General features: G+C 48.3%; 106 protein-coding genes, 3 pseudogenes and 1 riboswitch (1 of these 110 only partly in view). Of the genes and pseudogenes, 43 read left to right on the top strand and 66 right to left on the bottom strand.

From position 1 onward, the window contains the following. A protein-coding gene (locus tag ACJJIF_RS04340; RefSeq protein WP_444931018.1) for a Tc toxin subunit A-related protein crosses the window boundary here: on the top strand, positions 1–7,299 show its 3' portion. It extends 1,782 nt beyond the left edge of the window; 7,299 of the gene's 9,081 nt are visible here — the last part of the coding sequence; the start codon falls outside the window, past its left edge; it ends in the stop codon at positions 7,297–7,299. A 166-nt stretch (positions 7,300–7,465) separates the two neighbouring features. Here ACJJIF_RS04340 and ACJJIF_RS04335 read toward each other — a convergent pair whose 3' ends face one another. Next, positions 7,466–8,359, bottom strand: coding sequence for a LysR substrate-binding domain-containing protein (locus tag ACJJIF_RS04335; protein WP_444931017.1), 894 nt, complete (start codon positions 8,357–8,359; stop codon positions 7,466–7,468). 260 nt (positions 8,360–8,619) lie between these two features. Here ACJJIF_RS04335 and ACJJIF_RS04330 point away from each other — a divergent pair, with 260 nt between their 5' ends. Continuing rightward, positions 8,620–9,498 (top strand): alpha/beta fold hydrolase, encoded by an 879-nt coding sequence (locus tag ACJJIF_RS04330; RefSeq protein WP_444931016.1) that lies wholly within the window; start codon positions 8,620–8,622, stop codon positions 9,496–9,498. A 211-nt stretch (positions 9,499–9,709) separates the two neighbouring features. Here ACJJIF_RS04330 and ACJJIF_RS04325 read toward each other — a convergent pair whose 3' ends face one another. The 4 genes from ACJJIF_RS04325 to ACJJIF_RS04310 all read right to left on the bottom strand — a co-directional run bounded on the left by ACJJIF_RS04325 (position 9,710) and on the right by ACJJIF_RS04310 (position 12,121). After that, on the bottom strand, positions 9,710–9,982 hold the full coding sequence (locus tag ACJJIF_RS04325; protein ID WP_444931015.1) for a hypothetical protein: 273 nt from the start codon (positions 9,980–9,982) through the stop codon (positions 9,710–9,712). Positions 9,983–10,313: 331 nt separating this feature from the next. After that, positions 10,314–10,886 carry an ATPase gene (locus ACJJIF_RS04320; protein ID WP_444931014.1) on the bottom strand — a complete coding sequence of 191 codons (573 nt, stop codon included), beginning with the start codon at positions 10,884–10,886 and terminating at the stop codon, positions 10,314–10,316. A gap of 10 nt (positions 10,887–10,896) precedes the next feature. Next, positions 10,897–11,070, bottom strand: coding sequence for a hypothetical protein (locus ACJJIF_RS04315; RefSeq protein ID WP_444931013.1), 174 nt, complete (start codon positions 11,068–11,070; stop codon positions 10,897–10,899). Positions 11,071–11,689: 619 nt separating this feature from the next. Then, on the bottom strand, positions 11,690–12,121 hold the full coding sequence (locus ACJJIF_RS04310; RefSeq protein WP_444931012.1) for a hypothetical protein: 432 nt from the start codon (positions 12,119–12,121) through the stop codon (positions 11,690–11,692). Positions 12,122–12,517: 396 nt separating this feature from the next. On the opposite strand from ACJJIF_RS04310, the gene ACJJIF_RS04305 reads away from it, so the two are divergent. Then, positions 12,518–12,946 carry a hypothetical protein gene (locus ACJJIF_RS04305; protein WP_444931011.1) on the top strand — a complete coding sequence of 143 codons (429 nt, stop codon included), beginning with the start codon at positions 12,518–12,520 and terminating at the stop codon, positions 12,944–12,946. A 503-nt stretch (positions 12,947–13,449) separates the two neighbouring features. Here the strand turns inward: ACJJIF_RS04305 and ACJJIF_RS04300 are convergent. Genes ACJJIF_RS04300 through ACJJIF_RS04290 form a run of 3 tightly spaced genes read right to left on the bottom strand, consistent with a single transcriptional unit; the run spans position 13,450 to position 14,739 of the window. Continuing rightward, complete coding sequence (locus ACJJIF_RS04300) at positions 13,450–13,650, bottom strand: FAD/NAD(P)-binding protein (protein ID WP_444931010.1); 201 nt, start codon at positions 13,648–13,650, stop codon at positions 13,450–13,452. Continuing rightward, positions 13,647–14,273, bottom strand: coding sequence for a LysE family translocator (locus ACJJIF_RS04295; RefSeq protein WP_444931009.1), 627 nt, complete (start codon positions 14,271–14,273; stop codon positions 13,647–13,649). Before ACJJIF_RS04295 ends, ACJJIF_RS04300 begins: the two co-directional genes overlap by 4 nt. Before the next feature lies 1 nt (position 14,274). After that, the gene (locus ACJJIF_RS04290; protein WP_444931008.1) at positions 14,275–14,739 is read right to left on the bottom strand and encodes an Lrp/AsnC family transcriptional regulator; all 465 of its coding nucleotides are present in this window, start codon (positions 14,737–14,739) and stop codon (positions 14,275–14,277) included. A 160-nt stretch (positions 14,740–14,899) separates the two neighbouring features. On the opposite strand from ACJJIF_RS04290, the gene ACJJIF_RS04285 reads away from it, so the two are divergent. Together ACJJIF_RS04285 and ACJJIF_RS04280 are read left to right on the top strand one after the other, a co-directional pair. Beyond that, positions 14,900–15,361: a hypothetical protein gene (locus ACJJIF_RS04285; RefSeq protein WP_444931007.1), complete on the top strand. Its 462-nt coding sequence runs from the start codon at positions 14,900–14,902 to the stop codon at positions 15,359–15,361. Then, positions 15,340–15,969 (top strand): helicase C-terminal domain-containing protein, encoded by a 630-nt coding sequence (locus ACJJIF_RS04280; RefSeq protein WP_444931006.1) that lies wholly within the window; start codon positions 15,340–15,342, stop codon positions 15,967–15,969. The genes ACJJIF_RS04285 and ACJJIF_RS04280 overlap by 22 nt, the downstream gene beginning before the upstream one ends. 21 nt (positions 15,970–15,990) lie before the next feature. Here the strand turns inward: ACJJIF_RS04280 and ACJJIF_RS04275 are convergent, their stop codons facing one another. Then, positions 15,991–16,365, bottom strand: a complete 375-nt coding sequence (locus ACJJIF_RS04275) for a VanZ family protein (protein ID WP_444931005.1) — start codon at positions 16,363–16,365, stop codon at positions 15,991–15,993. A 19-nt stretch (positions 16,366–16,384) separates the two neighbouring features. Then, the gene (locus ACJJIF_RS04270; protein ID WP_444931004.1) at positions 16,385–16,993 is read right to left on the bottom strand and encodes an HD domain-containing protein; all 609 of its coding nucleotides are present in this window, start codon (positions 16,991–16,993) and stop codon (positions 16,385–16,387) included. 692 nt (positions 16,994–17,685) lie between these two features. Here ACJJIF_RS04270 and ACJJIF_RS04265 point away from each other — a divergent pair. The 3 genes from ACJJIF_RS04265 to ACJJIF_RS04255 all read left to right on the top strand — a co-directional run bounded on the left by ACJJIF_RS04265 (position 17,686) and on the right by ACJJIF_RS04255 (position 22,146). Continuing rightward, entirely contained in the window at positions 17,686–20,295 is a 2,610-nt protein-coding gene (locus ACJJIF_RS04265; RefSeq protein WP_444931003.1) for a S8 family serine peptidase, read from the top strand. Between the two features lie 13 nt (positions 20,296–20,308). After that, positions 20,309–20,848, top strand: coding sequence for a serine protease external chaperone (locus tag ACJJIF_RS04260; protein ID WP_444931002.1), 540 nt, complete (start codon positions 20,309–20,311; stop codon positions 20,846–20,848). A 359-nt stretch (positions 20,849–21,207) separates the two neighbouring features. Then, positions 21,208–22,146, top strand: coding sequence for a hypothetical protein (locus ACJJIF_RS04255; RefSeq protein WP_444931001.1), 939 nt, complete (start codon positions 21,208–21,210; stop codon positions 22,144–22,146). Positions 22,147–22,249: 103 nt separating this feature from the next. Here ACJJIF_RS04255 and ACJJIF_RS04250 read toward each other — a convergent pair whose 3' ends face one another. Next, entirely contained in the window at positions 22,250–22,942 is a 693-nt protein-coding gene (locus ACJJIF_RS04250) for an FMN-dependent NADH-azoreductase (RefSeq protein ID WP_444931000.1), read from the bottom strand. 122 nt (positions 22,943–23,064) lie between these two features. Here ACJJIF_RS04250 and ACJJIF_RS04245 point away from each other — a divergent pair, with 122 nt between their 5' ends. The 14 genes from ACJJIF_RS04245 to ACJJIF_RS04180 all read left to right on the top strand — a co-directional run bounded on the left by ACJJIF_RS04245 (position 23,065) and on the right by ACJJIF_RS04180 (position 35,420). After that, a complete protein-coding gene (locus ACJJIF_RS04245) occupies positions 23,065–23,958 on the top strand; it encodes a LysR substrate-binding domain-containing protein (protein ID WP_444930999.1) in 894 nt (297 codons plus the stop codon). 503 nt (positions 23,959–24,461) lie between these two features. Continuing rightward, positions 24,462–25,058, top strand: a complete 597-nt coding sequence (locus ACJJIF_RS04240; protein WP_444930998.1) for a ComF family protein — start codon at positions 24,462–24,464, stop codon at positions 25,056–25,058. Between the two features lies 1 nt (position 25,059). Then, positions 25,060–25,617, top strand: a complete 558-nt coding sequence (locus ACJJIF_RS04235) for a hypothetical protein (protein ID WP_444930997.1) — start codon at positions 25,060–25,062, stop codon at positions 25,615–25,617. Between the two features lie 108 nt (positions 25,618–25,725). Continuing rightward, positions 25,726–26,526: a CLCA_X family protein gene (locus ACJJIF_RS04230; RefSeq protein WP_444930996.1), complete on the top strand. Its 801-nt coding sequence runs from the start codon at positions 25,726–25,728 to the stop codon at positions 26,524–26,526. Beyond that, the gene (locus tag ACJJIF_RS04225; RefSeq protein ID WP_444930995.1) at positions 26,510–26,926 is read left to right on the top strand and encodes a hypothetical protein; all 417 of its coding nucleotides are present in this window, start codon (positions 26,510–26,512) and stop codon (positions 26,924–26,926) included. Before ACJJIF_RS04230 ends, ACJJIF_RS04225 begins: the two co-directional genes overlap by 17 nt. A 167-nt stretch (positions 26,927–27,093) precedes the next feature. Beyond that, a complete protein-coding gene (locus tag ACJJIF_RS04220; protein ID WP_444930994.1) occupies positions 27,094–27,792 on the top strand; it encodes a response regulator transcription factor in 699 nt (232 codons plus the stop codon). Next, a complete protein-coding gene (locus ACJJIF_RS04215) occupies positions 27,789–29,162 on the top strand; it encodes a sensor histidine kinase (RefSeq protein WP_444930993.1) in 1,374 nt (457 codons plus the stop codon). Before ACJJIF_RS04220 ends, ACJJIF_RS04215 begins: the two co-directional genes overlap by 4 nt. Positions 29,163–29,263: 101 nt before the next feature. Next, positions 29,264–31,279, top strand: a complete 2,016-nt coding sequence (locus tag ACJJIF_RS04210; RefSeq protein ID WP_444930992.1) for a TonB-dependent receptor plug domain-containing protein — start codon at positions 29,264–29,266, stop codon at positions 31,277–31,279. 63 nt (positions 31,280–31,342) lie between these two features. Then, entirely contained in the window at positions 31,343–31,900 is a 558-nt protein-coding gene (locus tag ACJJIF_RS04205) for a PepSY-associated transmembrane domain-containing protein (protein WP_444930991.1), read from the top strand. A gap of 540 nt (positions 31,901–32,440) precedes the next feature. Then, on the top strand, positions 32,441–32,800 hold the full coding sequence (locus tag ACJJIF_RS04200) for a carboxymuconolactone decarboxylase family protein (protein WP_444930990.1): 360 nt from the start codon (positions 32,441–32,443) through the stop codon (positions 32,798–32,800). Beyond that, positions 32,800–33,315 (top strand): VOC family protein, encoded by a 516-nt coding sequence (locus ACJJIF_RS04195; protein ID WP_444930989.1) that lies wholly within the window; start codon positions 32,800–32,802, stop codon positions 33,313–33,315. The genes ACJJIF_RS04200 and ACJJIF_RS04195 overlap by 1 nt, the downstream gene beginning before the upstream one ends. After that, on the top strand, positions 33,312–33,755 hold the full coding sequence (locus ACJJIF_RS04190) for a DMT family transporter (protein ID WP_444930988.1): 444 nt from the start codon (positions 33,312–33,314) through the stop codon (positions 33,753–33,755). Before ACJJIF_RS04195 ends, ACJJIF_RS04190 begins: the two co-directional genes overlap by 4 nt. Next, positions 33,752–34,237, top strand: coding sequence for a DMT family transporter (locus tag ACJJIF_RS04185; protein WP_444930987.1), 486 nt, complete (start codon positions 33,752–33,754; stop codon positions 34,235–34,237). Before ACJJIF_RS04190 ends, ACJJIF_RS04185 begins: the two co-directional genes overlap by 4 nt. A 259-nt stretch (positions 34,238–34,496) precedes the next feature. Then, complete coding sequence (locus tag ACJJIF_RS04180) at positions 34,497–35,420, top strand: LysR family transcriptional regulator (RefSeq protein WP_444930986.1); 924 nt, start codon at positions 34,497–34,499, stop codon at positions 35,418–35,420. Between the two features lie 141 nt (positions 35,421–35,561). Here ACJJIF_RS04180 and ACJJIF_RS04175 read toward each other — a convergent pair whose 3' ends face one another. From ACJJIF_RS04175 to ACJJIF_RS04165, 3 genes are all read right to left on the bottom strand, one after another. Then, positions 35,562–36,581 carry a serine hydrolase domain-containing protein gene (locus ACJJIF_RS04175; protein ID WP_444930985.1) on the bottom strand — a complete coding sequence of 340 codons (1,020 nt, stop codon included), beginning with the start codon at positions 36,579–36,581 and terminating at the stop codon, positions 35,562–35,564. 349 nt (positions 36,582–36,930) lie between these two features. Continuing rightward, positions 36,931–37,140 carry a cold-shock protein gene (locus ACJJIF_RS04170; protein ID WP_444930984.1) on the bottom strand — a complete coding sequence of 70 codons (210 nt, stop codon included), beginning with the start codon at positions 37,138–37,140 and terminating at the stop codon, positions 36,931–36,933. A gap of 429 nt (positions 37,141–37,569) precedes the next feature. Beyond that, positions 37,570–38,121 (bottom strand): MarR family winged helix-turn-helix transcriptional regulator, encoded by a 552-nt coding sequence (locus tag ACJJIF_RS04165; RefSeq protein WP_444930983.1) that lies wholly within the window; start codon positions 38,119–38,121, stop codon positions 37,570–37,572. Between the two features lie 387 nt (positions 38,122–38,508). On the opposite strand from ACJJIF_RS04165, the gene ectA reads away from it, so the two are divergent. The 11 genes from ectA to ACJJIF_RS04110 all read left to right on the top strand — a co-directional run bounded on the left by ectA (position 38,509) and on the right by ACJJIF_RS04110 (position 52,068). Continuing rightward, complete coding sequence (gene ectA / locus ACJJIF_RS04160) at positions 38,509–39,018, top strand: diaminobutyrate acetyltransferase (RefSeq protein ID WP_444930982.1); 510 nt, start codon at positions 38,509–38,511, stop codon at positions 39,016–39,018. Positions 39,019–39,027: 9 nt separating this feature from the next. Then, positions 39,028–40,323 (top strand): diaminobutyrate--2-oxoglutarate transaminase, encoded by a 1,296-nt coding sequence (gene ectB, locus ACJJIF_RS04155; RefSeq protein ID WP_444930981.1) that lies wholly within the window; start codon positions 39,028–39,030, stop codon positions 40,321–40,323. Positions 40,324–40,418: 95 nt separating this feature from the next. Continuing rightward, positions 40,419–40,823 (top strand): ectoine synthase, encoded by a 405-nt coding sequence (locus ACJJIF_RS04150; protein WP_444930980.1) that lies wholly within the window; start codon positions 40,419–40,421, stop codon positions 40,821–40,823. A 361-nt stretch (positions 40,824–41,184) separates the two neighbouring features. Next, positions 41,185–42,615 (top strand): aspartate kinase, encoded by a 1,431-nt coding sequence (locus ACJJIF_RS04145; RefSeq protein ID WP_444930979.1) that lies wholly within the window; start codon positions 41,185–41,187, stop codon positions 42,613–42,615. Next, positions 42,600–43,517, top strand: coding sequence for a TPR end-of-group domain-containing protein (locus ACJJIF_RS04140; RefSeq protein WP_444930978.1), 918 nt, complete (start codon positions 42,600–42,602; stop codon positions 43,515–43,517). The genes ACJJIF_RS04145 and ACJJIF_RS04140 overlap by 16 nt, the downstream gene beginning before the upstream one ends. 33 nt (positions 43,518–43,550) lie before the next feature. After that, entirely contained in the window at positions 43,551–44,978 is a 1,428-nt protein-coding gene (locus tag ACJJIF_RS04135) for a sodium/proline symporter (RefSeq protein ID WP_444930977.1), read from the top strand. An 800-nt stretch (positions 44,979–45,778) separates the two neighbouring features. Then, positions 45,779–46,000 carry a DUF551 domain-containing protein gene (locus ACJJIF_RS04130; RefSeq protein ID WP_444930976.1) on the top strand — a complete coding sequence of 74 codons (222 nt, stop codon included), beginning with the start codon at positions 45,779–45,781 and terminating at the stop codon, positions 45,998–46,000. 797 nt (positions 46,001–46,797) lie between these two features. Next, the gene (betB, locus tag ACJJIF_RS04125; protein ID WP_444930975.1) at positions 46,798–48,261 is read left to right on the top strand and encodes a betaine-aldehyde dehydrogenase; all 1,464 of its coding nucleotides are present in this window, start codon (positions 46,798–46,800) and stop codon (positions 48,259–48,261) included. A 12-nt stretch (positions 48,262–48,273) separates the two neighbouring features. Further along, positions 48,274–49,947 carry a choline dehydrogenase gene (gene betA / locus ACJJIF_RS04120; RefSeq protein WP_444930974.1) on the top strand — a complete coding sequence of 558 codons (1,674 nt, stop codon included), beginning with the start codon at positions 48,274–48,276 and terminating at the stop codon, positions 49,945–49,947. A gap of 123 nt (positions 49,948–50,070) precedes the next feature. Then, positions 50,071–51,288 carry a BCCT family transporter gene (locus ACJJIF_RS04115; RefSeq protein ID WP_444930973.1) on the top strand — a complete coding sequence of 406 codons (1,218 nt, stop codon included), beginning with the start codon at positions 50,071–50,073 and terminating at the stop codon, positions 51,286–51,288. Positions 51,289–51,354: 66 nt separating this feature from the next. Then, a complete protein-coding gene (locus tag ACJJIF_RS04110; protein ID WP_444930972.1) occupies positions 51,355–52,068 on the top strand; it encodes a TorF family putative porin in 714 nt (237 codons plus the stop codon). A gap of 256 nt (positions 52,069–52,324) precedes the next feature. On the opposite strand, the gene ACJJIF_RS04105 is transcribed toward ACJJIF_RS04110, so the two are convergent. From ACJJIF_RS04105 to ACJJIF_RS04055, 11 genes and pseudogenes are all read right to left on the bottom strand, one after another. Next, the gene (locus ACJJIF_RS04105) at positions 52,325–53,128 is read right to left on the bottom strand and encodes an acyltransferase (protein ID WP_444930971.1); all 804 of its coding nucleotides are present in this window, start codon (positions 53,126–53,128) and stop codon (positions 52,325–52,327) included. A gap of 795 nt (positions 53,129–53,923) precedes the next feature. Beyond that, a pseudogene (locus ACJJIF_RS04100) lies at positions 53,924–54,930 on the bottom strand (IS3 family transposase). A gap of 273 nt (positions 54,931–55,203) precedes the next feature. Further along, a protein-coding gene (locus ACJJIF_RS04095) for an IS3 family transposase (RefSeq protein WP_444930134.1) occupies positions 55,204–56,342 on the bottom strand; the annotation gives its coding sequence in 2 pieces (ribosomal slippage) (positions 55,204–56,093 and positions 56,093–56,342; 1,140 coding nt in all). A gap of 183 nt (positions 56,343–56,525) precedes the next feature. Next, positions 56,526–56,969, bottom strand: coding sequence for a DoxX family protein (locus tag ACJJIF_RS04090; RefSeq protein ID WP_444930970.1), 444 nt, complete (start codon positions 56,967–56,969; stop codon positions 56,526–56,528). A gap of 124 nt (positions 56,970–57,093) precedes the next feature. Then, on the bottom strand, positions 57,094–57,576 hold the full coding sequence (locus ACJJIF_RS04085; RefSeq protein WP_444930969.1) for a GNAT family N-acetyltransferase: 483 nt from the start codon (positions 57,574–57,576) through the stop codon (positions 57,094–57,096). Positions 57,577–57,765: 189 nt separating this feature from the next. Beyond that, the gene (gene tnpC, locus ACJJIF_RS04080; protein ID WP_444930968.1) at positions 57,766–59,211 is read right to left on the bottom strand and encodes an IS66 family transposase; all 1,446 of its coding nucleotides are present in this window, start codon (positions 59,209–59,211) and stop codon (positions 57,766–57,768) included. Between the two features lie 204 nt (positions 59,212–59,415). Beyond that, positions 59,416–60,216, bottom strand: a complete 801-nt coding sequence (locus tag ACJJIF_RS04075; RefSeq protein WP_444930967.1) for a phospholipase D-like domain-containing protein — start codon at positions 60,214–60,216, stop codon at positions 59,416–59,418. A 450-nt stretch (positions 60,217–60,666) separates the two neighbouring features. Continuing rightward, complete coding sequence (locus tag ACJJIF_RS04070) at positions 60,667–61,311, bottom strand: class I SAM-dependent methyltransferase (RefSeq protein WP_444930966.1); 645 nt, start codon at positions 61,309–61,311, stop codon at positions 60,667–60,669. A gap of 122 nt (positions 61,312–61,433) precedes the next feature. After that, entirely contained in the window at positions 61,434–61,880 is a 447-nt protein-coding gene (locus tag ACJJIF_RS04065) for a hypothetical protein (RefSeq protein ID WP_444930811.1), read from the bottom strand. 98 nt (positions 61,881–61,978) lie between these two features. Next, positions 61,979–62,380, bottom strand: coding sequence for a hypothetical protein (locus tag ACJJIF_RS04060; RefSeq protein WP_444930965.1), 402 nt, complete (start codon positions 62,378–62,380; stop codon positions 61,979–61,981). Positions 62,381–62,479: 99 nt separating this feature from the next. After that, complete coding sequence (locus ACJJIF_RS04055; RefSeq protein ID WP_444930964.1) at positions 62,480–62,788, bottom strand: hypothetical protein; 309 nt, start codon at positions 62,786–62,788, stop codon at positions 62,480–62,482. Between the two features lie 967 nt (positions 62,789–63,755). Here ACJJIF_RS04055 and ltrA point away from each other — a divergent pair. Then, complete coding sequence (gene ltrA / locus ACJJIF_RS04050) at positions 63,756–65,027, top strand: group II intron reverse transcriptase/maturase (RefSeq protein WP_444930963.1); 1,272 nt, start codon at positions 63,756–63,758, stop codon at positions 65,025–65,027. A 72-nt stretch (positions 65,028–65,099) separates the two neighbouring features. Here ltrA and ACJJIF_RS04045 read toward each other — a convergent pair whose 3' ends face one another. The 6 genes from ACJJIF_RS04045 to ACJJIF_RS04020 form a co-directional block, all read right to left on the bottom strand. Beyond that, complete coding sequence (locus ACJJIF_RS04045) at positions 65,100–66,512, bottom strand: hypothetical protein (RefSeq protein WP_444930962.1); 1,413 nt, start codon at positions 66,510–66,512, stop codon at positions 65,100–65,102. 164 nt (positions 66,513–66,676) lie between these two features. Beyond that, a complete protein-coding gene (locus tag ACJJIF_RS04040; RefSeq protein WP_444930961.1) occupies positions 66,677–67,129 on the bottom strand; it encodes a hypothetical protein in 453 nt (150 codons plus the stop codon). 140 nt (positions 67,130–67,269) lie between these two features. Then, complete coding sequence (locus ACJJIF_RS04035; protein WP_444930960.1) at positions 67,270–67,614, bottom strand: ribonuclease E inhibitor RraB; 345 nt, start codon at positions 67,612–67,614, stop codon at positions 67,270–67,272. Positions 67,615–68,438: 824 nt separating this feature from the next. Then, the gene (locus ACJJIF_RS04030) at positions 68,439–68,753 is read right to left on the bottom strand and encodes a hypothetical protein (RefSeq protein ID WP_444930959.1); all 315 of its coding nucleotides are present in this window, start codon (positions 68,751–68,753) and stop codon (positions 68,439–68,441) included. 16 nt (positions 68,754–68,769) lie between these two features. Beyond that, positions 68,770–69,276 (bottom strand): hypothetical protein, encoded by a 507-nt coding sequence (locus ACJJIF_RS04025; RefSeq protein WP_444930958.1) that lies wholly within the window; start codon positions 69,274–69,276, stop codon positions 68,770–68,772. 120 nt (positions 69,277–69,396) lie between these two features. Then, positions 69,397–69,747, bottom strand: coding sequence for a hypothetical protein (locus ACJJIF_RS04020; protein WP_299589350.1), 351 nt, complete (start codon positions 69,745–69,747; stop codon positions 69,397–69,399). 945 nt (positions 69,748–70,692) lie between these two features. Between ACJJIF_RS04020 and tnpC (ACJJIF_RS04015) the strand changes: the two genes are divergently transcribed. Next, a complete protein-coding gene (gene tnpC / locus ACJJIF_RS04015; protein WP_444930957.1) occupies positions 70,693–72,129 on the top strand; it encodes an IS66 family transposase in 1,437 nt (478 codons plus the stop codon). A gap of 30 nt (positions 72,130–72,159) precedes the next feature. Here tnpC (ACJJIF_RS04015) and ACJJIF_RS04010 read toward each other — a convergent pair whose 3' ends face one another. Genes ACJJIF_RS04010 through ACJJIF_RS03965 form a run of 10 tightly spaced genes read right to left on the bottom strand, consistent with a single transcriptional unit; the run spans position 72,160 to position 81,911 of the window. Next, on the bottom strand, positions 72,160–73,053 hold the full coding sequence (locus ACJJIF_RS04010) for a cobalamin-binding protein (RefSeq protein WP_444930956.1): 894 nt from the start codon (positions 73,051–73,053) through the stop codon (positions 72,160–72,162). A gap of 19 nt (positions 73,054–73,072) precedes the next feature. Further along, a complete protein-coding gene (cobS, locus tag ACJJIF_RS04005; protein ID WP_444930955.1) occupies positions 73,073–73,894 on the bottom strand; it encodes an adenosylcobinamide-GDP ribazoletransferase in 822 nt (273 codons plus the stop codon). Then, a complete protein-coding gene (locus ACJJIF_RS04000) occupies positions 73,878–74,483 on the bottom strand; it encodes a histidine phosphatase family protein (protein WP_444930954.1) in 606 nt (201 codons plus the stop codon). Before ACJJIF_RS04000 ends, cobS begins: the two co-directional genes overlap by 17 nt. Continuing rightward, a complete protein-coding gene (gene cobT / locus ACJJIF_RS03995; RefSeq protein ID WP_444930953.1) occupies positions 74,473–75,522 on the bottom strand; it encodes a nicotinate-nucleotide--dimethylbenzimidazole phosphoribosyltransferase in 1,050 nt (349 codons plus the stop codon). The genes ACJJIF_RS04000 and cobT overlap by 11 nt, the downstream gene beginning before the upstream one ends. Positions 75,523–75,539: 17 nt before the next feature. Beyond that, positions 75,540–76,088 (bottom strand): bifunctional adenosylcobinamide kinase/adenosylcobinamide-phosphate guanylyltransferase, encoded by a 549-nt coding sequence (gene cobU, locus ACJJIF_RS03990; protein WP_444930952.1) that lies wholly within the window; start codon positions 76,086–76,088, stop codon positions 75,540–75,542. Beyond that, positions 76,081–76,863 (bottom strand): heme ABC transporter ATP-binding protein, encoded by a 783-nt coding sequence (locus tag ACJJIF_RS03985; protein WP_444930951.1) that lies wholly within the window; start codon positions 76,861–76,863, stop codon positions 76,081–76,083. The genes cobU and ACJJIF_RS03985 overlap by 8 nt, the downstream gene beginning before the upstream one ends. Continuing rightward, positions 76,863–77,885, bottom strand: coding sequence for a FecCD family ABC transporter permease (locus ACJJIF_RS03980; RefSeq protein ID WP_444930950.1), 1,023 nt, complete (start codon positions 77,883–77,885; stop codon positions 76,863–76,865). The genes ACJJIF_RS03985 and ACJJIF_RS03980 overlap by 1 nt, the downstream gene beginning before the upstream one ends. After that, positions 77,882–79,390: a cobyric acid synthase gene (locus tag ACJJIF_RS03975; RefSeq protein WP_444930949.1), complete on the bottom strand. Its 1,509-nt coding sequence runs from the start codon at positions 79,388–79,390 to the stop codon at positions 77,882–77,884. The genes ACJJIF_RS03980 and ACJJIF_RS03975 overlap by 4 nt, the downstream gene beginning before the upstream one ends. A 12-nt stretch (positions 79,391–79,402) precedes the next feature. Next, positions 79,403–80,017 carry a cob(I)yrinic acid a,c-diamide adenosyltransferase gene (gene cobO / locus ACJJIF_RS03970; protein ID WP_444930948.1) on the bottom strand — a complete coding sequence of 205 codons (615 nt, stop codon included), beginning with the start codon at positions 80,015–80,017 and terminating at the stop codon, positions 79,403–79,405. A gap of 37 nt (positions 80,018–80,054) precedes the next feature. Then, complete coding sequence (locus ACJJIF_RS03965; protein ID WP_444930947.1) at positions 80,055–81,911, bottom strand: TonB-dependent receptor plug domain-containing protein; 1,857 nt, start codon at positions 81,909–81,911, stop codon at positions 80,055–80,057. A 103-nt stretch (positions 81,912–82,014) separates the two neighbouring features. Next, a riboswitch (cobalamin riboswitch) is annotated at positions 82,015–82,162 on the bottom strand. A gap of 398 nt (positions 82,163–82,560) precedes the next feature. On the opposite strand from ACJJIF_RS03965, the gene ACJJIF_RS03960 reads away from it, so the two are divergent. Continuing rightward, on the top strand, positions 82,561–82,932 hold the full coding sequence (locus ACJJIF_RS03960; RefSeq protein ID WP_444930946.1) for a BlaI/MecI/CopY family transcriptional regulator: 372 nt from the start codon (positions 82,561–82,563) through the stop codon (positions 82,930–82,932). Then, positions 82,925–84,136, top strand: coding sequence for a M56 family metallopeptidase (locus ACJJIF_RS03955; RefSeq protein ID WP_444930945.1), 1,212 nt, complete (start codon positions 82,925–82,927; stop codon positions 84,134–84,136). Before ACJJIF_RS03960 ends, ACJJIF_RS03955 begins: the two co-directional genes overlap by 8 nt. A gap of 275 nt (positions 84,137–84,411) precedes the next feature. Here ACJJIF_RS03955 and ACJJIF_RS03950 read toward each other — a convergent pair whose 3' ends face one another. The 13 genes from ACJJIF_RS03950 to ACJJIF_RS03890 all read right to left on the bottom strand — a co-directional run bounded on the left by ACJJIF_RS03950 (position 84,412) and on the right by ACJJIF_RS03890 (position 100,009). After that, positions 84,412–85,020, bottom strand: a complete 609-nt coding sequence (locus tag ACJJIF_RS03950; RefSeq protein WP_444930944.1) for an SMI1/KNR4 family protein — start codon at positions 85,018–85,020, stop codon at positions 84,412–84,414. Between the two features lie 88 nt (positions 85,021–85,108). After that, positions 85,109–85,735: a LysE family translocator gene (locus ACJJIF_RS03945; RefSeq protein WP_444930943.1), complete on the bottom strand. Its 627-nt coding sequence runs from the start codon at positions 85,733–85,735 to the stop codon at positions 85,109–85,111. Between the two features lie 51 nt (positions 85,736–85,786). Beyond that, positions 85,787–86,473 carry an RDD family protein gene (locus ACJJIF_RS03940; RefSeq protein WP_444930942.1) on the bottom strand — a complete coding sequence of 229 codons (687 nt, stop codon included), beginning with the start codon at positions 86,471–86,473 and terminating at the stop codon, positions 85,787–85,789. Positions 86,474–86,835: 362 nt separating this feature from the next. Continuing rightward, a complete protein-coding gene (locus ACJJIF_RS03935) occupies positions 86,836–87,084 on the bottom strand; it encodes a DUF1428 domain-containing protein (protein ID WP_444930941.1) in 249 nt (82 codons plus the stop codon). A 207-nt stretch (positions 87,085–87,291) separates the two neighbouring features. Continuing rightward, on the bottom strand, positions 87,292–87,780 hold the full coding sequence (locus tag ACJJIF_RS03930; RefSeq protein ID WP_444930940.1) for a protein-tyrosine phosphatase family protein: 489 nt from the start codon (positions 87,778–87,780) through the stop codon (positions 87,292–87,294). Positions 87,781–88,118: 338 nt separating this feature from the next. After that, positions 88,119–89,060: an SPFH domain-containing protein gene (locus ACJJIF_RS03925; RefSeq protein ID WP_444930939.1), complete on the bottom strand. Its 942-nt coding sequence runs from the start codon at positions 89,058–89,060 to the stop codon at positions 88,119–88,121. 755 nt (positions 89,061–89,815) lie between these two features. Then, positions 89,816–90,754 (bottom strand): SPFH domain-containing protein, encoded by a 939-nt coding sequence (locus ACJJIF_RS03920; RefSeq protein ID WP_444930938.1) that lies wholly within the window; start codon positions 90,752–90,754, stop codon positions 89,816–89,818. A gap of 1,226 nt (positions 90,755–91,980) precedes the next feature. Further along, entirely contained in the window at positions 91,981–92,700 is a 720-nt protein-coding gene (locus tag ACJJIF_RS03915) for a hypothetical protein (protein ID WP_444930937.1), read from the bottom strand. 394 nt (positions 92,701–93,094) lie between these two features. Next, the gene (locus tag ACJJIF_RS03910) at positions 93,095–93,736 is read right to left on the bottom strand and encodes a Fic family protein (RefSeq protein ID WP_444930936.1); all 642 of its coding nucleotides are present in this window, start codon (positions 93,734–93,736) and stop codon (positions 93,095–93,097) included. 85 nt (positions 93,737–93,821) lie between these two features. Beyond that, complete coding sequence (locus ACJJIF_RS03905) at positions 93,822–96,950, bottom strand: efflux RND transporter permease subunit (RefSeq protein ID WP_444930935.1); 3,129 nt, start codon at positions 96,948–96,950, stop codon at positions 93,822–93,824. Positions 96,951–96,963: 13 nt separating this feature from the next. Beyond that, positions 96,964–98,205 (bottom strand): efflux RND transporter periplasmic adaptor subunit, encoded by a 1,242-nt coding sequence (locus ACJJIF_RS03900; RefSeq protein WP_444930934.1) that lies wholly within the window; start codon positions 98,203–98,205, stop codon positions 96,964–96,966. Positions 98,206–98,220: 15 nt separating this feature from the next. Continuing rightward, on the bottom strand, positions 98,221–99,534 hold the full coding sequence (locus ACJJIF_RS03895) for a TolC family protein (protein ID WP_444930933.1): 1,314 nt from the start codon (positions 99,532–99,534) through the stop codon (positions 98,221–98,223). An 82-nt stretch (positions 99,535–99,616) separates the two neighbouring features. Beyond that, positions 99,617–100,009 carry a hypothetical protein gene (locus tag ACJJIF_RS03890; RefSeq protein WP_444930932.1) on the bottom strand — a complete coding sequence of 131 codons (393 nt, stop codon included), beginning with the start codon at positions 100,007–100,009 and terminating at the stop codon, positions 99,617–99,619. A gap of 246 nt (positions 100,010–100,255) precedes the next feature. On the opposite strand from ACJJIF_RS03890, the gene ACJJIF_RS03885 reads away from it, so the two are divergent. Both ACJJIF_RS03885 and ACJJIF_RS03880 read left to right on the top strand, forming a co-directional pair. Beyond that, entirely contained in the window at positions 100,256–101,074 is an 819-nt protein-coding gene (locus ACJJIF_RS03885) for a DUF2092 domain-containing protein (RefSeq protein ID WP_444930931.1), read from the top strand. Then, positions 101,071–101,550, top strand: coding sequence for a hypothetical protein (locus ACJJIF_RS03880; protein WP_444930930.1), 480 nt, complete (start codon positions 101,071–101,073; stop codon positions 101,548–101,550). The genes ACJJIF_RS03885 and ACJJIF_RS03880 overlap by 4 nt, the downstream gene beginning before the upstream one ends. 43 nt (positions 101,551–101,593) lie before the next feature. On the opposite strand, the gene ACJJIF_RS03875 is transcribed toward ACJJIF_RS03880, so the two are convergent. Together ACJJIF_RS03875 and ACJJIF_RS03870 are read right to left on the bottom strand one after the other, a co-directional pair. Next, the gene (locus ACJJIF_RS03875; protein ID WP_444930929.1) at positions 101,594–101,791 is read right to left on the bottom strand and encodes a zf-HC2 domain-containing protein; all 198 of its coding nucleotides are present in this window, start codon (positions 101,789–101,791) and stop codon (positions 101,594–101,596) included. Between the two features lie 2 nt (positions 101,792–101,793). Continuing rightward, positions 101,794–102,414, bottom strand: a complete 621-nt coding sequence (locus ACJJIF_RS03870) for an RNA polymerase factor sigma-70 (RefSeq protein ID WP_444930928.1) — start codon at positions 102,412–102,414, stop codon at positions 101,794–101,796. 401 nt (positions 102,415–102,815) lie between these two features. On the opposite strand from ACJJIF_RS03870, the gene ACJJIF_RS03865 reads away from it, so the two are divergent. Next, positions 102,816–103,862 (top strand): methyltransferase domain-containing protein, encoded by a 1,047-nt coding sequence (locus ACJJIF_RS03865; protein ID WP_444930927.1) that lies wholly within the window; start codon positions 102,816–102,818, stop codon positions 103,860–103,862. 44 nt (positions 103,863–103,906) lie between these two features. On the opposite strand, the gene ACJJIF_RS03860 is transcribed toward ACJJIF_RS03865, so the two are convergent. Further along, entirely contained in the window at positions 103,907–104,935 is a 1,029-nt protein-coding gene (locus ACJJIF_RS03860) for a hydrolase (RefSeq protein WP_444930926.1), read from the bottom strand. 878 nt (positions 104,936–105,813) lie between these two features. Between ACJJIF_RS03860 and ACJJIF_RS03855 the strand changes: the two genes are divergently transcribed. Continuing rightward, on the top strand, positions 105,814–106,116 hold the full coding sequence (locus tag ACJJIF_RS03855; protein WP_444930925.1) for a hypothetical protein: 303 nt from the start codon (positions 105,814–105,816) through the stop codon (positions 106,114–106,116). A gap of 465 nt (positions 106,117–106,581) precedes the next feature. Here the strand turns inward: ACJJIF_RS03855 and ACJJIF_RS03850 are convergent, their stop codons facing one another. Both ACJJIF_RS03850 and ACJJIF_RS03845 read right to left on the bottom strand, forming a co-directional pair. Then, a complete protein-coding gene (locus ACJJIF_RS03850; protein WP_444930924.1) occupies positions 106,582–107,382 on the bottom strand; it encodes an MBL fold metallo-hydrolase in 801 nt (266 codons plus the stop codon). 483 nt (positions 107,383–107,865) lie between these two features. Further along, positions 107,866–108,210 (bottom strand): IS30 family transposase, encoded by a 345-nt coding sequence (locus ACJJIF_RS03845; protein ID WP_444932314.1) that lies wholly within the window; start codon positions 108,208–108,210, stop codon positions 107,866–107,868. A 2-nt stretch (positions 108,211–108,212) separates the two neighbouring features. Here ACJJIF_RS03845 and ACJJIF_RS03840 point away from each other — a divergent pair. Then, positions 108,213–108,652: pseudogene (locus ACJJIF_RS03840) on the top strand (IS3 family transposase); the annotation flags it as partial. Between the two features lie 298 nt (positions 108,653–108,950). On the opposite strand, the gene ACJJIF_RS03835 reads toward ACJJIF_RS03840, so the two are convergent. From ACJJIF_RS03835 to ACJJIF_RS03820, 4 genes are all read right to left on the bottom strand, one after another. Next, positions 108,951–109,358, bottom strand: a complete 408-nt coding sequence (locus tag ACJJIF_RS03835) for a hypothetical protein (protein WP_444930923.1) — start codon at positions 109,356–109,358, stop codon at positions 108,951–108,953. A 932-nt stretch (positions 109,359–110,290) separates the two neighbouring features. Beyond that, the gene (locus ACJJIF_RS03830) at positions 110,291–110,746 is read right to left on the bottom strand and encodes a hypothetical protein (RefSeq protein WP_444930922.1); all 456 of its coding nucleotides are present in this window, start codon (positions 110,744–110,746) and stop codon (positions 110,291–110,293) included. Between the two features lie 98 nt (positions 110,747–110,844). After that, positions 110,845–111,390, bottom strand: coding sequence for a hypothetical protein (locus tag ACJJIF_RS03825; protein WP_444930921.1), 546 nt, complete (start codon positions 111,388–111,390; stop codon positions 110,845–110,847). Between the two features lie 464 nt (positions 111,391–111,854). Continuing rightward, positions 111,855–112,187, bottom strand: coding sequence for a hypothetical protein (locus ACJJIF_RS03820; protein ID WP_444930920.1), 333 nt, complete (start codon positions 112,185–112,187; stop codon positions 111,855–111,857). A gap of 755 nt (positions 112,188–112,942) precedes the next feature. On the opposite strand from ACJJIF_RS03820, the pseudogene ACJJIF_RS03815 reads away from it, so the two are divergent. Further along, positions 112,943–113,299, top strand: a pseudogene (locus ACJJIF_RS03815) (integrase core domain-containing protein); the annotation flags it as partial. Here ACJJIF_RS03815 and ACJJIF_RS22385 read toward each other — a convergent pair. The 3 genes from ACJJIF_RS22385 to ACJJIF_RS03805 form a co-directional block, all read right to left on the bottom strand. Continuing rightward, positions 113,296–113,451 carry a PIN domain-containing protein gene (locus ACJJIF_RS22385; RefSeq protein WP_507021844.1) on the bottom strand — a complete coding sequence of 52 codons (156 nt, stop codon included), beginning with the start codon at positions 113,449–113,451 and terminating at the stop codon, positions 113,296–113,298. The pseudogene ACJJIF_RS03815 and the gene ACJJIF_RS22385 sit on opposite strands and share 4 nt — an antisense overlap. 1 nt (position 113,452) lies before the next feature. Further along, the gene (locus ACJJIF_RS03810; RefSeq protein ID WP_444930919.1) at positions 113,453–113,689 is read right to left on the bottom strand and encodes a UPF0175 family protein; all 237 of its coding nucleotides are present in this window, start codon (positions 113,687–113,689) and stop codon (positions 113,453–113,455) included. Between the two features lie 885 nt (positions 113,690–114,574). Next, positions 114,575–115,132 carry a hypothetical protein gene (locus tag ACJJIF_RS03805; RefSeq protein ID WP_444930918.1) on the bottom strand — a complete coding sequence of 186 codons (558 nt, stop codon included), beginning with the start codon at positions 115,130–115,132 and terminating at the stop codon, positions 114,575–114,577. Positions 115,133–115,343 lie beyond the last annotated feature (211 nt).

The raw sequence follows: 115,343 nt of genomic DNA, 5'->3' as shown, positions 1-115,343 counted from the left end.
GATAACCGCAATGTTACAGACCTGACCGTTGCCCCGCCGGTAACAACGAATCACGCACGAGACCTGCTGTTTGAGCGCCGCCCAGATCTGGGGGAAATTGATCTCAATTGTGCTAACGCCGTTACCCCTGTTCCCTATATCGATTTAGTCTGTGAACAATTGGAGACATTGATCGCTCCAGATACCGGCATACCCTATAGCGGCGACCTCGCCAGTGGTAGTGACCCTCTGGTTGGGAGTATCTCGCACAATTTGCATACGGCTCTGCTCAACAATGGTATTCCCATCAGTGAAAATGCCCAGGTTTTCCCCTCGGAAACCCTCGGGGTATCGACAACCCTGCCCCACTATATCCGCGATACCAAAGCGGTAGTTAAGGCGGTCAATCAGGGCGGTAATAACTATACCCTGTTTCGGCTGCGGCAAACCCTTTCCCCAGCAGAAGAGCTGGCGGCTGCTCCCGAATATGTCAACCAGGCGGCCTACTCTGAACTGGCTTCAAGTAATTTCGCCTTCACACTGCCATTTGATCTTCACCATACCGAGGCAATAGCCTATTTCGATCGCTTTGATGTCGACCGCGCAGAGCTTATGCGCAGGTTCCAAGTAGGCAGCAACCCGCAAGAATATGTGATCGCAGCAGAGCGCCTGGGGCTTAACGACAGCGAACGGCAGCTGATCACCCAGGATGATATTGCCGGACAAAACGATTATTGGAATACCCCCCTGCCGGATTTGGCTGTTGTCAGCACTTTTCTAGATAAAACTGCACTGACTTACCTTGAGCTCAATCGCCTCTTGGCATTGAATTACATTGATCCCGACAGCAATTTATTTATCCGCCACCTGGATTTAACCTGCAACCTGGATCAAAAGGAGATTGCCAACCTCGACAATAGTGCCCTGGATAGAATCCATCGCTTCTTGCGACTACAGAAGGTAACCGGCTGGAAGCTGGAAACTCTGGACGCCATTATCAGTCAGCCCGCCCTAGGTGGAGGCCAGCTGGACAATGATACGATAAGCCTTCTCGGCGATTTGTCGGAACTGAGCCGCCTCAGTGAAATTGATATTGATGATCTCATTGCCTGCTATGGCGAAATTCCCCTGCAAAACTATCCACGAGTCTTCCAAAACAAGGCCAAAAACGGCGTTATCGATGAGGCTTTGGCTCGGGAAAATATTGACGGAACGGGTTTTCTTGCCGATGTTGCCGGCAGCCTGGCAACCTGCCTGCAAATTGACAGTGAGTCTTTTAACCGTTTGCTGACGTTGCTGGCAGACAATATTCTCAATATTGAAAATCTCAGCTCTCTGCTCCTGCTAACCCACTTGATGCATCGTCAAAAATTAAGTGCTGAAGATATCGATATCCTGATTGATCTCTGTGCGGTAGACCCTCTGCTGTCCCCTTTGGATACGCTCGAATTCGTCCACTATGCCCAAGTGACCCGTTCACTGCCCATCGGCTTGTCCACATTACGATTTTGGCTGTACCACCAAGCAGAGGATCTTGAAGTACTGGAGCTTAAGACGGCATCCATCGAAGAGATTCTGGGCCAACTCCAAGGCGCTTACCAGCAGGCATGGATCGATAATGCCTCGCCTTTTGATGCAAACCTGGAGTCTGCTGAACAACAAGAGGCCCTGCTAAAACTCTTGGGCCAATTCACCCAGGTTAGTGAAGATGATGGCAAAGCCATCCTGGGATTCCTGGAGCGGGACTGGGATTCTGCTGCTGCTGCAAAAGGGTTGATCGATAATCTGTTTGCAGCCACTTTCGATACTCTATCTATCAATGCCGCAATTGATACCCTCGATTTACTCGCACCAGATGCAGATATTAGCCAGGCCAGTAAAGATTTACTGCAAGTACTAATGAGCGCCCTGTCATCCCATCAGTTTTTTATTGCGAAACAGCAGATACTAACCACCAGTATCGCATCTGCATTTAAAGCCGACTCAGATATTATCGACACAATACTCAAGGCAGCAGAATTAAAACAGCCACTGCCGGGGCACGGTGTTTTGGCTGAACTACTACTGGCCGATGACCTGATTGACACTCTGAATCAACCCCCTGTGCCGCCGGTAATCTCAGCAGGCAATTTCCCGCTGCACTTTGCCGCTTTGCGGCTCCTGCACAAGCTGGTGCCGTTAGCTCTGTCCCTACAGGTGGATGCCGCGTTGCTCAACTGGTTGCTACAACACAGCGAAGCACTGGACTGGCTAGAGATTGACAAAATTCCCAATGAGAGTGGGCAGCAGGAACAGCGCCTGGATGATTACCTAAATATTATCCTAGCCCTGCAACTGGCTGAGGAACTGCCAGCGGTGGCTGACCCTGCCGACGCCGGCAACGCGATCAGTTTTTGGTCCGTATTGGCCATGACACTCCCGGGAAGCGCGGCGAGCCGGGAGGATTTTCTGGATAGGTTGGCACTTCTCAGCGCACACGATCTCGCCTTACTCGACGCCCTCGATACGCACTTCTTCCCTGCATTTGATCTCAGCGAATATCGCAAGCCAGCCACTTGGAGCCGTATTTTGGAAAGCGCTGAGCTTGCGCGACAGCTATCCAGTTCTGTCGAGCAAATCCAGCAATTCATCAAACCCGCACTTAACAGTGACGACACACAGCAACTGCGCCAGGCATTGAAATCCCGCTACGATGAGTCCACCTGGCTCGGGACCCTCAAGGAAGTGATGGACGCTATTCGCCCGCAAAAGCGGGATGCCCTGATTGCCTATCTGCTCGCAACGAGGCCAGAATTTAACCACACCAATGATCTCTACGATCACCTGCTGATCGATGTAGAGATGGAAGCCTGTATGCCCAGTTCAAGGATTGTGCAGGCACACAATGCTATCCAGCTATTCGTGCAAAGATGCCTATTGGGTTTAGAACCCAAAGCGGCTGCGGATAAAGACAATGACAGTGGCTGGGAGCACTGGAAATGGCTCAAGCTCTATCGCCTGCGCGAGGTCAACTACAAGATTTTCCTCTACCCAGAGAACTGGATCGAAGCCGAACTGCGCGACGACAAGTCCTCCCTTTTTGTCGAACTCGAGGACGAGCTACAGCAAAACGAGCTGACTGAATTTACTGCCGAGCAAGCCTTTATCGGCTATATGCAGCGACTGGATGATTTGGCTTTCCTGGAGGTGGTGGCCACTTGGTATCAAACCTCAACGCGTATAATGCATGTGTTTGCCCGCACCAAATCCGGTGATCCCGCCACTTACTACTACCGCAGGTTTGAGCAGGAACGCTACTGGACCCCGTGGGAGCTGGTGGACCTGGATATTACCAGTGACCAGCTGCTGGCCCTGGAGCGCAATAATCGGCTCACCCTGGCCTGGCCAATCTTTAGTGAGGAGCCCGACCCCAACCCCGAATCCACAGTGCCGGATTCCACCCCGGGCACTGTCGCCGCGACAGACAAACCCAAACGCAAACTAAAAATTCAGCTGGCCGTCAGCGAGTTTGCCGATGGCCGCTGGCAGCCCAAACGGGTATCGAAAGATGCGGTGTTGACCCCCTCCAGCTATACAACGGCAAACCTGCAACAGGAGCTCTACAACCTGATCTATTTGCAGGCTGTTGACCAGGTATTGTTACTAAAAGCCCTGGGCCAGGACGCCACTGAACTGCGAGGCTCCTTTTTACTCACTGGCTGCAAAGGCTATCCAGAGCTGGCGACCCAGGGGAACGCCCCCTTCCCAGATTTCTTCCCGGACTTCAAAGATACACTGCTTACCGTGCAGCGCTATAAAGAGTGGAATTGGGACCCGGCCGACCAAATGGCTGCGCGTACCGCTTTAACGCCCTTTGGCTTTTACGATATTTTGAATCGTACCCCGGGTAATTTCCGTATCACTTATCCCCATCAGATGACCATTATTGATTGGGCAATGATACTGATCCAATACCTATTTATCCTGGCTTACAGTAATAGCAATAGTACCGCCGCCAAGTATGACAAGGTGCTGAAATTCCCGCTTGGCACACTGCTGCCTTACTTTATGGAGGATAGTGAGCAGGGCTATGTGATCATCCCCGGCTTTTACGCCCGGGCTTCCGGAGATCCCAGCGGCGAACTGACCAGCGCAAGCTCTTCCACTACCGAAGTTCGCCGAACGGCATCTGACGTCATCCAGTTTATAGAGGATGCTCTGAACCTCTACCTGAAGGTGGTTGCCCGGGTACAGGCCGGGGAGAGTTTTGCGGATGTTGTGCAAGACTTACCCAATGATGATGACTATCAGAAATTGCTGTCAGAATTCCAGACCTACACAGAGCTTCAGTACGGTGAGCGCTTCGCCAATATGTACCACCCGCTGATGTGCGCCTTCCGCAAAATCCTCTATCAAGAAGGTATTCCCGCCCTGATGCGGCGCAGCACCCAAATGCAGCAAACCGCTTTCAGCTTTGCCAACTACTATGATCCCGCCCCCGTGGTGCCGGAAGAATACCCGATTGAGGATGTTGATTTTTCTTCGGATGGTAGCTACAGCGGTTACAACTGGGAAATCTTCTTCCACCTGCCCATGCTGATTGCCACCCAATTAACACGCAATCAGCGCTTTGAAGAGGCAATGGAGTGGCTGCACTTTATCTTTAACCCGACCGGGGCCCTGCCCGGTGAGGCCCCCAACAAATACTGGGTTACCAAGCCGTTCTTCCTCCGCAGTGAAGACGAGTATATCGAACAGCGTATTGATCAATTGTTATACCGGATTGCCGATCCCAATACGCCGGAAATTAAAGAGCTGGAATTTGCCATTCGGCAGTGGCGGGATAAGCCATTTAGCCCCCATGTGGTTGCACGCTTCCGTAGCGTCGCCTACCAAAAGGCGATCCTGATGAAGTACATCGATAACTTGGTTGAGTGGGGGGATTACCTGTTCCGCCAGGACACGATGGAGTCTATCGCCCAGGCCACCCAAATGTATATCCTCGCGGATAAACTGCTGGGGCCCAAGCCCCGCGTCGTCCCCCCTGTCGTAGAACCACCACCGCAAACTTACAACCAATTGCAGGGCAAGCTCGGGGCCCTCGGCAATGCGCTGGTAGAGCTGGAAAATATCCTACCGGACCTAGCCGCCCTTCCCGAGGGCGGAGCTGAATTGCCTCCGGCACCAATCACCTTATCCATGTTGTACTTTTGTATTCCGCAAAATGAGCAGATGGTGGCCTATTGGGATCGGATCGCCGACCGGCTGTTTAAAATTCGCCACTGCCAGAATATTGATGGCGTTGAAAGAAGTCTGGCCCTGTTTGCCCCCCCAATCGATCCGGCCATGCTGGTGAAAGCGGCGGCCTCGGGCCTGGATATATCCTCCGTGATTGCCGGACTCAACGCCCCTTTGCCCTACTATCGCTTCAGCTCTCTGTCCCAAAAGGCCAGTGAGTTCGCCGGTGAAGTCCGCAGCCTGGGAAGCTCATTGCTACAGGCACTGGAAAAGAGAGATGCTGAAGAGCTGGCCTTGTTGCGCAGCGAACTGGAAATCAAGCTGCTGGAAGCCAGCACCCAACAAAAAGAGTTGGCGATTGAGGAGACGACAGAGCAAATCGAAGTACTCCGCCGCACCCGAAAAGTTACCGAAGAGCGGCACCAGTTCTACGCAAATATCGAGAAAATCAGCGCCAAAGAACAGCTCAACCTGGATAAGCTGGCCAAAAGCCAGGATATGCAGCTGGGCTCACAGATCAGCCGCACCCTTGCGGGGGTTATGGCTATGGCGCCATCCCTTCTGGGCGGGGCCTCCGGTTTTGGTGGCAGCCCTCATATCACCTTGGAATGGGGCGGCAAAAATCTCGCCGCCGCAGCCAATTCCGCCGCAGATGTACTGGATATTCTCGCGGGCATTGCCGCCTATGAAGCCAATAGAGCATCGATTACCGGCGGTTACAATCGCCGTTTCGAGGACTGGAAACACCAGGAAAGCCAGGCACTGCTGGAGCTGGATTCAATCGACCAGCAGATTACCGCAGCGGAAATTCGCAAGGCGATGGCCGAAGAAGACCTGAAAAATCACCAGCGGCAAATTGATAATGCCCATCAGACCGAAGAGTACATGCACTCCAAGTTTACCAATCAGGAGCTGTATCAGTGGATGCTGAGCAAAATCAGCTCGGTCTATTTTAGTGCTTATAAACTCGCCCACGACCTGGCGAAAAAAGCTGAGCGCAACTATCAATTTGAACTGGGTCGCCAGGATAGCTTTATCGCCTATGGCTATTGGGACAGCTTAAAGAAAGGGCTACAGTGCGCGGATAAACTTATTTACGACATCAATCGAATGAGTGCGGCCTACCTGGACAACAACAAGCGCGAATACGAAGTTACCAAGCATATCTCCCTGGCCCAGCTCGACCCTCTCGCCCTGGCAAGGCTGAGAGCTACCGGCAGCTGTGATTTTGAAGTAGCGGAAGCCATCTTGGACTTGGATCACCCCGGCCACTATTTCCGCCGTATTCGGGCTGTGAGCCTAAGTATGCCCTGTGTTGCTGGCCCGCAGACGTCAGTGGGCGCCAAGCTCTCATTAGTTACCAATAAATACCGCCGGGACCTACACCCGGACAATCTCGCCGGAACCGGTTACGCCGAAGATCCCGGCAATGATGAGCGTTTTGCCTACAATATCGGCGCAATTCAATCTATTGCCACATCGGCGGCCCAGCAGGACAGCGGTATGTTTGAGCTGAATTTCCGTGACGATCGCTACCTGCCCTTCGAGGGAACGGGGGCTATTAGTAGCTGGCGCCTCGAACTCCCCAGCAAGACGCTGGCCCAGTTCAACTATGACACCATTGCCGACGTGGTACTCCATTTAAGCTATACCGCCCGCGATGGGGGCTCCGGGCTTCGCACCTTGGCAGAGTCCAGCATGACTGAGCGGCTGCAACTGATCAATCAGGAATTGAGCCAGTCTGGGTTGCATAGCGCTATTGACCTGAAGCATGAACTTCCCAACGAGTGGCACTTACTGAAAGGACAGGGTTCTACACAAATTACCCTAGAGCGAACCCGGCTGCCCTATCTGGCCCAATCGCTGGAGGCGAGTATTTCTCATATCGTCTTGCTCGCTCAAGTAGCGGATAACCCCGCCACATTCGCCTTGGATATTGATGATGCACCAGTCAACCTTGCGAGAATCGATGAGTGGGGACTGTGTCAAGGTGAGGTAAATACCATCGCCCTGGATACGCCATTCGAGCTCAGCGTGGCCGAGGTTGATCAGGACAAGCTGGAGAAGTTACTGCTGATCGTGAAATACACCTTTAATGGTTAGTTTGGCGTAATTTTCAGATTGCTGCTGTTACTTTGGAGGGGGGTTGCACTGGTTGGGGGCCCATCTGGCCCCTCCTCTATCGCATGTGTGCCGCTTGTTGCGGGAAGTTAGGGAGCTTCGCAATTTCTCTGGGCGCCTTAGATGGTGATAATGGCGGTGCTTAAAATTAGGCGCTATTGAGAAATGGATTGCCTCGAAGCTCCTGAATCGCAATATCAGCAAACGCCCGCACTTTACCCGGTACCCTGCCACTACCCCCAAAAACTATATGAATCGGCAAGGGTTCAGGAGCGAACTCAGGCAGTACCGCCTGTAGATTGCCCTGTTCCAAGTCTGGTGCTATCTGATAGGACAAAACACGTGTTAATCCTACCCCCATTTTTGCGGCATCAATGGCTGCTTGAACCGATGAAAATTCAAGCCTGGGTTTGATTCTTAGATTGTCATTGGCAAAGTGCCATGCTGTACGCAAGCCATCTGGCTTGAGTGCGATCAAAGTGTGATTATTGAGATCCTTCGGGGTTATCGGGACACCATACTTTGCAAGATAGGAAGGTGTACCACACACAATCTGCTGTACAGAGCCGATTTTTGTTGCAACCAGACTAGAATCGGGTAGGTGACCAATACGGATAGCGAGATCAATCCCCTCTTCAAACAGATTAACCACACGATCGAGATAGGCCGCATCTACAGTCGTATTCTCATAAAGGTTCAAGTACCGAGCAATGATAGGGGTAATGTAGATTTTCCCAAATAACGTGGGGGCTGTAATCCGTAATTGCCCGGTTGGTACCCGATGTGCACCTCGAACAGCATCGTTAGCGGCCTTATATTCATGGAGAATACGGCGGGTATCTTCTAAATAAATTTTACCTACGGCCGTCAGGGAAACTAGCCGAGTAGTGCGATTGAATAGTGTAACGCCTAATTCGGCCTCTAGGTCCCCAATAATTCTCGTCACCGAGGGTGCGCTGATTGACAGTGCCCTAGCCGCAGCCGCAAAACTGCCCGCATCAGCCACCGCAATAAAGACTTCCAGTGCGCGAAATCGATCCATAGTTAGCAGTATTTCCTACACTTTCATTGTTTTATATTTCAAAACAAAGAGTTTCCATATATGGATATTCTTTCATTTTGGGTAATTTGAAACAATAGCTTTAGGCCAGATACTGCTGAGTCAGTATCGAAAATAACCATTTCGGAGAGCAGCGATCAACAAATGCTGTGGTGATGTTAGTGAGCCGCCAGGAGCGCATTTAACAAACTACAGCAGCTGAGTGATCCACCTGGATTCATTCTAATTAACTGGAGAAGACAATGAGTAATATCATCAATAAAGCCGTAGCCCATCACACTATTCAGGTCGGTGATGTTAAGGTTTTCTATCGAGAAGCGGGAGATATCACGGCGCCTACCCTGTTATTACTGCATGGCTTCCCTAGCTCCAGTCATATGTATAGGAATATCATCCCCAAACTGGCAGAAAAGTATCACATTGTTGCGCCGGACCTTCCAGGTTTTGGCTGGACTGAGGCACCGAAGCGCGGCGTATTCGAATATACCTTCCATAACTTGTACAAAACCATTGAAGGGTTTGTTGGCGCGATATCCCTGGAACGTTTTGCCATCATGATTTTTGACTATGGAGCACCGGTAGGATTTCGTCTAGCGGCAAACAACCCTGATATGGTGTCTGCGATTATCACTCAGAACGGCAATATGTATGAAGAGGGGCTACTGGATGCCTGGGAGCCTACGAGGAAATATTGGGAAAACCCCAGCCAGGAGAACCGAGATAACTTACGTGTATTGCTCAAGCCCGAGTCTACTCAATATCAGTATCACCATGGCGTACCAGAGTCTCACCTGTTACTTATCAGCCCCGATTCTATTGCACACGACCAATCTATCCTCGATCGTGATTGCGATATACAGTTAGATCTATTTGGTGACTACAAATCCAACGTCGCACTTTACCCTGAATGGCAGCGCTATCTAAGAACCTACAAGCCCCCGGTGCTGGCTACTTGGGGCAAAAATGATCCTTTTTTTGGCCCCGCAGGAGCTGAAGCCTTCAAAAAGGATGTGCCCGATGCTGAAGTACACTTATTCGATACAGGACACTTTGCCCTTGAGACACATGGCGGAGAAATCTCAGATTTAATTATTAAATTTCTTGCCAGGAATATTGAGTAATTCAAGTCGAGCGCAAGGGCCTTATCATCTGTGATTGATAAGGCTCCTGCCTCCCAATATCGACTAGCGCCACCCCCAAAGATTGCCCTACAGCCTTCAGGCAATGAGCGCAGTAAATCTGACCCAACGCGACTCCACTATCATTTGGAGGGGCTTCGCGGTGGCTGTGAACGGCAAAGCCCCGGCTTTGTAACAGCGCTTTAACTACAGTTTAGTGACCATCAATCTCCTCAAACTTTAAGCTCTCCAGGATGATGTACCGGGCTTCCCTGTGATGAATATCGGTGAATTCATCTATCTCCAGCTTAAGCCCTTCAAGTGAGGTACCGAGTATCTCCCTGTCAAAATGCTCCCGTAAGTGCCTGGCTGAGATCTGTGCCAGGGCGCCCAAACGCAGGCGAACACCGATCAGCCTGCCCGGTTCATCGGAAGCGAGTTCGTGGATTTTATCAATCAGGTTTTTGATAAGGCTCTGTTCGCGCATGGCGATCTCCGCTGCTTAGTGACTAGTGCGTGATATGTCTACACCCCGCTCAACGCGCGGCTCTGACCTCTCTTGGCAGATAATCCCCACCCTTCTAGCGGGCTTCCTAGGCGAATCCCAAAAACAGTAGCGCAACAGAACCCAGGTGAGCGCTTCGATCAAGGCAAGTCTGTGATTCGATTTAGTCCACAGAGGTAGATTTTGCAAATATGTGCAGTGTGCCCGGAGCCCTCTACAGCCATCTTCCCTACGGAAGACCTCAAAGACTCCAAGAGCTCGAAAATTTCGATATGACGTGCTCCGCCTCCTTCAGACAGCGAATTACCCGCTCTTAAGGTAGATACGATTGAATCCAACTCGGAATTGATGGGGAGACTTCGTGAACCACTCCATCACGATAATCGCAAGCCCACTGGTAACCTTGGCTGTTATCGTAAATATGGGTGCTTGCAAATACCTGGATATGTGCTTTCAGATTCGCAACTAAGCGTGAATATCGCCGCGCAATGTCATTGGCTGGTATGGCGTGGCCACCCAAATCAATACGCTTTGCAATCCTCTCTGTACTTAAATTGGGGCTGTTTAAGCCAACATAAATGAATGTGGTACGAAAACCGTTTTGCCGAGCCTTATTGGCATACCGGATATACGTAGACCCAGAAATAGTTGACTCAGCGATAAAGGACTGACCCTTATCAATACAACTTTTTACTAGACCCAACGCCTTTCTGCCTGCGGAAACCTGTTTCAGATCGATCGTTGCGAATGAACCTGTCATGTCCTTAGCAATAGCATCAGGATCGATCACCTGAACGCTAGGAAACCTCCTTTTTATGGCTGCCGACATGGTGGACTTACCAGCCCCATTTGGGCCAGCGATAAGAAAGAATTGTGGCCTGGACAAACTGTATTCCTTAGTCCTTGGATGGTTTGGGATGGATTGACTTGCGCTTTTCCGCCGAAATGGCCTCCTTATAAGCCTCCTCTCCCAAGCGCTTTCTCCCTTCTTCTGTTTCAAGCTCTCTGGCCAGTTGCTCTAACTGAGTCTCTCCTGCAGATTTCAGCTTGTCCCCATACTTCTGTTTCATCTCAATATCTCATCGTAGATAGCTCATATGCCATGATCGATCGTATACCTGCATGTCAGGGGTATCAATTACAACTACAGCTTTGAGTAATGTGCCATCTATGTAGATATAAGCATCGATCACTCTGGTCGTATCCCGGGCGACAAATTAGTACAAACCACCCAGTTCTTGCCTCTGCTTTACCTCGCTATAAATCCCTTCTACGGACAGGAGGGGCAGTATAGATCGCATCTATAGATAGGTTTTGAGTTAATATTTCACTTCAGGAAAGATCTGCAACTTATTGAAATAAAAGAATTTTTTGAAAGTTAAAGCATTTTCTATAGTGATTCAGTGCCGGAGCTTTCCCTGGGGCTATAGCGCCCCCCAGTTGCCGTTGAGCGCGCAGTGCTTGGTACCGTTATTGGTGTACGTAGTGGGAGGGGCATAGGGGGATGACCCCGTTTTGCCTAGGCGATACCTGGAGCCATATCTCCAGGTCACTCTTGAGTGTTTTCAGGCTTAGTCGGAAGGCAGACTTTTGAGTTTTGCCATCATGAGGGCGAGCTGGGCTGAGACCAAAGCGCCAATAAAGGGTGGCCCTTTTCAAGGGACTTATTCAGGGGGCTTGGGTTAATTTCTAGCCAAAGTATTTCATGACTGTCTGATATTTATACACCACATACCAGCTCAGCAAAATAATTGATGCACTGGCTGCCATAGCGAGTCCTACGGCCCACCCAAACTGATAGAGGTTACTGGCGAGCAAAGAAAACTCAAAGATATCAATAAGCACGAGCACAGGGATAAAGAAGATCCAAAGTTGCTCGAACCCTATTCTTTTGGCAAATGCCAAGCCAAACAGGACCAGATAGAAGAGCGAAGACACTATCAAGCTGATTACCAGCCACCAGAAAGGGGGGCCAGAGGTGTTGTCGGTAAAAGCCGTGTACTGGGAATACAGCTCTAAGGGAAATAGGACAAAAAATACAATTTTCCAGCTTACATGGGGGCTGTAGGTAGGAGGAGTATTGTCGAGTTCACTCTCAGGTGCTTGATAGGGATTTTGCACGTTCTGCCCTTTTTAAGTCGCCCTGCATCCGCTGCTACTGGCGCTGACCTCAATCCTGTGAGTTAGTGTAACTCTGAACAATTCCTTTCGGCTACTGCCAGACGGCTTGAGGACCTGCACTCTGACACCTATATTTCGACTGACCAACACGGCACAGCAGCAGGCGATATTGTCACATTTAAGCAATGAGCCAACGCACACTATCGATAAACAGCTGTACCAACTATTGACTTTAGAACCGTAGACAATATCCTCGCTGTTCAAATTTTGATGGTCACAAACCTAGCTGGTAGCCAATAATCATCTCAATTTAGCTCAGGGAATGGTGAGAAGTAACTTTCGGATCGGTTATTGGTGCTTGTCCGACGCAGTGGTAAATAATAAGGAAGTTTTACGATGCAGAACATGTATCAGACACCAAACAACCCTCTTGCAGGCACCATTCCACATTACAAACCCAGAGCTGGTTGGAAAATACTCTTTTTTATACTGGCCCCGCTGGAAATTTACTCTCAATACCTTGGATTCTCTGCCGATGAGTGGGATCTCCCTATCTGGTGGATGATTTTTAGCCTATCGGTATATTTTGTATTTTTCATCGCATTGTTTGGGTTAGCCTTTGCCAAAAGAGTCGCCTTTCCAAAGGTATGGCGTTTCTATTTGCCTATCTTGATTTCTACGGACATATTTGAGTTCTTCTCAGTCATAGAGGGGCTTAATATGTCGATTTTGAGAAATCAAGTCATCACTATGATTTGGCTTTCGGTACTATTTTTTACTTGGTATACCGTTTATAAATATCAAAAGGTCATGCGATATTTTTAAAACAGCCACAATCTTAGTCCCTTGGCGCTGAGTTATTTATCCACCGCCCTAGCGACCAAAGGTGGTTTCTGCCAATAACGCCTCAGCCACTACCTTTCCAGAGTGCCGTGCTAGCCTCACGCTTAAGTCCAGGTGAAAACATGGGTCGGGGTTAGATGTTAATAGCCAGCGCCTTTATGTGCGTCTACTGTTTCGAAATTGAGTGGTGGCCCCTTGAGCCTGCCCAAGTCCCTGAGCCGTCCAGCCCTGGACAGGTTGTTGCAGGAAGCACCGGCCAACTCAAGTGATTGGCTGGATAAGCTTCTCTCTCAACATACCGTTGTTGCTCTACAGGGAGCCCAATGTTTTCAAACTTTCAAGTTGTGCTTCTTTGGTAACCTCAACCAGGATCTTACCGACTATGTATTGCGGGATCTGGGACTTTATCGGTATGAATCCTATACTCTGGACCGAGAGAAGCTCCCCTTTCAGAGCCACACACAAATTGATCAGCACCTACTTTATTACCGGTGCCTGGAGCAGAGGATACCGATGCTTGTGTTGTTTTCCCTGCACTCATCAGTGCGATAGGGGTAGCCTGGGACAAAGTCTCCGGTGCTTTCGAATATTGTGATCTCCTCGACCGGGTATTGGTCGACCAATGGGTAGAAGGCGCTGGTGCCGGTAAAGCCGTACCCCACGATGGCGATATGCTTCGGGGTCATGAGAGCGCCCCCAAGGCGATCCATCCGCCCCAGACCAAAAGAACCAGACCGGACCCAAGGTCCAGCCAACGCATGGCGCTTGGCGTGATACGCGCGCTTGCTTTAGACGCTGCCGTAACGAGCAATAGCCACCAAAGTGCCGAGCCTATAAAGACCCCCAAAACCAGCACATACGCAGCCCCGGGGGAAGACGAAGCAGATGTTCCGATACCTGCGACGAGCGCGACAAACGCGAGTATGGTCATCGGGTTGGAGATCGTCAGCGCGAATGTCGTCGCAAATGCGGGGATAACCCCCTTTCCGCTCTTGGCACCTGCTGGCTTTGTGTCGACCCTTGCGCCCATCAGGAACGCACGGATCGAAAGCGCGCCCAGGATCGCGATCAACAAACCTCCAAATAGCTCCAATGGCTCTGCGTAGCTTACCAGCATGCCCGTTGCCGCGAGACCGGCGGCAACCATGAACCCGTAGACCGCATCCGCACTGGCAGCGCCCAGCCCCGAGGCCATACCAGAGGCTCTCCCATCCACGAGTGTGCGCTTGATACACAAAAGACCGATAGGGCCAACCGGTGCTGCAACGGCCACACCGACGCCTACACCTTTTAACAAAACTTCTATCATCTCACGCTTCGTCGGCTCCAGGCGCAATGCGCACGGCAGCCGTCTCCTTCAGTGTTTTTAGAGCAAAGATCGTTTCCGTGTGGTGTATCGCAGTCAGCGGCTTCACTACCTCGGCAAGAAAGTCTTGTACTGCGCCCATATCCCGCACGCGCAGTTTCAGAAGGTAGGAATGCCCACCGGAGATATGGTGCAACTCCATCACTTCCGGCCGTACGCATAAGGCCTCTACCGCCTCCGCCTCGCCTTCATAGCCCATGTCGATCAAGATAAAGCCCGCAAGCCCCGCGCCGACACGATGCGGATCAAGTGCCGCGCGCCAGCCCTTGATTGTCCCGTTGGCTGCAAGCCTGCGTAGACGGTCATTGGCCGTCGAGGTTGGAACCCCCGCCGCTTCAGCAATCGCTGCGCACGACACGCGTCCATCAGATTGCACGATTTCGCAAATTTTCCGGTCAATAGCATCCATAGTCGGAATTCATCTGGATTGGAAAGAGGAAACCGTATTTCATACGCTACTGCATGTCAATGTCGGAAAGGTGGTGTGCTTCTCTCTGAATAATCGTACACAGTCCGACCATCCAGACGCTTGCCGTTCACTTCGCCCGTCCAAAACTGTCGGAAGATAAATGCCGGATATTCGAAAACTACCATTCGTCCCAATCGCAGCATTTTGCAGTTTGGGTGGTGAGATATGGGTTACTACAGCGGGAGCGGATGGGCTTGAGGCAGTTTCCCGAGCGGTACAAAAAATACTCTCAGTGGTAAGCGCTCTGTCACCTCCAGAGGAAATTGCCGATTGGCTAAGGTCGGTCTATCGCTATGCCTACATTGAGCAGGAACTCTCCGAGCAACACAAAATTATCACTCGTGTTAATGACCGAGATACCCCCTGGCAGGAACAGGAAATTAAGCTGCTTTGTCTCAATGCTGCCCAGTATTTGCAGCAATCCTATCGGCAAAGCCAAGCGACCCTGCTGTTTTCTGCGACGTTGCGCCCGGCTCGTTATATCTTTAGCCAGTTGGGTATAGAGGCTGGGTCTCCCTTTTTCGGCCTCAGCAGCAGGGAGTGTTCCTGTGTCCTTATATAGATACTCGCTACCAGGCCCGCGAGCATTCGATTGAGAGCCTTATCGAGATTATTGCCCACACCTTTCACTGTCGCGAAGGAAATTACCTGGTATTTTTTCCCTCCTACCGCTATCTGGAGCAGGTTGCAGAGGGGTTTAAAGCAAGGTTTCCCGAAATTCCGGTGTTGCAACAGCAGCCTGACCAGGGAGAGCGCACCGAATTTTTAGCCGAATTCAGTACCGGCAAAAGGAGCTTGGGGTTTGCCATTATGGGGGGCATTTTTGGCGAAGGGATCGACTATATCGGGGAAAAATTGGTTGGCACTATTATAGTGGGCACCGGGCTTCCGCAAATCAGCCTTGAGCGGGAGCTACAGCACAGCGCCGCTGAGGCTAGCGGCGTCCATGGGTTCGATAGCGCCTACCGCTATCCGGGAATGACCCGGGTACTGCAAACCGCCGGCAGAGTCATACGTTCAGAATCTGATAAAGGGGTGATCATTCTAATAGATAGCCGCTTTACCGCCCCTTTCTACCGACATCTATTTCCCGAGCACTGGCAACCGCTGGTATGCCACAACACCCCTCAGCTATGCGGTAGTTTGGAGCGATTTTGGGGCTCAAGCTGATCCAAAGTATTCATAAGCCCCCTAGGGCTTACCTCTTAATCCCAACCGTTCCACTCCCCAAGCGATCAGAGTGCCGCACAATATTCCCGCCGTATTAGCGGCAAAGTCCAACCACTCACAGGTGCGATTAACATAGGGTTGAAGCAGCTCAATACCACCACTCCACAGTACAAAAAATAACCCCAGCATCCACCAGTAGTTGGGCTTACGCAAAGCGGCGGGGAAAATCAGCGCGCCATAGGCAATTAAGTGGTGGGTTTTATCACTGCCGGGCACACTGGGCATTTCGGCGAGCGGGAACAGGGATAAGCTCGTAATAATACCCAGGAATATAACTGTTAGTAAAACCCAGTGGTTGTAGATCAGCTTTAGGGGAAGTTGAAATAGTATTGACATCGGTGTGTAAAAAGTCCTTCTAGAGAGCTTGCAAGCTTCTTCTCATATTAATCCTGGCTTGGGCATCAAATCGATCGTGAAAGTAATCGGTGTGATAGAGCCTTTCTTGAGACAAGAAATCCTTTAAGAGTTCCCTGCGTTTTTTCTTGTAGATCATTTGCGGTACCCGCCGGTACTCTTGGCGGACTTGCCCCTCATAAGCATCAAAGGTTGCTGCATTGGCCCCAAGTATAGTCAGATCAATATCTATAATGAGCTTTTCGTCGATATTTGTTGGAGTGTAATTGTGGCAAGTCGCCATAATCAATTGGTACACCCGATCCGCTCCTGCCTGACTATATCCGGAACTGGCCAGGAATTCTTTTGCCCAAAGTGCACTGTTTTCTTCATTTTTTGCAGAAAATGGCCTGTAAATCCCATCATGAAACCAGATAGCGAGTTCAACTTCGTGGGGGTGTTCACAAAGGTCTGCCACTTTATCAAAGTGAGCTAGCATGGCATCGATATGATGCCCCGTATGATACTGTCTATGCTTCTCTGCATAAGCAGAAATCAGTTTCTCGAAGCACTGAGGGGAATCTGGAAGATCCATTGCCCTCATTAGATTAAGCCATCTACCTTGATTCATTGATCCCCCTTGGCGTATCGCCTTTACAAGAGTGGTAGCTTGTAAAAATTTTCCCATCGATTAGCCAGCTACACAAACTGGATACCTCCCTTTTCTTTTTAGACGCAAGATTTGAAGTGGACACAACAATGATATCCGCCTGGGAAATTTCATCAATTCAAGCTCGGAAAAATACAATAAAAAGCTGGCCTCTCCCTTCAGGGAAGATCTACCTTTGAGCAACTGAGCAAGTAACTTTAAATGGCCTCTACGGCAACAAAACCCCATAAAATGTTATTGCAAGTGTGCTCTGTGACCGAAACTAATTTTCAAGTTTTGCCAAGCCGGCCTGTTAGCTTTTAACCCTTCAGTGCCTCGCATTGAATCAAATGATATTTACAGAAAAATATCAGATTAATAGCGCCCTGCTTGGCAATACTCAAAATAAAAATATAATCAGCTTTCACGACCCCAGTCATTTTTCAAAGCCTTTCAACCTCTCCCACTTCCCCTTCTGGCACCTAAAAGCTCAACTACTTCAGCGCCACTTAAGTTAATTTATTCGATCTATCTGTCATGGAAAGTCATGATATAAACCATAGAGAGGTTTAATTCACCCTAAATAAACAAATAAAGTTGACTAAGGATTGTTGAGGCTGCTTATAATATTTACGCCCAACAACAAATTAGAATAAGGATAAGTGGGGACCTTAATGAACAATAAAAATATATTTCGACTTTCGGCGATTCCAGCAGCTGTTCTATTAACCCTAACGGGCTGCGGTAGTGACAAGAACTCATCCTCTTCAACTTTTACTCCTGACTCTGTCGTGAGTTCTGATACACCACCAACGGCCGGCGATGTCACTCTAGGCGGCATAAAACAATGGATATCAGTATCTGGGCAACTACTGGGTAGTGATCAAGATGGCGACTCTTTAACCTATAGCTTCTCAGAAAATGGCCAGACCATTAACCCTGTTGACGGCATTTATACATTTAGTCACGGCCACCTGACATTGAGTGGTGATCAGTTTGAGTACACGTCAAGTACCGGACAAGATGCCTCTATCACCTATAGCGTAACCGCAAATGGTGCTTCAGCCTCTGCGATCATAGAGATTATTGCCGACCTTCCTCCCGTTGCCAGCGATGTCACTATCGATGGGGCGAAACAGTGGATACCAGCAGCCGGTGAGCTATTGGCTAGCGATCAGGATGGTGATGAATTAACGTATGGTTTCACTGAAAATAATGAAGCTATTAATTCAGTGGATGGTATCTATACGTTTAGTCACGGTCAGCTAACGTTAAATGGTGATCAATTTGAATACACTTCAATCTCCGGGCAGGACGCATCCATTACTTATACGGTAATGGCAAATGACGTATCGACATCTGCAACAATTACATTCACAAACGTCATCAATGATCCTTTGGCCTATCAACAGTGGCACCTGCTTAATTCAGGTCAAAAATCTTACGCACTGAGCGATGAAATGAAGCTGGGACTTGTCGATATCGGGGTTTACAGTACGGAAGAAATTGATCTTATATTCGCAGAGAATGAAGCTGAGGAACTTGTTGCTGGCGAAGATATGAATGTTGCCGCCGCTTATGCCCAAGGTGTCACTGGTGCTGGCGTGACGGCTATTGTTGTAGATACAGGGCTGGAAATCCGCCACGAAGACTTGATAGATAACGTCCTGCCCAATCGCTCTCTCAACTTAGAGGAGTCAGCAACCGACAAGACAGACCCAACGAGCCTTTCTGACAGTGGTGATCATGGCACTAGCGTAGCTGGTTTAATTGCCGCTAAAGGCTGGAACAATATAGGTAGTCGCGGAGTAGCCCCTGATACCGGGCTGATTGGCATGAACTATCTAGGCGATGAAACAATAGAACAGACAGAGCTATTAGTTCATGGCTTTCCTGGGAGCGGTATTTCTACAGATGAGGAAATTTCAGCATTTAACCGTAGCTACGGCATTACCTACCCGGGCTTTATTGCCTACTCCGCACTGGACGAAGCTATTGAATCTTACCCCAATCTTATGCTTCGAGGCGGTAAAGGCGCTTTGAACATGAAGTCAAGCGGTAACTCTTTTGAAGCTGGTTCCGGTGAAGGTTCTTTATGTGCAGATAATGGCGCTAATGATTTAGGCCTAACCTGCTACAACTCAGCATTCCAACCCAGTCACGGACACCCCTATTATTTGAATGTGGCAGCGGTCAATGCTAACGGCAAACATACCAGTTACTCAACAGCAGGAGCAAGTATCATGGTGTCAGCTCCTGCCGGAGAATATGGCCGCTATGCTCCCGCTATGGTAACAACCGACCAGATGACCTGTATTAATGGTTATTCTGGCTTTAATGGCGGTACGATAAGCGCCTGGAGTCAGGCCTATGGCGAAGCATTTGCAGCCAGTCAATTTCCGTTCAACTACCCTGGTCACCCCGAGAACGCGAGCTGTAACTACACCTCGACCTTCAACGGAACATCTTCTGCCGCACCCAATGCATCAGGTGTTGTATCTCTAATCTTATCTGCAAATCCGGAGTTGACTTGGCGTGATGTTCGGCACATTTTGGCTACGACCAGCTCTTTGATTGATGCTGAAAATCAAAAGGTCGAGCTCACTATTGGTGAAGGCTCTTTTATTGCCCATGATGGCTGGATTGAAAATGCAGCGGGTTATTCTTTCAATAACCTGTATGGATTTGGGCGAGTTGATGCCGGTACAGCGGTTGCTATGGCTTTAAACTACACAGAAAATCTTGGCGAGCCAATTATTACTGAATGGCAAGGTCTAGGATCAACCGCCGGTGAAGAAGCTATGGAGGCTATTATCCCAGATAATAGTGCTACTGGTGTCAGCCTACAAATCGAAGTGGCAGCAGACATTATTATTGAAGCCATGCAGTTTGAGTTCGATATCCGCAATGATCATATGGGCTACACCTTAAACGATAGTCTATTGAGCTCAGCTGGTAATGACTTAGCGCTTGAAGTGATTTCTCCTTCTGGTACTAGAAGTGTTTTACTTTCTTCTAAGCAGGCGCTATTGGATGCTTCCTATAGTTTTACCGATGGAACCAGCGCGGGGTATATTCTGGATGGTGCCGTATTCCTGTCTAATGCATTCTATGGAGAAAATGCCAAAGGCACCTGGACCATTAGAGCCCTGGATACCGGAGAGACCAATATTACTTTCTCAGATCCAGATAACTACTGGGATGCAACAGGCCTGATGAACAATTCGGTAGAGAGTGTCCTTGAAGGTGTATCACTAAGAACATTCGGCCGCTCTGCTCAATAAGAAGGATAATACGATGAAAGTTTACAAGTTAATCACCTTAACTACTGCAATATGTTTCTCTGGCGCGGTACAGGCAATCGCCACTGACAATATAGAAAAGAAAGAGATTGAGGTTAATAAATCTTCAACAAGAGCAAACTCGGCTGAATTCGGCATCTTTAAGATTGAGCACTCACTAATAGGTGTTCCGACATCGATTGCAGCACCGGAATATACGGTTACAACAAAAGGTGAAACGGCAATAGTGGATATTGGAGCTGATTCTGCAACAGATATTATTGGCAAAGGTACAATCGTCAGAAACACAATAACCCGTGAGCTGACAACTTTAACCGGCAACATAATAGCTTTATTAGACAAGAGTGCTGATGCTTATGAGCTGACATCAATTGCTGGCGTAGAGGTATTGTCAGTATTCCCCGGCACAGACATTGCCGTTTTAAAAGTTAAAGAGGGAAATGACTTATTAGAGGCGTTTAATTCAATCAGGCAGTCTGGACTGGTGATTGAAAGTCGAGTTGAAGTTACTGAGACCATAAATACAGCACAATAGAAAAATCCAACTGTGTAAATCCGTTTTACCTCAGCAAGTGTAGAACCAGCTCTGCCTCCCCCAAAAAAGGGGAGGCAGAGTGTGCCATATAGACCTATTTAAATATAAAATCTAACACTAACTACCACCGATATTAAGCCGGCAAAGCTAAGAGTGATTTAGCCCAAAAATGGAACCATAGAACCATTTACCATTTGTTGTAGTCACATAATTGGACCGATTTGAGTCATATACTGACAACTCGCAAAGTCAGTTTAGTTTGAATGAAAATTTAAGCTTAAGGAAGTTGACAGTGGAAACTTCAAAAGTAAGATTGAGAAAAACAGCACTCAGCATCCAATACAAAATAATAATCTCCTATGCCTATATTTGCTTATCAATCAATTAACTCAAACGCCAGTGCCAATTGTGGTATAGGGGCCTCTAACTGTCAGAATTTCACCCGAGCGACACATAATCACCAAGCCTCCAATCAAGATCGCTGGCACTTGGTCATGCCCACAGCAAATAGCGAAAAACCTCATATTCCAATCCATGGGCCCGCCCAATTAGTGGCGCAGGCCCCTCTCGGTTTTATGGGAAAAAACCGGCACACGAATGCTCAATTTCTGAGTATGGTTGAGGGAAAAGCCCGTCAAACCCATCAACACCTCTACCGCGCACTCGGTCAAACCTGTGACTTGCTGGTGTATGGCGAAATGAATGGTAACAATAGCGAGTGGAGCTCCATGCAACAACATGCAGGGAATCTGCTGGGGGCAAGCTCGACAGGAAAAGCCTGTAATAGCTTTAGTGTTCATGCCGCCAACACGGCCCAACACAAAATGTTGGGTTCAGGCATGGGCTGGATTGCCATAAAAACAGGGAATGTTAATGCCGTTTTCGTTCACGTTCCCAATAGCATCGCCAAAAAACAAGGTGAGGCAACCAATTTTTACCGCTCGATCAACAATCACTTGATACAGGGCGGTCATGGTCCTATAGACCTTGTGATGGGGGATACTAACCAGGGAACTAACAGTTTTACAGCGAGTATACTCAGCAAAGCTACAGACACGACCTTTTCAGATGCCCATAGTGGAACTAGCATTCAGCCCTCTGATTCCTATGGGCGCAGCTTTTCGGGTACCAACAGCACCGCGACTAAAAAATATGATGTGGCAGTTTACAATACTAAAACAGTCAAGGTCGCCAAGGTCGATTACCTTTCGCAAAGCACTCCGGTTTCTATTAATGGTGCCAACATGTCTGCTGCCATTACCGATCATATGGGTATATTTATTAATGTCACCAAGTAAACCGGGGCTAGGGTTACAGCCCCTACTCCTTTGATAAGTAGCTCGTGATTTGAGTGGGATCATATATTCACCGGGCTCCCAAAATGGGAGCCCGGTGAATTAACTAAAAGCGGCTGATCAATGCTGTTATCAGCTTTTTACCTTTCGCTAAGGCTCGGCTAACCGAGTCCCGATGCCTTTCATCGGCAAACTCCTGATACTCCGCATTGATTTCATAGAACTCCTCAACCCCCAAATAGTGGCTTAGGGTTTGGATATGCGGCCCTAGATGATTCATTTTCTCGCGGATTCCACCTTGAGAAAAGCCAAACTCCCCGGCAGACGTGATCAGAACCAGTGTTTTAGCCGACATAATTGGCTCTAAAGGATAGTCTCCACGAGCCAAATCAAAGGTAAAGGTTTTATCGATGCGGATAACTTGATCGAACCAGGCCTTGAGTGCAGCGGGCATACCGTAGTTATACATTGAGGTAGACATAATAATGATATCCGCCTGGGAAACCTCATCAATCAAGGTATCTGAAAGCGCCAGCAAAGACCGCTGCTCTTCAGAGCGATCGGCTTCAGGAGTGAAAACCGACGCAATCCACTCTTGATTGATAAAGCCCGGCGGATTTAACCCCACATCCCTATGGATAACTTTATCTTGGGGTCTCTTCTGTAGCCAAGCACTCACAAAGCCTGCCGCAATTGCCTTGGAGATCGAGGTGTGCCTGGGGATACTTGCACTGTCCTGAGTTATCGCTAAACCGCTCCACTTCTGGGCGCTAGCGTCAATATGCAATAGTGTTTTCATAGTTGGGAACCTTAACTCAACCGTCTGAAAGTTCCTCAATAGTGATGCCAGGGGGGATTGTTGACAAACGAGTTATTTCTCTCTATAGATGAGAAAAATTCATCCATAAGAGGCCCTACACTGTGTACCCCAGCCTACCCTCTCTCAACGCTCTTAAGGTATTCGATGCGGCCGCTAGGCTGGGCAGCTTTAAGAGGGCCGCAGAAGAGCTTTTTATAACACCAACAGCCGTATCACATCAGATAAAAAGCCTGGAGGAATCGCTGGGCCAGCTATTATTTGAGCGGAAAACCCGCGCTGTACTACTGACCAGTGAAGGGCGGCTACTGGCTCAAGCCACCTCCCAAATTTTTCAGCAGCTCGCGGAAACCGTGAATGAAATCACAAACTCAAAAAACACACTCACTATTAGTGCGACATCAAGCTTTGCGGCGATGTGGCTGGTACCCCATCTAGAAAGCTTTTATCGGAAGTTCCCGAATATCGATGTCTCTGTAATGACCGGAGAAGAAGTAAATGATATTGAACGGGACCGACGTATCGATCTCGCTATTCGATATGGGCAGTATGACAAAAACTTAAAAAACGCCCATCACTTGGTAACCGAAACAATAGGTATGTATGCAGCGCCCAGCTATTTAGCACAGATTGAAGATACCTCCGAGGTACAGCTTCTAGAGACCAGGTGGATCAACCCATCTCTTCCACCGCTCAATTGGCAAACCCTACTCAAGGGGAGGCTCGAAGACATGCCTGTACGGCAGTTTGATCAGGAACACCATGTGATCCAAGCCGCCTTAGCAGGCCAGGGGATTGCGCTGGTCAGTTCGCTTCTTGTACAAAGTGCCTTGCGCAATCAATGGCTGGTTCCCTATAGAGGTATCTGTGAAGATTTATCAGAGACTGGAGGCTTTAGCTATTCCGCATTAATACCCAATCGCCACTCAAGAAATGAAAATATCCTGGCTTTTGTCTCCTGGCTCAGGGAAGCGCTAAAGGTGCCCGCCCACGGCTAAATACCGCCCTCCGGGGCTTTCAGGGGCTCCGGGGCATATGCCTCTGCCTCCACATGGGTACACACTTCCCTATATATAGTGGCGTGAGTGTCTTTCGAAGGGGTGAAATTACGTGAAAAAATACAAATTGCTAGCGGCACAGCCCCTGCCTACACACCGAGTTTCGTACTCTGCCCCCCCTGCAAGCCCCCCTTATCCAGCTTCAAGCCTTATGACGGGATAGCAAATTGAGGCAGATTTGGCACCGAAAAGTTAAAGGTACCGGGATGTAATAGCAAGAAAGCTATTGATCAAACACAGAGATTTTTATCCTGCTAAGATAGGGCCCACCTAGGGAGCCACTACCTAAATACCCACTGAAAGACCGGGGCAAAGCCATTTGCCCGTTAAGTTTTTATTATGATTGCGGAGCTTACATAGCTATAGGTGGGTATACCAAGCCCCCAGATATTAGGCGAGGGATTTAGCCTTAAAATTCAGAACTCAGCACAGGGAGTGTTACCATGAGTACGAATGTAAAAGAGATTGTTGGTATTTGGGACAAGGGCTACTCCCTTGATAAGCATACTCAAAAAAGCACATTTACCGGCAATAATCAGTTTGGTCGGCCGACTTTCAACACCACGAGAACCCATGTTGGGGAGCTGCTGTATCAATTGAAATACAAGCAGGACTTTGCCAAAGTACACCCCATTGCACAGTTAATGCACGACCAAATTGTTACAAAATTCCCTGATATTGACTTTATTATCGGCATGCCTCCCTCTAAGGTGAGACTCAAACAGCCGGTTCATGAAATCGCGTATAGAGTTAGCAGGCTTGCAGACAAACCCTTGAGTACAAACCTTTTACTGAAGCCTCTCGCGACCTCTCAAGTAAAGAATATTGCGGTTAGAAGTGAGAGACTTAAAACATTGATGCATGCATTTACATTACATAATGACGTAATACAAAAATATCTCACCGATCCCAGCTACAACGTTTTACTGGTGGATGATTTATATGATACTGGGACCTCACTGGAAGCGGCAACGACAACGCTAAAGATGTGTAGTAAAATCAATAAGGTATATGTTGCTACAGTGACAAGAAAAAACTAGCATGACGAAAGTTTTCATATCAGGCTCTATAACAATTAAGGAAATTGATCCTGCCGCACAGGAAAGGATCAATCGGATTGTGGCCTCAACCTTTACTATTATTCTTGGTGATGCCAATGGTGCAGATAGCGCGGTTCAAAATTATGTGCAGCACCTTAACTACAAAAATGTAGTTGTTTATTGTAGTGGCAAAAAAGCGAGAAATAACCTGGGCCTCTGGAACACAGAGCATGTCAGCACACACCATCGTGTCGGCAGCAGAGAATTCTACCAGGCTAAAGACAAGGAAATGGCGAGCGACTGCGATTATGGGTTTATGATCTGGGATGGATCGAGCACAGGAACCTTATCTAATGTTATTGAGATTACAAGGCTGGGCAAATACTCCCTCGTCTTTATCAGCAAGACCAGAGAATTCATAAAGATTAAATGTGCCGACGATATCGACAAGCTTAAGTCCCTAATGACGGGGCCCGATATAGAAAAAGCCAACAAAAAGATAAAATTTGAAGACAGTTTAGCCCACCTTAAGAATTCTCAGTCCTCCCTGTTTGAATGAGTAGTCACAGGTTCAAATTCCGCCCCCTCAGCCTGGATTTCAGTAAGCCATTGCCAACTCCCAAACTGGCAGATTAATATCCCCCTCCCCTTACTTACTGATACCAATATGGTTTTAGCTCGCGAGTTCTACCGCAGTGGCCGCGCCAACACCCAGCGCCCACCCGTTTCATTTATGGATGTAAGACGGCGATTTGGGTTTCGCTCCATCGCTATTGGCCGGTGGGTCACTACTGAGGAGAGGGACCGTGCAGCGGGCCTTTTCTACGATGCTCTTGATGATTTAATGACCATTCTTCAGGGGCCCGAGACCCTGGTATCCCTTCGCGGGACCCTATCCTTCCAATATGGAATCGGAGGGCACCCCGGCATGGCTGCTTTTTATGACCCCTCCGCACAGAGTTTCTCTCTGGCCAAAAATGCCGGACCCGGCTCTATCGCCCACGAGTGGTTTCATGCACTTGATCACTATCTGGCCGCAAAAGCATTCAGTGATGTATCCGGTACTATGTATGCCTCAGAAGCTTGGTTGCGCGATGCGACTCCGGTCCCCCACCCTCTCAACGACTTGCTTTTCGCCTGCTTCCAGGCGGTGATGCTGGATGAAAGCGGTAATCATCCCAGCGATCTGGTAGCCGCTTCTGTCAATGCCGATAAAGACAACGGCTCTATCTACTACAGCGAGCCTGTGGAGCTGTGTGCCCGGGCTTTTGAAGCATTTATTCAGGATGCCAGTATCAGCAATAATTTTTTGGTTGCGGGCTCAAAGGCCAGTCGAGAGGCAAAGCTGGGGCTGTACCCCCAGGGGCGGCAGCGCAATAGAATTAATCAGGCTTTCACAGCCTACTTTTCTCTCTTAGGGCGCAGTCTCTGGGCTTCGATAAGGGCAAACCATGAAGTTAGCGGTTAGAAACACCTTTGCCCTGGGCATAGCTCTGCTCGCGGGCAGTATCGCTTGGGTATGGGTTGGGCTAAGCAAAAGCTATGCGTTAATTGCAGCGGCCAATAACCCCCTGCTGTCAGCCGAACGGGGCTTTATCGATGCGATGGATGACTTTTCCCGCAATCGGGCTACTTTTATAGAGATTTATACTCCAGGGCTCGGTGATGTGGCACCAGGCATTTCAGCCGAAGATTTACAAGGCCGGCTGGCGGAATATCGCCAGGGGGACTATTTCATCTGTGGAACAGGGCTCCATATCCAAGGCTATGTCCTGGATATCAAGAAGCACGAACACAATAAATTTTATGCCCAGGCATACAATGCCAAGTTACTGGAGCTTATCACCGTTTCAACCCCGGAACAGTAACCCCGCGTTGCGACTTCTTGAAAGGTCTAGATATTCCTGCGAAGCCGCGCCTTGATTGTGAACCGCTCTGTAAGCCAGAGGCATCACGAGGTTGTTCAGAGGCTCCTTAGACATGGCTCATTGTGTTAATTTTGCCTGCAACCAGATTGCATACAGCCGATGCCCCTATGAGCCAAAAACCACCCCCACAGTGCAATATCTTGATCGTTGAAGACGATCGCAGCCTTAACAGCCAGCTCTGTGAGATGATCGAAGGGGCTGGATACCAAGTAAATGCCTGCTATGAGGGTAATACTGCCCTGCTAGAAGCTACAAAACCGCACTATCAGTTGATTCTGCTCGATTTGATGCTGCCAGAAATGGACGGTATTTCCCTGCTCAGGATTTTGCGTAAAACCAGCCAGGTGCCGGTCATTATCCTCACAGCCAAGGGGGCTGAAGAGGAAAGGATTTCCGGCCTTCGCCACGGAGCAGACGACTATGTATCTAAACCCTTCAGCAAAACCGAACTATTACTGAGAATCGAGGCGCTATTGCGCCGCAGTCAGCCAGTCCAGGCCGAACCTGTCCACCATACAGAAATTGATCGTCTCCAACTCGACTTAAACACCCAGCAGGCTTTTGTCAGCGATCTTGCCATTGAATTCACAGCCACCCAGTTCAAGTTGCTGTGGGAGTTGGCGGTACATCGGGGTGAAGTTCTGAGTAAGGCATACCTCTCCCAACAGGTGCTCAACCGCACCCTCGGCGCCTATGATCGCAGCCTGGACATGCATCTAAGCCGGATCAGGCGCAAATTGACCGATGCAGGCTGGCGTGGTGATCGGTTACAGACAGTACATGGCCGGGGGTACTGTCTAAAATGAGCCGAAAACTTCTCTGGAAACTCTGCCTGCTCATTGCTGCCGGTATTGTCGCCCTGTTCTATTTGATCAACACCCTAACCCTCCGCACCGAGGAGCAGATGAGCCTACTGGAAGTCTCTCACCGAGAGGAGCTAAAGCGTTGGGGCGAGGAGGCAGAGAGGCTCTTTCTCTCTGGCGATAAAGTCCAATTGGAGCAGTGGTTGCAAGCGTTGCAGGAGCAGGAAAACACCTGGGCCACCGTTACCCAGTACGAGGTAACTCATATCGCCGGGGAGAGGGGCAACGAGGACCGCTACATAGGCTACAATCTCGGTCGCGATGTGGATTGGAAAGTCCACTTGTATTTTGAGGACAACCCAGTGATGGAAATCCCATTTACAACCGAGAAGACGAGTCTGCTGGTTTTACTGCCCGACAGGATGCGCCCCGGTAGTTACTGGCAGACAACTCGATTAGCACTGCAAATACTTCTGCCGATGGGTATTTTGGCGTTGTTTTCCCTGATGCTCTACCGCCACATTATGCATCCCCTGCGCAAGCTAGAGCAGGCAACACGGGAGTTCAGCCGAGGGAATTTCAGTGTTCGGGTTCACCGCCAGTTGGGTGGCCGCAATGATGAGATTTCCGAACTGGCAAAAACCTTCGACCAGATGGCTGCTCGTATCGGTGAGCAAATTGTCAACCAGCGGCAGTTGATCGCCGACCTTTCCCACGAACTAAGAACCCCACTCACCCGTTTGGATATTGCGATAGAGGGCGCCGGTACCCGCTATTCAGATGACAAAAATATTCAGAGAATTCAGCGGGAGTCCACTCATATTCGGCGCTTGGTTGAGGATACCCTGACCCTTGCCTGGCTGGATAATGAGCGGCCTTCTATAGGTACTGAAGACCTGGATTTAGTGGATCTTATTGATGTGATTGTTGAGGATGCCCGCTTTGAGTTCCCCAATCGCACTATCTGCACTCGCCTGCCGGATACCGCAGAGATAAGGCACTCCAATCACCAGGCTGTGGGACAGGCCCTGGAGAATATCTTGCGCAATGCGATGCGCTATACCCCGGTGGGGCAGGCTGTTCACGTGCTCCTGGAGGAAAGTGGGCAAGAGCGTGTTGTTATTGATATTGAGGACTCAGGGCCCGGGGTACCGGAAGCGCTGCTGGATAATATCTTTAAACCCTTTTTTAGAGCCGATCGATCGCGAGCTTCGGAGTCAAAGAACTTTGGGCTCGGCTTGGCCCTGGCACGGCGGCAATTAAATAGTGTGGGCGCAACTGTGGAAGCCTCCAACCGCTCCGCCGGAGGCTTGTGTATGAGAATTACGCTTCCAACTCGATTTTATAAGAGCACTGTGAGTGCTATAGGCTAAAGCCGCTATTAAATGTAACAAATGCAACACTGCTGTACTTTAAGATTCTTAATAGGAACAATTCGCATTTGCGAATAGATGATACTGAGAAGGACAGCTAAATGGCTCGCAACATTTCTCGCAGCAGATACGCGCTACTCCCCTTGATGGCATCCAGCGCTCTAGCCGCCGGCATCAGTCAGGCACAGGAGGCTCAAGAGCAAGCGAATCCCGCCGAAACCTCAATGGAGACCGTAGTCGTTGTCGGTGTGGCAACAGATACCGAGATCACACCTGAAGAACTCGATAAGCAGCAGGCAAACAATCTTAGCGATATTTTTCGCCAAGTACCCTCTGTATCTGTTGGCGGATCGCTGGGTATCGCCCAGAAAGTCTATATCCGGGGCATGGAAGACACACTCCTCAATGTTACCGTCGATGGCGCCCCGCAGACTGGCACCCTATTCCATCATATTGGTCGAGTATCCATAGAACCGGAGTTACTACAGAAAGTTGAAGTTCAGGCTGGAGCGGGCGAAGCGACCAGTGGAGCCGGTGCAATTGGGGGGGCTATCCGCTTTAAGACCAAAGATGCCGATGACCTACTTGATGAGGGCGAGCAGCTTGGCGCTATAGTAAAAGGAGCTTACTTTAGCAATGACGGCCAAAAAGCCAGTGCCTCAGTGTACGGGAAGCTCACTGATAACTGGGGGCTGCTGGGATCGTTTGTGACTATCGATCGCGACGATATGGAGGATGGCGACGGCAACACCATCTATGGCACAGCTGCCGATCAGGATCTCGCGTTTATAAAGTTGAGTGGCGACCTCGCTAAAAATCAAAAACTGAGTATCAGCTTTGAGCAGCGGGATGAATCTGGGGAGTTTGGTCGACGCCCCAACTGGCCCGCTCTTGAGGGGGATACGCTCTATCCAATGGATGCTGAACGCCAGACCTTTGTCATCAATCACCAGTATTCCCCCAGCGCACTGATCAACCTGGAGACAACGGTTTACCACACAAAATCGGAGATGGAGCAGGATGTATTTGATCTGTGGGGCAAGTACGGCGCATCCGTGGAATCCCTTGGTTTTGATTTGCGCAATACCAGCAGTATCGGTGTGCATACTATCACCTACGGCCTAGAGGCTCGTGAGGATGAAGTAGAAAGCGGTTCACTCTCAGGGCCCTATGTCGGCACCTCCTATCGCGAGGAAGGCCAGATTGTTGGGGCTTATATTCAAGATCACTGGCAGGCGACGGAGGCACTGCTGCTGAGTTTTGGACTGCGCTACGACGAATACCAGTTGGAGCAGATAACTCATAACGATGAGGCCGATAGCCAGGGCTTTAGCCCTAATATCGGTATGAGCTATGCACTTACGGATGCGCTCACCTTCACCGCAGGTTATGCAACAGCGATGCGAGGCAAGGAAGTTGGAGACGGATTCACATTGGAATCGGCATCACTTGCTCCCAACCTGGACGCTGAGACAGTCGACAATAGCGAACTGGGCCTGGAATATATCCAAGGTGACCTTGAACTAAAAGCGGCTATCTACCGCAGCACTATCGATGACGTTATTCTCGATCAGCTCGGAAGTGGCACCTACTACGAGAATGTGGGTGAGCTGGAAACTGAAGGGTTTGAGCTCAGCGCCTCTTACACTTGGAATAAGTTATCCCTCAGTGCGGCTTTCAGTCACAATGATTCAGAACTCAACGGGAATACCGTAGAGGGGTATGAACACAATGGCTTGGCAAATGCCCGTGGCGATACCTGGAACCTGACCGCCAACTACGCATTTACCCCTAAGTTAGAGCTGGGTTGGAACTACACCCTGGTACAGGACCTGAACAATATTGAGGTTTTACAGCGTGCTGTAGAGATTGGCTGGATCGATAGCACCCAAACCATCGACAAGCCCGGCTACCAGATACACGATCTCTACTTACACTGGGAGCCCTTGGCAAGTGATCGCCTAAATGTGAATTTGGCGATACAAAACCTGCTTAATGAGCACTACCGGGATCATTCCAGCGTTGCGGATTATAGTGTCATTGATGGTTGGGGTATTGTTGCCGGGCTGTACGAGGCAGGTCGAGATATCCGGCTATCGGTAGACTACCGCTTTTAATTTCCTCCTTTTAAGTTGTTTATGTCAGAGCGCGATGCATTTGCACCGCGCTCTTTGGTGCCTATGAAATCCAGAAACCGTTTACTGTGGATCAAACTCCACACCTACTTTTCCTGCTTTTTTTTGCCGATTGCTATTTTGTATATCGCCACTGGCGTGGTCTACCTTTTTGATATAGAGGGAGGGGTAGATGAACAAGTTGAGTACTCCATTTCTCTTCCCAAAGGCTTGCCCAGCAGTGAGCAAGAGACCCTGAAGGTTATATCTCCGATTGTTCAGCCCGAAGAGATAACCCTGCCAGCAGATTTCTACCTGGAAGATGAGTACATTGGTTGGTATGGCTACAAACGCCAAGTTTATTTGGAGCCAAGTGAAGATAAACAATCCGCAATACTCCATGTGAAAGAACACGACCTCTGGCACCAATTCTTATTGATACATAAAGGACATGCCGGGCCACTATTCTGGCTTTCAGCAATTATGCTTGGTACCAGCCTGCTATTTAGCCTGATTAGTGGATTAGTAGTGGCCTTTGCGGTCCCAAAATTCAGAAAGGCCTCTGTACAATTTACCTCCCTCGGGCTCATCGCCCTGGTAGCGGCCTTTTTTATGGGGGGCTAGCCGTGGGCTTGTCTATCCCAGCATTCACTATCTACAGGCGATATAGACATATAAATAGCGAACTTTCGCTTCCATACCAACAAACCAGAAACCTCACCGGAATCCGCACTCGCTAACTGATACTGAAAAAATGATACCCGGATAAACCTTCAGCGGGCAGAACAATTCAGCCCAATCTATCGCACTGCGACTTGACAGCCACAATAAACCCCTCTCTCGCGAGCTTACTCATTGCAGCCTTTACCGTGCTGAGTGCATCCACCACAAGGCACGGCAACGGCAGCTCTAAGCTCGCCGACACACAAGCTCGACCTCTCCATACAGACATTAATCGACTAGCAGTTCAACCATTGAGCACTGGATTAATCAACTCAACAGGAAGCCAGGCCTGATCATACACGGGCAGGTTCACAGCGGTCATTTGTGCATAATTTGCAAAAGTGATGTTCCCGCTTATAAGTTTTAAGGAGGATGCAACTGCCTATAATAACTTCCAGCTGCTACAGCGAAATATCAACTAGACAACCAGGAATATTAACTATGACTACCAAGTACGAAAATGCTGTTTTGGATGATCAGACATTGATCGAAGGGCTTAAGTCTATTAACCCGGTATGGGGAGATCTAGCTGTACGAGTCGCAGGCGAAGTATGGGGAAAACCGCTACTGGATCAGAAAACCAAGGCGCTAATCACTATTGCTATTGACCAAATGTCCCTCAATGTAAACAGTGAAGGTAACCCGTTCGGCGCTCATGTTGATATGGCACTCAAACAAGGGGCGACGTATGAAGAGATTGAGGAGTTGATCGTTTTTGCCTCAATGTATACAGGCTTCAATAAAGGGGCCACCACCATGGGGGCACTCAATAAGCTTCGCCATGACCGAGGTGATATCTAATGGCCATCCCCGGACTTAAGAAAGCAGATCATATTGGATTTACCGTCCCCGATGTTGATTTGGCCGTTGATTTTTTTAATAAACATTTTGGCTTCGAGCTGGCTTATACATTTGGGCCATTTGCCTCGGATGACACCTGGATGACGGATCATCTCAATGTGAATCCTCGCGCAGAGATTAAGAAAATTGCCGTTATGAGTGCCAATAGTATCAACCTGGAAATATTCGAGTATGCCGACAACATCGATCGAAATAAGGTGGCACCAAACAATGCTGATATTGGCGGGCACCATTTAGCTTTCTATGTTGAAGATATGGATACGGCGGTTGAATATCTCAAGGCGCAGAATATTAAAGTACTTGGCGCCCCTACCGTGATGACTGAAGGTCCCACCGAAGGAGAAACCTGGGTGTACTTTATGACTCCCTGGGGCATGCAACTTGAGCTTGTTTCATACCCCAATGGAAAGGCCTATGAGCATTTGACTAGCGTACGCCTATTTGACCCTCGATGAACATTATTGCCACAATTTTAGTTGTTGTTGCCGGCATGGGGCTCTCCGTCGAGGCGGGATTACTGGGCCCCCTAGGCATGCAGGTTGGTCACTTGTGGGCCGCCCTGAGTATATTTGGCGTTGGGACAGCCCTACTCTGGCTAATCAGTCTATTTGTCCCCAGCGCAAAATTTATAGGGTGGCGAGAGGTTCCAAAGTGGCAGCTTACCGGTGGCCTTTTAGGACCGGTTTACGTTGTGGTTCTCACTTTGGCCACTCCTATACTTGGAGTAGCTATGACCATGATCGGGATTCTTGTGGGGCAAACTGCCAAAAGCTTTCTAATTGATTCCCTCGGATGGTTTGGGGTGCGCAAACAGCCGATCAATCTCCTGAGAATATGTGGGGCAACCTTTTTATGCCTTGCATTATATTTTACCTACTTGGGAGCAAAATTATGATCGGACTGATGTTACTTGCCATACTATCCGGCGCAGCTTTGAGCACCCAGGCAGCAATTAACGGGAAGTTTGGGCAGAGCGTAGGGGTTGTGCAAAGTGCCCTCTTTACTTTTGGGATAGGCGCTGTGATTATGGGCTTGCTCGTGTTCTTCTTTGGCAAACACAGCGGCCCATCAATTCTGTCCGCCCCCAAGTGGCAGCTGATAGGGGCATTTTTTGGCATCTTCTACATACTTGTCGTCGTTGCTGTCATTCCCAGAATCGGAGTGGTATCAACAACAATTGCTACAATTTTTGGGCAGATGAGCATGAGCTTGGTCATTGACACCCAGGGGTGGTTTGAGAATCCATCGATCCCCTTAAACTCCTGGCGCATTGCAGCGATGGTCTGTGTGATTCTAGCTCTGATCTGTAATTACCTCGGCAACCGAAAAACGCTTGTTCGCAACACTGAGGGGTTGCAGCCCGCAAGCCACAGTTAGCTGTAGATACTGAAGTAAAGCCCTATTCAGATGTCCAACAGCAATCAAAAGTTGCTTACTATATTACTTGGGAAGTCCTGAAACTCTCGAGGAGCGGGCCTTGAAGGCTACAGCTATTGCAAAGGGCTACCGCAACTCGCGGCGATTTGCGCCCAACACCTGTAGTTTTCAAGGCCCGCAGAAGTATTACGGAATTATTCAAAGGTTCTCTAGGGATTTATTGCCTGCATACTCCCCGGATACTTACTACCGATAGCTAATGAATTACGATATATCAATACTAGAATTAAAACTGTTCTTAATGACAGCTCAATTGGGCAACTATTCTGAAGTCTCGAGAAAACAGGGAATGACGCCCTCCTCTGTGTCGAGAAAAATGGCCCAGCTAGAGGGAAAAGTGGGAACAAAACTTCTACACCGTCACACCAGGGCAATATCATTAACGGATGAAGGCACCGCCTTTGCGAAGTACTGTAGTGATATAGTCCGTCAGTACGAGCTAGTTTGCGGGCAAATCGAACAGAGAGCCAATACCCCGCGAGGAGTTGTAAAGATCAGCGCTCCCGTTGCGTTTGGGCGGCTTCATGTTGCTCCTTATATTCCAGATTTATTGAAACTCTATCCGCTGCTTAGGATAGAGATGCAGCAGACAGATAGCTTTATCGACCCCGCCAAAGAAGGCATTGATTTACTTATCAGAATCGGAGCACTCCAAGATTCAGGCCTGAAAATGAACAGCTTTGGCAATCAACATTTTATACTGGCAGCCAGCCCGGAATACCTAAGGGTAAATGGCACCCCGGAAACCCCGGAACAGTTAATTGCTCACAACTGCTTGGTGTTTAAGGGGCCCAACGGGCTACAGCGGTGGTTTATAGGCAGAGATAATTTGACACCATATGAAGTTAAGGGATCTCTGTATAGCAATAATGCAGAAACGCTGGTTTCCAGCGCTATAGGCGGAGCCGGAATTGTTATGTTCCCAAGCTGGCTAATAAATGAAGAGATTCGCCAGGGCAAGCTAGTCTCTATTTTGACCGATTATCGTGCATCTTCATCCGCAGAAGACCAAACTATCAACGCACTTTACTTACCCACTGACAACCTGGCCCCTAAAGTACGAGTGATTATTGATTTCCTTAAGGAGAAGTATGGCAACCCCTGCTATTGGGATGCGAAATAAAGAGTTTTTCACTCTGAGCGGATGATTATTGGGCGATGTAACATAGGCCCGCAGGTGTTGGCTATTCCGTAATATCTCTGCGGGCTTGCAGAGATATTCGACCTCCTGACAGCTCTAGCCCGCACCTTGATGCTGAATCACCTAAAACTCATTTTCGGCAATGATCGCCGCCAACTGTTTAAGCTTTGGCTGCTGCCCCTCGATATTAGTGAGCCCAATAATCAGATGATTTTCTTCGGGAAAGATCACAATCAGAGCACTAAAACCGTAGATACCTCCAGATTGGGTATATACCTTCTTACCAGCAATCGTGGAGCTGAGCCACCCAAAACCATAGCCCTCCTCGATAAAGATATCCTCTTTATCCGCAGCGGAAACCAAAGACTCTGCGGCAAAAGATTCAGACCAGACTTCTAGGTCAGCCAAGTTACTGGATAGGGCTCCCGCCGAATAGGGTATCGACATATCAATATAGCTTGCCCGTTCGGCCTGATCCTCTGTCGTATACCCCTGCGCATGGCCGGTATGGGATATTTTGCTCTCTCCGTAAACTGTATGATTAATGTCGAGCTCTCCCAGGATATGCTGAGACAAATACTGGGTATAGGTTTGTCCAGAGAGCAACTCGATAAGATACCCCAGTAAAATATAATTTGAGTTTGAATAGCTATATTCTTGGCCCGGCTCGAACTCAAGCGGCTTGTACTTAGTCAAGTTGACCAGTTCTATGGGACTGAAAGACCGGCTGTGGTCAATCCTGTGAAAAAACTCCGGGATACCTGAGCGATGAGTAAGTAGGTGCCTTAGGGTGATCTCATCTCCCCTAGGGTAGTCCACAACAAAGTGAGAGATAGGGGTATCGTAAGCGGGAATTTTTCCGGCTGCCTTAAGCTGCACAATCGCTAGTGCGGTTAAGGTTTTGGAGAGAGACCCTATTCGATACTGGGTATCGATCCGATTGGGTGTTTTTTGTGCAACGCTGGCGAAGCCAAAGCCTTTCCGCAGGATATCAACGCCCTGCTTTTTAACCAGGAATGACCCTATAAAGCCCTCAGATTCAAGCAGGTCCTCAGCGCTAGTGTAAAGTGGGTGACTGTAGGCGCTAGGAGAAAGTGGCACCAAAGTGGCGATCAGCAATATCGCCAGGTAAATCGTTTTCATTCTTATATCCGTGAAACTTGACATAAACTGGGAGCAGCCCCCAGCCAATTTATAAGGGCCGATCTAGTGCGGATACGATAAAAAGTTAACCTCAGGGCACTGCGGGGAGATGGCCATCAACAAGTATGGCTAGCTCAGGAGAGAGTAAGGTATCGAGGACTTGGGAATCCTGCCAGATCGCCTTTCGTGAACACAAAATCGACAATGTGCGAAGAGGCTGCTGGAATGCCAGGAGAAGTAGAGGGGGGGGGTAATTTGGGTTTCACATTTACCGTAAAAGGCACCCTCCCCACTCTGATCGTGCAGGGAGGGCACAGCGGTCACGCCCCTTTGGGGCGAGGCCTAAATATTACAGGCAGACAATATTTTCTGCTTGCGGGCCTTTTGCACCCTGGGTCACGGTAAATTCCACCTTTTGACCTTCGGTCAGTGTTTTGAAGCCACCACCAGAAATAGCACTGAAGTGGGCAAAAACGTCAGGACCGGATTCCTGGGCGATAAAGCCAAAACCTTTCCCCTCATCGAACCACTTAACGGTACCAGTAACAGTGTTAGACATAATAGATATCCTTTTATTAAACAAATACGCTCCAATTAGATGGAGGTGTGCGGGCAAAAAGTATTATTTTAAACGAGACCGAACGAAGGATTATGACTAAAACTACGAGGTAAACTGCAATAAAAAATGGCTTTTAAACCAGCGCGCGAAGAATAACACTTACCTGTCGCCTATGTCCACTCCTGCCTCAAGTCTCCCTTTTCGACAAAAGAGCAGCCCAAGCGCGATGGGTATCCCACCGGGGCCGACAATCACAGGGGCGATTATACCGAGAGGCTGCCAATCCTCCTATTGTACGCAAGAACCAATTGAGGGTCGGCACCCCCAACTGGAGAGTACTAACGGGTCACATCCTTTGAATGCCGGTCATCACTGGATATAACCCAAGCGCAAGCCCCCTCGGAAGCCTTTTGGTCATTTCCGGTCGAATTAACCGTTTTTATCCTTCTCAGTAGAGTCGGCAATATCGCTGTAACCCAGAGCCGCTGCGGACTTATCCATCGCGGCGCCCTGGCGATCCAGAATACCGATGTCCAGCACCGGCGAAGCGTCAATATGCTGGGCATCCATCATCTGGGCTACGCGCTGTAGTGACGCAATAATCATACTTTGCTCCCAGTCTTTCAGGTCGCCAAACTGACGAGCAAATTGATCCTGGAGGGGAATCGGGGCATCGCGCAAGGTTTCAGAGGCCTCCTCGGTTAGGTAGGCATGCACCTTGCGCTTGTCAGCTTGGGATCGCTGACGGTAAACCAGACCCCGCTTCTCCAGGCGATCCAGAATATTGGTGACAGTCGCCTGGCTCAGGCTAACTTCATTGGCCAGCTCGCCAATCGTCACCTCCCCCTTGTTGCGAATGGCCTGTAGCAACAGTACCTGAGGGGCGGTTAGGCCAGTAGTTTTTGCCAGGTGCCTGGAGTGCAAATCTGTGGCCCTTATTACTCGCCGCAGGGCTACTAGCACTTGTTCGATACTGTTCAAAGCTACCTCTTAATCTCGAAACTGGGGTGATTGAGAGGATTATATAGCTGCAAACCAGATTGCTAAACGCTTATAGACCCCAGAAAAGCCTTCACCATCGAATTGCTACCCCTCACCCCAGCTGCCCCAGTGCTTTCAAGGTGTATTTAGGTGCCTATCTGTAAGCCCCCTCCCCCAAAAGCCCGACCAACTCCAGGACAAATCGCACGATTAGATCTTCTGCGCCTAGACTTCACAATTAATTAGTGTACGATATTTAGTACTCTAAATATTTTTTGCCGCAAATCTCTTTTTTAGCGTCAAAAGCAACTAAAAAATGATTTTTAGCGGCGTTATAACCAAAAAAATACTTAGATATGAAAGTATATTTTTGTTAGTGGAATTATTTTGCCTAGATTAGAAAGTTTTATTTTGAGACCGCCTTCCCTGGAAGATGGCATGAAAGTCCATGGACTGATTGAAAATTGCCCGCCCCTGGACACCAACTCGAGTTACTGCAACCTCCTTCAGTGCAGCCATTTTGCCGGCACCTCAGTAATCGCAGAGGCTGATGGAGAGGCACTGGGTTTTATCTCTGGATACTTAATTCCAGACCGCAGGGACACTTTGTTCGTTTGGCAGGTTGCGGTGGCAGAGAAGACCAGAGGGCTAGGGCTGGCCTCCCGCATGCTTAAGGACATCATTGCTCGCCCCCAGTGCAAGCCTGTGAGATTTATCGAGACCACAATCACTGAGCACAACCTCTCCTCCTGGGCGCTCTTTCTAAGTGCGGCAGAGAAGCTCTCCACAGACCTTCAATCCTCCCCCTGGATGGACTCCGAGGCACACTTTAGCGGCCTGCATGACTCGGAGAGCCGCGTGCGCATCGGGCCCATCACCAAACCAATAGCAGCTTAAGAGAGAACCATGAAGATCTTTGATGAGATTGAATCCGAAGTACAAAGTTACGCCCGCTCCTTTCCGCGAGTATTCAACCGCGCAAAAGGCGAACTCATGTGGGATGAAGAGGGAAATCAATATCTGGATTTTCTAGCAGGTGCCGGCACCCTCAACTATGGCCACAACAACTCACTATTCAAGCAGGCTTTGCAAGATTACATCCAGAGTGACGGTATCACTCACGGCCTGGATATGCACACCAAAGCCAAGGGCGAGTTTCTGCAAGCGCTAAATGAAAAGGTTCTCAAGCCCCGCAACATGGAGTATATCGTTCAGTTTACCGGTCCGACGGGGACGAACGCGGTAGAGGCCGCCATGAAAATTGCCCGCAATGTCACCGGCCAGCAAAATATCGTGACATTTACCAATGGCTTTCACGGAGTCAGCCTGGGGTCTCTGGCCGCCACCGGCAACTCTCACCACAGGGATGCCGCCGGGGTTAGCTTAAACGGCACTCATCGAATGCCCTTTGATAGCTACCTGGGCAAGAATATCGATACTACAGAGTATCTCGATAAGGTACTTTCAGACTCCAGTAGCGGCATCAACTCTCCCGCAGCTGTTATCGTCGAAACTGTTCAGGGCGAAGGCGGAATCAATGCGGCCAGTGCCGAATGGCTAAGAAACCTTCAGGCAGTTTGCAAAAAGCATGGTCTGCTCTTTATTGTTGATGATATTCAGGCCGGCTGCGGCCGCACCGGAGACTTTTTCAGTTTCGAAGAGGCCGGTATAGAGCCTGACATTGTTACCCTTTCCAAGTCCCTCAGCGGCTACGGACTACCCTTCGCACTAGTCTTGATGAAGCCCGAGCTAGACCAGTGGAAGCCCGGCGAACACAACGGCACGTTCCGCGGCAATAACTTAGCTTTTGTCACGGCAAAAGCAGCAATTGACCACTACTGGTCTGACAATAAATTTTCACAGGAAGTTAAACGGAAAGGGGAATATATCTCTAAGCGACTGGAAAGCATTGTCAACCGATACGGTGAGGGCAACTTCACCACCAAAGGCCGCGGCATGTTCCGGGGCATTGACTGCGTGAGTGGCGAACTCGCAGAAAAAATTACCAAGCTCGCTTTCAAGAAGGGATTAATCATCGAAACAAGTGGCGCAGACGATCAGATTGTTAAACTGCTCTGCCCCCTGGTTATCACCGACCAGCATCTCAAGAAAGGTATCGATATTATTGAGTCAGCCATTCGGGAAGTCTGCGCCGGAGAGCGGGATATACCCGAAGAAAGAGTCTACTTCGAGGCCTGCTAGACCAACCCCAATAAAACTCAACGATATCACCAGAAAGCCAAGCCTGCCGACAGGCAAGGCCGGACTAGCTGCACGGGCAATATAAAAGGACACCCATGATTGTTAGAAACCTGCAAAAAGCCAACACATCCTCCCGCCGAATTGTTTCACCGGATGGCAACTGGGAGAGCACCCGCCTACTGCTAAAAGATGATGGTATGGGCTTCTCCTTCCATATTACCACCATATATCGCGGTGCTGACTTCCAAATGCATTATCAAAACCACTTGGAAGCCGTGTACTGCATCGCCGGCAAAGGAGAGGTCGAGGTATCGGACAGCGGAAAAAAATACTCCATTGAACCAGGAACTATCTACGTCCTCGATAAACATGACCGACACACCCTAAGAGCCTTTGAAGAGATGACCATGGCTTGCGTCTTTAACCCCCCTCTAAACGGGAAGGAGGTGCACAATGCGGAGGGGGCCTATGAGCTGGAAGCTGAATCCATTAGTGAATAGCCAGATAGCAGCTGACCACTAAAGCCCATCCGCCAAACAAGAGGGGGGGAGCACCCCCAGAGCAAGGAGTTATGGGTAAGTTAACGCTATGCAAAGCCCAATGGCTTAAGCAGGCCAAATTACCATCCGTAAAAACAGGGCCCTATAGCCCTCACGGTTCAATTTATCCAGAACCCCAGAGAAGGCAGCAGTGCCAGCAAAAGCGCAATGAGCAACAAACTGGAGGCCGTTTTACGCCCCCACCGCAGCCAGAATATGTCTGCACAAGGAAATCAATTTCTGTTATCTGATATGAAACACAACCCAGTGCCCCCACTGGAGAACGCCGCTATCAAGAGAAAGAAAGGACCAGTAAGAGACAATGCATACGATAGAAAAGATTGGTGGCACCTCCATGTCGGACTATGAGTCAGTCCGGGATAACATTATTAAAGGTGGCCCCAAAGGGCTCTACAATCGTGTTTTTGTAGTTTCAGCTTATGGTGGCATTACCGATCTGCTGCTAGAGTACAAAAAGAGTGGTCAACCGGGCATTTATGGTCTTTTTTCCAGCAGCATTGAGGATGACAGCTGGCTGGTGAAGTTTGGCGAACTCCGCACCCAATTGCGCCAGATCAATAGCCGCCTATTCGGTGATACCGACCTACTCAGGGAAGCTAACCTCTTCCTGGATGAACGCCTTGAGGGTGCCAAAAAGTGTCTTCGAGACCTGCAAAGCCTCTGCCAGCATGGCCACTTCTCCCTCGACGCCCACCTCGGCACAGTTAGAGAGATGCTCGCCAGCCTTGGCGAGGCACACAGTGCCTGGAACACCTCGAAGCTGCTACAGCGAGACGGTGTCAACGCCTGCTTTGTTGATCTAACAGGCTGGCGCACCAATAAACATATATCTCTGGATGAGCGCATTCGGGATGCATTTGCTAACATCGATCTAAACCAGCAGTTACCGATTGTCACTGGTTACGCTCACAGTGATAAGGGCCTGCTTATCTCCTTCGATCGAGGTTATAGCGAAATGACCTTTAGCCGCCTCGCGGTTCTCACTGGGGCCAAAGAGGCGGTGATCCATAAAGAGTTCCACTTAAGCAGTGCAGACCCCCGTCTTGTAGGACCAGATAACGCCGTACCTATCGGCCGCACAAACTATGACGTGGCTGATCAACTGGCCAACCTGGGCATGGAGGCAATTCACCCGAAGGCGGCCAAGGGCTTGCGCCAGAAGAATATCCCCCTCCGAGTAAAGAATACCTTTGAGCCAGAGCACACCGGCACATTAATTACTGGCGACTACGTAAGCGACTCACCCTGCGTGGAGATTATTGCAGGCTGTAAAGGTGTCTATGCATTGGAACTTTTTGACCAGGATATGGCCGGTGCGATCCACGATTATGACCGAGAGGTGCTCACGGTCATAAAAAGGTACAAGGCTCATATTGTCTCTAAAAATACTAATGCCAATACCCTAACCCACTTTTTATCCACCAACCTAAAAACTATCAAGCGGATACAGGCATCTCTAGAGGAGTGCTTCCCGGAAGCAGAACTAAACCAGAGGAAAGTCGCGATCGTCTCCGCCATTGGGAGCGATATGAAAATTCCCGACGCACTGGCAAAAGCCATTCAATCGCTGTCTAGCAACAAGGTTAGTATCCTCGCCATGCACCACTCGATGCGGCACGTCGACATGCAGTTTGTGGTCAACGAATCAGACTACGACCCTGCGGTCAGATCACTTCATAAGGCGCTGGTTGAGATCCACGATCACGGGACCGCAATATGCCTCGCATCCTAAATGTCTACACTCTAATTTTTCTGCTTCTCTCCCCCGGGGCCATTTCCCGGGAGGCGGAAGCGGAGGAGCGAGCTAAGGCACAGCAAGAGGTGGAATCCTTGCAGAAACCGCTTTACACACCTTTTGTGGAGCGATATATGCTGGACGAAATCAAACAATTGCGCATTGATCAGGCCAATGCCAAACAGGAGCTAATCCAACAGATAGTCGATCGCGAGCACAATTCTGTTGATCGCGCAGTAGCCTATGCAACTGATACCGTTACCTACTTCTTTTACCTGATAGCCGCCGCCACTTCGATACTGGTCCTGGTGGGGTGGCGATCCCTACAGGATATTAAAGAGCGAGTACACAACTTAGCCGATGAAGAAATCTCAAAACTGGTTCAGGAGTATGAAAAACGCCTGGGAATTATAGAGAAGCAATTGCAGCAGAAGACTCTACATATTGAAGAGAATCGCGAGGAAATCGAACTTACCCAGGAAGTTCAGTCTCTTTGGCTGCGGGCCCAGCAAGAATCCTCTATCGCCAACAAAATTGCGATCTATGATGAAATTCTGCGTCTCCGCCACGAAGATGTCGAGGCACTGACCTATAAAGCAGATGCAGTTCTAGAACTGAATGAACCCCAGTGGGCAGCCAATCTTTGCCACCAGGCCCTAAGTATTGACCCGGGTAATAGCCATGCTTTTTATCAGCTGGCCTGCGCTCACACCGCAATGGGTCAATTTGATGAAGCGTTGCGCTACCTCGCCGAGGCCATTAAACGAAGAGAAAGCTATCGCGATGAAATCTTGAGCGACAACGCCCTTCAACCCCTGGCGAAGAGCAAAGTCTTTAAGGATCTCGATAAGGTTATCGCTAAAACGCCGCCACTACAAAGCTCCGAGAAAGGCGCATAAGAAATAATAACATCTGATAATAAAGAGGCCCTGGTGGTTTATTCATTTATTGGTTTTCTACTCCTATTTACCCTGGTAGGGATATCCTCCGCACTATTTAGCCGCGCTACCAAGGCAGACTATTACCTTGCCAGTAGTGGCGTTTCCCCCTGGCTAGTTGGTCTATCGGCCGTGGCAACCAACAACAGCGGCTATATGTTTATTGGCGTAATTGGTTATACCTACCTAACCGGACTGGCCTCAGTCTGGTTGATGGTAGGGTGGATTGCCGGTGACTTCCTTGCGTCTCTTTATGTGCATAAGCGGTTGAGGTGTGCCACAAGTGCAAGTGGCGAGGTTAGCTATGCCGGCGCGCTCAGTAATTGGTATGGGCAAAAGCATTCCACTCTACAGCGCCTTATTGGCACCATCTCTCTACTATTTCTACTAATCTACGCATCGGCTCAGCTAGTTGCTGGTAGCAAGGCGCTACACGTCCTGCTCGACTGGCCTCTCTGGTCCGGAGCTGTAGTTGGCGCATTATTGGTTTGCCTCTACTGCTTGGCTGGGGGCATCCGCGCCTCCATATGGACTGATGCGGCACAGTCGATCGTTATGATCAGTGCCATGGGCACGCTTTTAGCCATTGCACTTGCCAACCTGGGGGGAATACCCAGTGCGATAGCACAGATGCAGGCCATTGAAGGATTTACTGACTGGCTTCCCAAGGGGTTGGCCTTTTCTGGCTGGAGTGGTGTTGCTGTATTTGTTATCAGCTGGGGGTTCGCCGGGCTATCTGTTATCGGCCAGCCCCACGTGATGATACGGTTTATGACCCTGAGCGACTCCAGCAAGATGCATCGCGCTCGAGGCTGGTATTATCTGTGGTTTATTCTGTTCTATTGCATGGCTACTGGAGTTGGCTTGCTGTCTAAGGTATTTATTGCGGACAGTGGAAATTTTGATGCTGAACTCGCACTGCCAACGATGGCTATAGAGCTACTACCCCCCACCCTGGTAGGCTTGATCCTAGCCGGTATTTTTGCTGCAACCATGTCGACTGCCGACTCACTACTTCTCAGCTGTTCTGCGGCCATTACCCACGACATCCTCCCCCGTAAAATTGAAAAGACCTGGCTCCTTAAGCTCGTTACGGTTGCCATTACTGGAGCGGCGCTATTGCTGGCACTCGCCAACAACCAAAGCGTCTTCAGCCTGGTGATTTTTGCCTGGTCCAGCCTGGCCAGCGCCTTCGCTCCCCTATTATTGGTATTGTGCTTTGGTGGCAGGCCTACACAAGCCACTGCTATTACAGCAGTAATCGTAGGCTTTACGACTGCAATTACCTGGCGAGCACTAGAACTCCACGGGATGATCTATGAAGGCTTACCCGGTATCGCTCTAGGGTTAATCGTATTCTATCTAGCCAGTTTTGCTCGCCGACCACTTACCCCACCAGGAATGAACAATCAAACCAACTAGCTTATTCCACCCCCGCCAATTGATTGGTGGGGGGTTTTAGCGCCCCACCCTCCCCACCCAAGGGCGCTGACCATCCAAAATCCAGGCTCAAAGGGGTGATTAGGCGCTACTTTTACCAGGCGTACTCTTATTACCCGCCAGCAGCCCCCAGCGGCAAGGCGCCTCCTACAACCCCTGATATCAACTTGATTAACGGCTGTTTTTCACTCAAAAATAATTTAGCTATTAAATTCACCTAAATATTTTTGATCTCAAAGTAATAAATAAGCCAAAATAAAGAATAAACGTCCTTTAAAATTTCATTTTTTAGGCCAAGGTATGCGGAGCATGTAGGCTGAAACCTGAATCAATCCCGTGTAGAGTGCTTAGCCCTCAAAGAAAACCTATAAGATAAATCGATACAAGAGCGCCAAAATTGATCCAAAAACACACTACACGATCTTAATTTGAACAGGCAGGTGTTTAGAGTTGAAATAATTAACTGTCGGTTGTAGAGGTTTTTACCTAATTTGGATGGCATTTCGCTGTAAGCCCACACCTAAAAGATGGCGCAGCTATTTGCCAGCCGACAGGATTCCCTTAGGCTGGCAAGTTACCTCAGCTAAACGGACCCGAAACCAGGGCTCACCCTTTTGGTCGCACCCAGAATCCACTCCTCACTGAAAAAATCTTATGGTAACGTTGAGTGCTGACAGTACTTGTACTTTTTCAACTCCTCACAAAATAGCAAGGGCCTCAAAGGTACGCCGGACCCAATGAGCCTCCATATTAAAAACCCCAAAAACAGTCGGTGGTAAAATTTGTGGATTAACTGTAAGGAAAGAATGCCCGAGGATATGGATGTTGTTATTGCCCTATATTTAGGGTTTTGGCCCGGGCGCGGCAATAGCGGCATTATAGATGCCTACGCTATCAATGGTGAATGGTTCAACCTTCCCGAAGGTGTTGTTATTGCCGGGTGGATGCCAATGCCGGATACGGAACACCTGCCAATTGCAGATTGCGCAGAACCGAAAACCTAACCCGCACCGAGAAATCTCCTTGGGCGCGCTGAAACAGGCATACCTTCAATATCCCTGTACGTTTTTGAGGGGACACAAAACGACCCGGGCGATTTTGCGCAAGGGATTGCAACCTAAATGGAGGCTCAAGGGCGAAACCATTCAGCCCCCGCTAATTCGGCCAGCCCACAAAACCAAGGCCGCACTAAGACCAGGCGAGCCCCAACGGGTAGCCCCCATCCTCCTTGATCGAAAAACAACCCTTTAAGAGACCTGACTCGCTAGCGCCCGGAGCCCTCTCCCGCAGTAATAGCGGCAGGCATAGAAAGCGACGCCAAGTACCCCTTCGAAATAGCATCCAACCTCCAATCGAGCCAACCCCACCCCAGCCGACCTCCCGCCCCACCAAAAGGCATTTATGACCAGAAAGTCCGATCATCAGAGCAGCCCCCATCGCAAAATTTTTATAGAGTTCAAACAAGATTTTTGCCCCAGTCCGGGGGCAATTTCGCCCTTAAAAAAGAGGGATAACGCTGTATACGCGGAAAAACAAATACCTCAAAGATCAATCGGTTTTTCTCCGCCAGGTGCCAACAGTTAGAGTTCAAATTAAAAATATGTTACATTCTGTGCCATATCGCCCGGTGATTAACCATCGGGCTCGGGCTGAAACCTGGCGATTTGAGACAAAAATCTTCGCTGGGCCGGCCTTTTTTTGTGATGAGAAAACCTCCACGAGCGGCCCATCGCGCCCTCCTGAACCCATCACCAACAAACAACCAACTGACCCTCTGTTAAAAAGCAGTATGGAGAGACAGATGTCACTGGACACACAACGGAATTTTGTAGACGGCCGCTACCTGGCGAATGAAAGCGGCGAGTGCTTTGATGTTTTTAACCCGGCGACTAACGAAGTCAGCTACCAGGTTGAGATTGCCGATGAGAAGGTGCTTGCGGAAACCATCGAGAGCGCCAAGCGCGGCTTTGCGCAGTGGTCTGCTATGGCTCCGATTGAGCGCAGCCGCATCCTGCTGAAAGCGGTAGCCCTGTTGCGCGAGCGCAACGATGAGCTGGCTGCGATTGAAGTGGCTGACACCGGCAAGCCCTGGCAGGAAGCCAGTGTTGTCGACGTGGTAACCGGAGCCGACTCCATCGAATTCTTTGCCGGCCTGGCCGCAGGTATTGAGGGCAATCAGCAACAAGTCGGCGAGGACTTCTATTACACCCGCCGCGAGCCTCTGGGTATCTGTGCCGGTATCGGCGCCTGGAACTACCCTCTGCAAATCGCCTGCTGGAAAGCCGCCCCGGCCCTGGCCTGCGGTAACGCCATGATTTTCAAACCTTCCGAAGAGACCCCCAAAGGCGCTCTGAAGTTGGCTGAAATCTTTATTGAAGCGGGCATGCCCCCGGGTGTCTTCAACGTAATCCAGGGCGATGGCGCCGTGGGTGCCTGGCTAACCAACCACCCGGATATCGCCAAAGTTTCCTTTACCGGCGAAGTGGGTACCGGTAAGAAAGTCATGGCCGCAGCGGCTGCCAACTTGAAAGAAGTCACTATGGAGCTGGGCGGCAAGTCGCCGCTGGTTATCTTTGATGATGCCGACCTGGAGCAGGCAGTCTCCGCTGCCATGCTGGGTAACTTTTACACCCAGGGCGAAATCTGCACCAACGGCACCCGCGTATTTGTCCATCGCAGCATCCACGATCAGTTCCTCGCACGCCTGAAAGAGCGTGTCGAGCAAAATATTATCGCTGGCGATCCGATGAATCCGGATACCAACTTCGGTGCGCTGATTTCTGCCAAGCACCAGCAGCTGGTGATGGACTACATCAACAAGGGTAAAGAGGAAGGCGCAACCCTGTTTTGCGGCGGCCACACCCTCTCCCCGGAGAATTCCCCCAACGGTTACTTCGTTGCTCCCACCGTATTTACCGACTGTCATGACGATATGACTATCTGCCGCGAAGAAATCTTCGGCCCGGTAATGTCGGTACTGGTCTTTGATGATGAAGACGAAGTGATTCGCCGCGCCAACGATACCCGCCTGGGCCTCGCCGCCGGCGTCTTTACCCGCGATATCACCCGCGCTCACCGCGTGATTCACCAGATGCAAGCGGGCATCTGCTGGATTAACGCCTATGGCGCCTCCCCAGCAGAAATGCCGGTGGGCGGATACAAATTATCCGGAATCGGACGCGAAAATGGACTTGCGACCCTAAACCACTACACCCAGCTGAAAGCGGTGTATGTGGGCCTGGCACCACTGGAAAGTCCATTTTAAGCGGTATCCTGCATGAGTGAGTTTGATTACATCATCGTCGGCGCCGGCTCTGCCGGTTGCGTTCTGGCCAACCGTCTGTCTGCCCAGGAAGATAAAAAAGTCCTCCTGGTAGAGACTGGCGGCAGCGATCGCAGCATCTTTATCCAGATGCCCACCGCGCTGTCCATCCCCATGAATACTGAGAAGTACGCCTGGCAGTTTACGACTGAACCGGAGCCCCACTTGGATAACCGCAGTATGCATTGCCCCAGGGGCAAAGTACTCGGCGGCTCCTCCTCGATTAACGGCATGGTTTACGTACGCGGGCACGCCAAAGACTTTGATGAGTGGGCGCAACACGGCGCCGAAGGCTGGGATTATGCCCACTGCCTGCCCTACTTTAAGCGCTCTGAAACCTGGGCTTTCGGCGGTGACGATTACCGTGGCGACGAGGGTCCACTGGGGGTCAACAACGGCAATGAAATGGCCAACCCCCTCTATGGAGCCTTTATCGAAGCAGGCAAAGAAGCCGGCTACGATTACACCGCAGACTATAACGGTGAGCAGCAAGAGGGCTTTGGCCCCATGCATATGACGGTCAAAGACGGGAAGCGCTGGTCTACCGCCAACGCCTACCTGAAACCGGCCATGCAGCGCCCCAACCTGACGGTATTGACCCACGCCACCGTACATAAGGTGATTCTGGAGGGTAAACGGGCAGTCGGAATCAAACTTGAACGCAAGGGCAAGACCCAGGAGTTCAAGGCGCGACAGGAGGTGATCCTCAGCGCAGGCCCCATCGGCTCCCCCCACCTTCTTCAGCTCTCCGGTATCGGAGACTCCGATACACTGGCAGAAGCCGGTATCGAACTCCAACACAAACTCCCCGGCGTCGGCCAAAACTTGCAGGACCACCTGGAGTTTTATTTCCAGTTCCGCTGCAACCAGCCGATTTCCCTAAACGGCAAGCTCGATCCCTGGAACAAGTTCCTGATCGGCGCGCGCTGGATATTGAAGAAGGACGGCCTCGGCGCCACCAACCACTTCGAGTCCTGCGGGTTTATCCGCTCCAAGAAGGATGTCGAGTGGCCGGATCTGCAATACCACTTCCTGCCGGCAGCGATGCGCTACGACGGCCGCGAGGCCTTCGATGGCCACGGTTTCCAAGTGCATATCGGGCACAACAAGCCCAAGAGTCGCGGCAGGGTCAAAGTGGTTAGCAGTGATCCCAAGCAATCCCCTTCAATCCTGTTCAACTATTTACAGGAGAAAGAGGATATCGAGGGCTTCCGCGCTTGCGTGCGCCTGACTCGCGAGATTATCAATCAGCCGGCTTTCGATGAGTTCCGTGGGGATGAGATTCAGCCCGGCACCGATATCCAAACTGATGAACAAATTGACGCTTTCGTGCGGGAATCCGTCGAGAGTGCTTACCACCCATCCTGCTCTTGCAAGATGGGTACCGATCCAATGGCAGTGGTAGACCCGGAAACCCGTGTACACGGTTTGCAGGGCTTGAGGGTTGTGGACTCCTCCATCTTCCCGACCATTCCCAACGGCAACCTGAACGCGCCCACCATTATGGTGGCGGAGCGGGCTGCCGACCTGATTTTAGGGCGCCCAGTATTGGCACCCTCCGAGGCATCGGTAGCAACCAAGGCTACCAGCACTCAGCGACCTGGCCGCCCCGCGCGTTCAGTGAGCTGATTTTACGCCGGCGCTCTGGCAGAGATTTGACTGCCCCCTTCACTTGTGACGGGGATAGTCAAATCTCGCACAGCAACGCCCTTTGGGGGCGCCGGCATATCAATAACTAGCTGGAGACTCAGCATGACAGCTTGGCTTTCTGCGGGATTATTATTTACCTTCACGGCAATAATTTTCTCGCTGATAAAATGGGGAAATGTGAAGATGGTCGGGGTAACCCCGGTAAAAACCTTCACTTTTATAGCGATCCTTTTCACCTCCGGCCTCGATGTAGGCCTCATCATGTTCCCCCTCACCGAGTTCGCTGGCTACGCAGATCTAGCCAACAACCCAGAATATGGCTTCACCAACGCACTCGCGATTGAATTTGGTTTTTGGGCCTTCCTGATCTGGGGCTTCTACTTCCTCACCTGCTTTTACTTCTGCATTATTGAACCCAAAGTTAAATTCTTTGAATTGGCCCCGGTCAAACTGATCAATAACGTAGTGATTATCGGCACCTGTGCCTTTACTGCCTATTTGCTGCTCAGCAACCTGCCCTGGTACCTGCCCCAGGTTGGCGATGGTGAAACCATTGTTGGCACCTTCTACCTGATCGTGTTTGCCGTTATCGCCGCTGCGGTCTACTCATCCACCAGCCTGCGCTACGTACGCTTCCTCAGCCTGGCAACCACCTGGATGTTTATTGGCCTAATTGCGGTAATGTGGCTGGGCGCCTTTACCGGTGAAAACGGCAGCATTGGCGACTTCGCCTCTACCTTCGCCCTGCTCGGCGGCTACTTCGGCAATATCCACCAGTTCGTGCTGCCGCTGAATGACTACCACGAGTTCTACCTGTTCTGGTGGTTTGCCTGGAGCATTATGATTGGCCAGTTTACCTCCCGCTTTGTGGGTGGCCTGCGCACCTACCAAGTGCTGGCGGCGATGCTGATCTTCCCATCCATCCCCATCGCGCTCTGGTTCACCGTGCTTTATTACTACTCCAGCCAGGGCCTGGATACCACCGGTTTCTACAACCTGGCCATGATCACTGTGGGCATTACCTTCGTGATCAACTCGCTGGACTCCCTGATTCGCCTGTACACCGACAACCTGGGTATGACCGTTGCGCGCCTGGGCAAGTGGAAATACTTCGTGCTGAACCTGGCCGCAATGAGCCTGCTCACCCTGCTGTTCAAACTGGACTTCCTGCAAATCCAGTGGATTGGCGCCCTGGTGATTGGCATTTTCTTCTGCTGCCTGGGTTACATCCTGGTGAAACGCTTCAGAGCGGTAGCAGCTATCGACTCCTCGCCTAAAGAAAACAAAATCGACTTTACCAAGATCGAACTGGCGAGCTAACTATTGAGATTCCCCCGCCACTCAGGCGGGGGCCACAAAAAAATATAAATACGCGGTAATTGAACAATGAAATCGACTTTAAAAGTTTCTGCACTGGCCTGCGCTTCCCTGCTGGTACTTGCCCAGCAATCCCAAGCGGAGCTGTCTTCCACGGTTAACCTGACTACTGACTACACCTTTAACGGTGTCAGCCAAACCCAAAACGACCCCGCACTACAGGCCAGCCTGGATTACGGCTTCGATAACGGATGGTATATCGGCACCTGGGCCTCCAACGTGGACTTCGGTGGCGATGACGATACGAACCTGGAGTGGGACTTCTACGCCGGTAAATTTATGCAGCTCACCGACAAAGTGAGCCTGGACACCGGTATTGCTTATTACACCTACCACGGCGATAGCGACTGGTCAAAAGAATATGCTTACCCGGAAGCTTACGCCAAGCTGGGCTATAGCTCTCCCCTTGGTGAATCAGAAGTCAATGGCTGGTACAGCTGGGACTACTTTGGCATGGGTGGCGGTCACTATATTATGATGCTGGCCCACACCTTTGAGTTTGCCGAGGGGCATAATATCCGCTTCAGCGCTGACCGCTCTACCAGTGTTAACAAAGACAACTGGACCTGGGAAGGCAAAAGCTCATACAACCACTTCCGCGTGGAATATATGACCTCTTTGGACGGCTTCGATTTCAATGTCGCCGCCGAGAACACAACGCTTGATTCAGAGAATGCTGACGAACGTATCGTCTTTTCTGTTGCCCGCACCTTTAGCCTTTAAGCTAGGGGGCAAACCGGAGCCCAAGTGGCTCCGGTATTTCATACTGGCCAACTCCTAGAACAACCCTCTCCTCCACCCTGTCTTTTTTACCACCACTTAATCTTGACCTGGGTTCCTCTGCAATTTCTTCAAGAAGATGAGCTTGGTTTTGTTGCGTAATCGCTGGATAGTCATTCATTACGGATAGGTAAGCGCCCATTGCGGACCTGCACAATGGGTGCTGTGGCCGGTAGTTAGACGCTACCAGCTATCCAATTTAGGTTTTTTTGTATTTATTAAAAAAGTACTTTGCTCGGTTTTTAGCCTGCTCAGTTTGATTTCTTGCCCAGTAGATATTCGGCTTGACCTTTGAAACAGCAGGCACACCTGAAGCGATAGAAAAGCGGGGGACATCTTTTGTAACTATGGCACCTAAAGATATGATTGAACACGCCCCTATATTGACTGACTTGAGAATACTAACTTGCTCACCAATCCAAACATGAGGTTCAATATGGACTATACCTTTAGGCTCATTAACTTGCTGATCACTAGATATATCAAATATTGGATGTGCGTCCGAGCTTCTAATAACTATATCATAGGAAAACATACAATCATCGCCAATAATTATTGCAGGATTTGCATTCCCAGCGCCATTGCCTGAAATCCAAGTATTAGTTGAAGTTGTGGACACCCGATTTCCAACAGCAATAAAATCATTATCTTGAAATGATCGAATCTGAACATTCCTTAAATCACACCCATTACCAATATATAGAAAAGAATTATCACCCTTAAAGAATACACTAAAAATACCCTTTACATTTCTTCCAATAAATACCCTGCACCCATTAGTATCCCCAAAATTAATATTGACTTTTGCAGAAACACCTCCCTCTCTGACAAATACTTGACCATTCCCATGAACATTCAAATTGTCAGGATGACCAGAGTAATCACTCTCATCAATTGAAAAGTCTTGTATTGATTTTTTAGCAAGTTCCAAATGACCAAAGTAGCCACCCTCATCACTTGAAAAATCTTGCATTGACTGTTTAGCAAGTTCTAAATGTGACATGTATATTTCTGACTCCCAACGCCCACAGAGGACGCACCATCTTTTGACATCGCTCTTACTGAGATTGCTATATTATCTACTATTTAAACTTCAATACTTCTATAAAATGCATACCCACCCAGAAAACACCAACGTTTTTGTAATTTCCCGGAGTCAAACTTCCATTAAAAATAAATACTTTTCATAAATTATCACGCCAGCAACCGCCTCCCAAAATACATCGCCTTGCCATCAGGTGAGGACAAAGGGGCACCTACCCTAGGCAAAAAAATTAGCTCACACTACCGATTATGGGTACCAACAAAAATTCTTGCTTTTCATCCCCCTGCTATTCCTAACCCCCCCCCTGAGACCAAGAATAAACACCCACCAACCTCCCAACACTCTATAGAAATAATACCTGATGCACTTCAGAGTTGAATGCAGGCTAATAAAAAAGACAAAGCCAAGAATTATTGCCTAGTGAGTTTTCTTGGATAAAGCCACAATATACAAGAATTCGTTTGACCAGTTTGACATAAGCTCTCCGTAACCATAGACATTTAACGCCAAGCTCACCCGTAGCGGCGCGATAGTACCAAGATCAGAGGCAGCCCTTGGTATGCCCTGTATAGGTATGGACTAATGGGTGAAAGTCCCCTGCAGGAAGACCACCGATTAATGATCTCCATTAAATGCTAACTACTAGTAAATGGCAACTGCAAGAATGCAAGATCTTATGGGGAGGAAGCCGCTAGCAACGCTGCGAGCTGACGAACAGAAACACTATATAAGGCTTAGACTGGAGTGTAATGGTCAAATATTTTTGGCCACCCTCTTTTGAGCATCTCGAAATTTTTCTTCTGCCATATTTGGCGGCAAGCCGTCGTTGTGTTGATGTAGCCGCACTTGGCTGTAGTAGCCAATAATGTAATCGTTGATTGACTGTTTTGCCGCAGGCAAACTTGAATAGCCTACTTCCGGCGCACCTCGAGACTCATAGGCCATTGTTAACGCCTTCTTTACCAGGCTCGTATCTGGAGACAGCGATAATGCCCAGCCTACGGGTTTTCGTGCAAACAAATCCAGCACTACCGCTAGATAGGCCCAGCAAGTTCCCACCCAAATATATGTGATATCACCAGCCCAAGCTGCATCTGGCTTCTCGACGTCAAACTTCCGATTCAGCCGATTTGGGATATCAAGATGCGCTTGCTCCGCCTTCCTGTACCTATGCGAAGGGGGCTGGGAGCTTTCCAAACCCAGCAATTTCATTCGCCGGCCAGCCCTGTAGCGACTTAGTGGAACTCCAGTTTGTGTCACTATTTTTGCGATAGAACGAGCGCCGGCAGAGCCGTTACTAGCCTTATGTGCAGCCTTAACCAGTGCCTGGAGCTTCAGTTCCTCTGGGGCCGGCTCTGTAGGCCTGTTACGCCAAGCCCGATAGCTACTGCGATGAATATCAAATACCAAGCAAAGGCGTTGAACAGGGTGGCTCTCCTGCAACCGCTGGACTATCGAGAATTTTTCAGCGAGTCCGACATCAAGAGAGCTGTAGCCTTTTTTAGGATTTCCTTCTCCTCCTCAACTAACCGCAGTTTCCGCTCCAGCTCCTGTATGCGCCGCTGCTCCGGCGTTAAGGCGTTGCCAGTTGGCGTCTTGCCTACCCTCTCCGCGCGAAGCTTCCGCACCCAAGATTCCATAGTCGACTTGCTGACCCCCATGGCCTCACATGCAGCCTTCAGTGTGTATCCTTGATCAACAACGAGTTGCGCTGCTTCCAGCTTGAACTCTGGGTTGAATTTTCTTTTTGAGCTAGCCATCTATCCACCTGATCTTCGTTGAAAGTGATAATATCACTCAAACTCAGGTGGCCAAATTTACTATGCCACTACACTTTATTATCGGAGCGATACCAGCACTTCAGGATCACCATAACCCCTATGGCCAATAGAATTCTCTGTGTACGCTTCACATAGTTTGTTCACAGTGAGAAAAAAATGAGTATATTTTTTTCCTTCTGCTCCGCCCTACGCGCAACACTCGATACGGGTGGCTGGTTAGGCTGTTGTGGTCAAGTCCAACCGGACACCTCTTTAAGCACATTTCTCAAATTCGATAGGGGTTACATCCCCCAATGTTGTGTGTATTCTGCATGAGTTGTAATAAGCAATATAGGCTCTCACATCTGCTGTCGCGTCCACCCTTGTTTCATAGAGATTTCCCGTTAGCCACTCTCGCTTCAGGCTGCTAAAAAACCGTTCTGTTGGTGCGTTGTCCCAGCAATTTCCTTTACGGCTCATTGAACATACCATTCCATGCTCCTTCAGCAACGCCTGATAGGTATGGCTGGCATACTGACTGCCTCGATCAGAGTGGTGTAGAAGGCCTTGCGGTGGTGTGCGTAAATTGACGGCCATCATCAGCGCACGACTCGCCAAAGCCGTTTCCATCTGGCGATCTAGGTGCCAACCAACTATCCGGCGTGAATAGAGATCAATTACTACCGCCAAGTACAACCATCCCTGTAGCGTCCAGATGTATGTAATATCCGTAGCCCAAACTTGATTTTTAGCACTCGGCGAAAAATCCCTATTCAGAAGATTCTCTGCAATGGGCAGTTGGTGTTTGCTATCTGTCGTCAACGCAAAACGCTTCTTGCGTTTTACTGCCAAACCTAGCTTTTTCATTAGCTTTCGGGCTCGATAGCGCCCAATTTTAAAGCCTTCTCTGCGTAATAGCTTCATTAGTCGGCGGCTTCCCAAGCTCTGCCGAGATTCTGCAAATAAGGCCTTCAAGCGATGGCATAGTTGCCATGTTTGGCTATCTATTGAGCTATCACTGCGATGGCACCAATCGTAATAGCTGCTCTTTTTTACCTGCATTACTCGGCAAAGCATCCTAACTGGAAAGCTACTTTTCTGCTCTTTGATGAAGCTGTACTTTACTTCATTTCTTTCGCAAAGAAGGCGCTGGCCTTTTTTAGGATTTCCTTCTCCATCCGCAAGCGCTTGTTTTCACGTCGCAACCGATCCAATTCAGCGCGCTCGCCTGCATCCAACCTTACTCCGCTCTCTTCCTGCTTCAGCTCCTTTACCCAGCGTCGCAAGTTATTAGCAGTGGTCCCTACAGCCTCTGCGGCCTTAGAAATCGAATAGCCTTGTTCAGAGACAAGAGCTACAGCGTCTTTCTTGAACTCCGGCTTGAATTGCCGGCGTGTACCTTTTGTTGTCATACGTCACCTCACTTGGTAGTTTTACCATCTTAGCGAAGTGTCCGGAAGTATTAGACCACTACAGGCCTTACCCGACAGGGACTTCCACCCTGCAAGAAGCATCAAGCTTAGCTTGACGCACCAACGCTTGCAGCTGCGGCGAGTGCTGAGGGCGCACATTTTTGCACAGCAAAAATCGCGGCATTAGTACGAATCCGACAGACTGCGCTTGTTATAACCATGTACGCAAAGGAAATAAGCCCATGCTATTAATATTAATTGAAGTGGCCCACGAATTAACAAGTACACAGGCCCCCACTGGTGGCCACCAAGGCCTATGTTATTTAATGCTGCATAAATATTAGCTGGAAAAAATACAACAAATATGATTATGGCAATCTTTGCAGCGGGCGATTGATACTTCGGCACAAAAAGTGCAACGCCAATTACTACCTCTAATAAGCCTGTGAGATAGACCAAAGCTAAGCGAAATGGGACCCAAGAGGGTAACATTTCAACCATTCCCTGCGTTTTTACAATATGGCCGATGGAAAAAAATATGAATGCAGCTCCCAACCCCCAGAAGGAATATTTAGCGATATCCAATTTTTGACCACTGAATTTGGAGCGGAGAAATGCGATAGTCAAAGGGCTAACTAGTAGTACCAGTATTATTATTGGGGTGACCATTATTTCCTCATTAAGTTATAACGATCGGTTCAGGTGACGCGCCGCAGGTGCGGTCACCTGAACCACTTTTTATGTGCGTGTTTTAGATTGTTAAAGAATATTTTTGCTCTGTTCTTTCTGAACCCCAAGTATTATGTATAACTTCTTCTGCAAGACTAAAGCCATTATTGAGATATATTTTCCTTGCTGCTTCCAGACCTTTTACAGTCCATAGATCAACTTTTGAGTAGGACTTTTCTTTGACGAAGGATAAAGCATCATCAATAAGCCTTTTACCAACACCCATTCCCCTAAGTTTAGGCTCAATGAGGAACCATCTTAACTGTGCTACTGATTCAGACACCTCACAAATGGCTATACATCCTGTGATTTGGCCTTTGTATTCGACAACCCAAAGACGTTCACGAGAGTTTTCCCTCTTTGCAAATTGTGAAAGCGGCTCTCCCACATATGCTTCAAATGTGAAATTATAACCAAACTCTTCTGAATAGAGCTTTCCATGAAGATAGGTAATATAACCAATATCACCAGGCTTAAGCTCACTTCTTATTATTACTTCGCTCATTGATATCCTATCTATTTGATGTTGGTAGGACAGCCGGTTACCCTAACTACCCCCACGCAGATCCGGACGTTCGGAACTACCGCATCCGGCTCTTCAATAATATATTCGCTCGTGTAAAGTACGAACCCTAAAACCAGTCCACAAGTATACTGCGTTTGTATACTCGCGGTGGCTTTAGCCCAAAAGTAACTATTCAGCACTAATTTCAAAAGCTTTGAATTTTTCCAGTAAAAATCCAGGCCACTCTCCATTAAATAGTTGTGTTAATGCTTCTCCAGGGGCAATGTCATTTTTCTGGCAGGTCAAAAGGTAAGAGCGGGTAAGACAGAAGGCTCTTGCGCCTTCTTCAGAGCGAAAGCAACCCGAAATCTTTTGCTGTACCTTAGTCATTCGAAGATCTCGCTCCCCCTGATCATTAGTGAACGGTACTTCAGCACGCTCCATAAAACGGAGTACATCTTCCTCATAGTCACGAAGCCGTTCCAGTAGATTACGAGATTTGCTGCGCTTAAGTCGCCCTCGGCGAGGTGACGTTGTATCCGGCACTGGCGCCGGGCATTCGGTGCTTCCACGGCCGAGGATTTTGCGATAACGGGTTCTCCAGCGCTTGGCTTGCTCTTCCGGTAGGAAACCACCAGCAAGCTCAACAGCATCGCGTAGCTCCAGCAGTAGATTGCGCATATTGCCAGCCCAACGTTGCCCATCTTCCTCATGCGCATAGGTTAGTTCACGCAAGTGGTGGGCGTTGCACAACGCATGAGTGCAAGCAAAAGTGTAATAAGGCTTCCAATGGTCATGCACCAGTGTGCCATTAAACTCGGGCAGCACACCTATCGCATTCATAGCTTCAGTCCCGCGCTTCGGCGATAAACCAAATAAAGTACACTTCTGAGCCGAAAGGACATGTAACCAGTGGCGCTTTCCATCCATGTTGAGGCTGGTTTCGTCAGCATGTACTACAGATTCGGTTTTGAGCCATTTTCTAGCAAGATTTTCAAAGGGAGCTAGGTGTTCACAGGTAGCTCGATTGAAATTGACCAAGCTTCCGGCACTGAGCGGAATACCATATTGCTCGGCAAACATCGATTGTATTCGCTCATAAGGCAGCAACTGGAACATTGAAAGGTAAACGGCATGTGCCTTAACCGAGCTGCCATATTGCGCTGGTCGAGTTACGCCCGCAGGGAACTCAGCCACATAGCGTTGACCATGTTCATTCTCCAGAATTTGAGCACGATACTCGGTGACATGGCGTTGGATTTGGAGGTTAATAACTTGGCGACGCTCGTACCCTACGTCCTTCCAATTGCCGCGTGGTAAAGTGCGGCGATTTAGTTTAAGAGTCTCAATATCGTCAGGGTTATCGATCGGCATTAGGGTGATGCCTTTACGCCCAGATTGGCCGCCAGCTTTGCGCTTGCCTACAGTTTTTTTCTCTCTTTTGCGGTTTTGATCTTGTGATGGCGGTATGCTGCTATTTTTACTATTCATACCATTTTTAGCCATCAGCAGCCTGATGACGACCAACAAAATGGATATCACTGCACGTATTGATGGCGTAACCTGTTGATCTTCTTTCAACAGATTTTCTGCATCAGTAATAGCTATGTTGATATCAACTTTTTCCAATGTCATTGACTACTAGACAAGAGGCTTAAGGATTACTCTATTATCTCATAAATATATTTTGTTGGGAATTGTGTATTTTAGTGCTGAATAGTTACGATTTCTTTACGTGACCGCTGGGTAGAGATTCATTACGGATAGGGAACCGCCCATTGCGGACCCGCACGATGGGTGGTGTGGGGGCCGGTAGCTAGAAACTACCGGCTACCCGATTTAAGTGTTTTGACTACGAAGCTCAATGAACTGCCTTGAAAACTCTTCAGCCAAATCTCTGCTCTCCGTAATTGTAATACTTTCATTGTTGTATTGAGCATTACTGGTCCAATTATAAGAACCATGTATAACTTTGCATAAATCGATAATACAGAACTTATTATGCATTAACTTTTTCCCCCATGGAGAGCTCGGAGAAACCTTCTTATATTCAACACCTCTCGAGCAAAAATCTAAACCATGCTTATCAGTAATATCATCGTCATTCACGATCACGCGAACATTAATCCCTTGCTGGTGTTTTATACGTAACTCATTTCCAATATCTCTATCTGTGAACCATGCGACCGCTATCCAGATGGTAAATTCCGCTGATTGAATTGACTCAATTATTTTGTTTTTTATTTCTTGAAAATGAGCAGCTATCTGTACGGGGTCATTCAGTTCATTACTAGTGACTTTGAAAATACCTAATTCATTTTTTTCGAAGAGGTAACCATCGTGCTTTATGATTTCACTTAGTTCGGAGGCCACATCATCAGGGTTACTGACCTTTCGGCTATCAGGGATTGCCTCTATTAAGCTCTTAAACTCTGGGGTTCCGTTAACCTTTTTTAACCGCTCATAGGCATATTCATTTCTAGACCATGCATTTGGCAGGCCCTCTCGGGTATATTCATCAGATAGCCCGAAAGCATTAAAAAATTTAATGAGTTCAGGTCCAGACATATATGGAGTGGGAGCACCGTCTCCGGTGATGTAAGGCTTTATTGCATTCAACGTAAGCTCTGAAACCTTCAACTCTGAATCTTCTCCGAACTATGAAACTTATGACACTTAACGCCGCTAGCAAGGGCAGCCGAAGCAACGCGTAGGCTGCCCAGCCCAGCCCCGAAGGGGTTGGGCGAGCTTGCCTAGCCTGGTTATGGCTGGCGCGCTCGGGACCGACTACTAGCACTTTGCCAGCCATAGTTTGGCTGGCCGCTGCCCAATATTTACGAGGGAAGAATACCGCACTTTCCCTAACCAATTCCTATCTTACTGGCAATCCGCGAAATTGCAGCGGACTGCCTCTTTTTACAACACCCGAGCGAACACTCTTGGAGCGAAACTGCCTGAATAGCAATCAGTAAAATTGCTCAATACCAGATGCTATTTAGTGGCACGAAACCTTCAGTTACCACGAAAAATCAATAAAACCGACCGCCACAATAACGTCGCCATCACGCGTTTATCGCGTGCATGGCATTGTTAGGCCTCGCTTATAATAATATTAATGGTCTTGTTCACACGGTCACCGGTATTACTCAACCCATTTTCTTTGTATTGATAAGCATTTTTTATTTGAAAGCCTGATGAACGCAGTAGCTCACACGCGTCCGCCTGATCATAGAGAGCAAAACCAAAAGGCACGAACGGAAGATCCTTCATAAAAGACCGATCTCCGAAGGCAATACAAAAAAGACCATCCGGCTTCATTACTCGCCGAATCTCGGCGAGATGGTCGCCGGGATTTTCCCAGAAGTACAGTGTATGAACTGCCAGCACTTTATCGAATAATTGTGGCTCAAATGGAAGCTGCTCAGAGTTACCCTGCTGAAACTGCGCGCGCCCCAGTCCCACCAAATGCTCATTAAGACGTTCAGCCTCGGCTACCATTTCAGAAGACCAATCGAGCCCCATATACGAGATGTTGTCCGCCACATTAATCATATCGGCAACAAATGCTCCATTGCCTGGACCAACCTCCAACACTGAATCGGATGCTCTTAGCTGCAGAAGATCAATGCATTTACGGTTGAGAACACTGTTTGCCTCATTCATTCCCTGTGCAATTTCAGACGCTTCCGCACCATTGGGACAGCGCAACTGGGACGCAAGTATGTGTGATTTCATGTGACTCCCTTGAATAGTTTAACGCCTCAAACACCGGCTTGGTGAAGTTGGCGGCTTTTTTTGCGTAAACAAAAAAGGTGACAGCTTTACCAAGTCCGCGTGCTTTGACTTGTTATGCCTATTCAGGATTTATAATTTTTTAGTAACTCGTATGCTTTAGGACTTATATTCCTAATGTCTCTAGAGCCGTTAGTGATATCTGTAAAATATTTCCCGCAATACTGTCTTTTAATTTCGGCTGTCATCGGCAAAAACATTGCGGCTATGCTTTTATCCTCGGCAACATCCAACTTTGCGAAGACTTCCGGCAATTCCATACGAGCCTTAGCCATCAATCCCTCAGCAACGGATATAACGTCTATATTCCTACCTCTCCAATCGGATTGCGCAGTAAGAATTTTCGTTTCACCCTCTGGAATAAACTCTATGCACCTTTCAACCATTTTATTCAAATGGCTCGACAGCTGGGAAGTAAGTCCAGCTGCTCCCATTGCTGTATCCGGTTCATTTGAGCTTACCGCACTTGAGTTCAGTATCAAGACACCCAAAATTGCAATTCTTAATTTCATAAACTACTCCTACTTAATTCTTATTAGTGGCATAACGCCAAGCTCACCTGCGGAGGCGCAATCGAGCCGGAGTCGGGTGCAGCGCCTGGTTATGCGCTTTACTTGATGTCAACAATTTTGGGCTCGTCATCATATATCAGCTCTATACGAGATGAAGACCATACACCGTTATTCTTGGTTACTTTCACAGAGTGAATCACATTTGGCTCAATGAAGCTCTGAACAACAAGCATCTCTGACGAATCAGGGTAAACCGTATGCTGTGTGATACTGCCACCTTCACCATGTTCAATTTTACTTGAATAGTTCGGAGTCTTGATACTTAAATAGGAAACCCTGTCATTATCGACTTTGATATATTCTCTGTGATCCAGATACCGTTCAACACCGTCTTTCTCGTATGTCTCGCCATTCTCTAGTTCGTCATAAAATCTATCAAAAGGGATTTTAACCGTCTTGCGTGTCGGATCTTGGAAAGTTTGGTAATTGATCTCAATCATTCGCTATATCCTGGCGCATAACACCTTTGTAACGGACAGCCTTGTGGCGAAGCCACGCTTAAGGCTGTCCAGCCCAAAGGGCGATCGTTGACAAACTTGTTATGTCTTTTCACGCACAAGTTCCTCTACTACCGTAAATGTGAATTCAGATTTTATACGGCCAGCCTCACTTAGCCAGAACTTATTAATGCCGACACGCTCAGTTGAAGGCATAAGTGATTTGAACACAAGAGTGTCACTCACCCACTGTATGTCGGAGATTACAAACTCTTCGTTGTCATTTATGTCATACCCAGAAACCAGAGGGCGATCTTCTGTGCCTGAAATTTCGTACACAGCTAAGTAATCGTCGCTATCCCATGGAGCGGCGTGTTTCCACTTACCAATTAATTCCTTAAATTTACTCATAATCTATGAACACATAACGCTTGGCCTACGTTTTATACACATATTTGAATCCTGTTCAAAGCCTCATACAGAGAAATAGCCTAACTTTCCGACTGTGGTGCATGAATTTTAACCACCTGCAAGACTGAAACCACTTAAGTCTTACAGTAAATCTAGCGCTTTCTCTGGAGTAGAGCACATATTGATTAGATAATCGCCAGTATCTCTCCCTACTTAGGTATCCGATCTTACCTGTAGTAAATAGAGTTGAAGTTCTCGATACTCTTGTAGAGCTTATCGGAGTAATAATTTTCACTGGTGCACTTGTGTATAAAACTTAGCGCTTGGCTCTGGGGCGTGGTGAAGGTTGGCTGCTTTTCAAGCCAAGCTTTACCACGTCCCTAGCAGCCACTTGGTACGCCCAGCATGGGCGTGAACTAATGGGGTGAAAGTCCCCTGTAGGAGGATCACCGTTTAATGGTCTCCATTAAATGCTAACTACTAGCAAATGGCAACTGCAAGACCGTGAGGTCTTGTGGGGAGGAAGCCACTAGCAAAGCTACGAGCTGACGAACAGAAACATCATATAAGGCTTAGCCTGGAGGCGAGGTAGCCAAGGATACCGAAGCCATGTGGTCTAACGGGTAGAGTAAATGATGCAGTTGTGTAGTGAAAGTTCACGCTCTTATCTGGGGAGATCTGTTCAACCTGCTGCTGTAAAGCTGTCAGCGTGGCCGCTGACTCATAAGTAGGCCCAGCCCGCTAGCCACCATCGCGGGTGTAAACAAAATTGGTGGAACACAGCAGCGCCTCGGCCAGTAATGGCCAAGGTGATTGAACAGAAGTCAGCCGACGGCATAGTAGCCTAATGCCAAGATTAATACCTTGGATACGGTGAAGGCCTGAACCCAAAATCCACGAGTTAAAAGACAGGGCTAGCCTACCGATGTGTTGCCAGCCGGATATAAAATTGACGTAGCGCACTGCCATGACACTCAACTCAAATGAAAATCTGCTTGAAATCATCCTCAGCAAAGAAAATCTTAATGCTGCATGGAAACACGTGCGAAGCAACAAAGGTGCCGCAGGCATTGACGGGATTACTGTCGATAACTTTGTGAAGCACTTCAAGGCAGTTGGCGACGACCTCATCGAGACTATTCGACAGGGTCATTACCAGCCGCTTCCCGTCAGGCGCGTCTACATTCGCAAGCCAGATGGTGGCCAGCGTGGGCTCGGGATACCTACGATCTTTGATCGTGTTATTCAGCAGGCTATCGCCCAAATCATCGGTCCCAGTTTCGATAAAACCTTTTCGGAGTTCAGCTATGGATTCCGCCCAAAGCGATCACAGCATCATGCGGTGAAAAAGCTACAGAAGTATATCGAAGGCGGGAAGCGAATAGCCGTATATGTCGATTTATCTAAGTTTTTCGACCGGGTCAACCATGACTTCCTCATGAGTTTACTTGGCCAAAGAATCAGCGATAAGCGTTTACTCAAGTTGATCGCAAGTTACTTGCGTGCAGGAAGTGTAGAAGATGGATGCTGGAAAGCCTGTCATGAGGGGGTGCCACAAGGGGGCCCTTTATCGCCGCTGCTCTCCAACATTGTACTCGGCCTGCTCGATAAAGAGCTGGAAAAACGCCGACATGATTTTGTTCGCTATGCGGATGATTTTGTGATTGTTGTTGCTTCTAAGCGCGCGGGTGAACGGGTTATGGCGAGTATTAAACGCTTTGTTGAACGCAAGCTTAAGCTCAAAGTTAACGATACTAAAAGCCAAGTAGTTCCTGTCAGCCGCTGTAAGTTTTTGGGATTCTCTTTTCGCGGTGCAAGGCTCGTCTGGCATGATAAGTCCCTGCTCCAATTTAAATACCGCATCCGCCAGATTACAGGGCGATCCCGTGGTATTTCTATGGAAAAGAAACTGAAAGAACTTACCGTGTTCCTCCGTGGTTGGATCAATTATTTTGGTATAGCGCAAGGCTATCAAAAATGTATCGATCTTGACTGCTGGATACGACGAAGATTGAGAATGAGCTACTGGAAAAACTGGCGTAAAGTGAGAACGAAAGCCCGAAACTTACTACGTATGGGTGTGAGTGAATCACTGGCTATCACTTGTGGATCGTCCGGTAAGAGTTACTGGCGAAATGCAAAGACCGAAGGTATTCATATTGCACTCAACAATGAGTTTTTCCAAAAGATGGGCTTGATTTCGTTACGTGACCGCTGGGTAGAGATTCATTACGGATAGGGAACCGCCCATTGCGGACCCGCACGATGGGTGGTGTGGGGGCCGGTAGCTAGAAACTACCGGCTACCCGATTTAAGCGCTTTCACGCTGCTCTCTTGTTATAAGACCAAAATTACATACTATATTCTTTAGTGTATAGATTTTGTCACCTGTTCCATACCATTCCAAACCATTTATCTCCCGTTCTCCTCGAGGTATATGTCTCCTAGCTTCGGTGAAATTTTCATCAATACTTGTTTCATATTCCAATAGCTTTGGAGTTAACATATTTAACTGATCTTCACTAAGCTTGCTTAACATTGAAAAGTATTGATCATGAAGCTTCAGTTCATTTGCGAATGTATATTGTTGTGCAGTTGGCCGATTAACAAATCTTTCTATTTCTGGGAGAATATCAAGCTTCTTAGAGATTTCTTCTCTTAATTTTGGATATGCATGAATTACAATAGTCTTCCTAACTATACGAAGCAAAGCACTTTCGACTTTGTTAAGAGCGGATATCTTTTGTGACATCTTTTCAGTTACGAATGATTTTATGGCGTTTTTTACGTGATCATCGTCAATGAGATTATGCAAATGGCACAGAGCAACGAAACAGTGCTCTTTTTTAAAGTAATTGAATAGTTCGTAGTCTTTAATGAGTCTTTCGTAAATATTAATAGGATCTTCTTCTTGTAAGAGTCTCTCTACATAGTGCTGCGATGGCTCTTTTCCTCTTCTGAGTGGATATTCCATAGAGATTTCTAAGTACCTCAATGGCTCTTGTTCAAGCTCTCGCTGCCACTGCTTCTGACTCTCATCCATGCTGGCAACACGCAATTTATTTAGATTTTTACCGATTTCCTGTTTTAGGGATAGTTTATTTTTTGTGATTTTGTGTGCGACTAAATTTGGGTAACCTTTATCCAAAGATGACAAGCAAAGCTTTTCGTATTGAACTTTTAAATACTCTTCTATTCTTGCTCTAAGTTTTTCAACACCAAGTAGATTGTATATTTCATCCCATTTTTTCAATACATCAGAGCTTTCGAACTCAAAGATTGGCTCGTACATATTGCCCTCATAGAAAACTGCTGACTGAGGATCATAAATCGCGGTGTTAACACCATTGCTTAGAACCAGATATTTGGCTTGTATCTCAGGATGAATACAATACTGAAGACCTTGAACAATATACTTATAATCGAAAGGATAAGTTACAGATTTCGGAGACTTCGCCTCAACAACCCAAAACATACCCTTCCTTATGGTTGGTATATAGTCAGGGTTATAATGCTTTACTTTAACCGCCCCTTTTTCAACTGGAGGGTAGCTTAACTTAAATGAGGAACCATCATCTCCATGACGTAGAACTTCATAATCGTTATGACTCTCGTACCCAAGATACTCTAGAAGTGGCGTAAGAAATTTAGATTCAACAAACGCCTCTCCCTTACCAGTAAAATCCAGTAAAGACAAAGTTTCTATTTTTTGTAGTGTATCCATAGTCTACTTTTCTAGTGCTAATTGACCGCTTAACGCCGCGAGCAGAGGCAGCTTACTTTGTGTGCTTAATGCGCAAATAGTGAGCGTAGCGAACTGCGCATAAAGTACACAAAGTAAGCAGTCCGGTGGAGGCCCCCAGGGCCGGAACGAACTGCCTTGCTTTGTTAAAACTCTACACCCAGGAGCCTTGCCATTTCCCGGTTGTATAGAGTTACAAAATAGGGGTTTCTGATATACGCCCCGACTATCAAACCAAATTCAGATGGTTCGTCGCCAGTAATGATATCATCCGGATACTTGTATTCTCCTAAAACACTACAGCACCGTAAACTCCAGTATCTATCTTGAACGAATACTTTGGCAATCTTTGAAACTTGTTTTTCATCTAAACCATAGACAGTTAACACACCGTCAATTTCAAAGACCCAGATAAAGCCAACTCTATTTTTCTGAAAGTCATCCCTCGCCGATTTCAGCGCATATCTTTGCGCAATATCCGGGCGGCTCACGTAGCTGACAATTTCGTGACTTTTTTCAAGCTCAGAGTATGCCAAGAAAATTACCATAAAAAGCAACGCCACACCTAGGATAGATATATTGAGGTAAGACTTACTCATAGTTTTAACTCCGCCGGCAGGGGCAGCTTACCTTGTGCGCTTTTTGCGCGAAAATGGGAGCGTAGCGACCCGCGCAAAACGTGCACAAGGTAAGCTGTCCCGTGGAGGGACGCAGGCCCGGAGCAAATTGCCCGGCTTTGTTAGGTACCATTTTGTGCGATGCAGCCCCAGCCATCAATTTCAATACCGTAGAGCTCTGCGATACAGGTCATAAAACCGGAAACACAAAGCAGAATATTCTGTGTTACCGGCATGTCGATCAGAACTTGCACCATGTACTGATCCTCTTCAAGGATGACGCTCGCTCTTCCATACTGGAAATCTTGCAGAAAGCCAGCGACCGTATCGGCTTTTTCCTTACTAGGGCACTTGAATGTGAAATCGACTTCTCTAAATTTGGTGAAGTCATCTCCATTACTATCCAAGCTCCGAAGCACATCTGTATCAGCTTCCGTAGCTTCTATTAGTTTTGATATTACTGACATGCTTGTGTACCTAACGCCTTTGTAACGGGCAGCTTTGCTGCGAAGCAGCGCTTAAAGCTGTCCAGCCCGAAGGGCGATCGTTGACAAACTTGTTATGTGTTTGCACTACGACCCCCAACTATTGCGAACCAAAAAAACGCTACTCCTGCTAATACAACCGAAAGTGCCGTGTGGTTTGGCTCTATGCTGCGTATATAAATCAAAGGCGAACCAGCCATCGCCAATGAAACAAATAGGTATGCAAGTTGCGGCCACCTTTTTGTACCGTTCATATTCTTCCGCCAGGCATTCAACAACAGAGTGCCAGCCAGAATGAAAACGATCATGAATACTTCAAATATTCCCATATATCTCTACTACACATAACGTTGCCAGCAAGGGCAGCCGAAGCGGAGCGTAGGCTGTCCAGCCCAGCCCAGCCCCCGGCGGGGCGATCTTGCCTGGCCTGGTTATAGCTGGCGCGCACTGAACGACCTACTCGCTCTCTGCCAGCCAACTTTGGCTGGCCACTGCCCGATAAATTTACGGGGAAAAGTAACATACTTTCCCCACCAATTAACTATCTGACTGGCACTCTACAATGCGGCAGCTAACTTGCAGAACTTGTTGACCTAAAACGAAGGCACTTGAACGAAACTGCAGTACCAGTTTGCAGGAGAGCTCTCTGGTGAAGTGTGTTCAGGTAGAGATTGTTACTTGCAGCAACTACAAACTATCTAAAAATTGACCGCCACAATAACGCTAAGCTTTGGGGCGGACTGCGCAGCAGGCCGTCCCAGCAGCCGAAGGCTGTGACAACAGCGCCTTGTTAAACGTTTCAGCTCTCATAATAGCGCCGCAACAATTAAGGTTGTAAATATAAATGCTATAGGCGCCACGCCCGCTAAACCCCAGCCATATTTTTGAGCGATAGAGTTGTTTTTGGCTGCTTGGCCTTTGCTAATGGCAATGCAACCTGCAATTAGTGAAACTGTAGAAAAACCCATAAGCCAAAACGGCCCAGTAACAACCGCCCAAAAGGCTGCGGTGTTTAGAGCAGGAATAATTGCATGCTCAGGAAGTTCTCCCCTACCTAAAACCACTGTTACCACTAAAAATAACATGGTGGCCCAGCTTATTGATACTACGGTTCTTTCCATATTTACGTTTAACGCCTCAAGAACCGGCGGCGTTTTCGCCGTCCGTGTTGCTTGATTTGTTAGGTTCTAGCTCGCTAATTCTTTCATTTATTTCAGCTATTTTTTCAGAAGGTGAAGCGCTTGTATCTATTGCCTGAACAACAGATAAACCTTTAAACATGTGATAGATACAACCCATAAAGCCAACGACACCCAAAACAGGAATTACTGATCCGAAACATAGACCAAGTGCAAGCCAAATAAGTCCTTTGTACAGCGAGCGTAGACTCTTATAAATAGATCCAGTAATAACATAGTTAGCAAATGGAATATTTTTGTCCTGATGTGCTTTTAGACCGATATACTTGTCACGGAGGGTTTTCAAATAGTGAATTTCATTTTTCTCAGACCTCTGCGAAATTATCCTGCTAGATAGAAATGTAATTTTTTGCCCCAACAAAAGCACAAGCCAAAATAAACCAGAGCCCAACGCTCCCTGAATAATTAATGGCCACTCTATAATTATAGTTAATATGTCACTCACATAAGACTCCATTTGGTGAACTTGGGAACCTAACGACTACAACAGGGGCGGCTGGAGCGTAGCGTAGGTCGTCCCGCGAAGGGCCAAGGGCCCGTAGCAGCCTGCTTGTAATTGTTATGTTTAACTTCCAAAGGCCGACCACCATTCACTAAATACGATCACACCACACAATAAAGTAAGCCAAACCCAAATTGGGAGCACTCTACTTAATTTTGCTTTCCTTAATTTCGGTGGATCTTTGTGAAACACGAAAATATATTTATCTCCTTCAGGGTATTGCTCTAGGTATTCACCTACTTCTTGAGCATATTTTTCCGGGATTAAACTTATATTTTCATACTCGACTCCGTTCAATTTGTATTTGGCTCTTTGAGCCTTAAATTCATCTACGCTCTCGTCCATATTTTCTATATTGAATCTGGGATCATCACCAGAGATACCATACTCGAATCTTCTATATTTTGGAGCCATAACTCTTTCTCAAAACATAACAGTGTATTCAAAAGCAGCTGCATTATATCACCTGTCAACATACCTCAGGAACAGGAAATCAAAAAACATATATAAATCAAACAGTTAACCGACTCTAGCATAAAAATACCCAAGTGGATATATTGCACCTGCACTATATCTTGTTATTTTGCTGATTTTGATCACAGGCGAAAACCATTCAAAATCAATAAGTTAACGCCTGTATTGGTGTGGATATGTGCAGCTGCTTTTGATCTTCGACATTAGTAATCCAGAAAACAGTAAAAGAAAGCGTTATGGATGACATTCCCTCTAACCTACCCTCTAAATCAGAGCATTTTCTGGATATTTTGCGTCAGCACACCCCCCAAACAGGCACTATCGCACCAGATGCAATAAACTTACACCATTGAACAAAGAGATTTGTTCGCTTTAATCGACTGAAGCATCCTGCTGATATGGGGCGACTGGAGTTGACTTGCTCCTCACTCATCTTACTGTTCAGGGGCTCTGCACAACCAATATACAAAGAGGGGGGTATTGAATCCGGGAGCACTTAATCGATATCAACCGGTTTAGACGCTGCTTAAATCAACCTATCGCTTACCAAGCCAATACTAAAAATAACTGTATAGGCAGATTTCGGGAAGGTCGATTTAAGCCTCAAGCTTTTGAAGGCTATCAACAGATAACGTAACTACTCACCCCTAACTGCCACCTCACCAAAAAAACTATCAAATTTTTTAAAGCAAAGAAATAAACAGCCTTACATAGCGATACTGAGCCTTCTAGAAGGTCCTCCCTCCCAACCCCTAAAGCAAAGAAACAGAAAAGCTGAGACAAATGCTCTAAGCAAACTCGCTTTATTGTTATCCGCAACGATCTGAGACACGCCAAAATTTGTGATATCCTACACCTTCGAGATAACGGGTTCACTTTTCGGTTATGGCCAACATTAACAAAACTTCTGTGCGCGAGGAAATGGATCGCCTAAAAGCCGAGTTCCAGCGCCAGTGTGCCGAGAAGTTGTTAAGCCAGGAAAGTCGTCTGCTGCTGCTGCAAAGCGTGTTTACTCTGCTAGAGTTGATACTCGCCATTTTTCTGGAGAAAAAAACGGCCAAGACGAATAAAAACTCCAGCAAGCCATCCTCCCAAACGGACAAAGATGAATCCGCATTGCCCCATAAAGGCAGTAAGGGGAAAGGGAAAACAGAAGCCGTTCAGGCCGCTGACAACCATCGCATCACAGAAACTATCTCCATCAGCGAAGTCCGCTACTGCAGTGACTGCGGCGAAGACCTAACAAGCGTCCCGTGCTTAAGTCATGAACGACGCACTCGTATTGATATTCAGTTTGAAAAAGTAGTCGAGCATGTCGATGCCGAAGTAAAAGCCTGCCCCACTTGCACCCATACCGTGAAAGGCGAGTTCCCTGCCGATATGGTGGGACCATTGCAATACGGCAATGGCCTGAAAGCCTACGCGATCAACCTGTTAGTCTGTCAAATGATCGCCTTAAATCGGGTGCAGAAGGCGGTTAAAGCCATGATCGGGCAAGTGATCTCAGAAGCTACTCTGTTGAAATTTGTACTGCGACTACATGAAGCCCTGGCGGACTGGGAGCAATCAGCTCTTGAGGAATTATTGCAAAATCCCTCGCTCAATGTAGATGAAACCTCCCTGAGGGTCGAGCAAAAGAATCATTGGATTCATGTGTATGCCTCCGGAGATATTACCCTCAAGTTTTTACACCGAAGTCGCGGTAAGGAAGCAATTGAACACATTGATATCATACCACGCTATGGGGGCGTCATTATTCATGACTGCTGGGCCTCGTATTTGTCTTATACCCACTGTGGGCATGGCCTGTGTGGCTCGCATTTGTTGCGTGAATTGACCTTTATCGTTGATGCCAATGGGTATGAGTGGGCGAATGATATGAAACGCTTACTGCAAGCCACCTGCAAAACAGTCTCGGTGAGAAAACGCAAAAAACTGATTAAAAAGGAATACGCTGTTCTGCAACAGCAGTATCGGGAAATTATTGCTAGAGGTGAGCAGGAATTACCCGAGATTCCAGCTAAACCCAAAGGCCAGCGCGGCAAAATGGCGAAGACCGATGCGCATAATCTATGGGAACGCTTGAAAAATTACGAAATGGCGGTTTTATTGTTTGCCAAAGAGAGCCACGTCTCCTTTACCAACAATCGTGCGGAAAGGGACCTGCGCATGTCAAAGGTTAAGCAAAAAGTATCTGGTTGTTTTCGATCGGCACACTATGCACGGGCCTATTGTCGCATTTCGAGCTATTTACAAACTATGGCTAACAAAGGCCACAACCCTTTGATTGCAATTCAGATGGCGCTTTCGGGCCGTATTTAAATCGGTAGGGGGTGAGTAGTTACCAGATAACTAACCTTTTCCTCGCACTCGATTCAAATCATCACAAACCATCTCCATGCCATCCAGCACCCGAAAAGTATGTCGCTGAATAATATCCGGTGGTATATGGAATAGATTTCCCTCTTTAACCGCATCAATCCTTGGGTAATCTTCCCAAGTGTCCAGCCAGTCTGGCCGCTCCTCTCCCATTCCGCTGGCGATAATAACTTTCGGGTCTCTATTGAGTACCGATTCAATACTAATCTTCGGGGCCAATACCAGTGCATCTGCAAATATATTACGGCCGCCGCAGGTCTCAATAACATCACTGATTAAATGATCGCCGTTAAGTGTTTGCAGTGGCTCGTTCCAAACCTGATAAAAAACACTTACCGAATCCAGATTTTTATGATTGACCTGGAGCTCAGTCAGGCGCTCAAGCCATGTCTCAGCAGACTTATCCGCATAGTCACTTGTACCGGCAAGTTTACCGAAACTCTGTACATTCGCGGCAATATCTTCAAGAGTGTGAGATTCAGATACAAAAACCGTAAAACCCAGGTCCTCCAGTTTACTAACCATCTGATTGCCATTCCCCGAGCCCCAGGCAACAATCAAGTCGGGATTTAACAACAATAAACGCTCGTAATTTACCGCTTTATAGTTACCTACCTCCGGTAACTGCTTGGCTTGTTCGGGGTAATCGCTATAGCTTACTGCGGCAATAAGCTTATCCCCCGCCCCGGCACTGTAAAAGTTCTCAACAATATTTGGTGCTAGCGCGACAATGCGCTCTGCCGGTGCGGAAAGCTCAACCCATTGGCCCCGGGCATCCTCTACCCGCACGGGTTCATCTGCCCAAATCTTAGTCGCCCATAACAAGCTTAAGGCTAAAACTACATGGATAATGCTGCTTCGAGACATCTCTTTAACTCAGCTATAACTAATTCACACTGGCAACCACTGCCACCCACAAAACCAATATCGACAGTTCACTTATCTCGACTAAGCCGCCCAAGCAATCGCCCGTATAACCGCCGATAGTTTTCTCCCACAAGTGCCGCCAGAATAAGATCAGCGTGAACAAAGTGCAGACAATACCTATGGCCACTGATAGTGGCACCACTATACAGCTAATAGCTACTACGACTGCAACTACCGGCAACAGGTCCCATCGGCGCTTTGTACCAGAGGGGGGCACATGGCCCTCCACACGTGCATATTCTGAAATTCCCATTAAAGCCAGTGCCGCAGCCCTGGCCAGCATAGGTGAGAGTAGCAAAGGTAAATAGACCCAAACATTTACTGTTACGGGGTTTATCGTCTCAAGTAGCGCTGCAACTGCAGCAAACTTGATCAGTAGAAAAACAACAACAGCAGCCACAGCAATAGAGCCACAGTGGGGATCGTGCATCACTCTCAAAATATGCTGACGTTGCTCTTCAGGATCGGCACATTTATGTCCAGCAAAGTAGGCATCAGTACAGTCAGCAAGGCCGTCGAGGTGCAGTGCACCTGTCAGGACAACCCAGAAACCTAACAGTATTGCGGCTTGCAACTGAGTACCTAAAGGAGTCAGAAGATAGGCGGCCCCGGATAACAGTACACCAATCACCACTCCAACCAGAGGGTAAAAATAAATCGACCTCTTCACCGTTTTCTTGTCCACTTGGCGCAGCAAGCCAGCCACCGGCAGCCGGGTAAGAAACACTAGCGCATACAGAAATGCCTGGGATAGGTCGTACAACTTACGGGCAATAAACATAAGCTGACTGCTCTGGGTAGGAAACGGTAAAGGTCTTATTGCCTAAGTCGTATCTCAGCGATGCAGCAAATCCGTAGCTGATTTGCAGAGAAATCATTTTAACTGGGAGCCAGTTATTCGCATACGCGAGTAACAACTTGATCACACCACCGTGAGTAACGAGTAGCAGGGTCTCTCCCGAATATTGCTTGGCCAGATTATCAATCGCTTGAAGAACTCTGGATCGAAATGCGGCAAAGGGCTCACCTCCTGGAGGTGCGTGCTTTTCTGGGTCACGCCCCCAGGCTTCGCACAGTGCTCGCTGCTCAGTCCAGATTTTATCAACTGACTGCCCTTCCCAATCCCCGAAACCAATTTCCCGGATACCAGGAGCTTCACTTATCGGCAATTTTTTCTCTCGGGCGAGCTGAGTGGCAAAGTGTTGGCAGCGCTGCAAAGGCGAAGTGACAACTCGGTCCCAGGAACCATCAAGCTCGGCAAGCCCCCGCAACATCTGCTCCCTACCCTCATAGGTTAAGGGCACATCGATCTGGCCGCGAAAGATATTTCCACCTTCACAGGCACCGTGTCGTAAAAGATCAATCCGCAACTGGCACCCCTGCCTCACTGAAAGTGAACATTTTGTTATGCAGGTTGAGCGCCTGCTTGATAATACTAATAGCCAATACCGCACCTGTGCCCTCGCCCAAGCGCATATTGAAACTCAGCAATGGCTTCACCCCCATGCACTCAAGGGCCAATTGGTGACCAGCCTCATCAGAGAGGTGGGCATAAAGTAACCAGGGTTTCACTGATGGATTAATCGCACCGGCAATAGCTGCGGCGGCAGTCGCCATAAACCCATCAACCAATACGGGGACACCGCGCTGGGCGCTGGCGATAAATGCTCCGGTTAGGGCTGCAATCTCAAAACCACCCAAAGTTTGCAGAATAGTGAGTGGCGAACGCAGCGCTGCCTGATGCTGTTCCAGGGCCGATTCAATCAGTTCCACCTTGCGGGCGAGTACTGCATCATCGATACCTGTACCGCGCCCTGTAATCTCAGCAACTTCCAATTCAAACAAGGCGGCAAAAATTGCAGCGGCGGAAGTGGTATTGCCTATTCCCATATCACCGCCGATAAAACAATCTGCATCGGTAGACTGACGACGCCCAGCATTAAGGGCAAGAGCCAGCTGCGTCTGGGTCATGGCTGGATTGCCTCGGGAGAAATCCGCAGTAGAGGGGGCTATAACTTCATCAATCAGGTCAGGGTGTTCTACCGGGACCACACACCCCAGATTAATTGCGGCAAAGTCTGCATTCTGCTCGCGGCTCAACACATTGATAGCCGCCCCACCCTCGCAAAATAGTTTCAGCATTACAGAAGTCACTGCCTGAGGAAATCGTGAGGTTCCCCGAGCTGCAATACCGTGATCCGCACCGAATACCCGCACAGACAAATTATCCAGCTGGGGGTTCTCCCGCCCCTGGAATCCGGCGAAATCTATCGCAATATTCTCAAGCCGGCCAAGCGCACCTTGCGGCTTGATCAATTGCTTCTGGCGAGCAATAGCGGCAGTGCGAGCACTTTGCTCCGGGATTGGTGCGGGCTTATCGAGCCAACTGAGTTCACCTGTCATAATCATAAGTCTCAGAGGCTCCTTTACTTTACAGTGAGTGGCAAACCGGCAATTGCCAAGGTAACGCTATCAGCTCGCTCGGCTAATGCCTGATGAAGCCAGCCCGCCGCATCTACAAATTCCCGCGACAACTGCCCAAGGGGCACAATGCCCGAGCCGACTTCATTACTGACAAAAATCCAAGGGGAGGCATTACTGCTGCCATCAGTACACCTTTCATCGATACAGCGCAATAGCGCGTCCCGCTCACACTCCCAGGCGCCCTGGTGCAGGCAGTTGCTCAACCACAAAGTGAGACAGTCCACCAGTACACAGTGGGATTTTGGCGTTGCGAGCAAAGCCTCTGCCAGTGCAATAGGCTCTTCCAGGGTCTGCCAGCGATGATCCCGGTCTTCCCGGTGGCGAGCAATACGGGTAGACATTTCTTTATCCCCTGCAGTGGCCGTCGCCAGGTAGGTAAGCCCACCATCGCTATTGCTGTTTAGCCACTGTTCCGCACGCTGCTGCGCGAGCCGACTCTTCCCGCTGCGCGCACCACCCAGTATCAGGTGTACATCACTGGCACTAGACATCAGCAATCACCAGAGACTTGCCTGTTATCGGGTGCGGCATCACGGTGACACTATAGCCGTAAAGCTGTTGCATATTTTCTGCAGTCAATACGGCCTCTGGGCTTCCGTAGGCCATACTGCGCCCCTGCTTTAAGGCGAGAATTCTGTCGCTATAGCCGCTGGCATGGGCCAGGTCGTGGACCGTCATTACCACGGATACGCCACTTCGCGCGAAGTCTCTTACCGCTCTCATCATTCCATATTGGTGGGCTATATCCAGACTGACTGCGGGCTCATCTAATAAAAGGAGCCGCTCCCCCCCGTCCTCTGCCCGCCAAATCTGCGCTATCACCCGAGCCAGTTGCAAGCGTTGCTGCTCACCGCCGGATAATGTTGGGTACAGGCGCTCAGAAAAATGACTGACATCCAGCGCTGCCATAGCTTCCAGGCAAATTTCCCGGTCCCGGTCAGTGCCGGTGGAATGCGGTGTTCGACTGAGAGCGACCAATTCCAGTCCAGTAAAGGCAAATGTCAGAGGGTTATTTTGCGGCAGGACGGCAACTTGCCTGGCTCGATTGCGGGCGGACAACTTTGAAAAAGGGTTGCCTTTAAAGTGGACCTGCCCGGAATCCATCTTGATTTCACCGCAAAGGGCACGCAGTAGAGTCGATTTACCCGCACCATTGGGGCCAATCACACAAACCAGCTCGCCGGCATTCACTTCCAGATTGATATCTCGCAGCAGCGGTCGATTATCAACGCTGACCGTAACTCCCTCCGCCTGTAGCAGGGCCATTAAATCGCCCCCCTACTTTTACGCAACAAGGACACAAAGAAAGGTACGCCAATCAGTGCGGTGATCAGCCCTACTGGGATCTCCACCGGGGCAATAATGGTTCGCGCCAGGGTATCGGAAACTAGCAATAAACTGGCTCCGGCCAAGGCAGAAAGCGGCAATAGTTGTCGGTGGTCAGGCCCTACCCATAAACGCACTATATGGGGCACTACCAGCCCCACAAAAGCAATACTGCCAGCCACAGCAACCGAAGTGCCCACCCCAGCTGCAACGAGCACTATCAGACGGGTTTTTACCCGCTCTACATCAATACCCAGGTGCCGCGCTTGGGACTCCCCCAACAAAAGAACATTTAGTGAGGTCCCGAAGCGGGACATACTGGCAAGCAAAGCGCCCAGCACGGCCAAAACCAGAAAAGCGCGAGGATAGCTCGCTGCATCCAGTCCCCCCATAAGCCACAGGCTCATACGGCGCAGGGTGTCATTATCGGCAAAGTACTCCATTAGCCCGATCAGACTTGCGGAAAAAGCGGTGACGGCAATCCCCATTAGCAACATGGTGGCCACGGAAGTGCCATTAATACTTTTCGCCACTTTGTAGACCAGTGTCACTGCCAACAGACCGCTGCAAAAAGCAGCTATGGATACAACGGGCAAACTTCCGAAGGCACTAGCGACTTCCACTCCTAGCAGGATGGCCAAACAAGCCCCGAGGGAAGCCCCTGCGGTAACACCAATTAGGGATGGGTCAGCTAGAGGGTTTCGAAATAAGCCCTGCAACATTGCCCCACAAATGGCGAGCACAGCGCCTACTCCAGCGGCCAACAGTGCCCTTGGCAATCGTATTGCCTGAACAATTTGTCCGGCGAGCCCACTGTCACTCTGGCCACTGATCGCGGCAAATAATTGTGAGGGTGAGAGGTACACCGCACCTATCGCTATAGCAGCAGAAAAACTAAGGGCAAGTACTGCGGGCAGTGACCACCAGGCAACACTTAAAGCTTTGATACGGGTGACCGTCACTGGCTGTCCCCTTGCGATACTGCCGCACCTTTAGCCCCCTCAAATTGCTTGAGCCAGTTTCCCTGTATATTTTCGCCAATAGTCTCCGCCAGCCGATCCAACTGTTGCTGGCGCTGCTCACCGACATCCAGCGGTGCAGAGTCTTTTAATCCACCCCAGGCAAGTAATTCACTCAGTGCCTCGGGTGAATCAAACAGTCCATGTACATAGGTAGCCAATATCTGCCTATCAGCACTAATCGCACCATCGGGCCTCAGGTTTCCGTTCTTATCGCGGATATACACGGCCGGATTTTGCAGAGCTGTACCCTCTGTTCTACCACAGTGAATTTCGTAACCTTGGACAGGAGCGCCTTCTTTTACTTCATTTCCCGAAGCCAAAAGGCCGGTAATATTTGTCAATGCTTTGACTGGCTGCAAGCGAGTTGTGTAGTCCAGATAGCCCAAGCCCAGTTCACTCCCGGGGGTATCTTCTATTCCATCCGGGTCTTGCACTTCTTTCCCCAGCATCTGCAAGCCACCGCAAATACCCATAAGCTTGCCACCGTAGCGCAGATGCCGGTCCAACTGTACGGGCCAATCGTTTTCTTTTAAATAGGCCAAATCTGCCCGCACATTCTTACTACCAGGAAGAATAATCCAGTCGCACTGAGGGATTGGTTCGCGCACACTGACAAATTGCAGGTCGATATCCGGGTGCAACCTCAACGCATCAAAATCTGTATGGTTGCTAATGCGCGGCAATACCGGTACGACCACTTTCAATCGGGCATCAACACCACTCTGCTGGGTGCTAATGGCATCCTCCGCATCAAGATAGAGATCGTGGAGATAGGGCAAGACTCCGAGAACTGGCTTGCCGGTATACTCCTCCAACCAATCGAGACCCGGCTGAAGTAATTGCAGATCGCCGCGAAACCGGTTGATCACAAAACCAACAACACGCTCGCGCTCTGAGGGCGATAGCAGTTCGAGGGTTCCCACCAAGTGGGCGAAAACACCTCCGCGATCGATATCGGCAATCAGTACAACCGGGCAATCAACGGCCTCGGCAAAGCCCATATTGGCGATATCATTTTCCCGCAGATTGATTTCTGCCGGGCTGCCAGCGCCTTCAACTAACACCAGCTCATATTGATCATCGAGCCGTGCGAAGGAATCCAGCACCGCAGTTTGTGCGGTAGATTTATAGTGGTGATAATCCAGAGCCTGCATGTTCCCCAGCACCTTGCCCTGAATAATGACCTGGGCTCCGATATCTGAGGCGGGCTTGAGTAGCACCGGATTCATATCGCTGTGGGGATCAATACCGCAAGCTTGGGCTTGCAGTGCCTGTGCCCGCCCTATTTCACCGCCATCCGCCGTTACCGCACTGTTGAGTGCCATATTTTGCGGTTTAAATGGTGCAACACTGACTCCGCGCTGAGCAAAGTAACGAGCGAGCCCCGCCACCAAAGTACTCTTGCCGGCATCGGAGGTGGTGCCCTGAATCATCAACACGGACATAGTGAAAACAACCTAGTAATCTACGCCTTTGCGGGCTTTGATGCCCACTTTATAAGCGTGCTTGATATCTTTAACCTCAGATACCGTATCGACGAGCGCTTGTAGTGCGCTGCCACCGCCGCGACCAGTCACCACCACACTCTGCTCCGGCGGACGCTGGGCAAGAGCCTCCAATACCATGGGCTCATCCAGATATTTATAAGCGAGCATATAAGTCAACTCATCCAATACCACCAAGTCATAGCTGGTATCGGTGAGCATTTTCTCTGCCTCTGCCCAGGTCCTCTCTGCGGCGGCAATATCGCTGGTGCGATCTTGGGTATTCCAGGTAAAACCGGTACCCATTTGGTAGAGGGTAACTTCCGGGCAGTGGTTTTTAAGAAAGAGTTCTTCCCCAGACTGCTGTGCGCCTTTAATAAATTGCACTACGCCCACTTTCTGACCGTACCCCAGTGCGCGTATGACCATGCCGAAAGCTGAGCTCGACTTACCTTTGCCATTACCGGTAAGCAGGACAGCAACACCACGCTGGATATCGGCTGCGGCAATACTGGCGTCAACCTTTTCCTTGTGTTTTTGCATTGCCTGCTTGTGCTTGGCATTTCGTTTTTGCTCATCTGCCGACATGGTCACCTCAGTTCAAAAATCTATTCAGGAGAGTGCTTTAGAAGCTAAATTCCACACCGGCATAACCAGCAAGGCCCGCCGTGTTATAGCCAGAGGCTTCCACATAGTCATCATCGGTGAGGTTTTCACCGCGAACAAATACCGTAGTGGAATCATTCAGTTGATAACGGACACTGGCATCCAGGACCTGATAATTATCCAGGGAGGAGCCATCACTATCTACAACATCTGCGCTGGCACGCAGGTTCACGGCAAGGCTTAGGGCACTGATGGGCTTGTAAGTGAAGCCGAGGTTAGCCAGGTGCTTGGGGCTGCGGGCACGGGGTGAGTCATCGGCTGTTTCAGCATCGGTGTAGGTGTAGTTGGCAGAAAGTAACAGGCTGTCGGACAACTGTGTTTCCGCGACAAACTCTACACCCTGAGACTCACTTTCCCCACTACTCTGCAGGTAACCCGTATAGCCGACCATATCGAAGCCGATTTCATTCTCGATAACTTGCTTGAACAGCACGAGCTCTAGATAGAGGGCATTTTCACCAAAGTACTCAACACCGAGATCCAGACCTCGGCTCTCTTCCGGCTTAAGGGATGGCAACTCCAACGGGGTAAAGGTCACCCAATCGAATGCATTGGTGTTGTAGTTAATTTCATACAAGCTGGGAGCCCGGAAGCCAGTACCATAACTGCTCTTTATCTTTACAGTACCGTTGGCAACCTCCTCAAACAGATAGGCCGAGCTGACGCGAAAGCTGTTGTAGCTGCCAAAATCTGAATTGTTGTCATGGCGAAGGCCAAGGGTAATATAGGCTTGGTCGGCATAGCTGCCCTGATATTCAGAGTAAACTGCCCACTGATCCCGCTCCTGCCCCCCCACAGTATCTTCGCGATGCTCCACCCCGTAAACTACCGCGTGTTCGCGACTAAACCCGTGAGAACCCGTGAAGTTCAGCTTTTCGATATCACCTTCCGCTTCATAGGAGACCACGCCTTCACTGATATAGGTGCGCTGCAAATCAGAGCGTGTATAAGCTAACTCCTGCTGACCCTCTTCTCCTTTACGAGCCAGGCTGACACGAGTACTTTCCTGGCTGAAATCAAAGTTACAATCATCCTGAGTGGGCCAGCCACAGCGGTCATACTCACCAGACGCGTCGATATCCCGCGCAACGGCCTCCAGTCGCCACTGCTCAGATATATTCCAACCTACACGGCCATGTAAGGTTTCATTGTCGTAACCATCGTCATCGTGCAAGTCCGTATCATAGCTGCTGGTATTAAAACCATCGGTTTCCACCGCCGCCGCAGAAACAAAGTAATCCAGCGTATCATTGGCTCCGCTGGCACTGGCATTGTAGCGCTCAGTATCGTAACTCCCCCCCTCGGCGGACAGCTCAAAGCGCTGTCCTTGATCTTCACGACGAGTTGAGATATCCAGTACGCCACCCGCATCGGCCCCGTAGAGCATCCCCTGCGGACCGCGCAGTAGTTCCACACGCTGCAAATTGCTGCTCATAATATGTTCAATATGAGCGCCGCCCTGGGTGCCGGTGGGGTCAGAAATATCAATACCGTCTATTCGCACCAGTGTTCTAAAGCCGGACTCCCCGCGCACTCTTAGCGAGGTTGCCTTGCCCATACCCCCGTTATTGCTAACAGATACAGACGGTACACTGCGTAGCACATCAGCCAGTGAGGCCAGCCCGCGTGCTTTCAGCTGCTCTTCATCCAATATCGTTACGGAAGTAGCTACTTGGCGCAGCGGCTCACCCTGGCGCGAGCTCACCACAACCACAGTTTCCAGGTCTGGAATTGATGATTCGGTATCGGTAGATTCGCCAAAAGCCGGCACGCTCGCGGCTGATAATACAGCCAAGCTCAATAAAGATTTTTTCAAGTTTCAACCCCTAAGACAAAAGCAGATGGGATCGAGGGAGGAATAGCAATACGGCACGCAAAAGCGCGAAAGGTCGTATTGCGAGATGGTAGCCCTCCGCTCCATCGTGTTTCGAAAAGAGGCCGGTATCGGGCTTACCACTCAAAATACAGGCGGATCACCGTTGCGGGGGCAGCGCCGGAATACCGGACTTCCCGTTTAACCTTCTCAGCCCATCCAGGGCAGAAGGCACCTCTTATCGTGGTCGCGAAACTAGTGGAAAGGTACCGGAAAGTCAACAGAAGCCAAAAAGCCCCCTATATCGCGTCATAAGTAATTAGACGCTAGGCTCTGGAGCCATTCTCCGAGGTAAGCCCCTTCCATTTCAAATACAAAAACTAATTCGGGTTAAGTGAAGATCAGTGAGTTTTTTAGACGAGATTCAACAACTATTTTTCTACGGAGAAAGAAAGCACTACCGATAATTAAAAATCACGCCAACCTATCCCCCGGTGGAACCGGGCATAGCAAATTTAATAAAAATTCATTTATCCCTCATCCTGCTAAAAATACAAAGCACAACTGTCACCCTAAGGCAAATTTTTACTTGACCGGCAAAAACTACAAGTGTAGTCTTTGTGGCTAACAGTGTAGTTAAAAGGTTATCAGTATGATTGTTTCAGCTTCAGAGCAGGTAATCCTTGAGGTTCTATGGAAGGACCACCCTCTTACAGTGGGGCAGATTATTGAACGGGTACAGGAAACTTCTGACTGGCACCCAAATACCATAAAAACCATGCTAAGCAGACTGGTAACAAAGGGGTCACTTGAGAGAAGCAAAGATGGCAAGCGCTATTTTTACTCTCCCGCTATTTCAAGGGATGATGTTGTTGAGGAGGAAACGAAGGGGCTCCTGTCACGTTTTTTCAATGGGAAAATGGCTCCTTTACTTGCACACTTCGCCCAGCATAAAAAGATATCGGCTCAAGATCTAAAAGAGATTGAAGAAATCTTAGATAAACTGAAGAATAAAAATGATTGAGTGGTTATATAGAACATCAGTTGAAATCACTCTACTCATTGGCTTGGTTCTACTGCTAAAGGGTTTGGTCCGACGTTATCTGGGTGCACAGATAGCATTTCTACTCTGGCTAATCCCTTTAGCTAGGTGCTTTATGTGGCAAAAACCTGAAGTCGAAATTGCACTAATAGAGTATCAAGCCTTTTCATCTGATCAAATCTCAATAACGATATTTCCCAATCCAAATGTTGCGGCCCTTTCTCCTGACCTTTATTTGATCTGGGTCTGGTTGGTCGGCCTCTCCATCTGGACGGGTTATAGACTCTTTTCTATATACGCGCTTAAAATTCATTTAAACCAAAATCGACAACCTACCCTCACCGAAGAGATTATCAATATATATAAACCCTTAGCACTGAAAGCCCATAACATATATAAAACACAGATACCATCTGCTCCATTTGTTACAGGGCTATTCAAGCCCACTGTATACTTACCGGATGACTTCCATTCACGATACAACAAAATTCAGCAACGCTGCATTCTAGCCCATGAACTCTCTCACATAGAACGTAAGGATTTATGGATCCAATTAATCTACGAAATTGTCCGCGCTGTATTTTGGTTCAACCCATTAATTCATATAGTCGGCCCAATAATCCGAGAAGACCAGGAGCTGGCATGTGACCACCGGACACTAAAAAATAGCAGTAACGACGAGCGCTTAGAATATGGTCGCGCGCTAACAGAACGTTTGCACGTGAACATCCTCCCCGCCACTATGGCATTCTTATTAAACCAAAAAGAGAGATTTATTATGCTTGAAAAACACCACAGCTCAACTGTAAAAACGACAGCGGGTGCCCTCCTTGTTCTTACAGTCGGATTTATTGCTCTAACCCAGACACCACATGTAGTTGCCGATGATTCATCCTGGCCAAAGGAAACCATGCAACTTAACTTTGAGGACATCCCACTAAGTGAAATGACCAGAATGATTTTCAACTTTGCCCAACAAGATGTCGTCGGCATTGAGCAGCTATCAAATCAAAAGGTTACACTCAGAATTGACTCTGTAAAGCCCTACCATGCCGCAAATACACTATTGAAGTGCTATGGGTTTAAAATGGAACAGCGCAATAACTACTATGCAATAATTCAAGATTATCCAGACAAAAATAATTACGATTCACCCAAAGACTGCATCAAGGCAAAACTTGACTAGAGCAAGCAACAACTTCTACCAGACAGAATAACTTAAGGTACCTCTGAGTATACTAACTCGCGAGTCAGGCGTACTTTTATCATACAAAGCACTAATTGTGCTTGACCAACTTGATGGTAGATATCCAACCCCCATAGGCAATATATCGATATATGCAGAGCAACCCACAACGTGGATTACCAGCAATATTCAATTGAAATTTTAGATAAGCGAACATATGAAAATAAGACCACCTAGAGAGATTCTGAGACATTACAGAATTCTCCAGAGACTTCCTAGCTATTATCAAATGACACAAGCCAATCTTTGTAATATTTATCTGCATATTGGCGAAAGAATGGAAACAGCCAAGATGCACTTCTATCATTGAGGTTAAACCCACTTTCATCATCAATAATTACATCATCATCAACTATTCCTGTAAGTGCATGATGTAAAGCTGAAGCGCACAGTAGAAATTGCCCGATGGAGTCTGCTATAGGCCTAAAGTCCCACTCTCCAGCCCCATGCATGGCACGGTATACCGTTGAATGTCTGCCACCTTCGGCCAAATCAACAATGATGGGATCTGCTCCCTCATCCGCAAATAAGAACCAGGTTTTATCCCAGTGAGATATCGGCTTATTTTCAACCGGGTTGTAGTTATATCCATTCATCAGCCATGACAAACGCCCTGCACTATATAGATCAAGGGGGTTTCCCACACACTCAAAAAATTGGCTATGGGCTGGTGCATAGCTGACAATGTACTCTTGAAATTCCTCAGGAAAAATCACATTCCCTTCCTGTTGCAATTTAGAGTATAGAGAACCCCCTCCCCCCTGAAAGCCAAAATCTGCTTTTGTAAAACTACCAATTAACTCGATATAGTCTTTAATATTCATATAGTGGAACTCCTATCACTACTTATCAACCCATTTAAAACCAGGCAACTACGCCAACAGTGTACTTAACTCCCTTACACACCCCTATCTATCTTGACGTACCAACTAAAGCACAGCCAGCACCCACAAAAGTTGAGCCGAGTAGTCGGCTAAAAAACCGGCTTGAAGTAAAGTTTCTCGACCTTATCTTGGCACCCCCGGCCAGCAACATATAGCAAAATAAACAACTAAAAGATAATGCCATAAAGCTGAAAACCAGCAGTATAAACTGAGGCAATAGCGGGCCTGACAATGAGATAAACTGTGGGAAAAGTGCGGTTGTGAAAATAATTGCCTTGGGGTTAGTTAAGGCAATGGAGACCCCTTGTATATAAAAGCTCAATAATCCACGTTGATTATTACAAGGGATCTGCGTGGATTCCATTCGCCCTATACCATTTCTCCAAAGCTTAACACCCATATAGATTAGATAGCCAGCGCCCAGGAGCTTTACTACTGTAAACGCTATTGAGGAATTTAGGACAATCGTACTCAACCCAATAACAGAGAGTCCGGACATTACCAACAGCCCAGAGATGTTGCCCAAAGCTGTAAGCACTCCCGCTCTGACACCGGCAGACAGGGTGTTGATAGAAACCAGTAGTGCCGCAGGCCCCGGAGTAGCGGTTGCCAAAAGAGCAATTGAACAAAAAGCCAGCCAATTTTCAAGCGTCATTAGATGCACCTTAAACAACCATTACTAAACCTGAAGAAAAACTACAACATCTCAGCCGATCAACCTTATTCTTCGCGCGCCATATAAACGGCCAGCCCATCCCGCCCAGGGAAGCACAAAAACCAAAACCCAAAAGAGTACGCCCAAAAACAAGTGGACTGTATCTTCAGCACTATTACAAACCTGTTTGGATGCACATAAATCCGACACTGAAATAACAGCAATCGCAGATATAGCCAAAGAAGAACTGATTACATACATAACCGCTACTATCAATCTCCGAGTCTTTCCAGGATATTCATACTCATATGATTCAGTACGTTCCTCAAGCACTTCATAGCTTGGCAACAAAGCCGGGGCCTTAACAACCACTAACGACATAGAAATAAAATCATGTAGCGCCTGATATTTTTTTGAGGTAAGAACAAAGATTAATGAAGGAACTCCCAAAAGCAATTTAAACAACGTTCTGATTATTGCCTGAACGATATTGATCCTTTTATCACTTGCTATTTTACGGATACGAACACCCACAAGATGATGCCCAACACTCCCTCCAGTTAAGGAGACCAATACCGGCTCAAATAATACAATCAACAGCAAAATTAAAACTGATTGATATACTTCATTTGTGAAGTCTATACTCGTACCAATAGCTATCGAGAGAACAGTAACGGCAATCAGCACTAAAGAATCAATCATCAACGCTCTAAATCTTCTGGAAAGTTTCGGGTACATATTAACTACAGTCTTTGTTTGCAGAATTTCTCGGGAATGCATCTCTATATATCAGATTTCTATATTCCCCTAAAGCTATTTCAGCATACCGATGCTTAAAAAATCACCTTTATGGAAGTTGTAACTCACTATCCGTACGATGGTACCTCTCGAACCTATCCCTATGATTTTGAGCCGCCACACAAAACTAATACAGGAGCTATACGACCAAGAAATACTCTTTCTTTTAAGCCGTGATAGCTCCCGAACATAGCTTACTATTCATCCAGAATGACACTAAACCCACCATAAATCATTCGCTTGCCATCAAATGGCATGGGATTATGTTCTGGATGCATCCTGGGGTCATCAACAATCGCTCGCTAGGCAGAGTTTCGGACTTTTTTAGATGGCCAGATAATCCAGGAGAAGACCACGGTTTCATCTTCAGCGCATTTTACAGCGATGGGAAAAGAGGTTATTTCACCTTGTGGGATATCATCACCCCAGGCTTCTACAACCCTTAGCGCACCCTGCTCTTTAAATACCTCCGCAGCAATTTTTGCATGCCTAATATAATCATCTATATTCGCTGTAGGCACAGCGGTGACAACCCCATCTACATAAGACATTATTATAACCCTCCAGATTGACCTTGAATTTAAATACCAACTCTAGATTAGGTGCGGGTAACGGCCTTTAACCCTCCAGTTTTCCTCTATGTAACACAACGTCAAAAGATATTCTTCTGCATTCTTTCAACACAATCCAAATCTAGACAATTTGACACAGACTTATCCAATAAACTTTCTATCAATACTCCTTCGCTCAGCTGAAGATCATATGGAACCCAGCTCATAATCACAGATAAAATCATATTGCTCTTGTGTATCAGGAACTGGAACACCTCTCGCAGCGCTTACTGTGTCAATGGCCTCCTGAGAGGCAACGCCCTCTTTAACCAAAAGGCAAGATGCAACCATCCCCGTACGACCAATGCCCGCGCGGCAGTGAACAGCAATCTTGCTACCCAGCGTCAGCAGACCATAGAGCTGATCAAGTAAAGCGCCAAATGGAACTGATGCAGGAAGTCCTCGGTCCCGAATACTATGGCGGATAAACTTTATTCCGTACTTTTTTAAAATCTCTCCCTCAGACTTCAATCCAAGCTCACTCTCCTCAGACTCCTCAAGGAGAGAGACAACCGTATCCACGCCCTCTGAAATAAAATGCCGAACATCATCCTCCAAATAATCACTCGATGGCTTTGGCATCACGTACAATTTTCCTGCTCCAATTGTGCAAACGGAATATATATTTGGAATCATAAAAAGGCCTCCAATATAGAGCTGACTGAGCACACTTGGAGTACCTCAATAGCTCGAAAATACCTGTGAAGATTCTGAGGGTTAAATATTAGACACAGATTATTATAAATGTCCACAGGACATAACAAAACCTGTAATTTGAAGGCTATAGAGCCCCTGAATAGCTCTTTGATGCCTCTGAGCCTCAGAGCAGTCACAAGCAAGGCGCGGCTTTGTAGGGATGCCTAGAGTAACACTGAGTGTGAACCACCCTGAAAGGTCCACAGATATATTATGGAATGATTCAGAGGTTCCCAATGCACCCTTCTTCAAAGATTCAAGTAAGCCTGACACTCCTGTTAGGCAGGCTGAGGCTCTCTTTGCGGGGATGACCGTTTTGCGACAGTAATGGATTTGTCCGGTATCGGTAGAGCAATCGATGGCTGTTGCTGTGCCTGACTAGCGGCCATTACCATAGTGTTACCATGGCGAGCAGCGGTGACAAGCGCATCATTATCTGCAATCGCACTTAAAAAACGCAATGCTTCATCGGCACTAGTACCGGCTTTGACCAGAACCTTAATGGCCTCGGCGGCACTTTCAGCGTACATCCGCCGCGCCTCCCCCATCATTTTCATACGAATCTTCACAGACTGGCCATCTGCCTTAGCTTTACCTGCTTCGCGCTCCCGAATTGCCTCAGCTTCATAAGCTGCGGCCTGCCTTTCACGCTGCATCTCTATAACTTTATTTGCCTGAATCTCTACTGATTTGGGTAGACGCGGTTCACCTGATAGCACATCGATAATCTGAACTCCAAAACAATGGAAGAAATGACGAAGCTGTTCTTTAGCCTTGTCAGCTATCTGGTCTTTGTTATTGTAGACATCTTCAAGCTTGATACTATTGGCAATTGGAATAGCGATATCTGTTACAATAGACTTTAGCTGTGCTTGATAATCTTCCAATTCATATAGTGCCTTATGCGCAAGATGCACATCGGTGGTTATCTGGTGCTGCACTTTGAGAACCAAACCAAAAGTGACATGATTACTCGTTTTAAGGGTAAGTTCTACAGGCACTTCATTCAAGGCTGTAGAGGCTTTCTTGTCAACCCAGGACAAAAAAGGCACAATCAGGTTGAGACCAGGAGTCGCCGTTTTCCAGTATGCACCCAAAAACAATACAAAGTGATATTGTCTAGGCTCTACAATAACGATGGCTTTGGCAAGTAAAACAACCACTACCACTGCAAATACAGGTGACCACACTAAAAAGCTTTCAAAATCTTGTCCAAACATACTCTAGCATTCCTAACCAGGAAGATTATTCCATAGCATAAAGTCAAACGCTCAAAAAATAAGGCTGAAATTATACCCTTAGAGTCACCGCCAAAAAGGTTCCAGAAATCCACTTAAAAAACCTTTTACCAACCAATTGTGAAAACAAATCCTGCCAGACAGCGCAACCAGTCTATAGCCATATTTTTTAGCCTATAATCACCGAAAAATCATATTACTCTTACACGTCAGAAACTGCCCCCTCCTTTTTAGCCTAAGGGCAAGTTGTAACCATACCCGCACGATCAGCAACCGTGTGATAATAAACGGCAATATTATTAGGCAATACAAGTAGACCATTCAGCCATTCAAGCAAAGAGGCAAGCTGAACTGACTCTAAAACTCTCGACTGAGGATACTAATGCCACAACTGTCTCGCTTAAGATATATCGCATTACCGATGCTTTCGGAATACTAGCTATAACAAGCCAAAAAATACAAACACCCGCCGATTCAACTCAGCTGTACGCAAAGGTGACTGAGGATCAAAGCCATAAAAAAGGACGACACCCTGTTCCATTAAAGCCTTAAGTTTGGCATCGCCCGCTTTGCGAAGTGAAGATTAATTATGCTGACAGCTAGAAAAGCATACTCTAAACGCTTCTGACCTGGTAGGAGGGCTGGCCTATAAAGATAAAGCTATCCAAAAGCCCCCCTCCCACAATAAGTATCTATAGAGCGCCGCCTACTATGTAGTCAGCCCCGCCTACTCCGTATCAAACAGGTTGTAGTTCTCTCTGAAGTCTCGGCTTTGTTATTGTAGTGGGTTTTTCTGACACCGGCAGCGCAACAGATACTTGCGGCTGAGTTTGACTGCTGGCCATCAAGGCCGCGCTGCCATGGCGCGCAGCAGTAACAATCGCATCATTATCTGCAATCGCGCTCAAAAAACGTAATGCTTCATCGGCGCTAGTACCGACACTGGTTAGTGTCTTGATAGCTTCAGCGGTACTTTCAGCGTATATCCGCCGAGCCTCCCCCGCCTTCTTCATCCGAATCCTTACCGACTCACCATCTGCCTTAGCTTTGCCCAGCTCTCGCTCCTGGATTGCCTTAGCCTCGTAAATCGCTGCCTGCTTCTCACGCTGCATTTCCATAACTCTATTCACCTGAGCCTCTACTGATATTGGCAGGCACGGTTCACCCGATAGTACATCGACCACCTGTATACCAAAATTATTGAAAACGTGACGAAGCCGCGTTTTAACCTTATTCGCTATTTGCTCTTTTTGGCTATAGACCTCTTCAAATTTAATACTGTTAGCAATTGGAATGGCGGCATCTGTCGCAAAGGACTTCAACTGGATTTGATAATTCTCCAGTTCGTACAGAGCCTTATACGCGCGCTTCACATCGGTAGTCACCTGGTGTTGCACCTTAAGGATCAACCCAAAAGTAACTTGATTACTTGTCTTAAGGGTGAGCTCTACAGGGGTCTCCTTTAAGGCCGTAGAGGTTTTTTTATCGACCCAGGAGAGAAAAGGAACAATCCAGTTAATCCCTGGCGTAGCTGTTTTCCAATATCTACCTAGAAATAGTACAAAGTGATACTGTTTGGGTTCTACAAGAACGACAGACTTGGCAAGCAATAAGACTATTACCAATGTAATCACAAATGGCCAAAACAATAAATCCTGAAAGAGCTGCTCAAACATTACTCATCCCCCCGATTAAACAAACCAATTAACAAGGCAAATTTAAGCCCCCAAAACCAGGATATAAGTCATACCCCGGCATCCCCAAAAAACCACATTGACATATAAAAACAAAACACTTTCCGATCATGAAAAATATATTCGATATTGAAGCGATCGCCCACACTACAACTCTTGCTTCACAAGCAAAAATCAAATCATACCGATCTTGCACATCAGGAACTGGAATATATATTGCCGTTCCTCCCCTCTCTCAACTGCTTCTAGAGATGAAACACCCCTTTTAGAGAAAACACAAGATACAACCTGCTCCTATAAGCGGCACCAATGCGACAATGAACGACCGGGCTTCACCTCGATATCAACAAGCTATAAAACCTATCAACCGGTCGAGCGAACCACTATATTCAAACACTAAGCGCTTTATTGAACCGTATCTTTTAGACTCAAAGTAAATTTTGATTATCCGAACTTTCTAAAATAGCAGACAAGATTTTACCCTCAGAATCAACGCTTTCTATCTTTGAACCTCCAAGATTGATGCTGTATTTCACACATCTTCAGACTATCCTGCACTACAGCTTAATCTTTAATAAGCACACTCAGAAATTACAGGCCAAAGGTTTTAACGGGAAATTTCGAGCGCTATTCAAAACCTTTGCGGTGGACTCAACTGGCATATAGCCCAGATAGTAGAAGTTAAGCTTCATATGGAAACTTCGGTCTAGCGGAACATATAAGCAATAAAGGAGGCGCCCCATAGAAAGAGGGCTCATCTAGCAATACGGGAAGCAACACAAGTAATAAAAATATTATTTATATTTCAGCGTTTGCTTACAAACCTAAACACGGCAGGTTAATAATACAAATTGCGGTAGAATTAGCCGCATAGGCTATCAGGGTATTTAGCCGCCCATTGAGCCACCTCTACAGCAACACAAATCACAATAACGACTCTTTCTGATCTGAGCCACCTGACTGCGTACCCTAGCGGAAAAAACTGCCTTGCCGTTTCAGGCCGTTCATTTAGTGCTGCAGATTATTGGCAGCTTTTACTACAACTCTGAAAACTGAATACTCAGAGATAGAGACTACGACGCCCATCTTAAGCGCCAACCATAAATCCCGCGCATATCTTTTATCCCCCTATACGCCATAACCTCACCTAGCAACCCCAAAACCTCAATAAAGCACCAGGAAGAATTAGAGCTTTACGCACCAGTTTATCAAGCCTCTCCCACACAACCCCGCTTCCACTCATCCATTAAATCTTTGGAATATTTAATTAATTGTTTTTTTATTTTTAAATTTTCCATTGAAGTCGTGATTGTCAGATAGAAATCATTATACCCTTCTGAAAATGAACAGTTACTTGCCTCTCCCTTGCGACCACCCGCACGACTACAATATGCAACATAGTATTCACTTAGTGATAAGGGAACCACAGCATTTGCTGCTGGGGGTCTATTGAGTACATGCCAAATAACATAAGGTGGGGGCTCCGAAGACCAGCTTACACTATAAAGGAGCCCCCCATCATCCTCCGATATGCTTGAAGAAGAAAAATCACCTTCGAGCCTTAAAACATCTGAATAAGAGGCGCCAGATAGCCAACGGTTAATATCAGAAGATGAAGCGACCTTAAGATTCAGAACTAAAACCGCCGGCAAACCATAGTCATCTATAACGTACTCATTGATATTTTCCTGCACCAAGCTGGGCGCTATTATAAACTGAACACTTCCGAAATTATGATCATGGTTACCAAAAAATTGAGAGGCACTCTGACTTTGATCTAGAACATCAATGTCCAGGTCATTTTCTGGCATGCAAAATTTAGTAGACCCAAGCTCTATTTCTTGAAAGTCATCTTGTGAAAATGAATAAGCAGTATAAATTATAAACACCAAAACGATAGTTGCAAGCATCATATTTGAAGTTCGCATTACCGTACCCCGACCTGAGGGCCAATGAAGTCACAAGCACTGCACCAAACTGGCCGATATGTACTGGCCGGCAAATTAAATAGAGTGCCTCCAAACAACCAAGCCCCATCCGACCCCAATAAAAATGAGACAACACCATGTCTTTTGAAAACAATATGGTGATATTCAGAAACCTGCTGAGGACTAAGAACGCCAGGTATATTACCAGCACACATCCTTAGGTCCTCCATGACATACTTAGCATGCTCCACCATAAGATCCACCCCTAACTGATTTAGCTTTTCAGGATTGTTACGCAGCCCAGTCAGCCAATTGGCAACTTTACCATTAACCCCACAATCTACCGGCCATAATCAGATCTCAAAATTTCAGCCTCTTTTAAATCGATATTCTATTACCCAAAATCAACATGATACCCTGCTAAAAAATCAATCATTTCTGAATCATTGCCACTATCGTAAAATCGAATCATCTTGGCATCAAACTCAAGTTTTGATTTTGCCGGCACTAAAACAGGGGAAATGCCCTCAGACAGTAGAACACCATTCATCATTAGACGACCGGTGCACTTATTCCCACTTCCAAAAAATTGGTTGCGAGCCATTTGTAAGAACAGGGAGTAAGCACGTACCTTAGTATCCCGGATCATTCCGAGCTTATCTATCATCTCGTGCCACTGGGCATCCAAGGCTTTAGCCTGTGATGGAATGTATTCAGCACCCGGTATGCGTGCATTATTTACGCTAAAACAGCACCTATCTCGGGGCTCTTTTTGGGTAGCAAAATTTTGTAGGCTACACGCGACCTCTTTTGTTACCTCAAAGCATTCGGTCTCGATCAGCCGAAATAGCATTTCCCAGCTCGCCTTCTGATTGAGCACCAGGTTCTGATCACTCAGGGTATACCCTCCAACAGCAATCCCTTCCAATAGCGTTTGAACCTCTGGGAATGTGAAAGGTGAATTTTCCAGGGCGGCACTATCAAATACAAGCTGAGCTATATAGTGCTTGCACTGGAAAAGCAATTTTTTATTCATATAAAAACCCATGACAATCGACCGATATAGACTGCCTACCTCACGCTATAAAACCCAAAGCAGGCAGCCAAAGGAAGTATCAGCTCTAAGAGGCCTCCTGCTCCCTCCCGTGCACAATCCGATAAAGCAGTGGCAGAACAAAAAGGGTTAACAGCGTTGAGGAGATAATCCCTCCAATCACTACAGTTGCCAAAGGCCTCTGCACTTCAGCGCCAGTACCCACATTTAAAGCCATGGGCACAAATCCCAGACTGGCAACCAGCGCGGTCATCAGTACTGGGCGCAGGCGGATCATCGCGCCGTCGATAATGGAGGTTAGCAGCTCACCGCCCTGCTGGCGCAGCTGCCGGATAAATGACAGCATTACCAGGCCATTTAGCACCGCCACACCGGAGAGGGCGATAAACCCTACCCCGGCAGAAATCGACAGCGGCATCCCCCGCAGCCACAGGGCCAGGACACCGCCAGTCAGTGCCAGAGGTACTCCGCTAAAGATAATCAAGGCATCCCTGAATGAGCCGAAGGCCATAATCAGCAGACTGAGAATTACCAGTAGCGTCAGTGGCACTACGATGGAAAGACGCGTACTGGCGGACTCCAGTTGCTCGAAAGTGCCGCCATAAACCAGCCAGTAACCTGCGGGCAGGGAAACTTGTTGCTCTATCCGCGCCCTCGCCTCCTCGACAAAAGAGCCCAAATCTCGATCGCGCACGTTGGCCGTCACCACCACTCGGCGCTTGCCGTTTTCACGACTGATTTGATTGGGGGCTGGGGTCATTTCCAGACTGGCCACCTCAGATAAAGGGACATAACGGCCCAATGGGCTGCCGGCCGGCAGGGGTACAGGAAGATCGCCCAGATTTTCGTAATCCCGACGCAGCTCTTCCGGTAGGCGTACAACCAATTGGAAACGGCGGTCGCCCTCGTAAATCAGCCCCGCTTCTTCACCCCCAATAGCGGTCGAGAGCAAATCCTGTAGGGTTTTGAGGTCGATGCCGTAGCGGGCCAGCGCGATACGCTTGGGAACAACCGAGAGAACCGGTAGGCCCTCCACTTGCTCTACTCGCGTGTCGGCAGCGCCTTCAATCCCATTCAGTACGCCGAGGATTTCATTGGCAGAGGCTACCAGCTGCTCCAAATCATCCCCGAATACTTTGATCCCCAGGTCTGCACGCACTCCAGAAATCAATTCATTAAAGCGCATTTGAATCGGCTGGGTGAACTCGTAGTTATTACCGGGCAACTGCCGAATAGCTTGTTCGATCTCTGCAACCAGTTGCTCTTGTGGCAACTTGGGGTCGGGCCACTGGTCTCTGGGTTTCAGGATCACAAAGTTATCGGCCACATTGGGCGGCATTGGATCTGTAGCCACTTCCGGGGTGCCTATTTTTGCAAACACTTTGTCTACTTGGGGAAACTCTTTAATACGCTGCTCCAGTAGACGCTGCATTTCCACCGATTGCTCCAGACCGGTTCCCGGAATACGCAATGCGTGCAGTGCGATATCGCCTTCGTCGAGTCGAGGTATAAATTCAGAACCCAACGTGGTGGCCAGCCAACTACACAACAGCACCAGTGCCAGCGCTGCGGAAAGCACCAGCCAGCGCACTTTCATCGCTGCGATTAGCAGCGGCTTGTACAGGGATTTGCTGACTGCGATTACCTTGTTTTCTTTCTCACTGATTTTTCCGCTGAGGAAAACGGCAACTGCGGCGGGAACCAGGGTCAGCGAAAGAATCAGCGCCGCTAACAGGGCTATAACCACGGTGGCGGCCATGGGGTGGAACATCTTGCCTTCCACACCGGTTAGGGTGAACAGCGGGATATACACCACAGTAATGATCAACACACCAAATAAGCTGGGGCGAATTACCTCATTGGTGGCTTGGAATACCAACTCTAAGCGCTCTTGCAAGGAGAGCTTAGAGCCGCTGCGCCGTTGATCTTCGGCGAGCCGGCGCACCGCGTTCTCCACGATAATCACGGCCCCATCGACGATCAGGCCGAAATCGAGGGCGCCGAGGCTCATCAGGTTGGCGGAAACACCGGTTTGCACCATGCCAAAAATAGTGGCGAGCATGGACAGTGGGATTACTGCGGCAGTGATAACAGCGGCTCGAATATTCCCCAGTAGCAGAAACAGCACCGCGATCACCAGCAGCGCTCCCTCAATAAGGTTTTTCTGCACTGTGGCAATGGCTTTATCGACCAGGGTGGTGCGATCGTAAACCGCTTCCACCTTGATACCCTCGGGTACGGTGGACTTTACCCGCTCCAAAGCCGCCGCCACATTGCCAGCCACTTCGCGGGAGTTCTCCCCCACCAGCATCATGGCAGTACCCAGCACAGTTTCTTCGCCATCGCGAGTGGCCGCGCCGGTGCGCAGCTCTTTACCGATAGCGACTTCGGCCACATCCGAAATTTTCACCGGTACCCCGGCGCGGCTGGTAATAACCACGCCCTCAATATCGGCGATACTTTGCAGCTGCCCCGGTGAACGCACCAGCAGCTGGCGGCCATTATTCTCCAGATAACCGGCGCCGCGACTCTCGTTGTTGCGGCGCAAAGCCTCGGCGATATCCTCCATGGATACATCAAAATTGAGCATCTGCCGGGGGTCTGGCGTTACGTGATACTGCTTGTTGTAGCCGCCAATGGTGTTCAATTCCGTTACACCGGATACCAGTGACAGCTGCGGTTTGATAATCCAGTCCTGGATTTCCCGCAGTGCAGTGGCATCGTAGGGCTGCCCGTTCGGCTGGGTAGCGCCGGGCAGCGCCTCCACGGTGTACATAAAAATCTCACCGAGCCCGGTGGCAATGGGCCCCATCTCGGGCTCCAGCCCCGGGGGCAGATTGCTTTTGATCGCACCGAGGCGATGGCCAATTAAGTTGCGGGCAAAATAGAGGTCTGTGCCCTCGTTAAACACGGCGGTGACCTGGGATAACCCATAGCGGGAAATTGAACGGGTGTATTCCAGGTTGGGAAGCCCGGCGAGCGCCGCCTCCACCGGGTAGGTAATCCGCTGCTCAGCCTCTAAAGGAGAGAAACCGGGGGCTTCCGTATTAATCTGAACCTGAACATTAGTGATGTCCGGGACGGCATCAATCGGGAGTTTCTGGTAACTCCAAAGCCCCAGCCCTATCAACACAAAGATCAGGGACAAAACGAAGTGGCGCCGCTCAATTGAGAAGCGCAGGATGCTTTCAATCATCTTGTGGCCTCAATTAATGGTGGTGGGCAGCGCCGGATTTTTCGATATCCGCTTTGATCAAGTAGCTGTTCTCGGTGACATAGCGATCACCCGGGTTGAGGCCACTCAGCACCTCTGTCACGCTGCCATCGCTGCGCCCCAGTTTTAACGGGCGAATTTCGTAGACATCCCCAACTTTGATAAACACCACGGTCCCGTTGCGAAATGGTTGCAGTGCGCGGTTCTCCACCACTAAAGGCGCGGGGGTCTCGCGGGTTACCACCCGGGCCTCAACCATCAAGTCTGTTGTCCAGAGATCGTTGGGGTTATCAATCACGGCCCTGGCTATCGCAAAGGGTTGACCATTACCGCCGGGAGCGAGGCTGGCAATCGTTGAGTCGAAAGTGCGATCCCCGGCCGTAATAGTCACTTTCTGACCCAGGTTGATCTGGTCGCGACGAGTGGGGAAAACCTGTAACTCAGCCCACAGCTGGCTGTAGTTGGCAATTGTAAACAACACCCGCTCGCCGCTGAACTCTCCCCCACTGGCCTGCTTATCGATAATGTGGCCGCTAATTGGCGCCACGAGTGGATAGGTTTGCAGGCTGTCATTGGATTCTATAGTCGCGAGCTTTTCCCCTTTTTCTACCCAGTCCCCGAGGGCTTTTTCGATAGTGACGAGGGTTCCCGGGTAACGGGCTCGCACATGACTGAGGCTGCGATGATCAACCGTCGTCTTGCCGTATAGGGTGACACTTTCTTTGATAGTACCGGGGCCAGCCACTGCGGTTTTAATTCCGGCCTTTTGCGCCATTGATTCGGGAATTTTTACCCGACCCTCATGGGATTCATATTTCCAGTCGGTGCGCTCACCGTTAAGAAAAACCGAAACCGAAACATCAAAGGAGTGCGGTTCGCCTCCAATACCCCCACCACGGAAAAACCCGGTATCGGCATCCCAGGTAAAAGGAATTTGATCTACTTGGCCGCCGAGTCTTTCCAGCTCTACCGCGAGGCGCGCATTTTCCAAGGGCTTACCATTGCGACTAATCCAGGCACGGAGCTCCGGCTGGACGCCCCGCTGGAAAGTCAGCAGCTCTACGGTGAGATCATCCGCTTTCAACAGGCGACCGCCATTGGGCCCCCGGGGCTCTTCGTGTTTATCGTGTCCGCCGTGGTTACCGCTGGCATAACTCTGCGGTGCGCACCAAACCCCTGACAACAACAGGGAGAAGGACAATATCGCCAGCCGAATCGCTTTAGTTGGTTTACTCATTATTTCAATCCAGAATTATTTACTGCTATCAACGCCCATAGGGCTGGCGGTCAGTTGTTCAATCTCTGCGCCAAACAGAAGTACCGATCGCGCGGCCTCGATTCGCTCGCGCTCGGCATTGAGCAATTCTTCTCTTGCGGAAATCAGATCCACGTAGGAATCCCGACCGCGTTGGTAAGCGCGATCCACCTCTGTTAACGCTTGGCGAAGTTTGGGAATAACTGAGCCCCCTAAGGTCTCGACAGTATTGAGGGCCTGCTCACGGCTGGTTACTGCCCAGTAAAGCTGCGGGTAGAGTCGGAGTAGTGCCGCTTCTCGGCGCAGCATCACTTCATCCAGTTCTGCCATGGCTGTTAACTCAGCACCGCGATTGCGTTTGGCAGTAAACAGGGGGGCATTAAAGCCCGCGAGGACTGCACTTTCATCGACAGCCCGATTCGTGCGAAGGCCGGCATACCAGCCGATATCCGCTCTGGCATTTGCCCGGGTTAAGCGCAATTGGGAGGCTTGCAAACGCTCCTCAGAGGCAAAGCGGGCTATGGCTGGATTGCCCTCGGCCCGAGCATAGAGCACCTCAAAACCCTCGCTCGGCTCAAAGCGATACAGCTCGGCGGAGTCCACCCGGTAATTTTGCCTCGGCTTTCCCCACAGGGCTGACAGCGCATGCTTGTAATACTCCAGCAGACTCCGATCGCGCTGTTGCGCGAGGGTTGCTTTGGCCAGCGCAGATTCCGCCCGCAGGCGCTCAGATACCGGGCTGGCCGCCGCGCGCACCCGCGCACTAACTGCCGCCAAAGTTTCGCGGGCAAGAGAGACTTTCTCTTGCGCCAAAACTACCAGCTCCTGAGCGGCGAGCACCTGGGTATAGCGGCGGATAACCTCTGCCAACAGGTCCAGCGCCTTGGCCTGCTCATCCGCAATTAACAGGTCGCGCTGCGCATTGACGATATCGATACGCGCCTGGCGCTTGTTACCCAGTTCGACGACTGACGACAGGGTTACGGTCAGTTCGAACTCGTTGTCCGCATTATCCTCCGGGTCCGGGAGGTTATCCTCACCGTAGTGCTTGTACTCCGTCTCAACGCCCAGCTCCACTGCCGGTTTTAATGCGGCAGTCTGCCCGGCACCCTCCAGCCCCTGCTTTCGCAATGGAAATACAGCGAGTTCCGGGTTCTGCGCGAGCGTAAGCTCAATCGCGTCCGGAAGTGTCAGCAAGTCCCCTTTCTGCGCCAGCGTTGCTTGCGCAGATAAACTCAAAATGGTCGCCACCAGGAGTTTGGCGGTTGCACGACCAGCCACGCTCTCGCAGAGCGCGCGATAAAAATCCATGGAATTCTCCCAAATCACATCCTATCGGCGCACACAACTACAGCGCTTTATTGCTATAGCGGCATACGCAGTAATTGACCAATCAGACTTGGGTTATAGGGGGGCGCAACAGAGGAGAGAAATAACCTGAAGGCACTGCTCCAGCAGCGACTTCACCATAGCTCAAAGAACCCCACAAAAGGGGTTGGTAGGACTGCCCCAGAAGCCCCGTTGCATTGATACCGTGGCAATGGCAACAGTGATTGCAAAAGTCTAATACCTGCGCAGATGGATCATCTCCGAGGCTGGAGACGGGGGCAGAGGGACTGGTTGGTTCATCGGGCGTATCCGCCACAGAGCCCTGCGAAGGGCCTGTATGGCTGGAGGAAAAGTGGATAGTGATATCTTCCAGCTCATCGTGACTGTCATAGAAAGCCCCTGCGGTCTGGAAGACCAGCAGCGCAATCAACAAAAATGACAGTCGAACCACATTCATAGAAACAGCGAAACTTGGAATGGTGAAGCGACTCTAGCAAACAAGTCCCCCTCACTCAATCCAATGATGACAACACTCCGCCAGAGAGGGAAACTTGGCGGGTCTTAGTAGCCCGACCTCACTGGTTTCGGGAAGCATAGCTTATCCCCTTTCAGCTCAGGAACCGCCGAACAGCGGGCGCGAAGGTTCTCCTCTACACTGATTTAAATGCCACAACTATGGCTACGCATTGGGAGGTACCGCTAAATGCTTGCTCTTCACACCTTCGGCGGCTTGGCTAGGACGCTGCTTCTTGCAGCGGCGGTGGTCATCCCCCCCACTGTCGCTGCCCAAGCCCCTGCCCCACAGACCGATAAAACCCAAGCGGGGACTGCATCGTCAGAGGAGTCCCTAGACCCGAAAGCGATGGCGGCACTGAAACGTATGGGGAATTACCTCGGCAATCTCAAAATGCTGACTTTCAATGCCGATATTTTCACTGAGGTAGTGCTGGAGAACCAGGAGAAGCTCCTGATTGGCGGTACCGTCGAGTACATCGCAATGCCGCCAAAACAGCTGCGCGTAGACTTAAAGACAGATTCAATTACCCGCCAGTTTATTCACAGTAGCGACAAGTTCACGGTTATTGCTCCCCGCGACGGTTATTTCGCCGAGATGGAGGCCCCCCAACCTACCGCGCAAATATTGACTAAAGCCGCCCAGGAATACGGTATTGAAATACCCTTTGCCGACCTTCTCGAGTGGGGCAGAAAGAAAAATGTTTGGTCCGGCATTAAAGAGGGCTTTCTGGTAAACCGCCCTATGATCAACGGTCACAAAACTGAGCACTGGGCATTCCGCTCAGAAAATCTGGACTGGGAAATCTGGATTAAGACCGGTGACAAGCCCCTGCCCCTGCGTATTTCCACGGTCAATACCCGCGATCCCGCCAAGCCCCGCTTTATCGCCACCTTGAACTGGCTGGAGGGTAAACCCGCTGTCAAGGCCCGATTTACCCCGTCTACCGGCAAACTCAAACAAATCAAGTTTAAGAGGGCAGAACCCAACAAGGAGGCGACACCATGATACCTCGCAACAGTCAAAAGAGAGGGCTTATTGCACAATGGCTTGCGCCCGCCCTGATATCGAGTGTGCTACTGGGGATACTGGCACCCCCTGCCGCCGAAGCGATGGGGCGGTTTGGCGGCGGCGGGGCCCACTTCAATATAGGGGGGCACTTTAATGGGCCGCGCCCAATGGGCGGCGGTTTTCACGGCGGCTATGGGCCGGGAGAGTTTGCCAGGCGCTTCCCCAATCATCCCCCGTTCCCGCCCCATCGCCCCCCCTATCCGCCCCCTCCCTGGCACCCGCACTACTGGCCCTATCCGGGCCCGGCATTTTGGGGGACAGCAGCAGTCGGTGGATGGCTGTATACACTGCCGAGCAGCTGTGTGGTGGTAACGATTGGCGAGGTCACTTATGAGCACTGCGGGTCCTACTGGTATGAACCGCATTTTGTCGGTGGCCATATTGCCTACCGCCCGGTTCCGCCTCCCCGCTAGGTATACTCAGGTGAAATAATCGGCCCCAGAGACGCGCGCCATACTATTTGTCGGCTTTCTCTGGGCCGCCCTGGGCGTAAGATTTGGTGATATGCCTGAGTGTCTTGAGCTGTTTGCCAAAATTGCGACAGGGAGTGCATATCGCCAAATGTAACTTAAGGCTCGCCTGCTCAGAAATAAGCAGGTCCCGCTCCTGGGATTCCGACATCAATCGCGTAGCTTCCCGACAAGTCTTCATCATGCTCACTTCTCCACACCGAACCAGTTATCTTCCAGGCACTCGCGCAGGCGAAGGCGCGCCCTGTGCAATGTGACATTTAAGTTGCTCACGGTGATATCCATGGCTGCACATATCTCGTGACTCTCCAGCTCAATAAACTCCCTCATCATAAAAATTTGCGCCTGGCGCGAAGGGAGATGACTGAGACACGCTTCAAAGATTCGCCAGAAATGCTTGTCGTGGATAGCAGATTCCGGATCGGCCCAGTGTTTGGGCTTTTCCGCCTTCTGCCAGTGTCCGGTTTGATCAAACAGCTCGTCGTGGTCGTGCTCTTCCCTATCGCCGCGTACCAACTGATCTGCATCCACAAAGCGTTGCCTCTGGCGCAATATATCGGCAATTTTGTTCTTGAGAATGGCAAAGACCCAGGTCTTTAAGGCAGAGCGCCCGGAGAAACTGCGGGAATTTTTTAACGCGCCTATCAGGGCCTCCTGAACAGCATCTTCCGCCAACTGCATATCCTGCAACTGCAAGCTGGCAAAGCGCAGCATCTGTTGGCGCAAATCCACCAGGAACTGCGAATTCCGCAGGGAATCCTCCGTATTGGACTCTGTCGAAACACTGGAAGCTAGGTGATCGCTCAATTACGTTCCCTCATAATATCAAAGCGGGGACGAACGATATTAACGAAAATAGCGCGATACTCTACTAACCAAATCCCACTGGCACCAAAGGGCAACTTTGCCAATTCTAAAATATCCAGTACATCATGCTAGAAATTTCGTGCCAATTGAGACGTTTATGCCTCTCTCCATACCCTGAGCCAGTGCGAAGAGAAACTCGGACTAGCAGTGGCCACCCTATAAGCTGCAAAAAATGGAAACCTTCTTCACTGGAGGCCTCTAATCAGGGAGTCTCTAAATAATTCCGCAATATCTCGGTGAGATCCCGGGCTTTTAGCACTGCAAACCACAGGCTTGTTACGCGCCCCAGACAAGGGTACAAAGAGCGCCTCTTGGATAACCCCGCAATAGGTAAAGAGCCAATGCACGATTTAGTACAGGACTACTACGGACGCCAACTGAAGAACTCTTCCGACCTGAAGACGGACGCCTGTTGTGACCCCACCGATATGCCCGAGTGGTTAAAACCCCTGCTATCCAATATTCACCCGGAAGTTCTCTCCCGCTACTACGGCTGCGGACTTGTCTGCCCACCACTTCTGGAGGGCTGCCGGATACTGGACCTCGGCTGTGGATCGGGCCGGGATATTTACCTGCTGTCACAGCTGGTAGGCCCAGAGGGTGAGGTCGTGGGGATCGATATGACAGAGGAGCAGCTGACAGTCGCCAGACAGCATCAGGCCCACCACGCCGATAAATTTGGCTATGACAATGTTCGCTTCCTGCACGGCTATATCGAGAAGCTGGAGGAACTGGAATTAGAGCCCGGCAGCTTTGATGTCATCATCTCCAACTGTGTGGTCAACCTCTCCACCGATAAAGATGCCGTGCTCAAAGGCTTGTTCCGACTGTTAAAAGAAGGGGGAGAATTTTACTTCTCCGATGTCTATGCAGACCGCCGCATCCCGCAGGCAGTGAGTTCTGACCCCGAACTGTTTGGCGAATGCCTCGGCGGTGCGCTCTATTGGAATGACTTCCTGGAGATTGCCCAAAACAGCGGTTTCCGTGATCCGCGCCTGGTGGAGAGCCGGCCCCTGCTAATCACTAACCCGGCCCTAGCCCAGCGCTGCGGTTCCATTCAATTTTTTTCCGCCACCTATCGCTTGTTCAAGCTGTCACAGCTGGAGAAAGACTGTGAAGATTACGGCCAAGCGGTGATTTACAAGGGAACACTCCCGGGCTCTGCCGAGCAGTTTACCCTCGATGGTCACCACACCATGGAAACCGGCAGGGTGTTCCCCGTGTGTGGCAATACCTGGAGGATGCTCGCGGAAACCCGGCTGGCCCCCCACTTTGAATTTATTGGCGATTTTTCTCGACACTTTGGTCTGTTTCCCGGCTGCGGCAAGGAAATGCCATTTGCCTCGGAAGCCTCGGGAACTGAGCAGTCTGGATCATCCTGCTGCTAACCTAGGGGACCTCTAAACAACTCCGCAATATCTCTGCCGAGCCCTCAGTGGCTTTCTAGCACCTGGGAAAGGGAGTCCTCCTGCTGGACTTCCTTCGGCAAGCCCACTACCGAGCCCAGGAAGTGCGGTATCTTTTTCTCCAGCCAGTAACTGGGATTCCATACGCTCCCGCCGATAAACCCCACATGCCCTCCCCGCTCGCTCACCGCCAACTCAACCGTGGAGCTCAGCTCACTGGAGGCGGGAATTGCCGATGGGCAAATAAAAGGGTCATCAATCGCATTGATAATTAATGTTGGCGTGCGAATATCCTTGAGTAGCGGCTTGCTGGATGCCCGGGTGTAATAGTCATCCACATCGCGAAAACCGTGCAGTGGCGCCGTAAACGCACTGTCGAAATGCCGGAAGTCGGCAAAATGGCTACGGTAATTGAGATCCGGTAGGGCCGCCGCTATCTGCGGGTCTTTAGCCTTATTCAGCAAACTCTGACGCAACTCACCAATCAGATGGCGCTCATACAAATGAGACAGGCCGGTATTGATATAACGGCTACAGGCGTGGAGGTCCATCGGTGCCGAAATGGCGACCCCGGCAGCCACCTGCCCGCAACCCCCATCCTCACCCAACATTTTAAGGACAACATTCCCTCCCAGGGAAAAACCCACCAGAGCAATTGGGGTTAGGGGAAACTCTTTTTTAAGCTCATTGACCAGCCAGCGGGGGTCCTCACTGTCGCCACTGTGATAAGCCCTCGGCAATCTATTGGGCACGCCTCCACAACCGCGAAAGTGCATTACCGCGACTTGAAAATGGTAATTTGGGAGAACCTCCATCAGCCCCTGTACATAGGGTGACTCAACCGACCCACCCAAACCGTGAAGTATCAATACCAAGGGGCAGCTTGGATCATCGCGCAGAGGGCTGGGAAAGTGCAGTGCCAGGCGGTCCCCATCCGGCATATTAAACCAGCGACAACCTGTCGCCACCCAGGGGCTAGCGCGGTGAAAGCGACTAAAAACCGTCTGGATATGCCGGTTGCCAAGGCCGGGGGCGGGAGAAAAAGAGTTAATCATAGATTTCTCTCAATAGTCGAGCGGCTGGGGCGCTCAAATTCCTGCCGATGGTTTGAGGGGAATCGCCCTCTCAGTTTTCGAGACCAAAACCAGAAAAATGTGCCGGCTCCCTAGATCTGGCCTGCCTACATATTGAACCATATACCCGGTAAAAAGTTGGTTACATGCCGAAGTAGTTCCCCGCCCCATTTTCTCAAAGACTGCTATGACCCCTTGGCCAAGGTTGAAACGACCGCTACTACACGAGCACCAAGATAATAATGACGCCAAATATACCACAGTTAAAGAGCGGGTTAGCTCTATTGCCAGCGCCCTATCTAATCTGTGGGGGGCTAGATTGGACTGGATAGAGGGCTTTCACCTCTAATCTTTTAGCGACTTTCTCGGTGCACTGGATTGTTTGTTTTTACCCTCAGCCTAATTGGTACATATCCACAATTACACAAGTAAGGGCAAATTTGATCACTAAGCATATAGTGATTAAAATCCATACCATCCACGTTTCGAGCCTTACTGAACCCAATTGGTAATGACTGAATATAAGCTTGGATGGTTTCTTTACCAGACAAGTAAGGGAAGACCTGCAACAATATTGGAGAAAAAACTATCTTTTCTCACAATGCAAACAGTGGGTGCTGCCTCACCCTAAAATGGGACTCTCATCTTCTGCACGCTGGCGACACCTAAAAGATAAATATAAACTAAAAAAGAAATGGTCCGCTGAAAACCCCGCTGATACCTTCTGGGTCATAGAAAATTGCCACGCATCAAAAGGATTAAAATTTTTTATAGATAAAAATGATTTCAGCTCAATTACGAGCGAAATCACTAGAACTTGCAGATTGTATACCTGTAATTAAAGAGGCCCAAGAAGTATTATGATTAAGTATCGATTTGAAAAGGAAAAAGAGATTGCCTTACATTATGCCAATCTATTTAGCAATGAAGAGATCGTAAACATTCTCAAAAAAGGGGAAGTTGCTAATTCAGAAGAAGCTGCTAATCTGGCAAAATTTTTCTGGAAAATGGTTGACGCACTAGTACAAGACTCAAAAAACTCCAATCAAGTCTGTGGAGAAGTACATCTGGAGGAGTGGAGCGAGCTTCTAATGGGATCTTTTAGATCTTATCTGAAGGCAAATGGATATGACACCGAATGGGAATCAGCATCAGATGACTAATATAGGCTAGTTCAGGTAAAGTCTGATACATCCCCTTTGAAAAAGAGGCGGTACCGGTTCTGATATAATAAATTAGAGCAGGCTAACTAATGCTTCCAAGAGTCTTCGGATAAATATGCCCACTTTGATTCTACTCCAGATAGCTACTGAAACGAGCCTATTGCCTGTCAGCCTAATACTGAAGTCAACTGTGCAAGCCAATTTCGGGTAGACCGCTTTAAATCCCAGACTTTACTAGGTGAACGAGTCCTGACCGCCTGCATGGCCTACGTCGACCCCATCAGTGCCAATGTTATCAAGACTCCTGAAGATAAGGTTTCATCGCCCCCACTCCCTCAAGCAGAAAGAATAAACTGTCAGAGATAGGAGACTAGCTCTATTACCACTCCCCTCCAATCTGTGGGTACCCTATATTACCTCACGCCAAAGAATAATAACAAAAGATAGACATTGAAACTCACTCCGCTAATGAGCCTGCTGAAAACTCTCTTCGTTATCTATCACGGCGATTGTTCTCTCTATGAATCTTTTGTAAGCCCTTTTAGGTACAAATACGGCTTTACCACTCACGTTGAATCTCTGCAAAATACTCTTTACCTGTGTGTCCGCCATTATCTTCTCTAGATCCGATCCTTTTTGATAAAGTTCTCGAACTCTATTTATCCACGCAAAAGTATTTTCTCTAAATTCAACCAAGGCTGATTTGCTGGCAGTAACACCATGCCCCGGTATGATCAAGCTTTGATCATCACCTAAATTTAAAATAGCATCAACTGCGTTATTGAAACCCTCAACTCCACCAGCATAGAATGTGGGATGCCAGCTAGTATCGAAAATATCGCCAACAAATATTGCATTACTCTTCTTATGATAATAGATATTATCGTCCGATGAATGTGACTTGACTCTAACATGAGCAAACCCTTCTATATTAAGGTTACCCTCTATAAGCTGCCCACCTTTACCCTCAAAATACTTATTGCCCCCAGTGTGATCAGAATGTACATGTGTATTTAAGATAAAAACAACAGGTTCATTATGAATCGATTGAATCACTTGATCCAATTCACTCAGGTGATTATCTCCCGGCATCGGATCAATTAATATCAAACCGCTCTCTACAGCTATCAAACCGATATTAGTACCATACTCTTTTCCACTTAAAATATATAGCTGCTCAGATATCTTCAGCTTACTTATACTTGATGAAGCAGTAGAGCTGGCGAGTATGAATGTAATTGAAAACAGAATTTTAAAAATATTCAAAACTAATCCTTTTGCATTTTACCAACACATTAAACACCGCTATAAATGACAATCAATTTTCTGCAATCTTTGACTCTAAAACTTAGTTGCCTGGCTTCCCTTGCGCAATTTAGATGCACCCCTGTGTTAGGCTAAAATCCCACTATACAGGGTGTATGCTAAATGTGGGAAGTCTTGAACTTAACGCCAAGCTAATGGACTGGCGCTGCGCAGCAGTGACCATCCAGCCCAAGGTTTATCTTGGGCGATCATTGAGCGTCTTGATACGCACAACATCAGCGTGAGCTTATGAGGTGAAAGCCCCCTGTAGAAAGATCACCGCTTAATGGACTCTATTAAATGCTAGCTACTAGTAAATAGCAACTGCAAAATCGTGAGGTTTTGTGGGAAGGAAGCCTTTTTGTTTCAGGATACCCATAAAAGAAAAAGATTTAAACGTTACATACATTGACACCTGCATTCAACTCTGAAGTGCATCACCCTTTAGGCTGCTGCGGCAGCCGTATATTCTCCCATAACTTGTTTCGGAGTTTTATAGCCCAGCATCTTTCTCGGGCGATTATTTAAACGCTCAACAGCTGCTTCGACATCTGCTTGGTCCACAAGTTTGAAATCAGTTTTTTTCGGAAAGTACTGACGCAGTAGGCCATTAGTATTCTCATTTAGGCCCCTCTCCCAAGATGAGTACGGATGTGCAAAATAGACCTTCGCATCCAGAGCCTCACCAATCTTCTCGTGCAGAGCAAACTCTTTGCCGTTATCGGCGGTAATCGTGTGTACGAAGTCCCTGTATGGCTCAAGTAATGCAATGGTAGCTTGAGCAACCAACTCTGCTGTCTTGCGTTCAACCTGCTGAGAAAGGTACAGGAAGGCGGAACAAGCGCATCTTGATATCCCAAATCGGCTGAATCGGAAGTTTGACGTCGAGAAGCCAGATGCAGCTTGGGCTGGTGATATTACATATATTTGGGTGGGGACTTGCTGGGCCTATCTAGCGGTAGTGCTGGATTTGTTTGCACGAAAACCCGTAGGCTGGGCATTATCGCTGTCTCCAGATACGAGCCTGGTAAAGAAGGCGTTAACAATGGCCTATGAGTCTCGAGGTGCGCCGGAAGGAGTAATGTTCCACTCAGACCAGGGTTGCCAGTACACCAGTCAGAGCTTTCAGCAGCTGCTGTGGCGCTACCACATGAAGCAGAGCCTGAGCCGTCGTGGCAACTGCTGGGATAACGCACCAACTGAACGCTTTTTCAGGAGCTTAAAGGGGGAGGCCAAAAATACTTGACCACTATAGCCCAACAACTGGATAGGATCGCGGCTACGCGCGATCTAGCCTTATTCTTTATACTTATTTTTCTAACTTACTGGATTTAAGCTAGGCCCCCGACCTTCACATTTTTGAATTTCGTATTCTGTTACTGCCAAAAGTCGCTGAAGATATTGAATATCGTCTTGAACCTCAGAATATTCATCATCATCGCAATCTTCGTATTCAATTTTTGTTAGCTTAGCCTCGTAGACCTGTAACGCTACTCTAATATATGTAAGATCTTTATACGTGTAGGACATCATTGAACCTTCTTCATGTACTGTTTTAGCGACTCTAATTCCTCCAAATACTCAGAAATTGGCATATCCCGTTCAGCCTCGATAGAGTAATGGGTATTCCCCTCTTTGTCTTTGCGAATATCTTTAGCAATAATTAAACCTTCTTCTAACTTAGCGTTTCTGGTTATAACCCACCAAGTGTCTTTTGGTCCAAGTTGCACCTTACTGCTGATACCATCAAAGAGCGACACTCCTCCAGATTTCGCAAGGACATAAACCTCGTTCTTGCCTGAAATTTTATATGTGACTATATCGTCTCTCTTACCGCCGCCAACACGGGGCGAAATGGAGCAGCGAAGCTGCGGAATGCAGGTCCAGCCAGATTTGCTGGTGATCGTGCTTGGCTTTGTTATGTACTCTTGCTTCAAAGGCCTCTAAATGCACCATCACATGCTCCACACTTACACGAAATGAACCAAGCAGAAGGTCTGCCATCAGGTGTTGTGCTTTTCGGCTCAACATTGATTGGCGACTCACATCTAGGACAAACTTGATCAATATTATCTCCGTATTGAGATTGCCCGAGAGCGATCATTGTAGGTCTCGCTACATCTGACATGTTGGAAAAATCTATTCCCTTTACGTATTTCTCATATTTGTTAGTCATATCAGGTTGGACACATAATATTTCGCACACGGGCCACAGTGTAGGCGCAAAGCGCCGAAACGAAGGTCCACCGCGAAGCAATTTCGTGATGCGACTTGTTATAATTAGCCATGCTCATAAATTGGGTAAGTTTTTTTGATTTTTAGAGAAGAAAGGTAAAACCCTATTGAAAACAACCCTAGAGTAGAGATAGGAACAACGTTAATAGGATTTAGAAAAAACAAGCAGAATAAAGCAGAAACAGCAGAAAAAATTGATAGGTTTATTAGCCATGTTTTTCTTGATGACACTTTTAACCAGACCCCGCAATCGGGACACCTAAAGTCGCAGGACCAAGCTCGATAACTCCTATCAATCAATGGTACTTGTGAAAACTTAAACTCATGAGAACAATGACCACATTCCATTTTTAAACTTCCCTTTTTTGCCTTATCATTCTTTGATGACTAAAAGATTATAACGAGGGTGCAGAAAAACTCAGCCCTCTTTTCGTATTGTACTTCTACATGAAAAATAGCCTACTCATCAGTGAAAGCTAAATCAGAATTTATGTAGAATCACCATGCACGGTCAATTTTTAAGCATACTTAAAGGGCCATAGATGTATATTAGTTTTTCTACAGCCTGAACGCCCAAAGCAGCGGACCGAAACCAGAGCGAAACGACGGTTTTTAGGTCCGCTGCCTTTGATTGTTAGCACTGACGCTGCCTATTTTCTTTGTTTAAGTCTTTAATGCCTGGAGCATTAGTTACAAGCTTTTTCCCTAAAACATCAGGCAATCCGATGAATAGGGTTGCGCTACTATCCCAGCATACGATTTCAAACAGGGAATCTTTAAGCTGCTTTTCTGGCTCCCCTTGCCAGAAATCAGGATTTCCATCGGCAAATGGTTTATCTGTGGTGAATGACTCAGTGCCTTTCGGGAACGCTGAAATGACAGACCATACAAACTGATAGTCAAATTCCTCAAGTTTTTCGACTAGCTTTTCACCCTCTACCCATGAGGGGTCATCTAGCTCTGGCCAAGCCCCTTCTATATCGGAAATATGCCAATCGTAATCCTTGAGGTTGATCCCAAGCCAATGAGCCACATCTTTCATGTTCGTATAGAATCCAACTTCCGATGTATTTTCCTGTATGTAGTTCATAGCTCGTTTTTAGTGCTAACAATGTGTTAATGGGCGCACGTTTTTCAGCGCCTCCCAGTGAGCGATAGCGGACGAATTAAACCGCTTGTTAATTGCCGTTATCTCCATGGCAATGTACCCCCCTGAGAGATAAATTCACTTTCTAGATTTTTCCAGCCTTCTCCGGAGGAAATATTTAGAGTTCTAAATGGGGTCTCGCATTTCTTTTTCTTTATGAAACCACTCCGTGGGTCTTTTAGTTTGAAAGGGGTTGCTTTAACATTTAGATAAACGCTATCTTCAGGCTTTAGAAAGCCATTAGTTATTTCAAAGTGCTCCCACTGAGCCCAAAGCCCTCTAGCAATAAATATTGTACAAACGGTAACACCGATAAATATTACACTAGCCTGAACTTTATCGCCGAAATTCAAATAAATAGCGCGTACAACATCAAATAATGACCAGACAAATATGAGCCCAAAGATATACGCAACCATATAGAATGGACTATATATCTGTTGTGGATAAGTCAACCAAAAATCTGAAATTTTATCGCATTGCATTATAGTGGTAATACTATAGATCTCTAGCCACTGGAAGAGAAAAAAGAAAATGGCCATGGTTGTCACAATGAACCATGAATCACTACACTCATCCTCTCTCAATGTTCTACGAACTCCTTTAGATAATTAACGCCCACCGCACAGGCGAGCAACTTGTTGCGAATCCAAAGTGCGAAGCGCGTATTTGTGCCGGTGCTTGTTAAATGTTTTTACCAAAATCGCTTCCTATCTCTTTGATAACACTTATAGGCGAGAACAAAAAATGATATGAGAGCGATAAACGCTACCTTATCATATCTCTTTGCGAATTTGTAAGCTATAACGTCCTGGACTCCTTGAGCTGGGCCATGTAACTCAAAGTTTTCTAGCATGTGCCCACCTAGGAGATGAATACCAATAAAGAAGATACAACCAAGAATAATTGCCCACTGCGTCTTCCTGGATAAAACCAAGACATACAGGAATTCATTTAACCAATTTGGCATAATTTCTCCATAGCTATGGATGTTTAACGCCAAGCTCACCCGCAGAGGCACGATAGCGCCGGAGTCGGGTGCAGCATCTTGTTAGCTGATTTTGAACCTTGATTCAACTATCGATGTGATCAACTCATGAAGCCCAAGTTGATTGCAGTAATATTCTTCAATTGTTCCCCATGACTTAAACATACTGATATTAAACCCATCTTCTATGTCATTGTAATAAATGCATCGATTTCCCATTACACCCACAACCCAGAAACCATTCCCTTCGTCACCCCAAGGATGCTGAGACCACTTCTCTGGGTGGTCCAATCTAATCAATTTCCAGAAGTCTTTAGGTATCCCTTCAAGTAGCCACCGTGCATTTTCAGTTTTTTGGAGGATTTCAACTTCGTCTATTGGTTTCCAAGTACTCATGGTTTAAATGCCTGTGGCCTAATCTTGATAGCAGCTAACAGTGTATTCAAAAGCAGCTGCATAATGTCACCTATCAACATATCTCAGGAGTAGGAAATCAAAAAATACATACAAATCAAATAGTTAATCGACTCTAGCACAAAAACACCCAGGTGGATATATTGCACCTGCAATATATCTTGTTATTTTACTGCTTTTGATCTTCGATATTGACAACCTAGAAAACAGAAAAAGAAAACGTAATGGATGATATTCGCCCTAAGCCACCCAAAAATCAGAGCGTTTTCTAGATATTTTGTGTCAGCATATTCACAAACAGGCACTATCGCACCAGGTGGCGCGACTGGAGTTGAGATATTCCTTATCCGTCTTACTGTTTACAGCCTCTGCGCAATCAATATACAGAGAGGGGTATTGAATCCGGGAGCGGTTACAAGTATTGGAAGATCTCATCCAGGGCGTTTCTGGACACCCATCAAAGGTAGAGATTAAGGCGTCACAGCTATTGACACAATACTAAAATCACAACAAAAATACTGGATATTAAAACAGTTAAACCCATACCCGATGACCCAGCCTCGCCGCTCACAGATCTCACTTGATGCGACTTCGTATTATCACTGTGTCTCCCGCTGTGTACGCAGGGCATTCCTTTGTGGAAGAGATACTCAATTAGGGAGAGATTATGAGCACCGGCGCCAGTGGATTGAGACTGGGATGCAAAAGCTAGTGTAGTGTATTAAATAGATCGCCAGATGGAAACAGCTTTGGCGAGTCGTGCGCTGATGATGGCCGTTAATTTACGCACACCACCGCAAGGCCTTCTACACCACTCTAATCGAGGCAGTCAGTATGCCAGCCATACCTATCAGGCGTTGCTGAAGGAGCATGGAATGGTATGTTCAATGAGCCGTAAAGGAAATTGCTGGGACAACGCACCAACAGAACGGTTTTTTAGCAGCCTGAAGCGAGAGTGGCTAACGGGAAATCTCTATGAAACAAGGGTGCACGCGACAGCAGATGTGAGAGCCTATATTGCTTATTACAACTCATGCAGAATACACACAACATTGGGGGATGTAACCCCTATCGAATTTGAGAAATGTGCTTAAAGAGGTGTCCGGTTGGACTTGACCACAACATACACAGCTTCAGGAACATAGATTTGATTAAATAGTGATTTTAAAAGGTGTATAGCGCCGACTCTTGAAAAATAAGTAATAGCGGTGGTGTCACTAACTACAATTTTACCCGATTCATTCATTTTAAAAATCCTTTAAATTATCCATGTCGATATCAAGGTCATCTTCGTTATAATTTATGAACTGACCGTACTTCTCAAGCAAACCATGAAACTCTATTTCAGACGTCCCAGCGAGCTTCCCTCCTTGCACTCCATTTATTTTTTCGAGCTTGTACAATGAAACAGCTAATACTTCAAGCAATTCACTTTCAGAAAGTCCAATCACACTAGCTACTTCATCATTCACTTCTAATTTCACAATTCACCTTTCTTCTATATTTCTCGAAACCCAACAAAGCCGTAGTGGTAGGACAGCCGGTTACCCGACTGCCCCCACGCAGATCCGGACGTGCGGAATTACCGCATCCGGCTCCTCAGTTATATTATTTACCACGCAGCTAAATCCTATCAAAGCTATTCACTCCTCCCATCTTCGCCTTTTCACCCAATGACTGAAGTGCATAAACTCAGATTCAACTGAATGTAATGCTTCCACTTTTGTTTTCATACAATATCCAGCCCTACATGTCCGGTGTATGTATCGACTGCAAGCTCAATATAACTGCCAGCCCCTTCGCCCTGTAGACGGCTTTCCCGCCCTCCGACTACTATGAGCTGGTCCGACTCCCAAGACACCATCGTTCGTCTCGCTTATTCAGCTACACTACCCTACCCATTCCTTTGGGAGTTACCTTGGGTCTCACAAGTTCTCATTACATCTCTGTATGCATGCCACGGCTTAAGAACTCCGCTAGGTCTCCACAATCTTGCCATTCAGGTAGCGAAAACAAATTCACTCCTGAGTCGATTGCTTTGTATGGACTTCGACCGCGTTACAAGCCTCGTCACCTAGAATTTGCATTTCGAAACGATACCAGCACTTCAGGAGCGCGCACTCCCTATGGCCTACATATTTCTCTGTCTACGCTTCACGTTGATTGTTCGCTCGTGCATCCTGCCTCTCAAATACTCCTAATTTAAAGCTCCGCACAACGCGCAAGACTCGATACTGGTGAGTGGCTAACTCTTACCAGGCTGGGACTTTCACCCAGCAAGATGCAACAAGCTTCGCTTGTCGCACTAGCGCCCGCATTTGCGGCTGGTTTGGAGCGCAGCGGAAAACCAGTCCGACAACATGCGTTTGTTAGGGCGATTCATTGCATGGCGCTAAAAAATTAGGATTAATGCCTGGAAAAGCTCGAGCGATACCATCGACCCAATAAGGCTTACCGTGCGCATAGCTAAATGAAGGTAGCTCAACTTCGATGCGACCTTCATTAATTAAGATATTGCCACGTACAACCCAGTACCTTCCGTCTGTACCCCAACCATGATGTACTAGCTTGTCTATATAAATCTTTGACCCGACTGCCAGTGGAAATAGCATCGATCGCTGCTTTTCAAAAGCTAGACGATCAAATAGTTGCCTATCAATAGATACTCGATTTTTTAGATAATCACCCCAGTTAGATGGGAAACCACCCATTCCTTGTGCTTGGATACCATTGCATAGCTCACTATTATTATTGAATCCTGTGAGGTCAGCACAACGCCCTTCAAAAACGAAAGCAGGTTGTTTTAACTCATAGCATTGACCGACTATATGTGAGTATTGAACATCTTTACTCAGATCAGCAGATGGTATGGTACATCCAGAAAACAAGAAAATACTGAAAAATATGTATATTGCTCGATACACCATCTGTTCATAGCCCTAACGCCTCAATAACCGGCAGCTGGAACGTAGCGAAGCGCAGTGTAAGCTGTCCGGCGCTGAAGGCGCGTAGTTAATTGACTTGGTACGCCCAGCATGGGCGTGAACTAATGGGGTGAAAGTCCCCTGTAGGAGGATCACCGTTTAATGGTCTCCATTAAATGCTAACTACTAGCAAATGGCAACTGCAAGACCGTGA

This window comes from Microbulbifer regidiadema (SeqCode), from assembly GCF_052467605.1.
The sequence above is the reverse complement of the archived record's forward strand: the minus strand, read 5'-3'. Positions and strand labels throughout refer to the sequence as shown.

What these genes read in the sequence shown, in the direction of transcription:
- ACJJIF_RS04335 (WP_444931017.1), bottom strand. Translation starts at nt 8,359, where the DNA reads ATGGATCGATTTCGCGCACTGGAAGTCTTTATTGCGGTGGCTGATGCG.
- ACJJIF_RS04330 (WP_444931016.1), top strand. Translation starts at nt 8,620, where the DNA reads ATGAGTAATATCATCAATAAAGCCGTAGCCCATCACACTATTCAGGTC.
- ACJJIF_RS04325 (WP_444931015.1), bottom strand. Translation starts at nt 9,982, where the DNA reads ATGCGCGAACAGAGCCTTATCAAAAACCTGATTGATAAAATCCACGAA.
- ACJJIF_RS04315 (WP_444931013.1), bottom strand. Translation starts at nt 11,070, where the DNA reads ATGAAACAGAAGTATGGGGACAAGCTGAAATCTGCAGGAGAGACTCAG.
- ACJJIF_RS04305 (WP_444931011.1), top strand. Translation starts at nt 12,518, where the DNA reads ATGCAGAACATGTATCAGACACCAAACAACCCTCTTGCAGGCACCATT.
- ACJJIF_RS04300 (WP_444931010.1), bottom strand. Translation starts at nt 13,650, where the DNA reads ATGACCCCGAAGCATATCGCCATCGTGGGGTACGGCTTTACCGGCACC.
- ACJJIF_RS04295 (WP_444931009.1), bottom strand. Translation starts at nt 14,273, where the DNA reads ATGATAGAAGTTTTGTTAAAAGGTGTAGGCGTCGGTGTGGCCGTTGCA.
- ACJJIF_RS04290 (WP_444931008.1), bottom strand. Translation starts at nt 14,739, where the DNA reads ATGGATGCTATTGACCGGAAAATTTGCGAAATCGTGCAATCTGATGGA.
- ACJJIF_RS04285 (WP_444931007.1), top strand. Translation starts at nt 14,900, where the DNA reads ATGCCGGATATTCGAAAACTACCATTCGTCCCAATCGCAGCATTTTGC.
- ACJJIF_RS04275 (WP_444931005.1), bottom strand. Translation starts at nt 16,365, where the DNA reads ATGTCAATACTATTTCAACTTCCCCTAAAGCTGATCTACAACCACTGG.
- ACJJIF_RS04270 (WP_444931004.1), bottom strand. Translation starts at nt 16,993, where the DNA reads ATGAATCAAGGTAGATGGCTTAATCTAATGAGGGCAATGGATCTTCCA.
- ACJJIF_RS04265 (WP_444931003.1), top strand. Translation starts at nt 17,686, where the DNA reads ATGAACAATAAAAATATATTTCGACTTTCGGCGATTCCAGCAGCTGTT.
- ACJJIF_RS04260 (WP_444931002.1), top strand. Translation starts at nt 20,309, where the DNA reads ATGAAAGTTTACAAGTTAATCACCTTAACTACTGCAATATGTTTCTCT.
- ACJJIF_RS04255 (WP_444931001.1), top strand. Translation starts at nt 21,208, where the DNA reads ATGCCTATATTTGCTTATCAATCAATTAACTCAAACGCCAGTGCCAAT.
- ACJJIF_RS04250 (WP_444931000.1), bottom strand. Translation starts at nt 22,942, where the DNA reads ATGAAAACACTATTGCATATTGACGCTAGCGCCCAGAAGTGGAGCGGT.
- ACJJIF_RS04240 (WP_444930998.1), top strand. Translation starts at nt 24,462, where the DNA reads ATGAGTACGAATGTAAAAGAGATTGTTGGTATTTGGGACAAGGGCTAC.
- ACJJIF_RS04235 (WP_444930997.1), top strand. Translation starts at nt 25,060, where the DNA reads ATGACGAAAGTTTTCATATCAGGCTCTATAACAATTAAGGAAATTGAT.
- ACJJIF_RS04230 (WP_444930996.1), top strand. Translation starts at nt 25,726, where the DNA reads ATGGTTTTAGCTCGCGAGTTCTACCGCAGTGGCCGCGCCAACACCCAG.
- ACJJIF_RS04225 (WP_444930995.1), top strand. Translation starts at nt 26,510, where the DNA reads ATGAAGTTAGCGGTTAGAAACACCTTTGCCCTGGGCATAGCTCTGCTC.
- ACJJIF_RS04220 (WP_444930994.1), top strand. Translation starts at nt 27,094, where the DNA reads ATGAGCCAAAAACCACCCCCACAGTGCAATATCTTGATCGTTGAAGAC.
- ACJJIF_RS04215 (WP_444930993.1), top strand. Translation starts at nt 27,789, where the DNA reads ATGAGCCGAAAACTTCTCTGGAAACTCTGCCTGCTCATTGCTGCCGGT.
- ACJJIF_RS04210 (WP_444930992.1), top strand. Translation starts at nt 29,264, where the DNA reads ATGGCTCGCAACATTTCTCGCAGCAGATACGCGCTACTCCCCTTGATG.
- ACJJIF_RS04205 (WP_444930991.1), top strand. Translation starts at nt 31,343, where the DNA reads ATGAAATCCAGAAACCGTTTACTGTGGATCAAACTCCACACCTACTTT.
- ACJJIF_RS04200 (WP_444930990.1), top strand. Translation starts at nt 32,441, where the DNA reads ATGACTACCAAGTACGAAAATGCTGTTTTGGATGATCAGACATTGATC.
- ACJJIF_RS04195 (WP_444930989.1), top strand. Translation starts at nt 32,800, where the DNA reads ATGGCCATCCCCGGACTTAAGAAAGCAGATCATATTGGATTTACCGTC.
- ACJJIF_RS04190 (WP_444930988.1), top strand. Translation starts at nt 33,312, where the DNA reads ATGAACATTATTGCCACAATTTTAGTTGTTGTTGCCGGCATGGGGCTC.
- ACJJIF_RS04185 (WP_444930987.1), top strand. Translation starts at nt 33,752, where the DNA reads ATGATCGGACTGATGTTACTTGCCATACTATCCGGCGCAGCTTTGAGC.
- ACJJIF_RS04180 (WP_444930986.1), top strand. Translation starts at nt 34,497, where the DNA reads ATGAATTACGATATATCAATACTAGAATTAAAACTGTTCTTAATGACA.
- ACJJIF_RS04175 (WP_444930985.1), bottom strand. Translation starts at nt 36,581, where the DNA reads ATGAAAACGATTTACCTGGCGATATTGCTGATCGCCACTTTGGTGCCA.
- ACJJIF_RS04170 (WP_444930984.1), bottom strand. Translation starts at nt 37,140, where the DNA reads ATGTCTAACACTGTTACTGGTACCGTTAAGTGGTTCGATGAGGGGAAA.
- ectB (WP_444930981.1), top strand. Translation starts at nt 39,028, where the DNA reads ATGAAGATCTTTGATGAGATTGAATCCGAAGTACAAAGTTACGCCCGC.
- ACJJIF_RS04150 (WP_444930980.1), top strand. Translation starts at nt 40,419, where the DNA reads ATGATTGTTAGAAACCTGCAAAAAGCCAACACATCCTCCCGCCGAATT.
- ACJJIF_RS04145 (WP_444930979.1), top strand. Translation starts at nt 41,185, where the DNA reads ATGCATACGATAGAAAAGATTGGTGGCACCTCCATGTCGGACTATGAG.
- ACJJIF_RS04140 (WP_444930978.1), top strand. Translation starts at nt 42,600, where the DNA reads ATGCCTCGCATCCTAAATGTCTACACTCTAATTTTTCTGCTTCTCTCC.
- betB (WP_444930975.1), top strand. Translation starts at nt 46,798, where the DNA reads ATGTCACTGGACACACAACGGAATTTTGTAGACGGCCGCTACCTGGCG.
- betA (WP_444930974.1), top strand. Translation starts at nt 48,274, where the DNA reads ATGAGTGAGTTTGATTACATCATCGTCGGCGCCGGCTCTGCCGGTTGC.
- ACJJIF_RS04115 (WP_444930973.1), top strand. Translation starts at nt 50,071, where the DNA reads ATGACAGCTTGGCTTTCTGCGGGATTATTATTTACCTTCACGGCAATA.
- ACJJIF_RS04110 (WP_444930972.1), top strand. Translation starts at nt 51,355, where the DNA reads ATGAAATCGACTTTAAAAGTTTCTGCACTGGCCTGCGCTTCCCTGCTG.
- ACJJIF_RS04105 (WP_444930971.1), bottom strand. Translation starts at nt 53,128, where the DNA reads ATGTCACATTTAGAACTTGCTAAACAGTCAATGCAAGATTTTTCAAGT.
- ACJJIF_RS04085 (WP_444930969.1), bottom strand. Translation starts at nt 57,576, where the DNA reads ATGAGCGAAGTAATAATAAGAAGTGAGCTTAAGCCTGGTGATATTGGT.
- tnpC (WP_444930968.1), bottom strand. Translation starts at nt 59,211, where the DNA reads ATGACATTGGAAAAAGTTGATATCAACATAGCTATTACTGATGCAGAA.
- ACJJIF_RS04070 (WP_444930966.1), bottom strand. Translation starts at nt 61,311, where the DNA reads ATGAAATCACACATACTTGCGTCCCAGTTGCGCTGTCCCAATGGTGCG.
- ACJJIF_RS04065 (WP_444930811.1), bottom strand. Translation starts at nt 61,880, where the DNA reads ATGAAATTAAGAATTGCAATTTTGGGTGTCTTGATACTGAACTCAAGT.
- ACJJIF_RS04060 (WP_444930965.1), bottom strand. Translation starts at nt 62,380, where the DNA reads ATGATTGAGATCAATTACCAAACTTTCCAAGATCCGACACGCAAGACG.
- ACJJIF_RS04055 (WP_444930964.1), bottom strand. Translation starts at nt 62,788, where the DNA reads ATGAGTAAATTTAAGGAATTAATTGGTAAGTGGAAACACGCCGCTCCA.
- ltrA (WP_444930963.1), top strand. Translation starts at nt 63,756, where the DNA reads ATGACACTCAACTCAAATGAAAATCTGCTTGAAATCATCCTCAGCAAA.
- ACJJIF_RS04045 (WP_444930962.1), bottom strand. Translation starts at nt 66,512, where the DNA reads ATGGATACACTACAAAAAATAGAAACTTTGTCTTTACTGGATTTTACT.
- ACJJIF_RS04040 (WP_444930961.1), bottom strand. Translation starts at nt 67,129, where the DNA reads ATGAGTAAGTCTTACCTCAATATATCTATCCTAGGTGTGGCGTTGCTT.
- ACJJIF_RS04035 (WP_444930960.1), bottom strand. Translation starts at nt 67,614, where the DNA reads ATGTCAGTAATATCAAAACTAATAGAAGCTACGGAAGCTGATACAGAT.
- ACJJIF_RS04030 (WP_444930959.1), bottom strand. Translation starts at nt 68,753, where the DNA reads ATGGAAAGAACCGTAGTATCAATAAGCTGGGCCACCATGTTATTTTTA.
- ACJJIF_RS04020 (WP_299589350.1), bottom strand. Translation starts at nt 69,747, where the DNA reads ATGGCTCCAAAATATAGAAGATTCGAGTATGGTATCTCTGGTGATGAT.
- tnpC (WP_444930957.1), top strand. Translation starts at nt 70,693, where the DNA reads ATGGCCAACATTAACAAAACTTCTGTGCGCGAGGAAATGGATCGCCTA.
- ACJJIF_RS04010 (WP_444930956.1), bottom strand. Translation starts at nt 73,053, where the DNA reads ATGTCTCGAAGCAGCATTATCCATGTAGTTTTAGCCTTAAGCTTGTTA.
- cobS (WP_444930955.1), bottom strand. Translation starts at nt 73,894, where the DNA reads ATGTTTATTGCCCGTAAGTTGTACGACCTATCCCAGGCATTTCTGTAT.
- cobT (WP_444930953.1), bottom strand. Translation starts at nt 75,522, where the DNA reads ATGATTATGACAGGTGAACTCAGTTGGCTCGATAAGCCCGCACCAATC.
- cobU (WP_444930952.1), bottom strand. Translation starts at nt 76,088, where the DNA reads ATGTCTAGTGCCAGTGATGTACACCTGATACTGGGTGGTGCGCGCAGC.
- ACJJIF_RS03985 (WP_444930951.1), bottom strand. Translation starts at nt 76,863, where the DNA reads ATGGCCCTGCTACAGGCGGAGGGAGTTACGGTCAGCGTTGATAATCGA.
- ACJJIF_RS03975 (WP_444930949.1), bottom strand. Translation starts at nt 79,390, where the DNA reads ATGTCCGTGTTGATGATTCAGGGCACCACCTCCGATGCCGGCAAGAGT.
- cobO (WP_444930948.1), bottom strand. Translation starts at nt 80,017, where the DNA reads ATGTCGGCAGATGAGCAAAAACGAAATGCCAAGCACAAGCAGGCAATG.
- ACJJIF_RS03960 (WP_444930946.1), top strand. Translation starts at nt 82,561, where the DNA reads ATGATTGTTTCAGCTTCAGAGCAGGTAATCCTTGAGGTTCTATGGAAG.
- ACJJIF_RS03955 (WP_444930945.1), top strand. Translation starts at nt 82,925, where the DNA reads ATGATTGAGTGGTTATATAGAACATCAGTTGAAATCACTCTACTCATT.
- ACJJIF_RS03950 (WP_444930944.1), bottom strand. Translation starts at nt 85,020, where the DNA reads ATGAATATTAAAGACTATATCGAGTTAATTGGTAGTTTTACAAAAGCA.
- ACJJIF_RS03945 (WP_444930943.1), bottom strand. Translation starts at nt 85,735, where the DNA reads ATGACGCTTGAAAATTGGCTGGCTTTTTGTTCAATTGCTCTTTTGGCA.
- ACJJIF_RS03940 (WP_444930942.1), bottom strand. Translation starts at nt 86,473, where the DNA reads ATGTACCCGAAACTTTCCAGAAGATTTAGAGCGTTGATGATTGATTCT.
- ACJJIF_RS03935 (WP_444930941.1), bottom strand. Translation starts at nt 87,084, where the DNA reads ATGTCTTATGTAGATGGGGTTGTCACCGCTGTGCCTACAGCGAATATA.
- ACJJIF_RS03930 (WP_444930940.1), bottom strand. Translation starts at nt 87,780, where the DNA reads ATGATTCCAAATATATATTCCGTTTGCACAATTGGAGCAGGAAAATTG.
- ACJJIF_RS03925 (WP_444930939.1), bottom strand. Translation starts at nt 89,060, where the DNA reads ATGTTTGGACAAGATTTTGAAAGCTTTTTAGTGTGGTCACCTGTATTT.
- ACJJIF_RS03920 (WP_444930938.1), bottom strand. Translation starts at nt 90,754, where the DNA reads ATGTTTGAGCAGCTCTTTCAGGATTTATTGTTTTGGCCATTTGTGATT.
- ACJJIF_RS03915 (WP_444930937.1), bottom strand. Translation starts at nt 92,700, where the DNA reads ATGCGAACTTCAAATATGATGCTTGCAACTATCGTTTTGGTGTTTATA.
- ACJJIF_RS03910 (WP_444930936.1), bottom strand. Translation starts at nt 93,736, where the DNA reads ATGAATAAAAAATTGCTTTTCCAGTGCAAGCACTATATAGCTCAGCTT.
- ACJJIF_RS03905 (WP_444930935.1), bottom strand. Translation starts at nt 96,950, where the DNA reads ATGATTGAAAGCATCCTGCGCTTCTCAATTGAGCGGCGCCACTTCGTT.
- ACJJIF_RS03900 (WP_444930934.1), bottom strand. Translation starts at nt 98,205, where the DNA reads ATGAGTAAACCAACTAAAGCGATTCGGCTGGCGATATTGTCCTTCTCC.
- ACJJIF_RS03895 (WP_444930933.1), bottom strand. Translation starts at nt 99,534, where the DNA reads ATGGATTTTTATCGCGCGCTCTGCGAGAGCGTGGCTGGTCGTGCAACC.
- ACJJIF_RS03890 (WP_444930932.1), bottom strand. Translation starts at nt 100,009, where the DNA reads ATGAATGTGGTTCGACTGTCATTTTTGTTGATTGCGCTGCTGGTCTTC.
- ACJJIF_RS03885 (WP_444930931.1), top strand. Translation starts at nt 100,256, where the DNA reads ATGCTTGCTCTTCACACCTTCGGCGGCTTGGCTAGGACGCTGCTTCTT.
- ACJJIF_RS03880 (WP_444930930.1), top strand. Translation starts at nt 101,071, where the DNA reads ATGATACCTCGCAACAGTCAAAAGAGAGGGCTTATTGCACAATGGCTT.
- ACJJIF_RS03875 (WP_444930929.1), bottom strand. Translation starts at nt 101,791, where the DNA reads ATGATGAAGACTTGTCGGGAAGCTACGCGATTGATGTCGGAATCCCAG.
- ACJJIF_RS03865 (WP_444930927.1), top strand. Translation starts at nt 102,816, where the DNA reads ATGCACGATTTAGTACAGGACTACTACGGACGCCAACTGAAGAACTCT.
- ACJJIF_RS03860 (WP_444930926.1), bottom strand. Translation starts at nt 104,935, where the DNA reads ATGATTAACTCTTTTTCTCCCGCCCCCGGCCTTGGCAACCGGCATATC.
- ACJJIF_RS03855 (WP_444930925.1), top strand. Translation starts at nt 105,814, where the DNA reads ATGATTAAGTATCGATTTGAAAAGGAAAAAGAGATTGCCTTACATTAT.
- ACJJIF_RS03830 (WP_444930922.1), bottom strand. Translation starts at nt 110,746, where the DNA reads ATGAACTACATACAGGAAAATACATCGGAAGTTGGATTCTATACGAAC.
- ACJJIF_RS03820 (WP_444930920.1), bottom strand. Translation starts at nt 112,187, where the DNA reads ATGAGTACTTGGAAACCAATAGACGAAGTTGAAATCCTCCAAAAAACT.
- ACJJIF_RS22385 (WP_507021844.1), bottom strand. Translation starts at nt 113,451, where the DNA reads ATGAATGAATCGGGTAAAATTGTAGTTAGTGACACCACCGCTATTACT.
- ACJJIF_RS03805 (WP_444930918.1), bottom strand. Translation starts at nt 115,132, where the DNA reads ATGGTGTATCGAGCAATATACATATTTTTCAGTATTTTCTTGTTTTCT.